Raw genomic sequence first — 93,634 nt, 5'->3', positions numbered from 1 at the left:
CCGGTACCGGGATTCCCGGTACCGGCCGCCTCTTCTTGTGCGGAAGGGGCGGAGGCAGGCGCTGGGGGCTTGCGGGGGCGGGGCCGCACGCTTTATGGTCACAGTGACTACTGGTCATGCTGACCATAAAGGAGGTGATCGTCGTGCGGGGATACGACAAGTACGCGCACGAACCCTTCGCCGTCACCGTCGACCTCGCCGTCCTCACCGTCCGCGAGGGCGCCCTGCACGTGCTGCTCGTCGAGCGCGGACAGGAGCCGTACGCCGGCCGGCGGGCCCTGCCCGGGGGCTTCGTGCAGCCCGACGAGTCCGCCGAGACGGCCGCCCTGCGCGAACTCGCCGAGGAGACCGGCCTGTCGGACGTCTCCGGCCTCCACCTGGAACAGCTGCGGACCTACAGCGAGCCCGGCCGCGACCCCCGGATGCGGGTCGTCTCGGTCGCCTTCGCCGCCCTGCTGCCCGACGCGCCCGAGGTGCACGGCGGCAGCGACGCGGCGGACGCCCGCTGGGTGCCGTACGACCGGGCCGGGGGCCTCGCCTTCGACCACGACCGGATCCTCGCCGACGCCCACGACCGGGTCGGCGCCAAGCTGGAGTACACCGGCCTCGCCACCGCCTTCTGCCCGCCCGAGTTCACCCTCGGCGAGCTCCAGCAGATCTACGAGGCCGTGTGGGGCACCGTCCTGGACCGGCCCAACTTCCGCCGCAAGGTGCTTGCCACGCCCGGCTTCGTCGAGGCCGTCCCCGGCGCCAGCCGGCTCACCGGCGGCCGGGGCAAGCCCGCCGCGCTCCACCGCGCGGGCACCGCCGCCACCCTCCACCCGCCGCTGCTGAGGCCGACCCCGGAAGGACCCTCCCTATGACCGCCCCCGGAAACAAGCGCGCCGCCACCGGAACCCTGATCGGGCTCGCCCTCGGGGACGCGCTGGGATTCCCCACCGAGTTCAACGACGTGCCCTCCATCCTCGCCAAGTGCGGGCCCTGGCGGGAGATGGAGCTGCCCCAGCGGGCTCTCGTCAGCGACGACACCCAGATGACCCTCGCCCTCGGCAGGGGACTGCGCACCGCCATGGACCGTGGCACCCTCGCGCCCAAGCGGCTGGAGCGCCCGGTGCGGGAGGAGTTCGTCGAGTGGTACCGGTCCCCGGAGAACAACCGCGCCCCGGGCCGGACCTGTCTGACCGCCTGCGACCTGCTCAAGGCCGACGGACGCCTCTGGCAGGACGCCAGCCAGATCGACTCGAAGGGCTGCGGCGCCAACATGCGCGTCGCGCCGATCGGGCTCGCCCCCGGACTGAGCGACGAACAGCGCGCGGGCGCCGCCCAGTTGCAGTCCGCGCTCACCCACGGCCACCCCACCGCCCTCGCCGCCTCCGACCTCACCGCGCACGCCGTACGGCTGCTCGCCCAGGGCGCCGAGCCGACCGGACTGGTCGGCCTGCTGCGCTCGTACGCCTACGACAACCGCACCCGCTACCACCACACCTGGCTCGGCGACCTGTGGACCCGCAGCCACGACCCGAGCCCCGAGCACTTCATCGCGCGCGGCTGGGACGAGTGCCTCGCCGTCCTGGAACGGCTCCAGCGGGCCGTGCGGGCCGGCTCGGTCGAGACCGACCCCTGCCTGGCCACGGGGGAGGGCTGGATCGCCGAGGAGGCGCTCGCCACCGGGCTGCTGTGCTTCCTGCTCCTGGTCGACGAGCCGGTCACCGCGCTGCGGCGGGCCGCCTGCTCCTCCGGCGACTCCGACTCCATCGCCTGCCTCACCGGTGCCTTCGCCGGCGCGTACCTCGGAGCCGACGCCTGGCCGCGGGAGTGGGCGGACCGCATCGAGTACCGGGCCGACCTGCTCACCCTCGGCTCTCTCTGGGACGCTTAGCGGATGATCGACGCCCTGGACATCGACCTCGCGCCCGTCGTCGCCGAGCAGCCCGACCCGGTGCTCTTCGCCACCGTCTCGGGCGCCCATCTCTACGGCTTCCCCTCCCGGGACTCCGACGTGGACCTGCGGGGCGTGCACCTGCTGTCCGCCGCCGACCTCGTCGGACTGCGCGAGCCGGCCGAGACCCGGTCCCGGATGTGGGACCGGGACGGCGTCGAGATGGACCTGGTCACCCACGACCTGCGCAAGTTCGTCCGGCTGATGCTCCGTCGCAACGGCTACGTCCTGGAGCAGTTGCTCTCCCCGCTCGTCGTGCACACCACCGACGCGCACCGCGAACTGGCCGCGCTCGCCCCCGGTGTCCTCACCGCCCACCACGCCCACCACTACCGGGGCTTCGCGACCACCCAGTGGCGGCTGTTCACCAGGACCGACGAGCTCAAGCCGCTGCTCTACACCTTCCGGGTCCTGCTCACCGGCATCCACCTGATGCGCGCCGGCGAGGTGCAGGCCCATCTGCCCACCCTGCTCGGCCAGGTGCCCGAGGCGCCCGCGTACCTGCCGGAGCTGATCGCGGCCAAGGCGGAGCAGGAGCACGGGGCGGCCGACGTCGACCACGCGCGCGTGGAGGCCGACGTGACGGCCCTGCACGCGACTCTGGACGAGGCGCAGACGGCGTCAGCGCTGCCCGAGGCGGCGACCGCCCACGACGCCCTGCACGACTTCGTCGTACGGGTCCGGCTGGAGGGCTGAGGCGCGGCGGACGCGGACGAGGAAGTCCTCCACCCGCCGCCGGTCCGGCTCGGCCGGCAGCGGACTGCGCCCGGCCGCCCGCTCCGCCTCCTCGGCCAGCCGGTTCATCCACGCCTCGACCTCCGGCCACGGCACCTCCCCGCGCTTGACCGCCAGCAGCGGCTCGCGCCGGTCGCCGACGTCGATCGTGAGGGCGCCGGTGCGCAACAGGTCGCCGGCGCTGATCAGCAGCCGCAGCAGGTGCATCGCGTGCTTCCAGCGCGGGGCGCCGTGATTGCGGACGTCGGCCTGAAGCTTCTTGTGCTGGCCGAGCGCGTACCGCGCGAACGTGTCGTGGGCCTGCCGGGAGAGGAAGGCGTCCCGCAGGCCGAGCAGCTCGCGGCCGGTGGCGTCGGCGTGCTCCACGAGGGGGGAGTGCAGACACTCCAGGATGTTGGGGTTCGCGCGCAGCGCCAGCTCGCAGAAGCGCTCCAGCTCCCAGCTGAACTGCTCCTCGGCCGGGCCCTCCACATGCGTCGGCGGCTTGTCGAAGCGCCAGAACAGGGGAGTGGGGGCGAGGAAGACGCCCCGCCGGTCGGTGTCGCTGCCGTCCGTCGCGAGACCGAAGGCGCGCGAACCCATCACACAGGAGTAGACCGTGTGGTCGCGTACCAGCGTCTCGGGGTCCATGACGGGGAGCGTACGCGGCACCTCACACCAGGCGAATGGAGTTTCCCTGCACCGTGATCCGCTTCTCGGGCAGCGGCATCGTCGCCGGCGGGCTCATCACGGCGCCGTCGGTGATCGAGAACTTGCTCCCGTGGCAGGTGCAGTTGATCGTGCCGTCCGTGACGCTCGCCACCGGGCACCGCTGATGGGTGCAGATGCTGGAGAAGGCCTTGAACTCGCCGTCCTCCGGCTGGGTCACCACGACCTCCTGGTCCTTGAAGATCTTGCCGCCGCCGACCGGGATGTCGTCCGTGGTGGTCAGCTCCTGGCCGCCCGCCTGCGCGGACCCGGTGCCGGTCTCGTCGGTCTCGACGGTCTGCTCGGAGGAGCCGCCGTCGTCGGAGCCGCCACAGGCCGCGAGGAGCGGCGGGAGCGCCGCCGCTCCGGTGGCGAGGAGGATCGTGCGCCGCGTCGGACCGTTCGTCATGTCGTCACTCCGGGGAAGCGGAAGGGCCGGGGGCGGAGGTCAGCCGGATGGACAGCATCCTCGCACCGAAAGGAACGAAGTAGAAGCAACCGGGAGTGAACGCCCGAAACGTGCGGGCGGTACGGGCCGTCGCCGCCCGTCTCAGGAGACGGGCGCCGCGCACCCCCGCACCGGGCGCTGACTAGGCTGGATACACACAGAGTCGATCCGTACAGCAGCAAGGGAGCCAAGCCGTGGCGGTACGAGCGGTCCGGGGCGCCGTCCAACTCGACGTGGACGACGCCGGCCACATGGACGAGCGGGTCGGAGCCCTGCTCACCGCCGTCCTGGAGCGCAACGCCCTGACCACGGACGACCTGATCAGCATCTGGTTCACGGCCACCCCCGATCTGCACAGCGACTTCCCCGCGGCCGCCGCCCGCAAGCTCGGCATCGTCGACGTACCGCTGATCTGCGCGCAGGAGCTGGACGTCGAGGGCGCCATGCCCCGCGTGGTCCGGGTCCTCGCGCACATCGAGTCCGACCTGCCCCGGGCCGAGGTCGCCCATGTCTACCTCGGTGCCGCGGCCGCCCTGCGCAAGGACGTCGCCCAGTGAGAACCGCACTCGTCATCGGCACCGGCCTCATCGGCACCTCCGCCGCGCTGGCCCTGGTGAGCCGGGGCGTGATCGTCCACCTCACCGACCACGACCCCGAGCAGGCCCGCACCGCCGCCGCGCTCGGCGCCGGCACGGACGAGGCGCCCGAGGGCCCGGTGGACCTCGCGATCGTCGCCGCGCCGCCCGCGCACGTGGCCGGGGTGCTCGCCGACGCCATGCGGCGCGGCGTGGCCCGCGGCTACCTCGACGTGGCGAGCGTCAAGGGCGGACCGCGCCGCGAGCTCCAGGCGACGGGCCTGGACCTCTCGGCGTACCTCGGCACCCACCCCATGTCGGGCCGGGAGAAGTCCGGCCCGCTCGCCGCGAGCGGGGACCTCTTCGAGGGCCGGCCCTGGGTGCTGACGCCGACCCGCGACACCGACACCGAGGTCCTGAACCTCGCCCTGGAGCTGGTCTCGCACTGCCGGGCCGTACCGGTCGTCATGGACGCCGACGCCCACGACCGGGCCGTGGCCCTCGTCTCCCACATGCCGCACCTGGTCTCCAGCATGGTCGCCGCACGCCTGGAGAACGCCGAGGAGGCCGCCGTACGGCTGTGCGGGCAGGGGATCCGCGACGTGACGCGGATCGCCGCCTCCGACCCGCGGATGTGGATCGACATCCTCTCCGCGAACCCGGGACCCGTCGCCGACCTGCTCGCGGACGTCTCCGCCGACCTCGACGAGACCGTCCGGGCGCTGCGGGCCCTGCAGTCCTCCGACGACGCCAAACGCCGCGAGGGCACCGCCGGCATCGAGGACGTCCTGCGCCGCGGCAACGCGGGCCAGGTCCGGGTGCCCGGCAAGCACGGCTCCGCGCCGCGCGTCTACGAGGTCGTGGCCGTGCTCATCGACGACCAGCCCGGCCAGCTCGCCCGGATCTTCGCCGACGCCGGCCGGGCCGGGGTCAACATCGAGGACGTCCGCATCGAGCACGCGACGGGCCAGCAGGCCGGTCTGGTGCAGCTCATGGTCGAGCCGAACGCGGTGCCCGTGCTGACGGCCGCGCTGCGGGAGCGGGGCTGGTCGATCCGCCAGTGAGGCCCCGCCGCCGCGGGGGCCGTCGGCGGTCGGCGTCCGGACGAGTGACGGGCGCCCGGTAACCTGGTGCGGGGCACCATCGCGCCCCCGCACCCCGCCACACAGCACCAGGAAGGTGTCCCCCCGTGGAAAACGGCGCCGCCCAGCCCGTGATTGTCGCCATCGACGGCCCCTCCGGCACGGGCAAGTCGAGCACGTCGAAGGCCGTCGCCGCCCAGCTCGGCCTGAGCTACCTCGACACCGGCGCCCAGTACCGGGCGATCACCTGGTGGATGGTGACCAACGGCATCGACGTCGACGACCCGGACGCCATCGCGGCCGCCGCCGGCAAGCCCGACATCGTCTCGGGCACCGACCCGGAGAAGCCGACGATCACCGTCGACGGCATCGACGTCGCCGCCCCGATCCGCACCCAGGAGGTCACCTCCCAGGTCAGCGCGGTCAGCGCGGTGCCCGAGGTGCGGTCCCGGATCACCGGGCTCCAGCGCTCGATCGCGGCCGGCGCCGAGGTCGGCATCGTCGTCGAGGGCCGGGACATCGGGACCACCGTGCTGCCCGACGCCGACCTGAAGATCTTCCTCACCGCCTCGGCGGAGGCCCGCGCGGCCCGCCGCAGCGGTGAGCTCAAGGGCGCCGACGTCGCCGCCACCCGCGAGGCCCTGATCAAGCGGGACGCGGCCGACTCCAGCCGCAAGACCTCCCCGCTGGCCAAGGCCGGCGACGCGGTGGAGGTCGACACCACCGCGCTCACCCTCGCGCAGGTCATCGAATGCGTCGTGACCCTCGTCGAGGAGAAGCGGGCGGCGAAGTGACCGAGCTGCCGTCCCCACGGGGCGCCGAGGTCGGCCGGCGTATCGGCGTCGGTCTGATGTACGGGCTGTGGCGGCCGCGGGTGCTCGGCGCCTGGAGGATGCCGGCCTCCGGCCCGGCGATCCTCGCCGTCAACCACTCCCACAACATCGACGGCCCCATGGTCATGGGCGTGGCACCCCGGCCGACGCACTTCCTGATCAAGAAGGAAGCGTTCATCGGCCCGCTCGACCCCTTCCTGACCGGCATCGGCCAGCTGAAGGTGGACCGCGCGACCACCGACCGCACCGCCATCACCCGGGCCCTCGGCGTCCTGGAGAACGGCGGCGTCCTCGGGATATTCCCCGAGGGCACCCGGGGCGAGGGCGACTTCGCCTCCCTGCGCGCGGGGCTGGCCTACTTCGCCGTGCGCAGCGGCGCGCCGATCGTCCCGGTCGCCGTCCTGGGCAGCACCGAACGCCCCGGCCGGCTGGTCAGGGCACTGCCCGCGCTGCGCAGCCGCGTCGACGTCGTCTTCGGCGACCCGTTCGAGGCGGGCGACGGCAGCGGACGGCGCACCCGCACGGCACTGGACGAGGCCACCGAGCGCATCCAGAAGCAGCTCACCGAGCACCTGGTCAACGCCAGGCGGCTCACCGGGCGCTAGGCCACACTTGAGTAGTGGATCACCCGGATCGGGCGGTCCACCGATCACCACACTGAACGAGGTACGGACTTCATGAACGACCAGATCCACTCCGAGGGCGCGGGCGAGGCGCACGACCACGGGGCACTTGGCGACGCCGAGTACGCGGAGTTCATGGAGCTCGCCGCGGAAGAGGGCTTCGACGTCGAGGACGTCGAGGGCGCCATCGAGGCGGCGGGCCACGGCCCGCTCCCGGTGCTGGCCGTCGTCGGCCGCCCGAACGTCGGCAAGTCGACGCTCGTCAACCGCATCATCGGGCGCCGCGAGGCCGTCGTCGAGGACAAGCCCGGCGTCACCCGCGACCGGGTGACCTACGAGGCCGAGTGGGCCGGGCGCCGCTTCAAGGTCGTCGACACCGGCGGCTGGGAGCAGGACGTCCTCGGTATCGACGCCTCCGTGGCCGCCCAGGCCGAGTACGCCATCGAGGCCGCCGACGCCGTCGTCTTCGTCGTCGACGCCAAGGTCGGCGCGACCGACACCGACGAGGCGGTCGTACGCCTGCTGCGCAAGGCCGGCAAGCCCGTCGTGCTGTGCGCCAACAAGGTCGACGGGCCGAGCGGTGAGGCGGACGCCTCCTACCTGTGGTCCCTCGGGCTCGGCGAACCGCACCCGGTCTCGGCCCTGCACGGCCGCGGCACCGGCGACATGCTGGACGCCGTGCTCGACGTGCTGCCCGACGCGCCCGAGCAGTCCTTCGGCACCGCGGTCGGCGGTCCCCGGCGCATCGCGCTGATCGGCCGCCCCAACGTCGGCAAGTCCTCGCTGCTGAACAAGGTGGCGGGCGAGGAGCGCGTGGTCGTCGACTCGCTCGCCGGCACCACCCGGGACCCGGTCGACGAGCTGATCGAACTCGGCGGTGTCACCTGGAAGTTCGTCGACACCGCGGGTATCCGCAAGCGGGTCCACCTCCAGCAGGGCGCCGACTACTACGCCTCGCTGCGCACCGCCGCCGCGGTGGAGAAGGCGGAGGTGGCGGTCGTCCTGATCGACGCCTCCGAGAACATCTCCGTCCAGGACCAGCGCATCGTGACGATGGCCGTCGAGGCCGGGCGCGCGATGGTCGTCGCCTTCAACAAGTGGGACACCCTCGACGAGGAGCGCCGCTACTACCTGGAGCGGGAGATCGAGACCGAGCTGGCCCAGATCGCCTGGGCGCCCCGGGTGAACGTGTCGGCGCGCACCGGCCGGCACATGGAGAAGCTGGTCCCGGCGATCGAGACGGCCCTGGCCGGCTGGGAGACCCGGGTGCCCACCGGGCGCCTCAACGCCTTCCTGGGCGAGCTGGTCGCCGCGCACCCGCACCCGATCCGGGGCGGCAAGCAGCCGCGCATCCTGTTCGGCACCCAGGCCGGCACCAAGCCGCCGCGGTTCGTGCTCTTCGCCTCCGGCTTCATCGAGGCCGGCTACCGCCGCTTCATCGAGCGCCGGCTGCGTGAGGAGTTCGGCTTCGAGGGGACCCCGATCCACATCTCGGTGCGGGTCCGCGAGAAGCGCGGGCGGAAGAAGTAGCCCCGAGGGCACGGGAAGAGGGCGGTCCCCCGACGGGGGGACCGCCCTCTTCCCGTCGCCTCAGAGGCTCTTGCGCGGAACGGGCTGGAGCGCCGTGCTGCCGGTGCCCTGCGGCCCGATGTGCCCGACCCGCTGCCACTGCGACTGCCGGGCGCTGTGCGCGCCCGCGCTGTAGGCGCTGTACAAGCTGGAGAAGGACCCCGGCCGGTGGCCGCCGTACGAGCCCGTACTGTGCGGGATGTTCCCGAAGGCGGTGAAGCCCAGGTCCTCCTCGCCGCTGCGGTCGCCCGGCAGAGTGCGGAAGGATTTGACGTACTCGGCGTAGAGCGCGTCGTAGATCGGCGTTGCCGACGGAGAAGCATCGTATGCGTGCACGTATGTCCAAACGACGGGCCCCTGCAAGGGATGCGGTCGTGAGACGTACTCGGGGTGCGGGGAACTGCGCGGAAAACACCGGCGATTCGCGGTCGCCGTCCGTCGCGCAGTCCCCTCCCGGCGGTCGGTCGGGTGCTCGCTCGGATGCCTGGCCGGGTGCCGGCTCGGGTGCCGGCCCCGTGCCCGCCCGGGTGTCGGCTCAGGTGCCGGCGAGCGGCAGTGCCGAGGCCACCAGCTTGCCGTTGGCCGCGGCCTTGTCGAGCGCGTCCCGCAGCAGGTCCTCCCGCGGCTGACGGCCGATGGAGCCCACCGGCGCCGCGAACAGCAGCACCTGCTGGTGCTTGTTGGCGGCGGCCCGCCACCCCTCGGTGACCTGCAACGGCTGGTGGGCCTGCCACCAGGCGACCGGCTGGCCGCCGCCCGGGCCCGGCTGGAGCACCGCGTGCAGCTGCCCCATGGCCAGCAGGACGGACCAGCCGTGCAGCACGGGCGGCACCGACTCGATCTGCGTCATCGGCATGAACCCCTGCTCGATCAGCAGCGGCAGGAAGTCGTCGCCGATGTCGGTGGAGCCGGGGCGGACGATGGGCCCGGTCGGCTCCACCACCAGCGCCGGGTGCAACTCCCCGGCGATCAGGATCAGTCCGCTGGTCACGCCGAGCACGGCCTGCTCGGGCGCCGCCCGGTCCGGCTCCAGGTCGGGGGAGTCGCCGGTGATGGACCGCACCGCTCCCTGGAGCTGCTCCTCGGTGACCTGGACGACCTGCGAGGGCAGGCAGGTGGCGTGGGCGAAGGCGAGGACGGCGGTCTCGTCCCCGATGAACAGAACGGTGCTGGTGCGCTCCTGTTCGGAGTCGCCCTGGGTGCGACAGGAGGTGCAGTCGTAGCTGCCGGGGGCGTTGTCTCCGGCGAGCAGCCGGTCGGCTTCTTCGTCGCCGATCTCGGCACGTACCTCGTCGCTGACGTCGAGCATGCGCGGCACGGGTGGCTCCCTCGGGATGTGGTGTGTGGCGCGGCCGGGTGGCCCCCGGCCCGTGATCCGGGGTGGGTCCCGGGCTCATGCAGAGACAACGGGTGATCTGTGGCGGGAGTCACGCGCCAGGACGAACGGAATCGAACCGACCGTCGCGTTCGGTCACCTCGGGCACGGAATCGGGCACTCCTGGTCAAGTAGTTGACAGGTCAAGGCGGTTGGTCCGGTGAAGTGAGTCACAGATCGGCGAGGCTGCTGGTCGACATATCCGCATATCGGGACATGAAGTGGGTGGCCGGAAATCGCCGATACCCGCGGTAACGGCGAACTGGCCAGGAATGACAAGGAGTTGGTTGATACCGGGCGCCCGTTCTCCCTACATTCCTCCGCCGGGTGCACAGCGCACCGCCCGGGCACGTCCGCCGACCGCACCACCGCAAGGCTCACAGCACCATCCCCGCCGGCGGAGGGGGCCGAACGCGACGACCGCGACCCAGTGCGCGGAGCGCGCCCGGCCCCGGGGACCCCGGGTCAGTCGGGAGGGAACTCCATGGCCGAATGTTCCGGACACGCCGACACCACGCGCGACACCGCCCGTAGGGCGCGTACGACGGCGGTCCTCGCCGGGGCGGCCCTGCTCGCCCCGCTCGGGCTGCTGGCCGCCGGCGGCAACGCCGCCGCGGCGGACGGCGGAGTGTGGGACCGCATCGCCCGGTGCGAGAGCGGCGGCGACTGGCACATCAACACCGGCAACGGCTACTACGGCGGACTCCAGTTCTCCGCGAGCACCTGGCGGGCCTACGGCGGCACCGCCTACGCGGCCACCGCCGACCGGGCGAGCAAGGACCAGCAGATCGCGGTGGCCGCCAAGGTGCAGCGCGCCCAGGGCTGGGGCGCCTGGCCCACCTGCTCGGCGCGCGCCGGGGCGCACGGCCCCGCTCCCGCCACCGCACCGGCGACGGCACAGGCGGCACCGGCGGCGAAGGCCCCCGAGCGGGCCCCGGACCGCACCGACCGCGGCTCCTCCCGCGGCGACCACGTCGTACGCCAGGGCGACACCCTCAGTGCCGTCGCCGCCCGCCACGGCACCACCTGGCAGCGCCTGTACGCCGCCAACAAGGCCGTCATCGGCGGCGATCCCGATGTGATCGTGCCCGGACAGCGCCTCGACGTCTGAGCGGCGCCCGCTCGCCGGGCACCGGGGCCCCGTCCGTCGGTCCGCCGACCGGGTGGGGCCCCTCGGCCCACCGACGCGCCGGGACCGCCCCCGCGCGCGCCCCTGCTTAGCGTGGGCCGATGTACCGCACGACGATCACCCTCGCCCTCGCGGCCGTCCTGCTCACCGCCGTCGACCCCGCGGCCGCCCACGCCGTGCCCCCTGCGGCGACCCCCCGGATCCCGGACGCGGCCCGGCTCCCCGCCTGCGCCGCCGACCAGTGGCCCTGGGGCTGTATCGCCGAGTGCGAGAGCAGCGGGAACTGGCACATCAACACCGGCAACGGCTACTACGGCGGACTCCAGTTCTGGCAGCCCACCTGGAAGGAGTTCGGCGGCCTGAAGTACGCCCCGCGCGCCGATCTCGCCACCCGCGCCGAGCAGATCGCCGTCGCCCAGAAGGTCCTGGCCGTGCAGGGCTGGGGGGCCTGGCCCGTCTGTTCCAAGCGGTACGGGCTCAAGGGCCGCATGCACACGGTCAAGAGCGGGGACACCCTCTCCGCGATCGCCCGCAAGTACCGGGTCAAGGGCGGCTGGCAGGCCCTGTACAAGCTCAACAAGAAGACGATCGGCGGCGATCCGGACCGGCTGCGGACCGAGGTGCTGCTCCTCCTGCCGTAGGTCTACGCGGCTCCGTCGGCCGGGGAGCGCCCCCACTCCGCCGCCTCGCCCGCGAACACGACCGAGCCGCGGCGCAGTTCGTACACCAGCGCGGGCCGGTCGCGCAGGACGGGCGGCAGCCGCTGCTCGGCCAGGACCACGCAGGCGTCCAGGCCGGCGAGGAGTTCGTAGGTGCGGGCCGCCACCGCGGGGGACATGCCCTGCGCCGGCTCGTCCACGAGCACCGCGCGCGGGCGGCCCAGCAGCGCCCGGGACAGGGCGAGCATGCGCTGCTCGCCGCCGGAGAGGGTGCCGGCCCGGCGGTCGAGCAGCCTCTCCAGGCGCGGGTAGGCGTCCAGGGCGGGGCCGGGGGCGGAGGCGGTGAGTTCGAGGTTCTCGCGGACGGTCAGCGAGCCGAAGACGGCCCGGCGGTCCGGGACCAGGCACAGCCCACGGCGGGCGCGTTCGTGGGCGGGGACACCGGTCATGTCGACGCCGTCCCACACCACCGCCCCCGCGGTCAGGCCGACGGTTCCGGCCAGTGCGCGCAGTACGGTCGTACGGCCCGATCCGTTGCGGCCGAGCAGGACGGTCAGGCCCGGCCCCGGCGCGGCGAGGGTGACGCCGTGCAGGGCTTCGAGGGGGCCGTAGCGCACGCGCGCGCGGCGCAGGGAGAGCGTCATGCGGGGGTCTCCCGGGCCGCGAGCGTGTCGAGGACCCGGCCCGGGGGACCGGAGGCGACGACGCGGCCGGCCGCCATGACGTGGACGACGTCCGCGAGGTCGGCGACGAGGTCCAGGTCGTGCTCCACCACCAGCAGGGCGGTGCCGTCGGCGGCGAGCGCCATCAGGACCCGGGCCAGCGCGGTGACCTCGGCGGTGTCGAGACCGGCGGCCGGTTCGTCCAGCAGCAGCACCCGGGGGCCGCCCGCGAGGGCGCGCGCCAGCTCGACCCGGCGGAGGGTGCCGGTGGGCAGGTCCGCGGCGGGTGCCTCGCGCACCGGGCCGTCCAGGCCCATGAGGCGCAGGGCGCGGTCCACGGCGGCCGGGTCGTCGACATGGCCCTGTTCCGCACCCACCCGGACGTTCTCGGCCACGGTCAGGGACGGGAAGACGGCCAGCTGCTGGAAGGTCCGCCCGACGCCGAGCCGGGTACGGGTGTGCGCGGGCAGCCGGGTGATGTCCCGGGCGCCGTAGCGGACCTGGCCCTCGGAGGGGCGCAGGGTGCCGGCCAGGCAGTGGAACAGGGTGCTCTTCCCGGCGCCGTTGGGGCCGACGACCGCGGTGATCCGGCCGGGGTGCACCTCCAGGTCGACGCCGTCCAGGGCCCGGAAGCCGTCGTAGGACGCCTTGAGGCCGCGGGTGGTCAGGAGCGGGGGGTGTGCGGTCGAGGGGCGCCGGGCGGGGGCGGCGGGTCTGGTGGGGCTGGCAGGGGCGGCGGGTCCAGTGGGTCCGGTGGGGCCGGCCGGTCGTACGGGCCCGTCGGCGTCGTGCGGGCCCGGTCGAGCCTGCCCCGGCCGACCGGGGTGGCGAGCTGCCCGCCCTGCGTCTTCGGCGGCCGGTCCTGGGGCCGGTGTGCGAACCCCTGTGAGCCGTGCGCGCAGGCGTTCGCGTGCCGTCGGCCGGTCTTTGGCCCCTGCGGGTGTTCCGGTGGCCGGTGTGCGGGCTCCCGCGCGTACGCCCTCGTCGGGTGCCGCCCGTCGGCCTCCGGCGTCGGCCGAAGTCCCGGTGGCCGGTGGCGGGGATCCTGGGCGCCGCGCGCGTGCCTCCTCGTCGGGTGCCGGCTGTCGGTGTCCGGCATCGGCTGAAAGGCCGGCAGGCGCCGTGCGGTATGCCGCGAGCCGCGAGCGCAGCCGTGCGCGCACCTCCTTGCCGCGGGCTGTTCGCCGACCCGCGGCTCCGGCTTCGGTTCCGGCAGGCGTGCCGGCGGCCCCCGTGCGGGCCTCCGCGAGCCTCGGGCGCGCCGTCTCCCCCCGGGCTGTTCCCCGGCTCTCGGCTCCGGCAGGTGTTCCGGCGGCTGGTGTGCGCGCTCCCGTGCGTACCCCCTCGTCGGGTGCCGCACCTCGGTCTCCGGCTCCGGGCGAAGTCCCGGTGGCCGCCGTGCGGGCTCCCGCGAGCCGTGCGCGCAGCTGTGCGCGCACCTCCTTGCCGCGGGCTGTTCGCCGACCCGCGGCTCCGGCTTCGGTTCCGGCAGGCGTGTCGGCGGCCCCCGTGCGGGCCTCCGTGAGCCGCGCCCGTACCGTCTCGCCGTGTGGCGTCAGGCGGGAGCCGGGGCTCGGGCGGAGCCGGGCCGTCAGGTCGCGCAGCGCCTCGTGCGGGCCCCCGGGGAACCGTCCCACCAGCACCGCCAGTACGCCGATCAGGGCCGCCGCCACACCGCCCCGCGCGCCCGCGTCCAGACCCACCAGCAGGGCCGCCGCCGCGAGGGCGCCCAGGGTGCTGTCGGCGCCGAGCACCACGACGGCCGCGAACCACAGCAGGCCGCGCACGGGGTCGAAGGCGCCGGGTTCGAAGGCCCGCAGGCCCATGCCGAGCATGCCGCCGCCCAGCGCGGCCAGCGCGGCGCCCGCGACGAACGCCAGCAGCTTCAGCGACGGCACCCGCACCCCGGCGGCCGAGGCGCCCGCCTCGTGGTCCCGCATCGCCGCCAGGGCGCGGCCCGTCCGGCCGGTGCGCAGGGTGCGGGTCGCCAGCAGGGCCGCGGCCAGCAGGAGCAACTCCAGGACGTAGTAGGCGCGGTCGCCCTCGAAGCCCGCGGGGCGGCCCAGCGCCAGACCCGATGTCGCGTACGGCTGGGCGAAGACGAAGCGGCTCACGCCGACGCCCACCGCGAACGTCGCCAGCGCCAGCGCCAGGCCGCGGCGGCTGATCGCGGGCCAGCCGGTCAGCAGGCCCAGCGGCGCCACCAGGAGCACCGCCAGCGCCAGCGCGGCCAGCTCCGGCAGCCGGGGCAGCCCCGGGAAGCGGCCCGCCGCCAGCAGCGCCGTGAACAGGGCGCCGAGGCCCGCGTAGGCGGCCTGGCCGAGGGAGATCTGGCCGCCCCGGCCGGTGACCACGACCAGGGACAGCAGCACCACGCCCAGCGCCGGGACCTGGACCGAGGTGTGCAGGTCGCGCCCGGCGAAGCCGAGGGGCAGCAGGAACAGCACCAGCGCCACGATCCACGCCCCCGGAGGGGTCGGCACGCGTGCGGTGGCCGTGCGCGGCAGGGCGTCCCGCGCGCCGACGCGCGGCAGGGCCAGCGCGGCGATCAGCAGGGCCACCACGAACAGGTTCGCCCCGACCGCCTGGAGCAGCGGCTCGCCCCAGCCCGAGGGGTGCAGCCGCGTCAACTGGGCCTGGGCCACGCCGATGCCGAGCGCGGTGAGCACGGCGACCGGCAGGCTCCGCATCCGGGCCGCCACCGCCACCGCCACGACCTCCATCACCAGCAGCGGCAGCCCGTAGGGGTCGAGGCGCACGTACGGCGCGAGCAGCACCCCGGTCAGACCGGCCGTGAACGAGCCGAACGCCCAGCCGGCCGAGGCGACCCGGTCCGCGTCCACCCCGCCGAGCACGGCGAGTCGCCGGTCGTCCACCACGGCCCGCAGCTCCCGCCCGAACCGGGTCCACCGGACGACCGCCCCGACGGTGCAGGCGAGCGCGAGGACCACCGCGAGCTGCCCCCACGGGTCGGCCGACCCCAGTACCTCGGGCGCGTCGTCCCGGGCCCCCTGCCCCCACAGCAGCGCGGCCCCGCCCACCAGCAGGACGAACACGCCGATCGACGCGACCAGCGTCCGGGCCGGATCACCGCCGAGGACCGACAGCGGGCGGAAGACGAACCGTTCCAGGGCCACGCCGACGGCGGGCGCCAGGACCAGCAGGGTGACGGCGGTCCCCGCCCACAGCGGCCAGCCCCACTCGACCACGCACTGCCGCAGCGCGTAGGCGCAGACCATGGCGACGGCGCCGTGCGCGAAGTTCAGCACCCCGGTGGCCCGGTACGTCACGACCAGGCCGATCCCGGTGAGCGCGGCGGCGGCGCCGACCGAGAGACCGGCCAGGGTGAGGTCGTACGTCAGGCCGGACATCAGTCGTCCGCTTCGTCCGGCTCACAGATCGGGCACGGGCCGAGTCCGCCGCCCCGCACCAGCCCGGCGTCCACCGGCACCGCCTCCGCCTTGCCCGCCACCAGCGGACAGTCGGCCCGGTGCCACAGCGTGCCGCCCGGCACCATCAGCAGGTCCCCGCTGACCGCGAGCGGCGGCGCGGGCCGCCCGGGCGGCTCGGAGTCGTCCGGACCGGCCGCGACGAGCAGCCCGTACATCTCGTCGACACGGGCCGCGGTGAGCGCGTCACGACCGCGCGCGAGGAGGACCGTGCCGGCCACGATCAGCGCCGCGCCGGGCACCGTGCAGGAGGCGAGGTAGGGCAGCTGCCGCTCGGCGAACCGCTCGCCGGAGACGCCGTACCAGCCCAGGACGCAGAGCACCGCGCCCGCGGCGAGGGCGGCCCAGCCGGCCCACAGGACGGGCTGCTTGTCACGCGGTCGGGGTGTCCGCATCGCTGGCTCCTCTGGCTTCACACGTCATATGTCTGTCCATGTCAGCCGATGGCTTGCACTATGCCCCTTGTGAGCTGACCCTGAAAGCACCGGGCGCACCCGGCCCGGACCGACACCCGGTGGTGAGCCAGATGGTTCTCGGGAGCGACCTCAGTCGGCGCAACGCGGGCCGCGGCACCGCCCTGGCGGCGGCCCTGCTGCTTCTGCTGGCCCCGGCCCTCGCGGCCTGCAGCGACGACGAGGGCGGCGGCGACGCGACCCCGCCCACCCCCTCCGTGGAACGCACGGCCAGCGCCCCCGCCGCGACCGCGCCGGCCGACGCCGGGGCGGCCGAGCAGGAGATCAAGCAGAACTGGCAGAAGTTCTTCGACCCCGGTACCTCCCTCGACGACAAGCAGACCGTCCTGGAGAACGGCGAGGAGATGGCGCCGGTGCTGAGGGCGTTCAGCGGCGACGAGCGCGGCGGACAGGTCGAGGCCCAGGTCACCGAGGTCGCCTTCACCTCGCCCACCGGCGCGGACGTGACGTACACGCTCACCCTGAACGGCGCCACCGCCCTGCCCGACGCCGCCGGGACGGCCGTCGAGCAGGACGGCACCTGGAAGGTCTCCGCCAGGACGCTGTGCGCGCTGGTGCAACTGAGCGGCAATGGCTCGGCCTCGCCGGTCCCGGGCTGCTGAGGCGCTGGCCGCGCTGCTGCTGGTGGTGCTGAGCGCGGCCTGCGGCAGCCGCCTGCCGGAGAGCGACTTCGAGGGCGGAACCCGTACGTCCGCCGACCCGGACGCCGGGCCGATCCGGGTCGGCATCATCACCAGCGCGACCAGCCCGGTCGGCGGCAACGCCTTCACCGGCCCGCGCGACGGCGCGAAGGCGTACTTCGAGCACCTCAACGCGCGCGGCGGCATCGGCGGGCGGCCCGTCGAGGTGCGGCTGTGCGACGACGGCGGCAGCGGCGTCGGCAACAACGAGTGCGTGCACCGGCTGATCGACGAGGACAAGGTCGTCGCGCTGGTCGCCACCACCGCCCTCGACTACGCGGGCGCCTCCCGGGTCTCCCGCGCGCGCGTGCCCGACATCGGCGGCCAGCCCATCGGCGCCGCCTACGACACCTGGCCCCACCTGTACGGCGTCTACGGCAGCCTCGCGCCCCGCCGCGGCACCGTCGGCTGGGACGGGAAGCTGTACGGCGGCACCGAGGTCTACCGCTACTTCAAGCGCGAGCACGGCGCCCGCACGGCCGCCGTCGTCTCCTACAACCAGTCCGCGTCCGCCGCCTACGCCCGGCTCGTCGAGCGGGGACTCAGGGCCGAGGGGTACGAGGTGATCACCGAGCAGGTGGACTTCGCGCTGCCCAACTTCCGCGCCGTCGCGGCGGATCTGAAGGACCGGGGCGCCGACCTGGTCTTCGACGCCATCGACAGCCACGGCAACGCCCGGCTGTGCGCGGCCCTGGACGACGCCGGTGTCCGCCTCACCGCGAAGGTGACGAACGTACAGAACTGGACGTCCACCGTCGCCGACGACTACGAGGACGCGCCGTACTGCCGCAACGCCCTGTGGGCGACGGGGTCCAGCCGCAACTTCGAGGACACCGGCAATGCCGCGGTACGGGAGTTCCGGGACGCCACCGAGGGTCTCGAGACGCACTCGCAGTGGCAGCTGGAGGGGTGGGCGGCCGCCCGCTGGTTCACCGAGGCGGCCCGCGCCTGCGCGGCGGCCGGCGTCACGCGCGCGTGCGTGGACGACCGGATGAGCCGTGGCCAGGACTTCACCGCGGGCGGGCTGCTGCTCCCGGTCCGCTTCGCGCACCTGCCCGAACCGCCCGCCACCCGCCGGGCGTGTCTGTCGGTGGCCCGCTGGCAGGACGGCCGGGGCTGGGTGTCGCAGGGCGACATGGACCGCACCTGTTTCGTGGTGCCGCAGCTGTCCTACACGCCGTGAGACGGACGAGCCGACACGAACCCGAGTGAGGGCCAGGTGTCCATATTCAACGCCCAGATGTTCATGAGTTGAGCATTGCGGACCGTAACTGTCCGATAGCGCTGGCAGACTCGGCGCCATGTTGGAGACCTCGGCACGACTGCTGCGCCTGCTCTCGCTTCTCCAGACCCACCGGGACTGGTCCGGCGCCCAACTCGCCGAGCGTCTCGGTGTCACCGCGCGCACCGTGCGCCGTGACGTGGACCGGCTGCGCGAACTGGGCTACCCCGTCAACGCCAGCCCCGGCTCGGGCGGCGGGTACCAGCTCGGCGCCGGCGCCGAACTGCCGCCGCTGCTGCTGGACGACGACGAGGCGGTCGCCGTCGCCGTCGGCCTGCGCACCGCCGCGGGACAGGGCATCGAGGGCATCGGGGAGACCTCGGTGCGCGCGCTCACCAAACTGGAACAGGTCCTGCCCAACCGTCTGCGCCGCCGCGTCAGCGCCCTGAACGCCTTCACCGTGCCGATGCTGCGCAGCCTGCCCTCCGCGGTCGACCCCGGAGTCCTCACCGAACTGGCCCATCTGTGCCGGGACGCGGAGGCGCTGCGCTTCGAATACCGGGGGCACGACGGCACGCTCACCCGCCGCAGGGCCGAGCCGCACCGCCTGGTCTGCACCGAGCGGCGCTGGTACCTGGTCGCCTGGGACCTGGACCGGGACGACTGGCGCATCTTCCGCGTCGACCGCATCACGCCCCGCCCGCCCCACGGCCCCCGCTTCACCCCCCGCCGCCCGCCCGCCGACGACCTCGCCGCCTACGTCTCCCAGGGCGTCTCCACCCGCGCCTACGCCACCCAGGCGCTGGTGCGGCTGCTGGTCCCGCTGCGGGAGGCCGCCGAGCACATCTCGCCCTCCGCCGGGGTGCTGGAGCCGGAGGGGCCGCGGAGCTGTCTGCTGCGCACCGGGGCGGGCAACCTGGACGTGATGGTGATCCATGTGATGCTGCTGGGCCTGGAGTTCGAGGTGCTGGAGCCCGTCGAGCTCACCGACGCCATCAGGACCGCTCGGGACCGGCTGACCCGGGCTCTGGAGCGAGCGCCGCGAACGTGGGATGGTGCAGGTCGAACGCCGGGGACTCCGAGCGGATCCGGGGCAGAGTGGTGAAGTTGTGCCGCGGCGGCGGGCAGGACGTCGCCCACTCCAGCGAACGCCCGTACCCCCAGGGGTCGTCGACCTCGACCTTCTCGCCGTACTTCGCCGTCTTCCAGACGTTGTAGAGGAACGGCAGCGTCGAGATGCCGAGCAGGAACGCGCCGATCGTCGAGACCGTGTTCAGCGCCGTGAAGCCGTCCGCGGCCAGGTAGTCGGCGTAGCGGCGCGGCATCCCCTCCGCGCCCAGCCAGTGCTGCACCAGGAACGTGGTGTGGAAACCGACGAACAGCGTCCAGAACTGGATCTTGCCGAGCCGCTCGTCGAGCATCCGGCCGGTGAACTTCGGCCACCAGAAGGAGAACCCGGCGAAGATCGCGAAGACGACGGTGCCGAAGACGACGTAGTGGAAGTGCGCGACCACGAAGTAGGAGTCCGTGACGTGGAAGTCCATCGGCGGCGAGGCCAGGATCACCCCGGTCAGACCGCCGAACAGGAACGTCACCAGGAAGCCCACCGACCACAGCATCGGGGTCTCGAAGGAGAGCGAGCCCTTGAGCATGGTGCCGGTCCAGTTGAAGAACTTCACCCCGGTCGGCACCGCGATCAGGAAGCTCATGAACGAGAAGAACGGCAGCAACACCGCGCCGGTGGCGAACATGTGGTGCGCCCACACCACCACCGACAGGCCGGTGATCGCCATCGTCGCCCCGATCAGCGTCAGGTAGCCGAACATCGGCTTGCGCGAGAAGACGGGGATGATCTCGCTGACGATCCCGAAGAACGGCAGCGCGATGATGTACACCTCGGGGTGGCCGAAGAACCAGAACAGGTGCTGCCACAGCAGCGCGCCGCCGCTGGCGGGCGCGAAGATCTGCGAGCCGAAGCGCCGGTCGGCCTCCAGGCACAGCAGCGCCGCCGCCAGCACCGGGAACGCCATCAGGATCAGGATCGACGTGAACAGCGTGTTCCAGACGAAGACCGGCATCCGGAACATCGTCATGCCCGGCGCGCGCATCCCGATGATCGTGGTGACGAAGTTGACCGCGCCGAGGATCGTGCCGAACCCGGAGAGCGCGAGCCCCATGATCCACAGATCGCCGCCGATGCCCGGTGAGCGCTCCAGGCTGTTGAGCGGCGCGTAGGCGAACCAGCCGAAGTCGGCCGGCCCGGACGGCACGAACAGCGAGCTGATCACGATCAGCCCGCCGAACAGGTAGAGCCAGTAGGACAGCATGTTCAGCCTGGGGAAGGCGACGTCGGGCGCCCCGATCTGGAGCGGCATCAGCTCGTTGGCGAAGCCCGCGAACGCCGGGGTCGCGAAGAGCAGCAGCATGATCGTGCCGTGCAGCGTGAACAGCTGGTTGAACTCCTGGTTGTCGATGAGCTGGAGTCCGGGCCGGGCCAGCTCGGCCCGCATCAGCAACGCCATCAGACCGCCGAGCAGGAAGAACGCGAACGACGTGATCAGGTAGAGATGCCCGATCCTCTTGTGGTCGGTGGTGGTCAGCCAGTCGACGACCGCCCGGCCCTTGTGCTTGGTGTGCACGGGTCGTACCGGCGTCCGCACGGTCTCAGTGGCCATCGCTCGCTCGCCCCTTCGCTCGCCTGCCCCGGCCCGTCGAAGCCCGCGCCGCGCGTGCCCGCGAGCCCACGCCATGATGCTCGCGCGGCCCTGCCTCCGACAGGGGGGCGTACGCGGTCGCTGTGGAGCGACGAGGCAATTCCTGTGCGGTTTCGGCCCTTCCGGAGCCGCGCGGAATCGCGTGGGGAAAGAGGTCCGGGGAGAGTTACCCGGGAACTTTCCGACGGCCTTTTCGGAGAGCCGGCACGACACGCGGGAATTACGTTCGAATGCCCGCGAAAGGCGTACGGAACCGCTCGAACGTGTGATGCGGTTGGGCCGAAACGCGTGTCGTGATCCTGTGACAGAAGCGTGACCGGAGGGGGATGAGTACGGCGAGTGGCCGAGGTGGCCACCCCTCTGGCCGCCACCGCCGCCGAGGGCCTAGCGTGGCCGCATGGCACCGATTCCGACACCTTCCGCAGAACCCCGGGACCAGCCGGAGAGCTATCTCGGCCTGGCCGCCGACCGCGCCGAGCGGCTCGCCCGCGAACGGGGCTGGTCCACCGTCCGGTCCCTGCCACCGGGCGCGATCATCACCATGGAGTTCATGAGCGGCCGCCTGAACTTCGAGGTGCGTGACGGCCTGGTGACCAGGGCCTGGAAGGGCTGAGACGGCGGACGACGGCCCCGGCCCCTCACCAGGAGGGGCCGGGGCCGTCGTGTGCGTACCGGGCCCGCCGTCCTTCGCCGGTCAGCCGCCCGTCACCGGGCGCGGAGCGGAGGCCGTGCCGCGGCCCAGCCGGTCGGGGTGCGGCGGCCGGCGGCTGCCGACCGGGGTGACCGGGGTGCGCTCCGAGCGGGCCGTGTGCGGGCCCGGCGCCAGATGGACCGGCGCCCGGGGCGAACGGGCCGTGGGGGAGACGTCCTGGGCCGACTCGCGCGGCTTGAGCAGCACCGGGACCCCGACCGGCGTACCCGGGACCGGCCCCGTGGCGGGACGGCCGGCCCGCCGGCGGTCGCGCAGGTCGAGGATGACGGACTCGGCGCGGGCGATCAGCGGCTCGAACCAGGGCAGCGCGAGCAGGATCAGCAGGCCCGCGGCCCAGCCCAGCAGGACGTCGCTCAGCCAGTGCGTACCGAGGTACACGGTGGACAGGCCGACGCCGAGCGAGGTCACCGCCGACAGCGCGGACAGCCAGCGGCGGGCTCTCGGGGTGGAGGCCATGTAGGCCAGGATTCCCCAGGTCACCACGGCGTTGGCGGTGTGGCCGCTGGGAAATATATCGCCGCCGAGCCACATCTCGTTCGAGCCGACCTGGGTCGCGTAGTGCGGTCCGAGGCGGCCCATGCCGATCTTGGCGGCGCCGACCGAGAGGTTCAGCAGCAGCAGCGAGACGCCGAGCGTGAGCAGCGGCCGCAGCGTGTGCTGGCGCCAGGAGCGCCAGCCCAGCCAGGCCGCGATCATCACCGCGGTGGGGCCGCGCTGGCCGAGCACCACGTAGTAGTCGACGAATGCGTGGATCTCCGACCACTGCTGGTACGGCCGGAAGAACATGACCTGCCAGTCGAGCCGGACCAGCCACGAGGTGATGACCACGGCCCAGACGATCGCCACATAGAAGGCCAGGGTCGCGGCGAGAAGAGCGACCCTGTGCCGGCTCATTCTCGGCACGTCGATGTGGGCCGGCCGTTCCGGCTCACGGTCCAGCCTCGCGAACACCCGGTCCAGACGGGTGAGGTTTCGTTCGGTACGCACCCAATCGACGTTACAGCGAGTGAGCTCTGGCGCCCGTCGAATCCGCCGGTTTGTGATGACGATGTGATGTGGGATTCCTCTCAACGGGCGCCTTATTTCCTGTGACTTCGCATTCGGCGGCGGCCGGGCCCTTCAATTCCTTTGATCATTCATGCGTACGGTTTTATACCGCTTTTGAATTCGTTCACCGAAACCTGGTGCTGAATTCTCCTGGCGATCACCGGACGTGCTCGAACGGGTCACGGCGGGCGGCGCCCAGGGGCGCGAGCGCCATGCCCGGAGCGCACCGGACGACGTACGCGCCCGGCGCGGTCGTGCCGGGGGCGGGGGAGGGGGCGCGTCCCATCGTCCGCGCGCGGCCGGCGGGCGCCGCGCGTCGGTCCCGCACGAACGAGGCGGTCCCGGCTCCCGGCAGCCGGCCCTCCACGGAGGCGGGAGTGGCGTACGCCACACGTGTTCAGTCCGGAGTCTGAGAGGTCCGCCACTGGCCACCGGCGCGGACTCGCGTACGCTGACGAGTCACTCGCTTCGTTGCGCGGGCCGGGGATCACCGCTCCTCTCCGGCCGAGTCACGGGGAGTCCCCACCCCGTGAGCCCGCCGAAGTCGGGGGAACGTCTGGGAGGTACGTACATGTCCGGTACGACCACGGCCGCTGTGCTGCGCCGTCGGGCTGCCGGGGCCGGTGCCAACCGCTGGGTCGTCCTCGTCGTCCTCTGCGCCAGCCTGCTGCTGGTCGCCGTCGACGCCACCGTGCTGCACGTGGCGGTACCCGCCGTCACCGAGGATCTCAGGCCGGGCGCCATAGAGCTGCTCTGGATCGTCGACATCTACCCGCTCGTCTGCGCCTCGCTGCTGATCCTCTTCGGCACGCTCGGTGACCGCGTGGGCCGCAGACGGATCCTGCTCCTCGGCTACGCCCTGTTCGGCGTCGCCTCCGCGATGGCCGCCCTCGCCGACACCGCCCAGGTGCTGATCGTGGCCCGGGCGCTGCTCGGCGTCGGCGGCGCGATGATCATGCCGGCCACCCTGTCGATCCTCCGCCAGGTCTTCCCCGACCGGCGCGAGCGGGCGCTCGCCATCGGCATCTGGAGCGCGGTGGCCGCGGTCGGCGCGGCCGTCGGACCGCTGCTCGGCGGGTTCCTGCTGGAGCACTTCTGGTGGGGCTCGGTCTTCCTCGTCAACATTCCGTTGATGCTGGTCAGCCTGCCCGTGGGCCGGATGCTGCTGCCCGAGTCGAAGGGCACGGCGGACGGACCCTGGGACGTGGCCGGCGCCCTGATGGCGGCGGCCGGTCTCTTCGGTGTCGTGCTGGGCGTGAAACGGCTCGGCGGCGGCGAGCTGGACGGCGGCACCGCGGTCCCCCTGCTGCTGGGCGCCGCCCTGCTGATCCTGTTCGTACGGCGCCAGCGGCGCCGCGAGCACCCCCTGGTCGACCTCGGGATGTTCGCCCGTCCCGCGTTCAGCACCTCGGTGGGCTGCATCGTCCTGGCGATGCTCGCCCTGGTCGGCCTGGAGCTGATCGCGGCCCAGTACCTCCAACTGGTGCTCGGACTGTCGCCGCTGGAGACCGGGCTGCGGCTGCTGCCCCTGACCATCGCGGCGATGAGCGCCGGACTCGCCGGCGCCCGGATGCTGCGCCGGTTCGGGCCGCGGACGATGGTGTGCTCCGGGTTCTGCCTGACCGCTTTCGCGGTGGTGCTGCTGACCGCGATGGGCGGGACGGACAATCCCGCGCTGATGCTCTCCGGGTTCGTGCTGCTGGGCTTCGGCCTGGAGACCACCCTGTTCGGGGCGTACGAGTCGATGCTGAGCGAGGCCCCGCCGGACCAGGCGGGCGGCGCCGCGGCGATCGGCGAGACCTCCTACCAGCTCGGCGCGGGCATCGGCATCGCACTGCTGGGCAGCGTGATGAACGCGGCCTACGCCCCCGGCCTGGCGTCCGTGCCCGGGGTCCCCGCCTCGGCGTCCGCGGCGGCCGGGCACTCGCTGGGCGAGGCCTACGAGGTCGCCGGCCGGCTGGGCGGCACCGCCGGGGAGACCCTGCGCGAGGTGGCCCGGAACTGCTTCGTCCACGGGCTCCATGTGACGCTGCTGGTCAGCGCGGGGCTGCTGCTGCTCGGCGCGGTGATGGCGCTCAGGCTGCCCCGGACCATGAACTGCGAGCAGCTCGCGGCGGCGCCCGTGGAGGTGCCCGCGCCCCGGGAGGTCGCGGAGTCCCCGGTCTCCGCCTGAGAAGGCTGGACGTGGTGGAGACTGCGTCGTAACGTCGGCCTTCAACCCGTGACTAGCACCGCTAGTTTTGAGCTGCCGGAGGGTCTCCCATGCCGTTGCCCCCGTTCGATCCCGCCGATCCGCTCGGGATCGACGACCTCCTCCAGCCCGAGGACCTCGCGGTCCGCGACACCGTCCGCCGCTGGGCCGCCGACCGAGTCCTGCCGTACGTCGCCGAGTGGTACGAGACCGGCGAGCTGCCCGTCATCCGGGAGCTCGCCCGCGAGCTGGGCTCCCTCGGCGCGCTCGGCATGTCGCTGAGCGGCTACGGCTGCGCCGGCGCCTCCGCCGTCCAGTACGGGCTCGCCTGTCTGGAGCTGGAGGCCGCCGACTCCGGCATCCGGTCCCTGGTCTCCGTGCAGGGCTCCCTCGCCATGTACGCGATCCACCGCTTCGGCAGCGAGGAGCAGAAGCGGGCGTGGCTGCCCTCGATGGCCTCGGGTGAGGTGATCGGCTGCTTCGGGCTCACCGAACCCGACCACGGCTCCGACCCCGCCTCCATGCGGACGTACGCCAAGCGCGACGGCTCCGACTGGGTGCTGACCGGCCGCAAGATGTGGATCACCAACGGGTTCGTGGCCGGGGTCGCGGTGGTGTGGGCGCAGACCGAGGACGGTATCCGCGGCTTCGTGGTGCCCACCGACAGCCCCGGTTTCTCGGCCCCCGAGATCAAGCACAAGCTCTCCCTGCGCGCCTCGGTCACCAGCGAACTCGTCCTGGACGAGGTGCGGCTGCCCGCCGAGGCGGTCCTGCCCGAGGTCACCGGGTTGCGCGGCCCGCTGAGCTGTCTGTCGCACGCGCGCTACGGCATCGTCTGGGGCGCCATGGGCGCGGCGCGCTCCTGCTTCGAGGCGGCGGTCGACTACGCGAAGTCGAGGGAACAGTTCGGGCGGCCGATCGGGGGCTTCCAGCTCACCCAGGCCAAGCTCGCCGACATGGCGGTCGAACTGCACAAGGGGATTCTGCTCGCGCACCATCTCGGGCGGCGGATGGACGCCGGCCGCCTGCGTCCCGAGCAGGTCAGCTTCGGCAAGCTCAACAACGTCCGTGAGGCCATCGACATCTGCCGTACGGCGCGGACGGTCCTCGGCGCCAACGGGATCTCGCTGGAGTACCCGATCATGCGGCACGCGACGAACCTCGAATCGGTGCTGACGTACGAGGGCACCGTCGAGATGCACCAGCTCGTGCTGGGCAAGGCGCTCACCGGGCTCGACGCCTTCCGGTGAACCCCCGAGGGGGCAGGGCCGACTAACGGCCCTGCCTCAGCTCTGGTTGAAGAAACCGTCCGCGCGGTGCGCGGCGGGCTCGCCGTTGATGATCTCCGTGTCGGCCGGGGTCAGCAGGAACACCCGGGTGGAGACCCGCTCGATCGAACCGCGCAGGCCGAAGATCAGACCGGCGGCGAAGTCGACGACGCGCTTGGCGTCGGTGGCCTCCATGGCGGTGAGGTTCATGATCACCGGGACGCCTTCCCGGAACAGTTCGCCGATGTGCCGGGCGTCCCGGAAGCTGTCCGGAGTGACCGTGCCGATCCGGCGGCCCTTCTCCTCGGCGACGTCCGAGGCCACCTTGACCCGGGGGTCGGTGACCCAGGCCTCCCCGGACTCGGTCCCTTCGGAGTAGTCGTCGTCGTAGTAACGCTCGTCATCGTTGTCGTCAACGAGGCCCAGCCAGGCACTCGCCTTGCGCACCGATCCCATGGACGCCTCCTCTCACAGCGGTCTTTCTTGCTTTCCGCATCCCTATGGTCATCCATGATGCGGACGGCGCGCCAAGTGGATAGACGCCGCGCGGGGGGTTTGTGACGGTACTGGTGCACGGCGCGTACGTCGAGGGCCCAGTAGCGCCAAGGGCCTTGCCCCGCATGGCTGCTGACTGTGAGTGAAATATGATTCTTCACGGCGTATGGGTGATGTGCGGTGCGTACGGGTGAACGAGGAGGCCGCGAAACGGGCCGCGGGAGCGGTCGGTACGATGCGGCGGCTCGTGTCGTACCAACCTCGGGGGAGCGTCGTGTTCGGAATCGTCAGGCCCTGTCGGCACCGGCTGGGGGAGCGTCTCGCCGGTCAGTGGATGGCCCATCTGTGCGGTCTCTGCCTGGCGTTGCGCGGGGACCACGGTCAGTTCGCCCGGGTGGTGACCAACTACGACGGCCTGCTGATCTCGGTTCTGACGGAGGCTCAGGCCGAGGCGGCCGACGGGCTGCGGCGCAAGGCCGGGCCCTGTCCGCTGCGCGGGATGCGCACCGCCTCCGTCGCCCGGGGCGAGGGCGCGCGGCTCGCTGCCGCGGTCTCGCTGGTGCTGGCCTCGGCCAAGGTGCGGGACCATGTCGCCGACGGGGACGGGCTGCTGGCGCGCAGGCCGGTGGCGCTGGCCGCCCGCCGGGTCGCGGCCGGCTGGGACGCCGCGGGCGCGCGCGGCGGCTCCGCGGTCGGCTTCGACACCGGGCTGCTGGTGGACGCGGTGGAGCGGCAGACCGGGATCGAGGCGCTGGCGGGCCTCGGCACCTCGCTGCTGGTGGTGACCGAGCCGACCGAGACCGCGACCGGGGCGGCCTTCGCGCACACCGCGGTGCTGGCCGGCCGGCCCGGCAACGCCGAGCCGCTCGCCGAGGCGGGGCGGCTGTTCGGGCGGCTCGCGCATCTGCTGGACGCCGTGGAGGACAGGGAAACTGACGCCGCGTCGGGCGCGTGGAACCCGCTGACCGCGACGGGGACGTCGCTCGCGGAGGCCCGCCGGCTGGCCGACGACGCGCTGCACGGCATACGGCTGGCGCTGCGGGAGGTGTCCTTCACCGATCCGAAGCTCGCGCATCTGCTGCTCGTGCACGAGCTGGGGCGGTCGGTGGACCGGGCGTTCGGGTCGGCGTCGTGCTCCCACATGGCCGGGCCCTACGCGCCGCCCGGGGGCCCGGGCGGTCCGGGACTGCCGCCGGAGCCGCCGCGGCGGGACCGGCGCGGGTTGCTCGCGGGGTGCGCCGTATGGGCCGGATTGGCTTGTACCTGTCAGATGTGCTGCGGGGAGTTCGAGGACCCCTGGACGCGCCAGCGACGGGAGGGGCTGTGCAGCAGTTGCGATTGCAGCGGGTGCGGGGACTGCTGCAGCTGCTGTGACTGTTGCAGCAACTGCTGTGACAGCTGCGGCTGCGACGGGTGTGACTGCGGGTGCAACTGCTAGGCGGGTGCGGTGTGACGGCGGGGTGGTCGCCGGGTTGGGTGGGGTGCGGCCGCCCGGGTAGTGGCCGAGGTGGGACGGGTGCGGCGGCCGGGGTGGCCGGGTGCGGCCGAGGGGCGGCTGTGGTGGTGGGGCGGGTGTGTCGGGGTGGCGCGGTCCGGGGGTCGACGGGCCTTGCGCCGGGGTGGCGGGGGTAGGTGGCCGACGGGCTTCGCGGCAGGCGGCGGGCCCTCGTGCGGCCGTCCCCGCCTGCGTTCGTGAATGATCGTCAGCGGTCGTCGGCCTTCTCGCGCCGGGCCGCCCGAGAGCCCCGGCGGCGCGGCTGTTTCGTCGATGATTCAAAAGTTGACGGCCGAAAGGCGCTCTTGCGCCGGTCGGGCGTGCCGCCGAATACTCCCCCACAGCGCTTGTCAGGAGCACGGCATGTTCGGAATCCGGACGACCCCGGTTCCTGGCTGCGCCTCACGGGCCCGAAAACCCCACGAGGGCCCCCGACTTCCCATGTGGAGGAACGAAAAGTGAGGATCAAGCGCACCACCCCTCGCAGCGGAATCACGAGACGGACTCGGCTGATCGCCGTATCGACCGGCCTCGTGGCCGCCGCAGCCATCGCGATCCCCAGCGCGAACGCGGCCGACACCCCCACCGCCTTCAGCTCCGCCGAGCTGAAGAGCGCGAGCGGCTCTGTGCTCAAGGCAGATGTGCCGGGGACCGCCTGGGCCGTCGACAGCAAGACCAACCGTGTCGTCGTCACCGTCGACAGCACGGTCTCCAAGGCCGAGATCGCCCAGATCCGCGAGCAGGCCGGAGCCAACGCCGACGCCCTCACCATCAAGCGCACCGCGGGCAAGTTCGAGAAGTACATCGCGGGCGGCGACGCCATCTATGCGAGTAGCTGGCGCTGTTCCCTCGGCTTCAACGTCCGCAACAGCGCGGGCGCCTACTACTTCCTGACCGCCGGCCACTGCACCGACGGCGCGGGTTCGTGGTACTCCAACTCCGGTCGTACGACGGTGCTCGGGCCGACCTCCGGCTCCAGCTTCCCGACGAACGACTACGGCCTGGTGCGCTACACCAACACCACGGTCACCAAGTCGGGCACCGCCGGCAACACGGACATCGTCCGCGCGGCCAACCCGACCGTGGGCACCAGCGTCATCCGTGACGGCTCCACCACCGGCATCCACACCGGCACCGTCACCGGTCTCAACGCGACCGTCAACTACGGCGGCGGCGACATCGTCTACGGCATGATCCAGACCAACGTCTGTGCCGAGCCCGGCGACTCCGGTGGCCCGCTCTACGGCAGCAACGGCACCGCCTACGGTCTGACCTCGGGCGGCAGCGGCAACTGCTCCTCGGGCGGCACCACGTTCTTCCAGCCCGTGGTGGAGGCCCTGAACGCCTACGGGATGAGCGTCTTCTAGACCCACCCGCGCACGCAGCCGGCAGCGCACGGGCCCCCGCACACAACTGGTGTGCGGGGGCTCGCCCTTGTCCGGCCACGGGGTTACCGTCGAGACGGACACCGGGTGGGCACCTGGCCGCCCGATGCGTCCACGTCGGACTCTGGGGGCCGCGATGGTCGAGGAGCTGGTAGCGGCGGGGGCGGCGCTCGCCTCCGTCGGAGCGGTGTACGTGATGTCCGCGGCGCGCGTGGTCAAACAGTACGAGCGCGGTGTCGTCTTCCGGCTCGGCAGGCTCCGCCCCCAGGTGCGCGGCCCGGGTTTCACCCTGGTCGTCCCGGGCGTGGACCGGCTGCACAAGGTCAACATGCAGATCGTGACGATGCCGGTGCCGGCCCAGGAGGGCATCACCCGGGACAACGTCACCGTGCGGGTGGACGCGGTCGTCTACTTCAAGGTCGTGGACGCGGCCGACGCCCTGGTGAAGGTCGAGGACTACCGGTTCGCGGTCTCGCAGATGGCGCAGACCTCGCTGCGTTCGATCATCGGCAAGAGCGATCTGGACGACCTCCTCTCGGACCGGGAGAAGCTCAACCAGGGCCTGGAGCTGATGATCGACAGCCCGGCGATCGGCTGGGGCGTGCAGATCGACCGGGTGGAGATCAAGGACGTCTCCCTGCCCGAGACGATGAAGCGGTCGATGGCCCGGCAGGCCGAGGCGGACCGGGAGCGGCGGGCCCGGATCATCAACGCCGACGCCGAACTCCAGGCGTCGAAGAAGCTCGCCGAGGCCGCCCAGCAGATGGAGGACACCCCCTCCGCCCTCCAGCTCCGCCTGCTCCAGACGGTGGTGGCCGTCGCCGCGGAGAAGAACTCCACCCTGGTGCTGCCGTTCCCGGTGGAGCTGCTGCGCTTCCTGGAACGCGCCCAGCAACCGGTGTTCCAGCCGCAGCCGCAGCCGCAGCCGCAGCCGCAGCCGCAGCCCCAGCCGCCGGTGGCCGAGGCCGTCCCGTCGCAGCCCGCGCCCGCGCCCGCGCCTTCGCCCGTGCCCGCCGCGGGACAGCAAGCGCCTTCTTCTCCCGACGGTCAACTCCCGTCTGTCTGAACGCCCTTGGAGCCGCGCCCTGTCAGGGCTGTTTCAGGACAGGCGTAGACCTCACTCGGCGCATATCGGTTACTCGCAGGTAGTGTTTGCAGCGCGAAGCCGCCCGTGCTGACTGTGCACGGTCAAGAATGCGCGGGCATGGTGTGAACTCCGTGTGTACGTCCGGAAGTCGACCTTGTGTGCCCCCTGTGAGGCTCGGAATAGTAGGCGGCGATCAACCGGCACGGACGCGGCATTTTGCGGTACGCCGCCCCTGTGACCGAACGCCTTCCGGTCCGGAGGCCCCCACAGCCTCCGGATCGACCCCCCACAGGAGGACGTGAGTTGAAGCACCGACGCATACCCAAGCGGCGGGCCGCAGTGGTAGGTGCGGGCATCACCGCACTGGTGGCCGCTGGAGTCACCTTCCAGACTGCGAACGCGAGCGAGTCGCCGACGGACGCCGCCCCCGAGACCCTGTCGGTCACGGCGGCCGGAAAGCTCGCCTCGACGCTGGTCAAGAACCTCGGCGCGGACGCGGCCGGCGTGTACTACGACGCGGACGGCAGGAACCTCGTCGTGAACGTGCTGGACGAGGGCGCGGCGGAGACCGTCGAGGCCGCCGGCGCGAAGGCGCGGGTCGTGGCGAACTCCCTCGCCGAGCTGAAGAGCGCGCGCGGCACGCTCAAGCAGGACGCCACCATCCCGGGCACCTCCTGGGTGACCGACCCGACGACCAACAAGGTCGTGGTCACCGCGGACCGCACGGTCTCCGACGCCGAGTGGGCCAAGCTCACCGAGGTCGTCGACGGGCTCGGGGCGACGGCGGAACTCCAGCGCACCAAGGGAGAGTTCAAGCCCTTCGTCGCGGGCGGCGACGCCATCACCGACGGCAGCGGCCGCTGTTCGCTCGGCTTCAACGTGGTCAAGGGCGGGGAGCCGTTCTTCCTGACCGCGGGACACTGCACGGAAGGCATCACCAACTGGCAGGACGCCAGTGGGAACCAGCTCGGCACCAACGAGGTGTCCAGCTTCCCGGACAACGACTACGGCCTGGTGAAGTACACCGCCGAGGTCGACCACCCGAGCGAGGTCAACCTCTACGACGGTTCCGCCCAGGCGATCTCCGGCGCGGCCGACGCGACGGTCGGCATGCAGGTCACCCGGAGCGGCTCGACCACCCAGGTGCACTCCGGCGCGGTCACCGGTCTCGACGCCACCGTGAACTACGGCAACGGCGACATCGTCAACGGACTCATCCAGACCGATGTCTGCGCCGAGCCCGGTGACAGCGGCGGCTCGCTGTTCTCCGGCGACAAGGCGGTCGGCCTCACCTCCGGCGGCAGCGGTGACTGCGCCTCCGGCGGGGAGACCTTCTTCCAGCCGGTGACCGAGGCGCTGTCGGCCACGGGTACCGAGATCGGCTGAGGCTCCGCACGCTCCGTGAAAGTCCCGCCCCGCGCGCGAGGGGCGGGACTTTCGTCTGCCCGGACGGACGTTTCCGCAGGCGGGGGAGGGGTGAACCGTTGTCGTACATGTGTTCGAGATTTGGTCTATGGTGGGGTGCGGTGGTCGGGAACTAGTGTTCGATTTCGGAGGGGTGGATGCCCGGGTTCACGCATCTGCGCACCGCTTCCGGGTTCTCCCTGCGCTATGGCGCCTCGCATCCGGAGCGGCTGGCCGAGCGTGCCGCCGAACGGGGCATGGACGCCCTCGCCCTCACCGACCGCGACACCCTCGCGGGCGCCGTCCGCTTCGCCAAGGCCTGCGCGAAGGCGGGGGTCCGGCCCCTGTTCGGCACGGAACTGGCGGTGGAGGGCTTCGACCCCGAGAGCCTCGCGAGGGGGGAGAACCCCGTACGGCGGGAGAACCCCGTACGTCAGGGGGGCCTCGTCCGGCAGGAGGGAGCCGAGGGGCGGGGGAGGGGGGCGCGGCGGCCGGACCCCGAGCGGCCGGAGCGGCGCCGGGCCCCCGTGCGGGGCGGTGCCTTCATCGACGAGTCGACACCCCGGGTCGCCTTCCTCGCCCGGGACGGCGCCCGCGGCTGGGCCGATCTCTGCGGAATCGTCACCGCATCGCACTCCGGAGAGGGCCCGCCGCTGCTGCCCCGGGCCGACAACCGGGGCGACGGACTCACCGTCCTGCTCGGTCCCGACTCCGACGTCGGCCGCGCCCTCGCCGCCGGCCGCCCCGACCGCGCGGCCCGGCTGCTGATCCCCTGGCGGGAGGTCTACGGCGACGCGCTGCGCCTGGAGGCCGTCTGGCACGGCCGCAAGGGCACCGGCCCCGGCTCCCTGCGGCTGGCCGCCCGCACCGTCGGTTTCGCGGCCGAGCAGCGGATCAGGCCGGTGCTCAGCAACGCCGTCCGCTACGCCGACCCAGGTCAGGGCCCGGTCGCCGACATCCTGGACGCCGCCCGCCGGCTCGTCCCCGTCGACCCCGCCAAGGAGCTGGACTCCGGTGAGGCCTGGCTCAAGGGCGTCGACGCCATGCTGGACGCCGCCGAGCGGATCGTGGAGGCCGCGGGCTTCCGGCGCGACACCGCGCACCGGCTGCTGGAGCAGACGCGGGCGACGGCCGCCGAGTGCCTGGTCGACCCCGAGGACGACCTCGGCATCGGCACCGTCCGCTTCCCCGAACCGGCTCTGGTCGGCGCGGACCGGCGTACCGCCCAGCGGGTGCTCGCCTCGCGGGCGGCGGCCGGGATGGTGCTGCGCGGCTACGCGGGCCGGCGCCCCTACTGGGAGCGGATGCACCGGGAGCTGGACGTCATCGCCCACCACGGCTTCGCCTCCTACTTCCTGACGGTCGCTCGGGTCGTGGACGACGTGAAGGGCATGGGCATCCGGGTGGCCGCGCGCGGGTCCGGTGCGGGCTCGCTCGTCAACCACCTCCTCGGCATCGCCCACGCCGACCCCGTCGAGCACGGGCTGCTGATGGAGCGCTTCCTGTCCGAGCGCCGGTCGGTGCTGCCCGACATCGACATCGACGTGGAGTCCGCGCGCCGGCCGGAGGTCTACCGCGCGATCATCGGCCGGTTCGGCGCCGAGCGGGTGGCCACGGTCGCGATGCCCGAGACGTACCGGGTCCGCCACGCGATCCGGGACGTGGGCGCGGCCCTGTCCATGGACCCCGCGGACATCGACCGCATCGCCAAGTCCTTCCCGCACCTCCGCGCCCGCGACGCCCGGGCCGCGCTGGAGGAACTGCCCGAACTGCGGGAACTGGCGGGGGAGAAGGAGAAGTACGGGCGGCTGTGGGAGCTGACCGAGGCCCTGGACGCCCTGCCGCGCGGGGTCGCCATGCACCCCTGCGGAGTGCTCCTGTCCGACGCCTCCCTGCTCGCCCGTACCCCGGTCGTGCCGACCGGCGGCGAGGGCTTTCCCATGTCGCAGTTCGACAAGGACGACGTGGAGGACCTGGGGCTGCTCAAGCTCGATGTGCTGGGCGTGCGGATGCAGTCGGCGATGACGCACGCGGTCGCGGAGGTGGAGCGGGCGACGGGGTCGAGGCTCGACCTGGACTCCGTACCGCCCGGCGACCCGGCGACGTACGCGCTGATCCGGTCCACCGAGACGCTCGGCTGCTTCCAGATCGAGTCGCCGGGCCAGCGGGACCTGGTCGGACGGCTTCAGCCGGCCACCTTCCACGACCTGGTCGTCGACATCTCGCTCTTCCGGCCCGGACCGGTCGCCGCCGACATGGTGCGGCCGTTCATCGAGGCCCGGCACGGGCGGGCGCCGGTGCGCTACCCGCACCCCGACCTGGAGGAGCCGCTGAAGGGGACCTACGGGGTCGTCGTCTTCCACGAGCAGGTCATCGACATCGTCGACATCATGACCGGCTGCGGACGCGCCGAGGCGGACCGGGTGCGGCGCGGGCTGTCCGACCCGGAGTCGCAGGGGCGGATCAGGTTCTGGTTCGCCGAGCACGCGGCGGCCCGGGGGTACGACGCGGAGACGGTCCGGCGGACCTGGGAGATCGTCGAGGCCTTCGGGTCGTACGGCTTCTGCAAGGCGCACGCGGTGGCCTTCGCCGTGCCGACGTACCAGTCGGCCTGGCTGAAGGCGCACCACCCGGCCGCCTTCTACGCCGGGCTGCTCACCCACGACCCCGGGATGTACCCCAAGCGGCTGCTGCTGGCGGACGCGCGGCGGCGGGGGGTGCCGGTCCTGCCCCTGGACGTGAACCGGTCGGCGGTCGCCCACCGTATCGAACTGGTGTCTGAATCGCCTTCGGTGTGGGGGCTGCGGCTCGCCCTCTCCGACGTGCACGGCATCAGCGAGGCCGAGGCGGCGCGGATCGCGGCCGGGCAGCCGTACGCCTCGCTGCTGGACTTCTGGGAGCGGGCCCGGCCGAGCCGTCCTCTGGCCCAGAGGCTGGCGCAGGTCGGCGCGTTGGACGCGTTCGGCGCCAACCGGCGTGATCTGCAACTGCACCTGACCGAGCTGCACCGGGGCGCGCGGGGTGCCGGAGGCGGTCAACTCCCGCTGTCCGGCGGGCGGAGGACCGCGCCCGCCGGGCTGCCGGACCTGTCCTCCGCCGAGCGGCTCAGCGCCGAGCTGGGCGTGCTCTCCATGGACGCCTCGCGCCATCTGATGGACGACCACCGGGAGTTCCTGGCGGAGCTGGGCGTGGTCGGCGCGCGCCGGCTGCGCGAGGTGCGGCACGGGGAGACGGTGCTGGTCGCGGGCGCCAAGGCGGCCACCCAGACCCCGCCGATCCGGTCCGGCAAGCGGGTCATCTTCTCCACCCTCGACGACGGCACCGGCCTGGTCGACCTCGCCTTCTTCGACGACTCCCACGACGCCTGCGCGCACACCGTCTTCCACTCCTGGCTGCTGCTGGTGCGCGGAGTGGTCCAGCGGCGCGGGCCGCGCAGCCTCAGTGTGGTGGGCGCCGCCGCCTGGAACCTCGCCGAACTGGTCGAACTGCGCGCGGAGGGCGGGCTCGACACGGTGGCGGCGCGGCTCGCGGAGCCGGTGCCCGAGGGCGGCGCCGACCCGACCGGCGGCCGACGCATCCAGATGCCGACCGGATACGAAATGCATCCGTGGGCCGATCTGCGTCCCGCGGGTCAGGAGCCCTCACAGACAAGGAAGTTGTGGCATCAGAGTCCGGGGAGTGCGGGATGACCATTCTCTGCGTACGTTTCCAGCTGCCGCCGATGCACGAGGCGGCCCCGCCCGGGCTGCTCGGGCTGCTGGAGGAGTTCTCGCCCGTGGTGGAGGCGCTGCCGCCGGACGGGGCGCTGGTCGATCTGCGGGGCGCCGAAAGGTACTTCGGGCGCAGCGCGGTCGAACTGGCCTCCGTGATCCGGGTGCGGGCGCTCGCGCTGTACGGCGTGGACTGCGTGATCGGGGCCGGCCCGGGGACCACGCTGGCCCGGATGGCGCTGCGGGACGCCCGGCCCGGGGTGACCTGTGTCGTGCCGCCGGAGCGTGACGCCGTCGTGGAGTTCCTCGCCGACCGGCCCGTCACGGCGCTGCCGGGGGTGGGCCCGGCCACCGCCCGCACCCTGTGCGAGTACGGCCTCGACAGCCTCGGCCGGGTCGCCTCCGCACCGCTGTCCACGCTGCAACGGCTGGTCGGGGCGAAGGCGGGACGGGAGCTGCACGAGAAGGCCAACGGGGTGGACCGCGGACGGGTGGTGCCGGACGGGTCCGCCCGCTCCCTGGTCACCGAACGCCCCTTCGGGCGCGACGAACTGGACCCCGACCGGCACCGGCGGGCGCTGGTCTCGGCCGCCGAAGAGCTGGGGGCCCGGCTGCGGGCGCTGGACCAGGTGTGCGGGACGCTGACGCTCACCGTGCGGTACGCGGACCGCTCGGCGACCACGCGCAGCCGGACCCTGAAGGAGCCGACCGCGCACTCGGCCGCGCTGACCCGGGTGGCGTACGGGATGTACGAGGCGCTGGGACTCCAGCGGGCCCGGGTGCGCGCGCTCGCGCTGCGGGCGGAGGGGCTCGACCCCGCCGAGGGGGCCTCGTACCAGCTCAGCCTGGACCCGGTCGACGAGAAGGTGCGGCGGATCGAGGAGGTCGCGGACCTGCTGCGGGCGAGGTTCGGGCCCCGGGCGGTGGTGCCGGGGGTGCTGGCGGCGTGAACCCCGCCCGCGCCGGCCGCCGGCGGTCGTCCGCCCGCGGCCGGTCCGGTTGGGCGGGCGTGGGGTCAGTTGGCCCACGGGGGAGTGAGCACGGTGCCGTCGGCCAGTTCGGCCGTCAGGCCCACGGAGGTGGTCACCCAGGTCAGGGCGGTGTGGTCGGCCGGGTTCTCGACGGCGAGGGTCGCGCCCGCGTTGACGACGAGGGTGTCGCCGGCGGCGAGGTCGTCGGTGCGGCCGTCGACCGTGACGCGCAGGCTGCCGACGAGGACGTGCAGGATCTCCTCCCGGTCGACGGTGTGGGCCGGCGCCCTGGTCCCCGGCGGGACCTCGCCGCGCCAGGCGCACAGCTCCTTGCTGCCGGTGCGGGGTGCGGCGTACGAGACGAAGCGGACGCCGTGGATGTCGTGGGTGACGGTGTCGGACGAGCGGATCACGGGCATGGCTCTCCCCCGGGGATAGATGGTCAAGCTGCTTGACCAATTGGTCGGTCTCCATGGTCAAGCCGCTTGACCATCCAGTCAAGGGTGTTTCAATGCCTGCGTGCACAACTCCGAGGCCGTCGCCCTGTCCACCGCCCTGCTCGCCGCCGCCGGCGAGCTGACCCAGCGCATCAACGACGGGGTCGTGGCCCGGGGTTTCGAGGGGATGCGGCCCGCGCACGGCTTCGCCTTCGCCCGGCTCGCCCCGCACGGCGCGACCGCCACCGAGCTGGCGGCGCATCTGGGGGTCACCAAGCAGGCCGCGAGCCAGCTCGTCGACGAGCTGGTGCGCAAGGGGTACGTCGAGCGCCGGCCGCATCCCGAGGACGCGCGTGCCCGGCTGGTCGTCCTGACCGAACGGGGCTGGGCCTGCACCCGGGCGGCCGAGGCGGCGATGGCCGACGCCGTGCGGGCCTGGGAGGGCGTGCTCGGTGCGGGTGAACTGCGGGCGTTGCGCGACCGGCTGGCCCGCATCGCGCCCTATGGTCCCATCAAGCCCACCTGGTGACGTTTCGTCAGCCCCATTACACCCTTCACCGGTCGACACCGGCTATCACTGGAAGTTTTTACTGACGCGTAACTTCCCCCTTGAACTACTGGTCCGTAACTTGGCAGTTGAACCAGTATCCCGTGATCCGGATCACAGGGCGCAAGGCCGTCGTACCTCCCCCTTGAGCCGCGAGGAGATCACCCGATGCTGCCCTGGAAGAGACTGTTCCGACCACTGGCCGCGCTGCTGCTGACCGCCGCGGTCGCCGTCGTCCCCGCCGCCACGACCGCCCAGGCCGCCGAGACCACCAGTTCCGGCTGGAACGACTACTCCTGCAAGCCCTCCGCCGCACACCCCCGGCCCGTCGTCCTGGTGCACGGCACCTTCGGCAACTCCGTCGACAACTGGCTCGGTCTCGCGCCCTATCTGACCAAGCGCGGCTACTGCGTCTTCTCGCTCGACTACGGTCAGCTGCCCGGCGTGCCGTTCTTCCACGGACTGGGCCGGATCGACCGGTCGGCGGAGCAACTGGACGCCTTCGTCGACAAGGTGCTCGCCGCGACCGGTGCCGCCGAGGCGGACCTGGTGGGCCATTCGCAGGGCGGCATGATGCCCCGCTACTACCTGAAGTTCCTCGGCGGAGCGGCCGAGGTGAACGCCCTGGTCGGTATCGCGCCCGACAACCACGGCACCAACCTGTCCGGCCTCACCAACCTGCTGCCCTTCTTCCCGGGCGCCGAGGACCTGCTCTCCGCCGCCACGCCCGGACTCGCCGACCAGATCGTCGGCTCCGCCTTTCTCACCAAGCTGAACGCGGGCGGCGACACCGTGCCCGGCGTCAGGTACACGGTCATCGCCACCAAGTACGACCAGGTCGTGACGCCGTACCGGAGCCAGTTCCTGGACGGGCCGGACGTCCGCAACGTCCTGCTCCAGGACCTGTGCCCGGTCGATCTGTCCGAGCACCTGGCGATCGGGCTGTTCGACCGGATCGCCTTCCACGAGGTCGCCAACGCCCTCGACCCCGCGCGCGCGAAGCGCACCACCTGCGCGTCGGCGTTCAGTTGAGCCCCACCGGGGCCTGACCGGCCTGAGCCGCCCGTCAGGCCCCGGAGTCCCCGAGGGTCAGCGGTCGTGCCGGCCGCCCGCCGCGGCCCGCCGCCGCACCGACATGAACAGGGCGGCGGCGCCGAGCGCCAGGGTCGCCGCACCGCCCATCGCGATGTACGAGGTGCTGCTGTCGCCGCCGGTCTCGGCGAGGTTCTCCGTGGTCCCGGCCGCCTTCGGCCGGTTGGCGGCGGCCGTCTCCTCACCGCCGTCCTCGTTCTCCGCGACGGGCTCCGCCGAGGTACTGGCGTCCTGGTCGCCGTGGCCCCCGTGCTCGATCGTCGACTCCTCGGCGCCGTCCTCGATCTGCTCCTCGGAGGGCGCGGAGGCGGTCGGCGCGGGGGCGTCGTCCGCCGTGTCCCCCGAACCCGAGCCGGACCCCGAGCCGGAACCCGTGTCGGCCCCCGTGCCGGAGCCGCTGCCGCCGCTCGCGCCGCCGAAGGTGACGTCCGAGCAGGAGTAGAACGCCTCCGGGCTGTCCGAGCGCTGCCAGACCGCGTACAGGACCTGCTTGCCGGAACGCTCCGGCAGCGTGCCGGAGAAGGTGTAGAAGCCGCCGGACGCGGCCGGGTCGGTGACCGTCGCCACCGGGTTGGCGAGGTCCAGGTCGCCCCAGGCCAGCGGCTGCGTCGGGTCGTAGCCCTCCTTGGTGACGTACACCTTGAAGGTGCCCTTGTGGGGCGCGGTCACCCGGTACTTGAAGGTGTACGAGCCGCTGCTGACGCTCGTGGCCGGCCAGTCGGCGCGGGCCAGGTCCAGGCCCTTGAACGCGTCGCTGCCCGCGCTGCACAGCTTGCCGTCGGGGATCAACTCCTGGTGGCGTCCGGCCGCGTCACCGATGCGGATGCCGTTCCAGTCGTACAGCGCCTGCGTTCCCCCGGCCGCGACGGCCGCCTTGCAGGCGGCGGACCTCGGGCTCTCGGGGCCCTCCGCGTAGCACTGCGCAACCCGGCTGACCGGGTCGCCCATCGAGCCGTGCGCGGCCGCGGGCGCGGCCCCCAGCGCGGTCAGTGCGAGCGGTGCGACACCGACAACGGCGACGGAGGCGGCGGTGGCGACCCTGCGGCGTGCGGGCATGGGGAACTCCTGTGGAACAGTCGTCGGTTGCTGTGCTGGAACCCGTGGGGGCGATCAGCAAGCTAGCCCGCCGGAACCGCGAAATCGCCTGCTGGAGGCGGGTGACGGTGATCCTTATGGTGCCGTTAAGGGAGTGCTGAGACTCCGCTCAGGTAGCTACCGTTCAGGGCATGACGCACGAGGAGATCCGGCCCGCCGGGGCCGCCGACGTGGCCGCGGTCAAGACCGTGACCGACGACGCCTACCGTCACTACATCGAGCGCATCGGCGTGGTGCCCATGCCGATGCGGGCCGATCACGCCGCGAACGTCGCCGCCGGCCGGGTGTTCGTCACCGAGGAGCCCGGCGGCGGGCGCGTGATCGGGCTGGTCGTGGTCGAGGCGCACGCCGACCATCTCCACCTCGACAGCATCGCCGTCCACCCCGACGCGCACGGACGCGGCGTCGGGCGACGGCTGCTGGAGTTCGTGGAGGCACACGCGCGCGCCCTCGCACTGCCGGAGATCAGGCTCTGCACCAACGCCCTGATGTGGGAGAACCAGAGGATCTACCCGAAATTCGGCTACGAGGCCGTGGAACGCCGCGTGGACGGGCCCTACGACCGCGTCCACTACCGCAAGCGGCTGAGCTGAGCGGCCGGTCAGCCGTCCGGCCACCATGTTCGTGCGATGTCCTCGCGGATCTCGGGGCGGGCCGCGGGGCGTTCATCGCTCTTCTCACGGGGAGTCCGGCGCGACTCCGACTTCTTCAAAGGCTTCTGCACGGTGATGCGGCGCATGGCTGCCTCCTTCGGTGCCTACTGTCTTCCGCGTTTTTCACGGAGGTAGACCCTTTCGGGGAGACTTCCTCATCGGCGGCCGCTCTGTCAGTGGCCGCAGTCACGATTTCGACTGTCAGTGGCCTGTGTCACTCTCGGGCGTATGGCGAGAAACCGTGACGAGACGACCGCACCGCGTACCGACTGGGACGCCGAGGCCCCCTCCTTCGACGACAAGCCCGACCACGGCCTGCGCGACCCCGAGATCCGCCGTGCCTGGGCCGGACGGCTGCGCGACTGGCTGCCCGGCCCGCCCGGCGACGTCCTCGACCTCGGCTGCGGCACCGGCAGCCTGTCGCTGCTCGCGTCCGAACAGGGACACCGGGTCACCGGAGTCGACAGCTCCGCCGCCATGATCGCGCTCGCCCGCGCCAAGCTCGCCGGACGTGACGCCGTGTTCCTGCCCGGTGACGCCGCCGCGCCCCCCGTCGGCGAACAGCGCTACGACGCCCTGCTCGTCCGGCACGTCCTGTGGGCCCTGCCCGACCCCGGGCGCGCCCTGCGCCACTGGCGGGGCCTGTTGCGCCCGGGAGGACGGATGGTGCTGGTCGAGGGCGTCTGGGGGACCGTCGACCCGGTCGGGATCCCGGCCGCCCGGCTCACGGCGCTCCTCGGACCGCTCGCCGCCGAGGTGCGCCTCGAACGGCTGTCCGGCGACCCCCTGCTCTGGGGGCGGGCCGTGGACGACGAGCGGTACGCGGCGGTGGCCGTGCTGTGAGGCTCAGTCCAGCAGGTCCAGCAGGGAGGTGAAGTCGCCGGTACGGGCCCGGGACTCCAGTTCGTCCAGGGCGGCGACGGCAGCCGCGGCGGCCGCCGGATCGCGCTCCCGCAGACCGCTCTCCTCGAACTCGTCCTCGTCCAGGCGCCGTACGTCCGTGCCGTCGGCCGACCGCCACAGGTCCAGGTCGAGGTCCTCCACCGTCAACCGTGAGCCGGACAGTTCCGCCGGGCGCGTGATGTCGCAGTACCAGCCCTTCAGCGCGCCCGTGGCGGTACGGACCTCCTTCACCGAGTACCAGCGGTCCCGCCAGTAGTACTCGGTGAACACGTCGCCCGCCTCGAAGCGCACGAAACCGAAGTCCCGGACGCCCTCCCCGGCCCACGGGGCGCGCACGGCGACCCGGACACCGTCGTCGGAGAGGAGCTCCGCCGAGTAACCGATCTTCGTGCGGCCGCCCTTGACCAGGACGACCTCCACCGTCGCGCCCGGCTCAGCCGAGTTCGCGGACATACCGCACCTCCGTCGCACAGATCTCGTACCCGAACCACTCGTTGATCGCGAGCATCGGCCCGTTGCCGGTGTCGTTGCCCGTGAACGCCTCCGTGTACCCGGCCGCGCGCGCCCGGTGCAGGGAGTCGTTCTTGGCGAGTTTGGCCAGGCCCCGGCCGCGGTGGGCACGGGCCGTGCCGGTCATGGCGGTGGCGTACCGGGTGCCGTCCGTGCGGGCGGCACTGAACGCGACGGGGCGGCCCTCGACGACGGCCACCGTGGTCAGTCCGAGGTCGGTCAGCGGATGCCGCCAGACGTTCGCCAACCACTCCTCGTAGTCGGTGAGTTCGGCGCCCGCGTCGCCCGGCTCGTCGGAGGTGACCTCCGCGTCGAGGTCGAACACCGGGCGCGGGTCGGCCGCGAAGGCGGAGGCCGGGCGCAGTTCGACACCGGGGGGCGGGGTCCGCCGCTCGGGCAGGGTGCCGTGGGCGAGGTCCAGGCGCAGGAAGTGCGCGGAACGGCTCGGCCGGTAGCCGTGCGCCTCGGCGAAGGCGCGGTTGGCCGGCTCGTCCAGGACCCAGGCCAGCAGCCGGACCGCGCCGAGCGAGGCCAGGTACTCCTCGGCGGCGCGCAGCAGCAGGCCCCCGGCGCCGCGCCGGGTGCGCTCCGGATGCGTGTACACGTTGACGAAGCCCTGGCCCGGCTCCGGGCTCTCGTGCAGCAGACCGACCTGAGCGGTGCCGATGATCTCGCCGTCCTCCTCGGCGACCAGCGGCCGGTAGTGGGCCTCGGCGGGGAGATGGGCCAGGTCGTGGGCGAGGGAGTCGGGGCTGATGACGTAGAACGGCAGGGCGCTGTGCCGGACGGCGGTGAAGCCCTCCAGGTCCGCTCGCACGCCGGGCCCGATCTCCCGCACGATGACAGTCATGTGGCCGCACGTTACGGGCGGGGCGCCGCCGAGTGCCTCTCATTTTCCGGCGGGTGCGGGACAATCACCTGCGTGACCTTGAAGATCCACATCGATGACGGCGCACCGCCCTACGAGCAGGTGCGGGCGCAGATCTCCGAGCAGGCGCGGGCCGGGGTGCTGCCGGTGGGGTACCGGCTGCCCACCGTGCGCGGGCTCGCCGAGTCGCTGGGGCTGGCCGCGAACACGGTCGCCAAGGCCTACCGGGCGCTGGAGACCGACGGGGTGATCGAGACCCGGGGCCGCAACGGCACCTTCGTCGCCGCGGCCGGCTCCGCCGCGGAACGGGAGGCCTCGACGGCCGCCCGGACCTACGCCGAGCGGGCCCGCCGGCTCGGCCTGGACGAGGCCGCGGCCCTCACCGCGGTGCGGGAAGCCCTGCGGGCGGCGTACGAGGAGGACTGAACCGGGGGCGGGGCGGACGTGCCCCGGGCCCTCGACAACAGCGGATCGTGTGCTCGGGCCCGCGGCAGGGGCGGGTTCCGTGCCCGCGCCCTGGGACGGCAGCGGGTCCCGTACCCGGGCCCTGGGGCAACGGTGAGTTCCGTACTTGGGCCCTGGGGTCAGTTGCGGGTCCCGTGCCCTGGGACGGCAGCGGGTCCCGTACCCGGGCCCTGGGGCAACGGCGAGTTCCGTACTCGGGCCCTGGGGTCAGTTGCGGGTTCCGTGCCCGGGCCCTGGGACGGCAGCGGGTCCCGTACCCGGGCCCTGGGGCAACGGCGGGTTCCGTACCCGGGCCCTGGGGTCAGTTGTCGGGTCCCCTACCTGGGCCCCGGGCAGCGGCGGGTCGTGCACCCGGCCCCCGCGACAGCAGCGGGCCCGGTACCCGGCGCCGCGAGAACAGCGGGTCCTGCACCCCGGCCCCAGCGGGAACAGGGGCTCTGAACCAGGGCCCCAGGCCAAAAGCCGGCCCTGAACCAGGGCCCCACGCCAACGGCCGGCCCTACAAATACAGCCCCGCGTCCGCGCCGTCCCGCGGCTCAGGGAGGGCGGTCGGGGACGTGCCCCGGCGCAGGGCGTACAGCTCCGCCAGGGTGGCGCCCTCGCGGCCGACGCCCTCCTCGGTGCCCAGCCAGCCCACCGCCTCCGGCCGGGTCAGCGGGCCGACCTCGATACGGGCCAGACACCGGCCGGGCCGGACCACTGCCGGGTGCAGCCTCTCCAGGTCCTCGTTGGTGGTGACCCCGACGAGGACGTTGCGCCCCTGCCCGAGCAGACCGTCGGTCAGGTTCAGCAGCCGGGACAGCGCCTGCCCGGCCGTGTGCTTGGCCTCGCCGCGGATCAGCTCGTCGCAGTCCTCCAGGAGCAGCAGCCGCCAGCGACCCTTGCCGGACGGGTCCTCCTCGCCGATCGCGATGTCCATCAGATAGCCGACGTCACTGAACAGCCGCTCGGGGTCGAGCACACAGTCCACCTGGCACCAGTCCCGCCAGGAGCGGGCCAGGGTGCGCAGCACGGAGGTCTTGCCGGTGCCGGGCGGGCCGTGCAGCAGGAGCAGCCGGCCGGCGATGTCCTCGGGGGTCGTCTTCATCAGACGGTCCATCGCGTCCGCCACCGGCGCCGTGTAGTTGCCCCGGACCTCCTCCCACGTGCCCGCCGAGATCTGCCGGGTCGTGCGGTGCGGGCCGCGCCGCGGGGAGTTGTACCAGAACCCCATCGTCACGTGCTCCGGCTGCGGTTCGGGCTCGTCGACCGCGCCGTCGGTGGCCTGGTCGAGGACCCGCTTGGCCAGGTCGGCGCTGGTCGCGGTGACCGTGACGTCCGCGCCGCTGCTCCAGCGGGAGACGAGCACGGTCCAGCCGTCGCCCTCCGCGAGGGTGGCGCTGCGGTCGTTGTCGCGGGCGACCCGCAGCACCCGGGCGTCCGGCGGCAGCAGGGTCGCGCCGGACCGTACGCGGTCGATGTTGGAGGCGTGCGAATAGGGCTGCTCGCCCGTCGTGAAACGACCGAGGAACAGCGCGTCGATGACATCGGAAGGAGAGTCGCTGTCGTCGACGTTGAGCCGGATCGGCAGAGCGTCGTGCGGGTTGGCGGACATGCCGCCATGATCGGGCACGGACGCCCCCCGCGCACGGCATTTCCCCCGCGGACCGTTCACCCGGAATGCGCCCGTACTGTTCACCGCGGAAACCTGCCGCCGCCCCGCCACCCCCGTTACCGTTGCCCTCGATGGGACGACATGGGTGGAATTCGGGGACACGGCGGTGGCGGTTCACCGCGCTGCTCGGTGTGGGCGTGGCCGCGCTGGCCCTGGTGGTGACCCTGCTCAACACGCTGCCCGGCAACGGCGCGAGCACCGAGGGCACCTCCCGCGACGGTGACCGGGTGCACGGCACCCCCGCCCCCACCTCGGGGTCCGCGAAGCCCGAGGTCGGCTGGGGCTTCACACACACCCAGTTCAGCGCCGACGAGGGCGACCCGGCCGCCGTACGGCGGGTCGAGCGGCGGCTCGCCGAGGACGAACCGCCGCAGATCCAGCACCTCATGGGCTGGGGCGCCGACAACCCCGAACCGGTCCGGGGCCGCTACGACTTCGCCGCCATGGACCGCCGTATCGACTTCGTCCGCGCCTCGGGCGGCACGCCCGTCGTCACGCTGTGCTGTGCCCCGGACTGGATGAAGGGCGGCGAGGCGGGCGTCGACAACACCGACTGGAGCCAGGCCGCCCTGGAGACCGCGCCGGACCCCGAGCACTTCGACGACTTCGCCGCCCTCGCCGCGACCGTCGCCAAACGCTATCCGGACGTACGGCACTTCATCGTCTGGAACGAGTTCAAGGGCTTCTGGAACGACGCCGAGGGGCGCTGGGACCACGAGGGCTACACCCGGCTCTACAACCTCGTCCACCGGGCGCTGAAGAAGGTCAACCCCGGGATCCAGGTCGGCGGGCCGTACCTGGTGATGGACAGCCTCGACCCCCGCGAGGCGCACGCCTCGAAGTTCCTCAAGGGGAGTTGGGGCGCCATGGACCAGCGGGTCCTGGACGCCTTCGACTACTGGAACGAGCACAAGGAGGGCGCCGACTTCGTCGTCGTGGACGGCTCCAGCTACACCCGGGACGACGAACTCGTCCCCGACGAGTTCGCGGCGACCGACAAGTTCACGGCCGTCGGCGAGTGGGTGCGCCGGCAGACCGGCGGTCGACTGCCGCTGTGGTGGGCCGAGTACTACGTCGAACCCGGCGACGGCGACGACAACCGGCACGGCTGGTCCGAGACCCGCCGGGAGGCCGTGCACGCCGCCGGACTGATCGCGATGGCCGAGGGGGGCGCCACCTCCGGCTTCTACTGGAACCCCGAGGCCGAGACCGGCACCGAGTGCCCCGGCTGCCTGTGGACCCCGACCGACACCGCGGACGGCGGACGCCAACTGCCCCTGTACGACCTGCTGTCCCGGTTCGCCGCCGCCTTCCCGCCCGGCACCGGGTACCGCACCGTGACCGCCCCGCCCCGGGTCCGGGTGCTGGCGAGCGACCGTACGACCCTGGTGGTGAACACCCTCGACCGGTCCACCGAGGTCACCGTCGACAGCGAGCGACTCACCCTTCAGGCCTACGAGGTCAGGTGGCTCGACCGCTGAGCCACCCGCCCCTCACTCGATCGTCAGGAACCGCTGCACCAGCGAGGCCAGCAGCACCGCCAGCAGCGGCAGCGAGAACCAGAAACTGCTCTGCAGCCAGCGCAGTTGACGCACCCCGGGCCGCACCGCGACCCGCACCACCTCGCGCGCCGCCAGCAGCACGATCAGCGCCAGCGCCGCCAGCCCCCCGACCACCGACCACGGCGTCCAGGTCACCTGCGGTCCGATCGGCCCGGGATCGGCCTTCGGGATCTCGCCCGCGGGCTGCTCGCGCAGCGCGTACATCGTCACGTCCTCGTTGACGAAGACCTTCCGCAGCTCCTGGCGCCGGTCCAGGTGGTGCAGGAGCCTCGGCTCCCAGCTGGCCGAGTAGCCCACGTCCATCCGCAGATAGGTGACCTGACTGCGGTTGACCATCAGATACGAGTGGGGTCCCGCGTCCTTCAACGCCTTGACCAGCCCCGACACCAGCACCGGGTCGGTCGGCGCGAGCGTGGGCAGGTACTCGACCTTCTCCATGTCCCGCGCCCCCCACGGCAGCGACGGCGTCACCACGTTGACGGTGTCGTTGCTCAGCCACAGCAGCCGCACGCTCGGATCGTCATGGGCGTACACGAACTCCATCGCCGCGACCTCGCCCGGCCGGACCCGCTCGAAGGGCTCGTTGCCCCAGCGGGCCACCAGGAAGCCGCCGATCAGCACCAGCCCCGCCAGGAACGCGGCCAGCGGAGCCAGACTCACCCGGTCCTTGTCGCGTTCCTCCGCGGTGACGCCGGTGCGCGGGAAGAGGGCCAGCCCGGTCAGCAGGGCGGCGCCGGGCAGCGCGAACATGAACACCCGCAGCGCCATCTCGCCGCCGTAGCTCTGCATGCCGAAGCCGAGGAACGGGACGAAGGTGAGCACCAGCAGCGAGCGCTCGCGGTACTTGTGGTCGCGCCGCCGCCACCAGCCCCAGCAGGCCATCGCCATCACCGAGCCGGCCAGCAGCACCCGCACGTACAGCACCAGCTTGTGGGTGGAGCTGCCGCCCTCGATCCGGCCGGAGACGGACGAGGAGACATTGGAGCCGACCCCGCCGACCCCGCCGAACAGCTCGTCGAAGTGGCCCGACCAGTACGGCTCGGCCATGAAGCCGATCCACGACACCACCAGCACCCCGAACAGCACCGGCAGCCCGCGCAGTTCGCTGCGGCCCACCAGCACCAGCACCGTCAGCACGCCCAGCATCACGAACGGGGTCAGCTGGTGCGCCGGGACGCTCGCCGCGAACAGCGCGATCACCACCAGCAGCAGCACCGCCCGCTGCCGCCGGTCCGTCGGCTCGACCTCCAGCTCGCCGGGCCGCACCCGCGTCCAGATCACCCTCGGCGCCCGGAACCACACCAGCAGGATCGCCGCGAACGCCAGGTACAGCAGATAGGTGAAGCCCTGCGGGGAGAAGTAGTCCTGGCCCACCCAGCCGCTCAGCACGAAGACCCAGATGCCCGTCCACCGCGCCCGCCAGCTCGCCCGCATCGAGCGGGTCAGCAGGAACATCGGTACCAGGTACAGCAGTTGCATGGTCAGCGGCCACCAGCGGACGACCTCGGTCAGGTCCGACACCCCGCACGCCCGCGCCACGAACGCGGCCACCGCGAAGAACCCCGGCCAGCTCCACCGCGCGTCCAGATCCGGCACGGCCGACCCGGTGCGGTCGATGTACTCCAGGAAGCCCAGGTGCTGCCAGGCCGTCGCGAACCGGGGCTCGGTCTCGATCAGCGCGGGCAGGGCGTGCAGCGACACCACCGTCGCCACCAGGGTGACCAGCAGCAGCGCCCGGTGCTCCCGGCCCAGCCAGAGCAGCGAGGCGAACACGGTGACCAGCAGCCCGGCGCCGATCAGCGTGGGCGTGGGCAGCACCGAGACCAGCCCGAGCCCGCCCATCCGGTCCAGGTCGGCCTCGCCGAGCCGCAGCGCCGGCACCCAGTACAGCAGCAGCGCGGCGATCAGCAGACAGCCCAGGACCACCCCGAGGCGGGTCGGCAGCGCGCCGGTCCGCCCGGCGGGCGTCGGCTCCTCGGTCCCGCGCGGCTCCTCCTCGCGCACGGAGACCTCCGGCACGTCCGGTACGACCGCCCGCTCCTCCTCCTCGAACGGCGCGTCCACCTCCGGCTCGGGCCTCTCCGTCGGCGGCCCGACCGCCCAGGCCGGCCGGTGCCCGGGCCGCCGTACCGCGGGAAGGCCGGTGGGCGGGGTGCCGGGGCCCGGCCGGACGTCGGGCCGGCGCTCCAGATGGTCGAGGTCGACATGGATGCCCAGGCCGAGGGTGTCGGAGTCCAGCGCCCAGCCCGCACCCCGCCCGCGCGCCCCGAGGTCGGCCAGGTCGCCGTCGGGCGCGGAGTCCTCGGGGACCTCCGGCGGCGCGGTCCGCACCGTCCGGTAGAGCTTCGGCGCGGCCACCGCCACGATCACCGACAGCGCCACGATCTCGGCGACACCGGCACCGGTCAGCCCCATCCGGGGCAGCAGCAGCAGCGTCAGACCCAGCACCAGCGCGCACAACAGGCCCTGCATCCAAGCCAGTCCCGCGGTACGGCTCTGCGCCCGCAGCACCGCGAAGTAGGTCTCCATCACGACCCGCAGCAGCCCGCCGACGGCGAACCAGCGCAGCAGCGGCGTCGCCGCGTCCGCGTAGCCGGAGCCGAACACCCCGAGGATCCACGGCGCCCCGAAGAACAGCACCGCCGAGACCGGGATCATGATCCTGGCCATCCGCTTCAGCGCGGCCCGGGTGTTGGCGGCGAGCCGGCCCGGGTCGTGCGAGCCCTCGACGGTGAGGGAGGCGCCCATGTTGATGGCGAGCAGGTTGACCGTGCCGCCGATGGTGGCGGCGATGTAGAAGTAGGCGTTGTTCTCGGAGCTGACCTGCGCGGCCACGATCACGGGGATCAGGTAGACCACGGCGAGGGAGAACAGCGAGCCGGTGTAGTCGCCGGCCAGGAACCTGCCGATCTCCTTCAGCGACGGCGTCTTCGCCTGTTCCTCGGTCGACTTCACATGCCGCGGCACCAGCCGCCGGAACACCAGCCAGCCCAGCGGCAGCACCGAGATCGCGATGGCCGCCACCCAGGAGACGAACACCCCGGTGGTCGGCACCGCCGCCGCGAACGCGACCAGCAGCCCCAGCTTCACCGCCGAGAAGGCGGTGTTGCCCACCGGAACCCACAGCGCGCTGCGCAGCCCGGTCAGCACCCCGTCCTGGAGCGTCAGCAGGTTCCACGCGACGACCGCGACCACGAACCCGGCCCCGGCGAGCGGCGTGTCCAGGAACCGGTACGACGGCCCCCACAGGTCCAGCGTCACCAGGAAGACGCCCGCCGCCAGCGCCACGACCACCGAACTGCCCGCGTACGTACGGAAGATCAGCCGCCCGGTGGCCCGGCCCGCGATCGGGATGAACCGGGCGAGCGCACCGGTCAGCGTCACCGCGGTCAGCCCCGCGAGGAACTTCATCGCGGCGATGGCCGCCGAGCCCTGGCCGACCGCGGACTCGGAGTAGTAGCGGGCCGCGGCCAGCCAGAAACCGAGGCCGAGCACCGCGGAGATACCGGTGTTGAGCATCAGCGCGTAGGCGTTGCGGAACAGCTGGCTGCCGCGCCCCGGCGGCCCGGGCGCCCGGGCGGCGGGCTCGGCGGTCTCGGTCGTGGTCGTGGTGTCAGACACGGGTTCGGACGGCCTTCCGGCGTATCTGTCGTGCTCTGCGGACCATCGCGTAGCCCTTGGTCAGGGCGAGGTCCCGGGCGAAGGTACGGGTGATCGCGCGGCCCTCGACCAGCCGCCGGAACTCCTCGGCACCCGTACCGCGGCGCACGGTGACCCGGCGCAGCGCGTACGGCCCCTGCCGGCGCCGGGCGAGCCCGTTGCCGACGGCGAGCGCCTGGGCGTACCCCGTCTCGCGCACCGCCTCGCGGACCCGGCGGCTGGAGTAGCCGTAGGGGTAGGCGAACGACGCCGGTACGGTGCCCAGTTGGTCCGAGACGATCTCCTTGCACAGGATGAGCTCCCGGCGCAGGGTGTCGTCGGGGAGCTGGTCGAGCTGGGGGTGGGTGTGGCTGTGGCCGCCGATCTCCACCCCGGCCGCGGCGAGTTCGCGCACCTGGTCCCAGTCCAGCATGGTGTCCAGGGCGCCGCCGGTCTCGTACGGGCCGCGCAGCCAGCCGGTGGAGACGAACAGCGTCGCCGGGAAGCCGTGCTTGGCGAGCACGGGCAGGGCGTGCCGGTGCACGCCCTCGTAGCCGTCGTCGAAGGTCACCAGGAGCGGGCGCGCGGGCAGCGGGCGCCCGTGCCGCCAGCACGCGGCCAGTTCGGCGGTGCCGACCGGGGTCAGGCCCAGGTCGGCGACGGTGGCCATCTGCTCGGCGAACGCCTCCGGCGTCACCGACAGGGCGCGGGTGGCGTCGTTCGGCTCCGCCGCGACCGCGTGGTACATCAGGATCGGTACGGCGGCCGGGTCGGACACCTCCCCGTGCCCCGGCAACGGGCCCGGTCCACTCATTCCCGTCCCCCCTCGATCCGCGCCACCGAGTACGTCACCGCGCCCCGGCGCGCCCGCACGCTGCCGACGACATACCCGCCGGCCGCCGTCAGCACCCCGGCGACGATCGCGCCCGCCCGACCCGCACCCCCCGGCCGGGCCAGCAGCGCGTCCCGCACCCCGCGGGCCACGCCCGCCGGCAACACCCGTGTGGTGTAACGGCGTTCGGACTCCAGGCCCTTGTCCGCGCCGACGCTCCTCGCCACCAGCGCCTTCGACAGTCCCTCGGCGTAGGCGCGGGTGCGGAAGTACCGGAAGTGCTCACGCGCCTCGGGGACCCGGTGGTGGATGACCGCGCGGTCGTCGATCAGCAGGACCGCGTCGGGCCGGGCGCGGCTCAGCCGGATGCACAGCTCCGTCTCCTCGCAGCCCAGCGGCCGCTTGTCGCCGTCGCGTCCGATGCCGGTGGCGAAACCGCCCGCCGCGTCGAACGCCGTGCGCCGGAAGGAGGCGTTGCCGCCGAGGACGTTGCGCACCCGGACCCGGCCGGGCGGCAGACCGCGGTACGTGCAGCCGACCACCCAGTCGAACTCCTCCGGGAACCAGTCCGGCCGGCGGCCCGAGGCCCACAGGGGTTCGGTGCGGCCGCCGACCGCCATCACCAGCGGGTCCGCGTAGCCGGCGGCGAAGTGCCGCAGCCAGTCCCGTTCGGCGACGGCGTCGTCGTCGAGGAAGGCGATGACCTCGCCGTAGGAGGCGGCGATGCCGGTGTTGCGGCCGGCGGACAGGCCGCGGGGACCCGCGTTGGCGAGCACCCGCACGTCCGCGGCCTCCTTGTACTCCCTCGTCAGGCGCTCCCGGAGCGGTTCGTTGTGGTCGACGACCAGCAGCGTCTCCAGGGCCGGACGGGACTGCGCCCGCACCGAGGCGACCGCCGCGAGGATGTCCTCCCAGCGGTCCTCGGTGTACACGCAGATCACGACGGAGATGTCGGGACCGCTCAAGACACCTCTCCCCGGACCGAGTCGAGCATCGGGGAGCGCCCGGCGCGACGGCGCAGGTCGCGCCGGTTGGAGCGTTCCTTCAGGATCACGTCGAGCACCCGGAACCCGTCCCGCACGGCGCGCAGGTTGCTGGTGCCGTGGATGCGGAGGTATTCGTGGCTCGGTATCTCCTGCACCTTCAGGCCCGCCTTGACGACCCGGATGTTCATCAGGGTCTCCACCTCGAAGCCGGTGCAGTCGAGGTCGATCTTGTCCAGGCAGTGCCGCCAGAACGCGTTGTATCCGTAGCAGAGATCGGTGTAGCGGGCGCCGAACTTGCGGTTGACGACGGCGCACAGGGCCCGGTTGCCGAGCTTGCGGATGAAGGTCATGTCATCGGTGCCGCCGCCGTTGGCGAAGCGCGACCCCTTGGCGAAGTCGGCGCCCGACACCAGCGCGGAGACATAGCTGACGATCTCCTGCCCGTCCGCCGAGCCGTCCGCGTCGACCATCACGATGATGTCGCCGCTGCACGCCTCGAACCCGGTGATCAGGGCGTCCCCCTTGCCCTTGCCCTGCTGCTTCACGACCTTCACCCCGGGCCACAGTCCACGGGCCACCTCCACGGTGTCGTCCGTGGAGTTGCCGTCGACCAGCACCACTTCGTGGATCCAGTCCGGCAGGGTCTTGAACACGTACGGCAGGTTCTCCGCCTCGTTCATGGCCGGGATGACCACACTCACCGGCGGCGCGATGGCCAGGTGCGAGGAGACGGGCCGGTAGGCGCCGGCCGTACGGTATTGATCGCCCGTGGTCGCCGGGCGCAGAACTGAGCTCATGGGTCTGGTCCCTCTCGTCCGGTGGACCGCCCGCCCCTGGGGGACGGCCCGGTTGTGTGTCCGGTTCGAAAGGGGGGTTATTCACTGGCATGACTCACCGGCTCCCGCCCTGGCGACAGCCGATTGCGCGGCACGCCCCGGTCGCACGTACCCCCAGGTACGCAGGCCGGGTGCGGCACCCCCCTACCGCGCCCCGCGCCGGCGCCACCGCGGCCCTGAGCCCTCCCCTGGTCCGCGTAGGTGGTGGTCCGATGCGGGTGAGATGTACGACGGTATTGACGATTGCTTACTTATGGCAAGACCTGGAACAAGGCCTCACGTTTTTTGTTGGTTTATCCGTTACCGCCGACCTGAGCGGATCTTTCCCACCCTCTTCAGCAGCCGGTCGGCGGGTTCGAACAGCTCCGGCCGGGACACCACGACATTGCGCAGGGCCCGTACCGGGGCACGGCGCGCCCGGTGTCCGAGCGCCACCGGGTGACGGCGGGTCACCCACCCCTCGGACACGCTCAGTTCGCGTGTCTTCAGGGAGTCCTTGTACTCCTTCTGCCCCCGGCCCAGATCCAGGTGGGCGATGCCGTCGGCGGCGGCCGCCTCGGCCATCCGCAGATGCAGCACCAGACCGGGGGAGTACTTCGAGAAGGCCGGGTCGTACGCCGGGAACCAGCAGGCCAGCACCCGTTCGCCGCGCAGCCCGAAGTGCGCGGCGATCGGCCGGTCGGCGGCGTAGAGCACCGAGAGGATCCCGGCGAACGACTCGCCGCGGCTGTGGAACAGGTGCTCGACGAGCCGGGTGATCCACTCCTGGGCGAACCGGTCGCTCCGGCCCGTCCTGCGGTACTGCGCCGACTTCCACTCCATGAGGGTGCGCAGCGCCGCCGGGTCCCGTTCGTCGTGCACGTACCGCACGCCCGGGTGGTCGCGGCCCAGCCTGCGGTCCTTGGCGAGCGTGGTCCGGGTGAACTTGGGCGAGCGCGCGCGCAGTCCGGCGAGGTAGGTCTCGTACCCCTGGTCCACGTCGATCACGGGCGACGGGAAGGTGCCGGTGGCCTCCGCGCCGAAGGCGGGCTGGCCCTCGACCAGATGGTCGAACTCCCACACCGCGAGCCCGCACGCCCTGAGCAGTTCCCGGGCGTCCCACTCGAACCCGGGCCGATGCACCAGGCCCTGGGCGTCGGAGACCCCGAGCCCGACGGCCCGGCCGACCCCCGTCGCGGTGCGCTGGTACGGGAAGAACGCGGCCGGTTCGCCCGCCTCCCGCACCACCGCTATCCGCACCCCGGGGCGGCAGCGGCCCACCGCGAGCACGAACTCGGGGGACAGGAAGGGGTTCGCCAGCTCGGGCGATCCGTGCAGATGGGCCTTGGACTGCATCGCCGTCCACGCCGTCCGGTCGGCGGCGGTCAGCTCGCCGGGACGGTACACGCTGATGTCCACGTCAGGAGGTCCGCTCTCTTTCCGTACGGCCGCGCGGCCGTCGTACCGCGACGAGCAGGAACACGAGGGCGCTCAGCCCGGTCACGGCCACGACGCCGCCGGCGGCCGACCAGATGTGCAGGGCCAGCATCGCCTGGGCGACCAGCATGTCGACGGCGACCGCGCCCGCCAGCGAGGCGAGCGCCCGGCCGAAGGGGTCGAGGCCGCGCAGGGCGGCGGCGAGGGCCGCGGCCGGGGCGGCGAGCAGGAGGAACAGGGTGAGCGGGCCGCGCAGCGGTGAGTCGCTGTCGGTGAGTGCGAGCAGCGCGCCGGCCGCCCCCACGGCCGTCGCGGCGCCCGCCAGCAGCGGCGCCAGATCCCCCCGGACCGGTCGCACGCGCCGGGCGCCGTCGGACGACGGTGCCTTCGGTCGTGATGAAGACGTCTTGAGCCTTAAGGTCTGCATGGGCGACTTGCCCCCCGAAGCGCCGGATGCCGGGCTTCAATGTGGCGCAGCCCCGCGGCGGCCGTCAAGACGGCGAGGGCACAACGACGACGGTTCCCCGGAGGCGGTGGGGCGCCTCCGGGGAACCGTGTTTCCCCTGTTACGGGACGAGCTTCAGGAGCCGGTTCGGCGAGCCGCTGCCCGGGCTGGTGACCTTGCCGGTGGTGGCGCCCGCGATCAGCGCCGAGGCGACCTGGGCCGGCGTGGACGAGGTGTGGTTCGCCAGGTAGACCGCGGCCGCGCCCGCGACGTGCGGGGTGGCCATCGACGTGCCGGAGATGGTGTTCGTCGCGGTGTCGCTGGTGTGCCAGCCCGCCGTGATCGACGAGCCGGGCGCGAAGATGTCCAGGACGGACCCGTAGTTGGAGTAGCTCGCCCTGGCGTCGGTGCTGGTGGTGGCGCCGACGGTGATGGCGGTGGAGACGCGCGCCGGGGAGTACGAGGAGGCGTTGGCGGAGCTGTTGCCCGCCGCGACCGCGTAGGTCACGCCGCTCGCGATGGAGTTGGCCACCGCCGTGTCCAGCGAGGTGGAGGCGGAGCCGCCGAGGGACAGGTTGGCGACGGCCGGGCCGGTGGCGTTCTCGGTGACCCACTCGATGCCGTCGATGACGCCCGCGGTGGTGCCGGAGCCGTTGTTGTCGAGCACCCGGACCGCCACGATCTTCGCCTTCTTGGCGACACCGTAGGTCGAGCCGGCGATCGTGGTGGCCACATGGGTGCCGTGGCCGTTGCCGTCGCCGGCGGAGGTGTCGCCGTCGACCGCGTCGTAGCCGTAGCTCGCACGGCCGCTGATCTGGGAGTGGGTGATGCGGACGCCGGTGTCGACGACGTAGACCGTCACCCCGCCGCCCGCGGTGTCGGGGTAGGTGTACGTGCCGGACAGCGGCAGCGAGGTCTGGTCGATGCGGTCCAGGCCCCAGGGCGCGCTCGTCTGGGTGGTGTCGGCGAGCCGGACGCGCTGGTTCTGCTCGACGGAGGCCACCGAGGGGTCGGCGGCGAGTCTGCGGGCCTCGGTGGCGGAGAGGGTGGCGGTGTAGCCGTTGAGGACCTTGTCGTAGGTCTTGCGCACCGAGCCGCCGTACTCCTTGATCAGGCCCTTGCCGGCGCTGGAGGCGGCCTTGAGGCCGCTGCCCTTCTTCAGCGTGACGATGTAGCTGTCCTGGACCGCGGTGGGGGAGCCGGCGGCCAGCACCCTGCCCTCGGCCGGGGCGGCCTGGGCGGGCAGGGCGGTGAGGGAGCCCACGAGGGCGGCGGTCGCCAGAGTGGTTATCGCGGCGAACCGGACCTTGTTGCTACGCAGTTGTGCCATTGCGAGGGAGTCCTCCTCATTGGCGACGCGCGCTCGGGTGGAGCACACGTCTGTGGGGGGTGCGCGCGTGATCGCGCACACGGCCGCGGAGCGTCGCGTTCCCGCTACGGGCTGCACAAAGACTCGGCGATCTACCTGCGTGCAACAAGGGAGTTGAGGGGTTGTCAACAAATCTGTCATGGGCACGTAATCAAATTCATGGTGAACGCACAGAGTGGGAAACGGTTCGGGGTGAGAAATATTGACATGGACACTTCCTGTCAACACGCGTAGCTGCTACGACAGTTGTGGCAGAGATCCTGCTAAAGGGAGGTTCCATGAGACGTTCCCGAATTGCCGCTTACGTCGGCTCGCTCCTCCTCGCTGTCGGAGCCGTCCTCACCGGTGCCGGTTCCGCACAGGCAGCCACCGGGCCCTACGTGGCCCTCGGCGACTCCTACTCCTCGGGTGTCGGCGCAGGCAGCTACATCAGCTCCAGCGGTGACTGCAAGCGCAGCACGAAGGCCCACCCCTACCTCTGGGCGGCCGCCAACTCACCCTCGTCGTTCGCCTTCACCGCCTGCTCGGGCGCCCGTACGGGTGATGTCCTCGCCAACCAGCTCGGCCCGCTCAACTCCTCCACCGCACTGGTCTCCATCAGCATCGGCGGCAACGACGCCGGCTTCGCCGACGTCATGACGACCTGTGTGCTCCAGTCCGACAGCTCCTGCATCTCCCGCATCAACACCGCACGGGCCTACGTCGACTCCACGCTCCCCGGGCAGCTCGACAACGTGTACACCCAGATCCGCGGCAAGGCGCCCAACGCCCGGGTCGTCGTCATCGGCTACCCCCGCTTCTACAAGCTCGGCCAGACCTGCCTCGGCCTGTCCGAGGCCAAGCGCAAGGCCATCAACGACGCCTCCGACTACCTCAACGCCGCCGTCGCGCGCCGGGCCGCCGCGCACGCCTTCACCTTCGGCGACGTCCGCGCCACCTTCACCGGCCACGAGATCTGCTCCGGCAGCTCCTGGCTGCACAGCGTCAGCTGGCTGAACATCGGCGAGTCGTACCACCCGACCGCGTCCGGCCAGTCCGGCGGCTATCTGCCGGTCCTGAACGGCGCGGCCTGACCCCTTCAGTAACTCGGTGAAGGGGAAGCGGAGACCCCGCCCGTCGGGGTCTCCGTGACACAGGTGACCGAGAACGGGACCGAGTTGGACTTCGTCTCCACCGGGTCCCGCACCTCGACGCCGATCTCGTTCTCGAAGGTCCCGCCCTCCTCGCCCGTCGTCACGAACGCGCGGTCCTGCCTGGTGCGCGAGCCGCCCTCGGGGAACGACAGGGTCTTCCAGCCGGAGTCCATGACGTCGCCGTCCCGCGACACCCAGCGGTAGCTCACCTCCGCCGGCAGCCGGCCCACCGTGAACGTCGCCGTGAACGCCGGAGCCTGCTCCTGCGCGGGCGGACAGGCGCCCTCGTACTCGGTGTGCGCACCGGTCAACGTCACCTGCACGGACTGCGGCGCCGGAGTGTCCGACCCGGTCCTGCTCGGGCCCGGCGTCGGATCGCCGCCCCCGGTGTCGTCGTCGTCCGTCTCGCTCGGGGTGTCCTCCGGCTGCGTCACGCCGGTGGTGGCGCCGGTGCCGCCGCCCTCGGTGCCGTCGTCGTCCTGGTTCAGCAGCGCGTACGTCAGTCCGGCGATCGCCAGGGCGAGCGCGGCGACCCCCGCGACCAGCACGTAGCCGGCCCGGCGGTTGCGGCCGGGGGGCCTCGGCGTCCCGGTCTGCGCGGCCGTGGCGGCCGTGGGGGCGGTCGGCGGGCCCGGGTACGGGGCGGGCGCGGGCGCCGGCTGGTGGTGCGACGCGACCGTCGGGGGGTGCGGCACCGACCGGACCGTGTTCGCGCGGGGGGTGCCTCCCCCGGCGCCGACGATCCGCAGTTCCCGCTCGGCCTGTTCGGCGGGCAGCCGGTCGGCGGGGTCCTTGCGCAGCAGCCCCTCGATCACCGGGGCCAGCGCGCCGGCCCGGTGCGGCGGCGGCAGTTCCTCGTCGACGATCGCGCGCAGGGTGCTGAGCGGGGTGTCCTGGCGGAACGGGGAGTTGCCCTCCACCGAGGCGTACAGCAGCACGCCCAGCGACCACAGGTCCGACTCCGGGCCCGGAGTGCGGCCCAGCGCCCGCTCCGGGGCGAGGAACTCGGGCGAGCCGATCACCTCGCCGGTCATCGTCAGCGCGGAACTGCCCTCCACCATGGCGATGCCGAAGTCGGTCAGCACCACCCGGCCGTCGTTGGACAGCAGTACGTTGGCCGGCTTCACGTCCCGGTGCAGCACCCCGGCCTCGTGCGCGGCCCGCAGCGCCGCCAGCACCTCGGCCCCGATGTGCGCCGCGCGCTGCGGTGGCAACGGGCCCTCCGCGTCGAGGAGTTCGGCGAGCGAGACACCGCGCACCAGCTCCATCACGATCCACGGGCGGCCGTCCTGGGTGGCCACGTCGTACACGGTCACCACATTGTGGTTCGTCACCCGGGCCGCCGCCCACGCCTCCCGCTCCAGGCGGGCGTACATCCGCTGCACCTCGGAGTCCGGCAGGCCGTGCGGGGCACGCACCTCCTTGACGGCCACCTCGCGGTGCAGCACCTCGTCCCGGGCCCGCCAGACCGTCCCCATGCCGCCCTCGCCGAGCGGCGCCAGGAGACGGTAGCGGCCCGCGATCACTCGTTCACTGCCCGGTGCGTCGGACACGGGCGCCCCCATTCGCATGCGCGCGAAATCTCCCTTTCCTCACAAAGTAGCTCAGCCGAGTGCCGATGCCGCCCCCTTGAGCACCAATCCGGCCCCAAGAGCTACGACGACGAACGCGGACAACAGCGGTGCCGTACGGCGGACCAGGCCGGTCAGCGGATGGACGGCCCAGCGCGGACGCCGCTCCAGCAGCCGGCCCGCCCCCGCCCCGAGCCGTACGACGGCGAACCCCGCCGCGGTGAGGGTCAGGGCGAGCCCGACCCCGTACGCCACGACGAGCAGCAGCCCGAACCAGGCGTGCCCCAGCGCGGCGGCGCCGACCAGCACGACGACGGCCGACGGACTGGGCACCATGCCGCCGGCGAACCCCAGCAGGATCGTGCCGCGCACGGTGGGGGCGACGGCGTGGGTGTGCGTGCTGCCGCCGTGGGTGTGCGTGTGGGTGTGGGGGGTGTGGTGCGGGTGTTCGTGGTGGTCCGGGTGTTCGTGGTGGTCCGGGTGGTCGTGCTGGTGGTGGTCGTGGCCGTGGTCGCGTTGATGCGGCTGATCGGCGTCGTGGTCGTGGCTGTGGTCGTGATCGTGTGCGTGGTCGTGCCCGTGGCTGTGGTCGTGCCCGTGCTCGGTGCTGTGGGCGCCGACCAGGGCCGGGGTGCGGGTGCGGGTCCGTGGTCGGGGGGCCGGGTGGGGATGCCGGTGGGCCCGGTGGTGCCAGGCGCGGCGCAGCAGGGTCGCGCCCGCCGCCATGACCAGGGCGCCGCTCGCGATCCCCAGCCAGGCGATCACGGACGGCGCCGCCGCCGACCCGGCGGTGACCAGCAGGCCCAGCGCGACCACGCCCAGGGTGTGGGTGACGGTCACCGACGCGGCGAGCGGCAGCACGTCCTTCATCCGGGCCCGGCCGCCGCGGGCCGCGGCCACGGCCGCCATCAGCGTCTTGCCGTGGCCGGGGGCGAGGGCGTGCAGCGCGCCGAGCCCGACGGCGACGAACAGGGCCAGCGCGGCGAAGCCGAAGGTGAGGTCCTCACGGGCGACCAGGGAATCCAGGGCGCGCGTCCAGCGGTCGGCGCCGCGCGGCAGCACGGAGGCGGCCGGGGCGTCCCGCTCCTCCTCGGCCAGCGCGGGCCCGCCCGGCCGCACCCGCAGCGAGGCGGAGCCGGTGTCAGCGGGAGAGGACAGCAACTCCTCGGGATAGGAGGTCAGTTCACCGGAGAGCGACTCCTCGGGCACGTCGGAGGCGGCCAGCGTCATCCGGTCGCCGCGCGCGGTGACCTCCCGCCAGCCCGGCCCGGCCTGCGCCCCCGCGGCCCGGAAGCCGATCTGCGCACTCCCGGACTCGGGCAGCGGGGCGCGCAGCGCGCACTCCACCCGCAGCGTGTCCAGCCCGGCCTGCCCGGGCCGCACCCGCGCCCGCGCGCTCTCCACGGTGAGGGCGACCGTACGGCCGTCCACCGTGACCGCGCTGTCCCGGGCGGCGCTCGCACACCTGCGGTCCGCCCACTCGGTACGGCCCAGCCGCTCGATGTCCGGTGCCGCCTGGGTGGCCGGGATCTCCGCGAGGTCCTCGACGTGCCGCACGCGCAGCACACCGGGCGCGGCGACGAGTCCGTCGTAGCGGTTGACGGTGAAGTTGCCCAGCGGGTGCGCGCTCGCGGACGCGGAGGGGAGCAGCACGAGCGCGCCGGCGGCCGCGAGCACGGCCGCGCCGGAGGCGGTGAGGCGACGGAGGTTCACGCGTCGGCCTCCAGGTCCTTCAGGGCGGCCCGGGCCTCATGGGCGCCCAGCGGTGAGAAGCCCGGGTTCAGGCGCAGGGCGGCCGAGAGGTGCTCGCGCGCGTCCCGCTCCTCGCCGGCGCCGAGTTCGATCATGCCGCGGTGGTACAGGAACACGGCGTTGCGGTATCCGGTGGCCGTCGCGCGGCGCGCGTAGGGCAGCGCCTCCTCGTCGCGGCCGTTCACATGCAGCGCCCAGGCCAGGGCGTCGGCGGTGTGCACGGTCCGGCGCCGGTCCCACTCGGCGCGGGCGGCGCCGAGGGCGGTGCGGGCGTCGCCGTGGTCGGCGGCGGCCAGCGCGGTGTCGAGGTCGACGTTGACGCCGTTGGCGCGGGCCAGCGCGGTCCAGGCGTCGACCAGCGCGTACTGCTCGCCGGCCCGCTCCCGGTCGCCGTCCGCCTCGTACAGCTCGCCGAGCACGACCAGCGGCCCCGGCAGCGGTGAGCGCGCGACGACGGCCTCCATGCCGCGCACCGCCTCGTCCCGCTGCCCGGCGGCGGCCTGCGCCCGGGCGCGGCCCTCCAGCGCCGGGAGGTAGGTGTCGTCGGCGGCGAGCGCCCGCGCGAAATGGCGCAGCGCCTCCTCGTGGTCGCCCTGGTTCCAGGCGAGCTGGCCGAGCTGCCCCGCCACGTACGCCACGTCGCCCGGGGTGTGCGCCGAGGCCAGCGCCTGCTTCAGCACCCGCTTCGCGGTCCTCACGTCGCCCCGCAGCTCGTGCACGTAGGCGTACCGGGTGAAGACGGGGATGCCCGGGCGGCGCGCGTCGGCCGTGTCGGCGGCCTCGGCGGCCTCGTCGTACCGCCCGAGTTCGACCAGGGCGTCGACGCGGGTGGCCAGCGCCCGCTCGTTGTAGGGGTTGGCCGCCAGCGCCCGCTCCGCGTGGGCGAGGGCGCCGGGGAAGTCGTGCCGGGCCGCCGCGAGGGCGGCGCGTCCGGCGAGTGCCGGGTCGTTGCCGGGCTCCAGCGCCAGGGACCGCTTCAGCGCCCGCTCGGCCTGCGGGTACCGCGAGGGGTCGCCGCCGGTCCTGGCCTGCTCCACGTAGGCGAGGCCCAGCGTCGCCCAGCCGGTGAAGTCCCTTGGCTGCTCCCGCAGATGACGCTGGAGCGCGGACACGTCGGTGTCGAGGTCCCCCGTGGTCAGCCCCACCGGTGCGACGGCGGGGACGCCCCCGTCCGGGGTGTCCCGCCCGCCCCCGAACGCGATGGTGCCCGAGGTGAGCGCGACGGCCAGCAGCCCCGCACACAGACCGAGTCGAGCCCGCGAGTTCATGCCTTCTCCTGAATCGTCATACGCGCGACGGGAATCGTCATACGCGCGACGGACGGTTGATGAGCGCCCCGGCGGGGGCGCGGGGAACCGGACGGCCTGCGCCGGGCTCCCCGCGCCCCGGCGGCGGCTAGTACGCCCGGTCCCGCGCCCGTCGCCACCACAGCAGCCCGGCCCCGATCAGGGCGACACCGGCGGCGCCGGCACCCGCGGACGTGGCGATCAGCGTGGTGTCCGTGGACGTCCCCGAACCGGCCGGCGACAGCGCGTCGCCTATCTGGTTGCGCACGTCGTTCCCGCCCGAGACGCCCTTGGCCAGCGGCCCCCGGGACCCCTCGGTGGGCAGTGCCACGTACGGGAACGCCTTCTCGAACTTCTTGTCGTTCTTGTCGACGGCGTCACCGAGGTCGTTCTTGGAGCCGACCAGTTCGCCCTCGACGACCTGGAGCGACACGTCGATCACGTCGTCCGTCAGCCGGCGCCCGTTGGGGAAGCCGGCGTTGTCGCCGTCCAGCACACCGAGCCGCTTGGGCTTCGCGGCCGGCTTGACGGAGGTGTTCAGCCGCAGCTGCTCCGAAGGACGTACGTGCGGCGGCTGGTTGAGGCCCTCCACGCCCTTGAGGAACACGTCCACGAGGTCGTTGCGCGGCTCGGCGGGCGCCGGGATCTTGTAGATCGCCTCGATCAGCTTGGGCAGCTCGGGGTTGGTGACGTTCTTCAGGAACTGCCCGTCGTTCCAGGGCGCGCTCGCGTTGAACTTGTCCTTGTCCTTGATGGGGTTGACGACCTCGTTCACCAGCGGCATGCCCAGCCGGGACACCTGGGTGAACTGCCCCTGGGCGTTCTTGCGCTGGGTGGTCGACCAGATGCCCACGATCGGCTGCTCCGCCGACTCCGTGAGCATGTGCGACGGCACCTGGAGCGCGATGGAGTTGACGTTGTAGCCCTTGAGCGTGTCGTTGCCGACCTCGCTGAGGTTGCCGCCGTAGAGCAGGTCGAACACCCGCAGGTCCAGGAAGAACGGGTCGTCGGCCTGGCCCGCGAACGAGGAGGCGCCGCCCGCGAGTTGGTGCACGGCCTGGGAGCGCAGCTTGGCGTAGTCCGGCATGGACGCCTTGCCGACGTTCGACGGCGCCACCGGCACATCGTTGGCGATCTTCGTCTTCGCCACCAGGTGCTGGTTCTTCAGCCGCAGCAGGTCGATGTCGTACGTCTGCGTGACGTTCAGGTCGGGGTCGTCGAGGCTCTCGACGGCCCCCGTGTTGTACAGGAAGGTCTTCTTGTTCTTCACATGCGTCTTGAAGGTGAACCTGTAGAGCAGTTCGCCCTGCGCGTCGCCGTTGTTGTCGATGTGGATGTCGTACTGCGCGTCCTCGGCGAACGGGAAGAAGTTCGGTCCGCCGGCCGGCTCCTCGAACGGGATCCAGTTGGCGACGATCGTCGTCGTGTCCGGCTTGTCCGGGCTGACGAACGCGTACACGTCCGTGTTGTCGTACTGCGGAGTCCCCGAGATCAACGGGGCCTCCCGGTGGCTGGAGGCGGAAGCCGCCTCCGGTTCCAGCACGGTGACGCCGGCGGCCGCGAGCCCCCCGGCGGCCAGCGCACCACAGATGAGGGTCGCCACGCCGGCCCGTCGCGGGCCGCTCCTGGAGATAGGTGTCATGCCGTCCGTCCTCGGTTCAACTTGCCTGACGCACCGGGATTCGGAGCGGGGCGGGGAGCGGATTGGTCGAACCCGAAAACTGATTCCGCGCCCCGCCGACCCGCGTTTTCCGCCTTCTGATCCGTAACCCCATCCGGAGGTGGGTGTGTTGCGAATACCTCGTGGGGCGGGGCGGCCGAGGTGCGGTCTCGCGGGAGGGGGAGACGAGTTGGAGGCGGACGAGCTCCTGGTGCTGGTGGCCGGCGGGGACCAGCAGGCATTCGAGGAGTTGTACTCGATCGTGTCCGGACCGGTGTTCGGACTGGTACGCAGGGTCGTGCGGGACCCGGCGCAGTCGGAGGAGGTGGCGCAGGAAGTGCTGCTGGAGATGTGGCGGTCGGCGGGGCGGTTCGATCCCGGCCGGGGCAGCGCCCTGTCGTGGATCCTCACCCTCGCCCACCGCAGGGCCGTGGACCGGGTGCGCAGCGTCCGCGCGGCCGGTGAACGCGAGCAGCGCGAGGCGCTCAGGTCCCACCACCCCGCCTTCGACCAGGTGTCCGAGGAGGTCGAGGCGGGCCTGGAGCGCGAGTGGGTGCGCCGCTGCCTGGACCGGCTCACCGCCCTGCAACGGCAGTCCGTCACCCTCGCCTACTACGACGGCTACACCTACCGGGAGGTCGCCGAGCGGCTCTCCCTTCCGCTCGGCACGGTGAAGACCCGGATGCGGGACGGGCTCACCCGGCTGCGCGAGTGCCTCGGGGGTGCCGCATGAGCCTCTTCCGCCGGGCGGACCTCCACTCGCTGGCCGCCCCCTACGCCCTCGACGCCCTGGAAGCGGGGGAGCGCGTGCGCTTCGAGAAACACCTGCGGTCGTGCGAGCGGTGCGCCGCCGACGTACGGACCCTGTCCGAGGACGCGGTCCGGCTCGCCTGGTCCACCTCGGCCCCGCCGCCGGCCGCGATGCGCGAACGGGTGCTGGCCGCCGTACGGGCGACTCCGCAGGACGGGGCGCGGACGGCCGCGGCCGAGGCGCGGGCGCGGGAGCCGCAGTTGCCGCCGCATGTGTGGGGCGCCGGTCCGCCGCCCCGGAGCCGGGCGCGGCGGCCGCTGTTCGTGCCCTTCGCCACCGCCACCGCTGCGGCCGCGCTGGTCGTCGCCTCCCTGTTCGCCGTCCAGGCGAACCGGACGCAGGAGAGTCTGGACGCCGAGCGGGCGCAGGCGCGTGAGATCGCCCACGTTCTGGCCGCTCCGGACGCCCGCGCGAGCACCGGACGGGACGCCGAGGGCCGAAGTATCGGAGTAGTCGCCTCCGCATCGGAGGGGCGCGCGGTCGTGACCCTCGGCGGGTACGAGGACCTCCCGGCCGACCGCGTGCATCAGCTCTGGCTCATGCGCCCCGGCGCACAGCCGCGCTCCCTGGGGCTCTTCAGCGACGACACGCCCTTGGCCGCGGCCGGATTGGACAAGTCCGCGACGTCACTGGCTGTGACCGTCGAACCCGGCGGCGGGTCGGCGCAGCCCACGACTCAGCCGGTTGTCCAACTCGCCCTGAAATCGGTTGGATTCGGAGAGTAATCAAGGACGCGTCGTCAACACCCTTACGGGGAAGGTGAATCCTGTGACCGCGATACACGAGTGCCCCGAGGGGGCGATAGGGTTACCCTGCCCGGGCCGGGTGGACTCGTACGGGTGGGGAGTGACATGGAACAGATAACAGTGCGCAGCAGGGCGAGGGTCCCTGCGATCACCTGCGGGAGCAGTGCGACCAGTTCGCGCCTCGACCGCCATCTCTCGGTGCTGGCCGGCCCCGCCGTGCCCCAGCGGGAGACGGCCGAGGCGACGTCACTGATCGTCGAGCTCACCGCGCGTGACAGCGCGCACGACCGCAGCGCCACGGGTGCGCGGGTGAGCCGGGTCTCGCTCTTCGCGCCGCTGCGTCGCCTGCGCCGTTCGCTCTTCGGCGGACGCTGAACGACACCGGCGTTCCAAGGGCCCGCGCTCAGGCCGCCACACCGTCCCGGCGCAGCGCTGCGATCTCGTCGTCCGTCATCCCCACGGCTCGCAGCAGCGCCTCGGTGTGCTCCCCGAGCGCGGGCACGTCCCCCATGCGTACCGCCCTTCCGCCCGGCAGCGTGATGGGCGGCAGCAGAGCCTTCAGCGGCCCCACCGGCGTCCCCACCTCCCGCCACCGGTCCCGGGCCGCCAGTTGGGGATGCGCCGCCACCTCGCCCAGGTCCCGCAGGCGCGCGCAGGCGATCCCCGCCCCCTCCAGGCGCGCCAGCGCCTCGCCGGTGCCGAGCGTGCCCAGCGCCTCGGCGACGAACCGGTCCGTGTCCTTGCGGTTGCGCACCCGGGCCGCGTTGGTCGCGTACTCCGGTTCCACCCCCAACTCCGGCCGCCCAAGCACCTGTTCGGCCAGCCGCCGCCACTCGCGGTCGTTCTGCACCGACAGCAGCACCCGGCCGCCGTCCGCCGTCGGATAGGCGTCGTAGGGGGCGATGACGGCGTGCGCGAGACCCGTGCGCGCCGGTGCCGTGCCCCCGTGCATCGTGTGGTGCAGCGGATGCCCCATCCACTCCGCCAGCGACTCCAGCATCGACACCTCCACCGGCCCGCCCCGCCCGGTCACGCCCCTGCGCACCAGCGCGGCGAGCACGCCCGAGAAGGCGTACATGGCCGCCGCGATGTCCGCCGCCGGGATTCCCGCCTTCACCGGCTGCTCCGGCGTCCCGGTCACCGACACCAGCCCCGCCTCGCACTGCACGAGCATGTCGTAGGCCCGCTTGTCCGCGTACGGGCCGCCCGCGCCGTAGCCGGAGATGTCGACGGCGACCAGCCGCGGGTGCGCGGCGCACAGCGTGGCCGCGTCCAGGCCGAGCCGGGCGGCGGCGCCCTGGGCGAGGTTCTGCACGAAGACGTCGGCCTGCCCGGCGAGCCGCCGTACGACGTCCAGGCCACGCGGGTCCTTCAGGTCCAGCGCGATCGACTCCTTGCCGCGGTTGCACCACACGAAGTGCGAGGCGAGGCCCGAGGCCGCGGTGTCGTAGCCGCGCGCGAAGTCACCGCCGTCGATCCGCTCGACCTTGATCACCCGGGCGCCGAGATCGGCGAGCTGCCGGGTGGCGAAGGGCGCCGCGACGGCCTGTTCGACGGCGACGACGGTGATGCCGGCGAGCGGCGGGGGCTGCGGTTCCATGCGGCCGATCATGACCTCTGCGTGACGGGTTTGTCATGCACGGCGGGGTGGCCGGGTGGCCGGTGGGTCCGGTCGGCCGACGGGGTCCGGCGGGGCCAGCAGGTCCGGCCGGGTTCGCGGTGACCGTGGCTGTCCGCCGCTCCGGGGCGCCGTCGTCGTTCACAGCAGGGTGAACTGCCCCTCCGGGCCCTCCTCCTGGTGGTCCAGGACCGAGGCCGGTCTGCGGGCCGCGTCCGGTACCGGGAGAACTCCCGCCTCGCGCAGCTCCGTCGCCGTGACCGGAGCGGTGACCGTGAACCCTTCGAGCAGGGGCCGGAGTTCGGCGAGCAGGGCCAGGACCGTGATCAGTTCGAGGAGTTCGGAGGTCCAGGTCTGCGGCCAGGTCCGCGGGCCCAGCGCCGCGAGGGTGCCGGGCTCCGCCGTACCGTCGGCGCGGGCGGTGAACCAGCGCTCCAGGACGCGGACGCCGTCCACCTCGTAGTCCCAGGCCCCGGGCGGGACCGGCGAGAGGCGGCCCTCGTCGAGGTGCAGGGTCTCCTCCTCGCGGTCGTAGTACAGGCCCGAGGGGCGACCGGGCAGCGGAGCGCGGACGTAGGGGCGCCGGCCGCCGGGCAGCTTGGGGCGCTCGCCGTCCCGGCGCATCAGCCACAGGACGCGGTGCCCCAGCTCCACTCCGGCCGCCCACTGCCCGGGGTCCGCGGTGAGGGGCACCGTCAGGTCGGGGCGGGCCGCCGCCAGGGTCCAGGCGAGGAGGTCCTCGGGGGTGGGTGTCCGGCCCAGCCGCCGGGCGAGGTGGTCGAGCAGGCCCGGGGCCAGGTTCGGCTCCGTGCCGCCGGGGCGCCGGTACAGGGGGCGGACCCGGCCGGGGCGCAGCAGGGGCAGCCGGGAACTGGCGACCAGCCGGTCGGGCGTCTCGACCAGGAACGTCTGGTGGGCGTCCGCCACCCGCCACAGCTCCGGGCGCGCCGAGTCGATCAGCCGGTGGTCGGGGATCAGCCACTGCTCGTCGAAGGGGGCGTGCAGCACCCGCACCGGCTCCGGGCACGGCCCCACCGCGCGGGCCAGCTTCTCCGTACCGCCGCCGCGGCCCGGCAGCTGCGGCACCGCCGAGTGCAGGGTGCGCGAGCGGGTCGGCTCCAGCAGCGCCTCGCGGTGCGGGCCCTCGGCCTTCACGAAGGCGTCCCAACGGGCCTTGAGGGAAACCGGATCGGGGCCCGCCGGCCAGCCCCGGCCGAGCCGGAGCGGTGCGACGGACCACGGCATGAGGTCCGCCAGCGGCGGCGCGTCGTCGTGCGTCACGCTGGGCATCGTACGACGTGCCCGTTCCCTCGGCCCGGCCCTACGTCGCGTCGAGGGTGACCGTGAAGGAGAAGCGGTCCCCCCGGTAGTGGATGACGGCCACGTCCAGGGCGCGGCCGTCGGAGTCGTAGGTGACGCCCGTGTAGTGCAGGATCGGGCTCAGCAGGGGCACTTCCAGCAGCCGGGCCGTCTCCGGGTCCGCCAGCCGCGCCTCCACCGTGTCCGTGATGCGGCTGATGTCCGCGCCGACGGCGTCCCGCAGCACCTTCGTCATCGGCCACCGCGCCAGATCCGCCGGATCGACCCGCGCGGCCAGCTCCGGACGCACGTAGTTGCGGGCGTGGTTGGTCGGCTCGCCCGTCTTCTCGTCGCAGCGCAGCCGGTGGTACGTGCCCACCTCCTCCAGGTCCGGGAAGTACTCGGCCAGTTCCGCCGGCACCGGCCCCCGGCCCCGGTCCAGCAGCCGGGTCGACATTCCCGACTGCTGGGCCACGATCGCGTCCACCGAGCCCAGCAGCCGCACCGGGGCGCCGCGCCGCACATGCGGCTCGATGAACGTGCCCCGCCGCCGGTGGCGGGTGATCAGCCCCTCGTCCTCCAGCTCCTTCAGCGCCTGCCGCATCGTCAGCACGCTCACGCCGTAGTGCCCGGCCAACTGCTCCTCGGTGGGCAGCCGCAGCGGGTCCTGGGGCCTGCGGCCGAGTATCGAGGCACGCAGCGACTGCGACACCTGGTACCACAGCGGCAGTTTGCGGTTGAGGACGATGGAGTCCGGGGCGAAGGAGGTCACGGGGCCATCCGTACCGGCAGGAGTTGATCAGTGCAAGGGGCGGAAGTGGCGTTCGAGGCCCTGCCACACGTCGTCGTAGTGCGGCTGGAGCTCTTCCGAGCCCGCCGCGTGCGCGGTGAGCGTCACCGGCCACCGGGTCTCGAACATGAACGCCAGCCCGTCGTCGATCTTCTGCGGCTTCAGCTCGGCCGCGCTGGCCCGGTCGAAGGTCTCCCGGTCCGGACCGTGCGCCGACATCATGTTGTGCAGCGAGCCCCCGCCCGGCACGAAACCCTCCGCCTTCGCGTCGTAGGCGCCCTCGATCAGGCCCATGTACTCGCTCATCACATTGCGGTGGAAGTACGGCGGCCGGAAGGTGTCCTCGCCCACCAGCCAGCGCGGCGCGAACACCACGAAGTCGACGCCCGCGAGCCCCGGGGTGTCGGACGGCGAGGTCAGCACCGTGAAGATCGACGGGTCCGGGTGGTCGTAGGAGATCGAGCCGATCACATTGAAGCGGCGCAGGTCGTACACGTACGGCACGTAGTTGCCGTGCCAGGCGACCACGTCCAGCGGCGAGTGGTCGTACGTCGCCGACCAGAGGTTGCCGCCGAACTTGTTGACCACCTCCACCGGGCCCTCCACGTCCTCGTACGCGGCGACCGGTGCCTTGAAGTCCCGTGCGTTGGCGAGGCCGTTGGCGCCGATCGGGCCGAGGTCGGGCAGTCGGAAGGGCGCGCCGTAGTTCTCGCAGACGTACCCCCGGGCGCTGTCGTCGAGCAGCTCCACCCGGAAGCGGACCCCGCGCGGGATCAGGGCGACATGGCCCGGCTCGGCGTGCAGCAGGCCGAACTCGGTGCGCAGCAGCAGCCCGCCGCGCTCCGGGACGATCAGCAGCTCCCCGTCGGCGTCGCTGAACACCCGGTCCATGGAGGCGTCGGCGTGGTAGAGGTGCACGGCCATACCGGCGCGCTGCGTGGCGTCGCCGTTACCGCCGAGCGTCCACAGGCCGGCCAGGAAGTCGGTGCCCTCCGCGGGCTTCGGCAGCGGGTTCCAGCGCAGCCGGTTGGGGTCGGGCACCGACTCCGTGAAGGGCGCGGAGCGCAGGGTGCCGTTGTAGGTGCGGGTGAACGCCGGGTGGGCCGCCGACGGGCGGATCCGGTACAGCCAGGAGCGGAGGTTGTGGGCGCGCGGCTCGGTGAAGGCGGAGCCGCTGAGCTGCTCCGCGTACAGCCCGAGGGGGGCGCGCTGGGGCGAGTTGCGGCCCTCGGGAAGGGCGCCGGGCACCGCCTCGGAGCTGTGCTCGTTGCCGAAGCCGTGGAGATGGTCCAGCCCCTCCGCGGCCTTCCGCGCTTCCCCGCTCATGATCGCTCCCTTGCCTCGGAATCCTATGTATCACCGTAGGATTGCGCTCCGGCGGGCGCAAGGGGGGTACGTGCGCGAAGCTGGATCTCCTCATTGCGGACGATCTGAACCAGCCCTCAGGGGGATCCCTGTGTCGGACCTGTGTTCTACGCTCCCCGGCATGTCGTGGAAACGGGGCCCGTTCGCCGCGCTCGCGCTCTGTGTCCTGCTGATGGCCGGAGCCGCGGGCTGCGGCACCAGTGACGCCCGCGAACAGGGGAACGGAAACTCTTCCTCCTCCGCCGTCGGTGAGCTGCTGGAGGACACCGACGAGGCGGGCGGGGTGCTGCGCGAGGTCGACCGGGAGGACGCGCCCGGGGTGCGCGTGGAGGTGCAGCCCGACTCCGGCGACAGCTGGGACGTACGGCTCACGGTGACCGGCTTCCGGTTCTCGCCCCCGGACGCCGAGGCGAAGGCGGTGGCCGGCCGGGGTCAGGCCCGCCTCTACCTCGACGGCCGCCTGATCGCCACACTGACCGGCCCCGAGCACCACCTCCCGGGGTCCCTGGTCCCACGCGGCACCCACCACGTCACCGCCCGCCTCTACGCCGACGACGGCACGGTGTGGGCGGTGGACGGCAAGCCCGTGGAGAGCACCGCGGACATCACGGCGTCGAAGGCGAGCCCGACGACGAGCTCCGGGGCCGCCGGGGCGCGTACCGAGACGACGAGCGCACGGGCCACCGGGCCGCGTCCGCAGACGAGGAGCGCACGGCCCGCCGGGGCGCGTGCGGAGACGATGAGTGCGCAGGCCACCGGAGCGCGTACAGAAGGGCAAGGTTCACCGCACAGCGCCGGAAAGGCATCATGAAGACCGTGCCCCACGCGACCCCGCTCCGTCGTGCGCCCGTACAGCGGCGCAGTGCCGAACGCCTCACCCGGATCCTCGACGCCTGCGCCACCCTCCTCGACGAGGTCGGCTACGAGGCGCTGAGTACCCGTGCCGTGGCCCAGCGGGCCGAGGTGCCCATCGGCTCGGTCTACCGCTTCTTCGGCAACAAACGCCAGATGGCCGACGCCCTCGCCCAGCGCAATCTCGACCGCTACGCCGAGCGCGTCTCCGAACGCCTCGCGGGCGGCCCGGTGGGGGACTGGCGGACCGCCATGGACGCCGTCCTCGACGAGTACCTGCTGATGAAGCGGACCGCGCCCGGCTTCTCGCTCGTCGACTTCGGCAACCAGATACCCGTCGGCGCCCGCCGTTCCGAGCCCAACCACCGGGTCGCCGACCGCCTCACCGACCTCCTCGCCGGCCCCATCGGCCGCACCCCCGACGACGACCTGCGCCGTGTCTTCCTCGTCGCCGTGGAGACCGCCGACACCCTGGTCCACCTGGCCTTCCGGGTCGACCCCGAGGGTGATGCCCGCATCATCGAGGAGACCCGGGAACTGCTGCGCGCCTATCTCGCGCGGGTCCTGGACTGAACGCCTCCCGGACGGCGGCCCGTTGCCGTGGCCGACGGAACGACCCCGGTCGTCCTCGGCGCGCGCGACGGCGCCGTCCGCCGCCGACCGGAGCTGCCCTCGTCCTGCACCGCGCTCACCACGGCTCCCGGCGGTGAACCGGTCGTCGGCACCCGCAACGGGCTGATTCTCTTCGACCGGCCCTGACCCCTCGCCACCATGCATACCGGTCGGTATGCTCACTCGCGTCAGGCATCGCCGCCCCCGGGAGGACCCGTGTCCCGCACCGCTCTGCGCATCTGCCCCCTGTGCGAGGCCACCTGCGGCCTGACGCTCACCGTCGAGGGGAGCCGCGTCACCGGCGCCCGCGGGGACCGCGACGACGTGTTCAGCAAGGGGTTCATCTGCCCCAAGGGCGCCTCCTTCGGGGCCGTCGACGGCGACCCCGACCGGCTGCGCACACCCCTCGTCCGGGAGGACGGCGTACTGCGCGAGGCCACCTGGGAGGAGGCGTTCGACGCCGTCGCCGCCGGGATACGGACCGTCGTCGAGCGGTCGGGGCCGCACGCCGTGGGGATCGTCCTCGGCAACCCCAACGTGCACACCATGGCCGGCGCTCTCTACCCGCCCCTGCTGATCGCCGCGCTCGGCACGCACAGCCTGTTCACCGCGTCCACGGTCGACCAGATGCCCAAGCACGTGTCGAGCGGGCTGCTCTTCGGCGACGCCAACGCCATCCCGGTGCCCGACCTCGACCGCACCGACCATCTGCTCCTCATCGGCGCCAACCCCCTGGAGTCCAACGGCAGTCTCTGCACCGCCCCCGACTTCCCCGGCCGGCTCAAGGCCCTCCGCGCCCGCGGCGGCACGCTGACCGTCATCGACCCGCGCCGCACCCGCACCGCCCGCCTCGCCGACCGGCACATCGCCGTCCGCCCCGGCACCGACGCGCTGCTCCTCGCCGCGATGACCGCCGTCCTCTTCGAGGAAGGGCTCGTCGACCCGGGTGAGCTGGCCCCGCACCTCCAAGGGATCGAGGAACTCCGGGAAGCCGTGAGGGACTTCACTCCCGAGGCCGTCGCCGCCGCCTGCGACGTCGACGCCGGTACGATCCGCGCCCTCGCCCGTGAACTCGCCGCCGCACCCACCGCCGCCGTCTACGGCCGCGTCGGCAGCTCCACCGTCTCCCACGGCACCCTGGCCAACTGGCTGGTGGACGTCCTCAACATCCTCACCGGCAACCTCGACCGCCCCGGCGGCGCCCTCTTCCCGCAGGCCGCCACCGACCGCACACCCCGGCCCGCCGGTCCCAGCCACGGCTTCGCGCTCGGCCGCTGGCACTCCCGGGTCAGCCGGCACCCCGAGGCCAAGGGCGAACTGCCCCTGTCGAGCCTCGCCGAGGAGATCGACACCGCCACCGAGGAGGGCGAGCCGATCCGGGCGCTGATCGCCGTCGGTGCCAACCCGGTGCTCTCCGCGCCCGACGGCGACCGCCTCGACCGGGCGCTGGCCTCCCTGGACTTCATGGTCAGCGTCGACCCGTACCTCAACGAGACCTCGCGCCACGCGACCGTCGTGCTGCCGCCGCCCCCGCCCGGCCAGAGCCCGCACCACGACTTCGCCTTCAACACCCTCGCCGTGCGCAACCAGGTCCGCTACAGCCGTGCCGCCGTCCCCCTGGAGCCCGGCCGGATGGCCGAGACCGAGATCATGGCCCGGCTGGTGCTCGCCGCGAGCGGCATGCACGGCGCCGACCCCGCCGCCGTCGACGAGACGGTCGTCGGCCGGACCCTCGGCAAGGCCGTCAGGGAACCGCACTCCCCGGTCCACGGCCGGGAGGCGGGCGAACTCGCCGCGCTGCTCACCGGCGACACCGGCCCCGAGCGGCGGCTCGACCTCATGCTCCGCCTCGGCCCCTACGGCGACGGCTTCGGCGTACGGCCCGACGGGCTGACGCTGGAGAGGCTGCTCGCGCATCCGCACGGCATCGACCTCGGACCGCTGGCACCCCGGCTGCCCCAGCCGCTGAAGACCCGCAGCGGAAAGGTCGAACTGCTCCCGGAGCCGATCGCCGCCGACCTCCCGCGCCTCAAGGAGGCCCTGCGGGAGCGGCCGGAGGGGCTCGTCCTCGTCGGCCGCCGCCATCTGCGCTCCAACAACAGCTGGCTGCACAACGTCCCCGCGCTCACCGGCGGCACCAACCGGTGCACGGTCCACATCCACCCCGAGGACGCCGAACGCCTCGGCGTGCGCGACGGCGCCGCGGTACGGCTGAAGGGCGCCGGGGGAGAGGTCACCGCGCCCGCCGAGGTCACCGACGCCGTACGCCCCGGCGTCGTCAGCCTGCCGCACGGCTGGGGGCACGACCGGCCCGGCACCCGGACGGCCCATGCCGCGAAGGACCCCGGAGTCAACGTCAACCAGCTCCTCGACGGCACCCTGCTCGACCCCCTGTCGGGCAACGCCGTACTCAACGCGTTCCCCGTCCAGCTCACCGCGCTGACCTGAGCAAAGCTCTGACCTGGAGTTTTGCGCTTATTGCTCGCATGTCAACGTCTTGTTAACGCGAGTTGAAGAGACCTAACGTCGTCGCACCGCCGGCCCTGGTGGGATGTTCAAGGGCGAACGTTAGGTATCCACTCATGCTGACCATCCTCGGCTTCGCCATGATCGCGACCTTCCTGGTCCTGATCATGATGAAGAAGATGTCGCCGATCGCGGCGCTCGTGCTGATCCCGGCACTGTTCTGCGTGTTCGTCGGGAAGGGCGCCCACCTCGGTGACTACGTCATCGAGGGCGTCACCAGCCTCGCCCCCACCGCGGCGATGCTCATGTTCGCGATCGTCTACTTCGGTGTGATGATCGACGTCGGGCTCTTCGACCCGATCGTGCGCGGGATCCTGAAGTTCGCCAAGGCGGACCCGCTGCGGATCGTCGTCGGCACGGCCGTCCTCGCGGCGATCGTCTCCCTCGACGGCGACGGCTCCACCACCTTCATGATCACCGTCTCGGCGATGTATCCGCTCTACAAGCGGCTGAAGATGAGCCTGGTCGTGCTCACCGGTGTCGCGGCCATGGCCAACGGCGTGATGAACACCCTGCCCTGGGGCGGCCCCACCGCCCGCGCCGCCACCGCCCTGAAGCTCGACGCCAGCGACATCTTCGTCCCGATGATCCCGGCCCTCGCCGTCGGCCTGCTCTTCGTGATCGTCCTGTCGTACGTGCTCGGCCTGCGCGAGCGCAAGCGGCTCGGCACGCTCTCCCTGGACGAGGCGCTGGAGCCCCAGGAGGCGGAGACGGTCCTGGTCGGCGCCGGCGGCTCGACCGCCGGGACCAGGGCGGCCGACGGCTCCGGCTCCGGTACCGACGCCGAGGGCACCCACGCCAAGGGCACCCACGCCAAGGGCACCCACGCCACGGGCGTCGCCGACGACGACGCCGACGACGACTTCCAGGGCCTCGACCCCGACCGCGAGACCCTGCGCCCGAAGCTCTACTGGTTCAACGCGCTGCTCACCGTCTCCCTGCTGACCGCCATGATCATGGAGTGGCTGCCGATCCCGGTGCTGTTCCTGCTCGGCGCCGCCCTCGCGCTCTCCGTCAACTACCCCCGCATCCCCGACCAGAAGGCGCGGCTCGCCGCCCACGCCGACAACGTCCTCAACGTCTCCGGGATGGTCTTCGCCGCCGCCGTCTTCACCGGCGTCCTCCAGGGCACCGGCATGGTCGACAGCATGGCCAAGTGGATGGTCGACGTCGTCCCCGAGGGCATGGGCCCGCACATGGCCCTGGTCACCGGCCTGCTGAGCCTGCCGCTCACCTACTTCATGTCCAACGACGGCTTCTACTTCGGCGTCCTGCCGGTCCTCGCCGAGGCCGGTGCCGCGCACGGCGTCTCGCCGCTGGAGATGGCCCGCGCCTCCCTCGTCGGACAGCCGCTGCACATGTCGAGCCCGCTCGTCCCGGCCGTGTACGTCCTGGTCGGCATGGCCAGGGTCGAGTTCGGCGACCACACCCGGTTCGTGGTGAAGTGGGCCGCCCTCACCTGCCTGGTCATCCTCGCGGCGGGCCTCGTCTTCGGCATCATCTGACCGCCCGCAACCAACCGGCCTTCCCCACACAGGAGTTCGTACATGGCGCCCGGCAGGAACCGCGGCTGGCTGCTCCGCCTCGTCATCGCCTTCAGCTTCGCGCAGGCGGCGGTGTCGATGGCCCGGCCCGCCGTCTCCTACCGGGCCCTCGCGCTCGGCGCCGACGAGCGGGCGGTCGGTGTCATCGCCGGTGTCTACGCGCTGCTCCCGCTCTTCGCCGCGGTCCCCCTCGGCCGCCGTACCGACCACGGCCGGTGCGCGCCCCTGCTGCCGGCCGGTGTCATCCTGATCTCCGGCGGCTGCGCGCTGAGCGGCCTCGCCGGGTCGCTGTGGACGATGGCCCTGTGGAGCGGGGTGATGGGGCTCGGCCACCTCTCCTTCGTCATCGGCGCCCAGTCCCTCGTCGCCCGCCAGTCCGCCCCGCACGAACAGGACCGCAACTTCGGGCACTTCACCATCGGCGCCTCGCTCGGCCAGCTCATCGGCCCGGTCGCGGCCGGCGCGCTGATCGGCGGCCACGACATGGCGGGCACCAGCGCGCTCGCCCTGATCGCCGCGGGCGGCGGCGCCGCGGTCGCGTTCACCTCGCTGTGGCGCATCGAGGACCGCCGTACGACGCCGGGGTCCCGCATCGGGCACGGCGACCGGGTCCCCGTGCACCGGATCCTGCGCACCCGGGGCGTACCCGCGGGCATGCTCATCAGCCTCTCCGTGCTCTCCGCGACCGACGTCCTCACCGCCTATCTGCCGGTGGTCGGCGAACACCGGGGCATCGCGCCGTCGATGGTCGGACTGCTGCTCAGCCTGCGGGCGGCGGCGACCATCGCCTGCCGTCTGGTGCTCACCCCGCTGCTGCGGCTGCTCAGCCGCCCCGCCCTGCTGACCGTCACCTGTCTGCTGGCGGCCGTGCTGTGCGCCGCGGTCGCGGTGCCGGTGCCGGTGTGGGCGCTGGCCGTGGTGATGGCGCTGCTCGGCTTCTGCCTCGGCGTCGGCCAGCCGCTGTCCATGACGACGGTCGTCCAGGCCGCCCCCGACGGCGCCCGCTCCACCGCGCTCGCTCTCAGGCTCACCGGCAACCGCCTCGGCCAGGTCGCGGCCCCCGCCACGGCGGGCCTGGTCGCCGGCGTGGCGGGGGTGGCGGCGCCCTTCGTGATGCTGGGCGCGCTGCTCCTGGCCTCGGCGGGCGTGGCCCTGCGCTCCCCGTCGAAGCCGCCGGCGAGCGACCCGGACGCCGACTCCGGCCACTCGGACCGGGCCCGCGCGAAGGCACGGCGCGGCGGCTGAGGGCGGGGGCTGAGGGCGGGGGCTGACGACGGGACTGAGGGCGGGGCCGAGGGCGAGGGCTGAGGGCGAGGGCTGAGAGCGGCTGGCGAAGGCGGCTTCCGAAGGCCGTACGGGCCCGGCCCGGGTGCACGGTTGGCGACGTTCCGGCATGGCCGATCCCTTGCGGAGGGGCTTGCCCTCCCGCCGGGCGGCAACCAGGCCCATACGGGGGCATCTACCCGCCCCGGCACCACTCCCGGCCGTCCCCGCCGCCGCTCCCGGCACTGAATTTGGGCATCCGCTTTCTCAGTTATTGAAAGCCGGCGCCGGATCCCGCCAATTCTCTTCCCCCGCCCGCGCACATTCCGTTAACTTCCGTGACTCACAGGCCCCGTGCGACCCGCACGGGGTGTCCAGCCGCGGAGCACAGGGCCGCCGACGTAGCCCCCGGGGGCACCCCTCATGACACGCGCCATATCTCTGCACGACGTGAGCAAGAGTTACACCAAGGGCGTCCGGGTCGTGGAACGGCTCTCGTTGGACGTCGAACCCGGGGAGTTCCTCGTCCTCCTCGGCCCCTCGGGCTGCGGCAAGTCGACGGTACTGCGCATGATCGCCGGGCTGGAGGATATCGACGCGGGCGAACTGCGGCTCGACGGGGAGTACGCCAACGACCTGCCGCCCTCCGGCCGGGACATGGCGATGGTCTTCCAGAACTTCGCCCTGTACCCGAGCATGACCAGCCGCGACAACATCGGCTTCCCGCTGCGCATCGAGGCCCCCGGCGAGGACCCCCGCCCCCGGGTGGACGCCACCGCGCGGATGCTGGGCATCGAGGAACTGCTCGACCGGCTGCCCGCCCACCTCTCCGGCGGCGAACGCCAGCGCGTCGCCATGGGCCGGGCCATCGCCCGCCACCCCTCCGCCTTCCTGATGGACGAGCCGCTCTCCAACCTCGACGCCAAGCTCCGCAACCACCTGCGGGCGGAAATCACCAAGCTCACCCGGGAGTTGGGCGTCACCACCGTCTACGTCACCCACGACCAGTCCGAGGCGATGTCGCTCGGCGACCGGGTCGCCGTGCTGCGCGGCGGGGTGCTCCAGCAGGTCGGCACCCCGCGCGAGGTCTACGCCCTGCCCCACAACGTCTTCGTCGCCGCCTTCATCGGCGTCCCGCGCATCAACCTGCTGCGCGGAGTGGTCCGCGCCCCGCTGGACGGCGCGATGACCATCAGCCTCGGCAAGCAGTATCTGCGGCTGCCCGAACCGCTCTCCCTCGACCACCAGTTGCTCCGGGTCCAGCAGGGCCGCGAGGTCATCGTGGGCCTGCGCTCGGAGTCCGTGCGGATCGCCAAACCGGCCAACGCGCGGCCCGGCGAGGTACTGATCACCGGCCTGGTGGAGCATGTCGAGTTCCAGGGCCACGAGGTCCTCGTCCACTTCAACACCGGCTCCCGGCCCGCCGTCGTGCCCGAGCTGGAGGCGCCCCGGCCGACGGGCCGGGCCCGGCGCCGCGGACGCCAGGGCGCGACGGTCCTGGAGCGGATCCGGGAGCGGGCGGGCGCCCTGCGGGCCGGGCCGGTCGTCGTCCTGGAGGACCCCGCCGAACCGGCCGACGCCGACGCGCCCCCCGTGTCCGACCCGGTGCCGCCCGAGGGCCGGCTCCCCGGCGACCTCATCGTCCGCACCACGCCCGACATCGACCTCCGGCCGGGCATGCAGGTGCCGCTCCTCGTCGACATCGCCCACCTGTTCGTCTTCGACCAGCACGGCGAACGGATCTGCCCGGCACCGGCGCGGCTGCCGAACCTGGAGGAGTAGGGACGGTAGGGCGTGGGGCATGAAGCAACTCACGCCCCCACGGCCGACCGGCGGACGGGCCGCCCTGGTCACCGCCGCCCTCCTGCTCGCCGTGGCCGCCCCGGCCGCCTACGCCTCCTTCGACGACGGCTCCGTGCCCGCCGTCCCCCGGCGCGGTGCGCCGTACATCGAGACCCGGCTGCTGTTCGGCACCGAGCGCCCCGACGGCGGACCGGCCGTCAGCGACCGGCGGTTCATGGAGTTCGTCGACGAGGAGGTCACCCCGGCCTTCCCGGACGGGCTCACCGTGCAGAGCGGTCGCGGTCAGTGGCGGGACGCGAACGGCACCATCGAGAAGGAACGGTCGTACGAACTGATCCTGCTGTATCCCGTCGCCGAGGCGGCGGCGAGCGACCGCGGCATCGAGGAGATCCGCCGGGCCTACGAGGAGGAGTTCGGCCAGGAGGCGGTGGGGAGGGTGGACGACCGGATCACGGTCGACTTCTGAGTCCGCCGCCGTGTTCCGGGTCCACTCCCGCGCGGGGTGAGCTGTGCCATGCGGACAGTGCCTGGTGCCGGAAAACTAACGGCGCTAGTTTAAGGGTCCACGCACGCGCATCCGCAGGACGTCCGGAAGGAACGCGATGAAGGCACACGGCGGCTTCTACATCGACGGAGCCTGGCGGCCCGCCGTCGGCCGGGACACGATCGACGTCGTGAACCCGGCCGACGAACAGCTTCTCGCCCAGGTCCCGGCCGGCACCCCCGAGGACGTGGACACGGCCGTACGCGCCGCGCGCCGCGCCCTCGCGGGCTGGGCCGCGACCCCGCCCGCGGCGCGCGCCGAACGCCTCGCGGCGCTGCGGGACGTCCTGGCCGCCCGCAAGGACGAGATCGCCGCCACGGTCACCGCGGAACTCGGCTCCCCGCTCGCCTTCTCGCAGGCCGTCCACGCCTCCGTACCGGTCGCCGTCGCGGCCTCGTACGCCGAGATCGCCGCCACCCACGCGTTCGAGGAGAAGGTCGGCAACTCCACCGTCCTGCACGAACCGGTCGGCGTGGTCGGCGCGATCACCCCCTGGAACTACCCGCTCCACCAGATCGTCGCCAAGGTCGCCCCCGCGCTCGCGGCGGGCTGCACGGTCGTGCTGAAGCCCGCCGAGGACACCCCGCTGACCGCCCAGCTCTTCGCCGAGGCCATCGACGAGGCGGGGTTCCCGGCCGGCGTCCTCAACCTGGTCACCGGGATCGGCCGGGTGGCGGGCCAGGCGCTCGCCGAGCATCCCGGGGTCGACCTGGTCTCCTTCACCGGCTCCACCGCCGTCGGCCGGCAGATCGCCGTGACGGCCGGCGCCGCCGTCAAGAAGGTCGCCCTGGAGCTCGGCGGCAAGTCCGCCAACGTCATCCTGCCCGGCGCCGACCTCGCCAAGGCCGTCAACGTCGGCGTCGCCAACGTGATGTCCAACTCCGGCCAGACGTGCAGTGCCTGGACCCGGATGCTCGTGCACACCGACCACTACGACGAGGCCGTCGCACTGGCCGCCGCGGCCGCCGCGAAGTACGCCGAGCGCATCGGGCCGCTGGTCAACGCCGGGCAGCGGGACCGGGTCCGCGGCTACATCGACAAGGGCGTCGCCGAGGGCGCCCGGCTGGTCGCGGGCGGCACCGAACCGCCGCGCGAGCACGGCTACTTCGTCAGCCCCACCGTCTTCGCCGACGTCACCCCCGAGATGACGATCGCGCAGGAGGAGATCTTCGGTCCGGTCCTGTCGATCCTGCGCTACCAGGACGAGGACGACGCCCTGCGCATCGCCAACGGCACCGTGTACGGCCTGGCCGGAGCCGTGTGGGCGGCCGAGGAGGCCCAGGCGGTCGCCTTCGCCCGGCGGATGGAGACCGGCCAGGTCGACATCAACGGCGGCCGCTTCAACCCCCTCGCCCCGTTCGGCGGCTACAAGCAGTCCGGCGTCGGGCGTGAGCTCGGCACGCACGGGCTCGCCGAATACCTTCAGACCAAGTCCCTCCAGTTCTAGAGGAGTTCACACCGATGGTTCGCGCCGCCGTTCTGCCCGCCGTGGGTGCTCCGCTGGAGATCGCCGAGATCGAACTGCCCGAACCGGGCCCCGGCCGGGTGAGGGTCCGGCTCGCCGCGGCGGGGGTCTGCCACTCCGACCTGTCCCTGTCCGACGGCACGATGCGACTGCCCGTCCCGGCCGTCCTCGGCCACGAGGGCGCGGGCACCGTGGTCGCGGTCGGCGAGGGCGTCACCGACCTCGCCCCGGGCGCCCGGGTCGTCCTCAACTGGGCTCCCTCCTGCGGAACTTGCCACCCCTGCTCACTCGGCGAGGTGTGGCTCTGCGTCAACGCCCTCAACGGCTCCGCCGGCGTCCACGCCCACCGCGCCGACGACGGCACCGCCCTGCACCCCGGCCTGAACGTCGCCGCGTTCGCCGAGGAGACGGTCGTCCCCGTCTCCTGCGTCCTGCCCGCCCCCGACGGCGTCCCGCTCACCGAGGCCGCCCTGCTCGGCTGCGCGGTCCTGACCGGCTACGGCGCCGTCCACCACTCGGCGCGGGTGCGGGCCGGTGAGACGGTCGCCGTGTACGGCGTCGGCGGGGTGGGCCTCGCGGCCCTCCAGTCGGCCCGGATCGCGGGCGCCTCGCGGATCGTGGCGGTGGACGTCTCCCCGGCGAAGGAGGAACTGGCCCGCGCGGCCGGCGCCACCGACTACGTCGTCGCCTCGGAGACCACCGCCCGCGAGATCCGCGCCCTGACCGGCAAGCAGGGCGTGGACGTGGCGATCGAGTGCGTGGGCCGGGCCTCCGCGATCCGCACCGCCTGGGACTCCACCCGCCGCGGCGGCCGCACCACGGTCGTCGGCATCGGCGGCAAGGACCAGCAGGTCACCTTCAACGCCCTGGAGATCTTCCACTGGGGCCGCACCCTCACGGGCTGCGTCTACGGCGACTCCGACCCCGCCCGCGACATCCCGCTCCTCGCCGAACACGTCCGCGAGGGCCGCCTGGACCTGGACCTGCTGGTGACGGAACGCATCGCCCTGGAAGGCATCCCCGCCGCCTTCGAAAACATGCTGGCAGGCAAGGGAGGCCGCGCACTGGTCACCTTCTGACCGGGGCCGGCCGTCCTCCTACGGGGGGTGTACGGGGGCGGGCCTGTCGGCGTCGGAGGGCGTACGGGGGCGGGCCTGTCGGCGGACGGAGTACGTGGACCGGCCGGTCGGGGACGGAGGGTGTACGGCGTCGGCTGGTCCGCGACGGAAGGGGCACGGAGGCTTGTCGCCGCGGCAAGGGTGGCGCGTACGCAGGCACGATTCGCGCCCCCGCGAGGCAGGGCGCCGTACGCGCACGGCGCCAAGTCCTCTGTCCCCGCGCCTTCCGGCAGCCCCTCGGCCCGCCGTCTCGCGCCGACTGCCGCCACCGGCCCGGCATCGGCGCCCCGGGCCGGCCTGGCGCCGCAGGTCGGCTCGTCCTGAGCGGGAGTTGGGTCTGCTGCCGCCCGTGCCCGCTGCTGCGGTCGGCTCGGCTGCTGCCGCAGACTCGATATCAGGGGCCGGGCCTGCCCGATACCGTGGGTCGGCCCATCCTGTGCGGGAGTGTGGTCTTCTGCCGCCCGGCTGACTGCTGCCGTCGGCCTGGTATCGGCTGCCCGGGCCTGCCCCACGCCTCGGGTCGGCCCAGCCCGCGCGGGCGTTCGGACCGCCACCCCTCAGCCCCGGCTGCTGCCCCTCCTCCGCCCCGGCAGTTGCGGCGCTCGACCGCCGCCGCAGGCTCGGCCGCGGCGGCCCGGGCCCGCCCGACAACCCCCGGCCGGCCCCGTGCGCGGAGTTTCAGTCCGCCGTACCGTTGCCGCCCGAAGCCGCCGCCTCGGCGCCTGCCGTCGGGCCCGCGACGGCGCCCCGGGCCCGCCCCGCACTCTCCGCCCGCTCCGCACCCTCCGCGAGCCCCACGCCCTCCGCCCGCCCCGCATCCCCCGCGAGCCCCGCACCCTCCGCGCACACCGCGTCCTCGCCACCCGCACCCTCACCCAGCGCACCCCCCGCCCCCCGCTCCCCGCCCGCCCCCGGCGACGGGCGGGACCGGGACACCGCCACTCCCAGCAGGCACAGGGCCCCGCCCGCCAGGGTCAGTGCCCCCGGTACCTCGCCGAGGGCCAGCCAGGACATCAGGACGACCAGGGCCGGCACCGCGTACGTCGTCGCGCCCATGCGGCTGGCGGTCGTCCGGGCCAGGGCGTACGCCCAGGTCGTGAAGGCCAGTGCGGTGGGGAAGACGCCCAGGTACAGCATGTTGAGCGTCGCCGACGCCGGCGCCACGGCCACCTCGTGCACCAGTTGGGGAGCGAACGGCAGACAGGCCACCGCGCCCACCAGGCACCCGAACGTCGTCACCTGGAGCGGGCTCGCGTGGCCCAGCGCCGGCTTCTGCGCGACGACACCCCCGGCGTACCCGACCGCCGCCAGCAGGCACAGCACCACACCGAGCAGCGAGGAGCCGCCCCCGCCCGACATCGACAGACCCACCGTCACCGCGCCCGCGAACGACACCGCCATGCCCGCCAGCAGCCGCGGCGGCATCGCGTCACCGAGCAGCCGGGCCCCGAGCAGCGCCACCAGGATCGGTCCGATGTTCACCACCAGCGCCGCCGTACCGGCGTCCACCTGCTGTTCGCCCCAGTTCAGGGCCACCATGTAGAACCCGAACCACAGCACCCCGGACAGGGCGATCCCGCGCCACGCGGGCCGCGGCGGCCACCCCTCCCGCCGTACGACGCAGATGACGCCGAGGACCAGCGCCCCGGCGAGCAGCCGCCCGAGCGCCAGCGCGCCCGGCGCGTACGAGGCGCCCGCGCTGCGGATCGAGACGAACGCGGAGGCCCACAGCACGACGGTGACCGTGGCGGCACCGGCGGCGAGGAGTTCGGGACGGCGGGCGGGGGAGACGTTCATCATGCTCCGGAGGGTAGGCAGGGACGGGCGTACGCGCTCGCGGATTTCGGACCTCACCGCAGGGACCCGGCGGGGATGCCGAGCAGCTCGGACAGCGCCCGCTCCCCGGCCTCCGTGACCCGGACCGCCCGCTCGGAGCCGATCCGTTCGCACCACCCGGCCTCCAGCGCGTGCGCGCACACCGCGGCACCGGCGACGCCCCCCAGGTGCGGCCGCCGCTCGGTCCAGTCCAGGCAGGCCCGCGCCAGCGGCCGCCGGCCGCCCCGGGCGAGTGGGATTCCAGCGGCGGCGAACCACGACACGCCCTCGTCGGTGAGCGCGAAACCGGTGTCCCGGCGCAGCAGCCCCAGCTCCGCGAACGCGTCGGTCACCGCGATCCCGAGCCGCCCGGCGAGATGGTCGTAGCAGGTCCGCCCGCGCGCCATGGCCGCCCCGGCACTGGCCTGCCGCAGGTTCCGCGGCGGTGCGGCGGCCCGGGGCGCCACATGCGCGGCCAGGTCCTCCACCAGTTGCGCGGCGCGGGCGTCGGCGAGCCGGACGTAACGGTGCCGGCCCTGCCGCTCCTCGGCGAGCAGTCCGCCCGAGACGAGCCGGCCCAGGTGCTCGCTGAGCGTCGACGCGGCGACCCCGGCGTGCCGGGCCAGTTCACCGGCGGTCCGGGCCCGCCCGTCGAGCAGCGCCAGCAGGCAGACGGCCCGGGTCTCGTCGGCGATGAGCCCGGCGAACCGGGCGAGGTGGGGTGCGCGTGGATCGCGGTCGGTCATGGACACCAGGATGCGCCCCGCTCACTTCGGCCCCGGCCGAACAATCGCCGGGGGCGGGACCGGCGGGGGCGGCGTCACACCGCCCGGTCGAGGGCCTCGTACTGCCGCTCCAGACCGTCCAGCAGCGCCGCGAGCCCGGTCTCGAAGGCCCGCTCGTCGATCTTCTCCTGCCGCTCGGCGAGCAGGTGGGCCTGGCCCAGGTGCGGGTAGTCGGCGGGGTCGTAGGCGCTCTCGTCGTCGACGAATCCGCCCGCGAACGAGCCCAGCGCGGAGCCCATGATGAAGTACCGCATCAACGCGCCGATCGAGGTGGCCTGCGCGGCGGGCCAGCCCGCCGCCACCATCGCCCCGTACACCGCGTCCGCGAGCCGCAGCGCGGCCGGACGGCGGCCGGGGCCGCGGGCGAGGACCGGCACGATGTTCGGGTGGTCGCGCAGGGCCGCCCGGTAGGAGACCGCCCAGTCGTGCAGCGCGGTGCGCCAGTCGCGGCCGTCCTCGAACATCGACAGGTCGACCTGCGCGCTCACCGAGTCGGCGACCGCCTCCAGGATCTGGTCCTTGGTGCGGAAGTGGTTGTAGAGCGAGGGCCCGCTCACCCCCAGCTCCGCGGCGAGCCGCCGGGTGGAGACGGCCGCGAGGCCCTCCGCGTCCACGAGCACCCGCGCCGTGTCCACGATCCGGTCGGTGCTGAGCAGGGGCTTGCGCGGTCGGGCCATGGCGCACATAGTAGGGCTGCGACTGGAAACTAGCAGTGCTAATTTAAATGGGGGGTGGCCCGGAATGAACCTGGAGCTCAGCGAGGAGCAGACCGCCGTACGGCGGCTGGCCCGGGACTTCGTGGCCCGCGAGATCGCCCCGCACGTCGTCGCCTGGGACCGCGCGGAGGAGGTCGACCGGGGCATCGTCAAGAAGCTCGGCGAGGTCGGCTTCCTCGGGCTGACCGTCGACGAGGAGTACGGCGGCTCCGGCGGCGACCACCTCGCGTACTGCCTGGTCACCGAGGAACTCGGGCGCGGTGACTCCTCGGTGCGCGGCATCGTCTCGGTCTCCCTGGGCCTGGTCGCCAAGACGATCGCCGCCCGGGGGAGCGAGGAGCAGAAGCGGCGCTGGCTGCCGGGACTGACCGGCGGCGAACTGGTCGGCTGCTTCGGACTGACCGAGCCCGGCACCGGCTCCGACGCGGGCAACCTCACCACCCGGGCCGTGCGGGACGGCGACGACTACGTCATCGACGGCACCAAGATGTTCATCACCAACGGCACCTGGGCCGATGTCGTGCTGCTCTTCGCCCGCTCCACCGACGCCCCCGGCCACAAGGGCGTCTCCGCCTTCCTGGTGCCCACCGACACCCCCGGCCTGACCCGCAGGACCGTCCACGGCAAGCTCGGCCTGCGCGGCCAGGCCACCGCCGAACTCGTCCTGGAGGGCGTGCGGGTGCCCGCCTCGGCGCTGCTCGGCGAGGAGGGGAAGGGGTTCTCGATCGCCATGTCGGCGCTGGCCAAGGGCCGGATGTCGGTCGCGGCGGGCTGTGTGGGCCTGGCCCAGGCCGCGCTGGACGTGGCCGTGCGGTACGCGGGGGAGCGCGAGCAGTTCGGGAAGACCATCGCCCACCACCAGCTGGTGCAGGAGCTGATCAGCGACATCGACGTCGACGTCGACGCCGCCCGGCTGCTCACCTGGCGGGTCGCCGACCTGATCGACCGCGGCCTGCCGTTCGCCGTGGAGTCCTCCAAAGCCAAGCTGTTCGCCTCGGAAGCGGCCGTCCGGGCCGCCAACAACGCCCTCCAGGTCTTCGGCGGCTACGGCTACATCGACGAGTACCCGGCGGGCAAGCTGCTGCGCGACGCCCGGGTGATGACCCTCTACGAGGGCACGAGCCAGATCCAGAAGCTGGTGATCGGCCGCGCGCTCACGGGGGTCTCCGCGTTCTGAGTAGCCGAACTGAGTACGTGCGCGGATGTGCCGGGCGCCGCGTCCGGCGAGCCTTGTCCCCATGAGTGAGACACCGGGCAAACCACAGAACACGGCCGCCTTCTACGGCCAGGCCGTCGCCTCCTTCGCCGTCGCCATCGCGGCCACCGCCATCGGCATCTACCGTCTAGAGGCCGACCCCTGGGTCCGTGCCTTCCTCGGTATAGCCGTGCTCTACCTCGTCACCTCCGCCTTCACCCTCGCCAAGGTCATCCGCGACCGGCAGGACGGCGCGGCCCGCCACTACGGCCCGTACGAGAAGCTCTGAGCGAACACGCGCTAAGCGCCCGCTCATCGTCGGCGGTATGGTGGTGACCCTGTCATCGAGAGGGGCGAACGAGCGATGAGTACGGCGGAGGAGACGGCCGGCGACGAGGGGACGGCGTGGGGCGAGGTCACGCCCGACGCTGCCAGGCGGCTGCTGGTCGCCGCGGTGGAGGCCTTCGCCGAGCGCGGCTACCACGCCACCACGACCCGCGACATCGCGGGCCGGGCCGGGATGAGCCCGGCCGCGCTCTACATCCACTACAAGACCAAGGAAGAGCTGCTCCACCGCATCAGCCGGATCGGCCACGAGAAGGCGGTGGACATCCTGCGCACCGCGTCGGGGCGCGAGGGCAGCGCCACCGACCGGCTCGCGGACGCGGTGAGCTCGTTCGTCCGCTGGCACGCGGGCGGCCGTACGACGGCCCGTGTGGTCCAGTACGAGCTGGACTCGCTCGGCCCCGAGGCCCGCGAGGAGATCGTCGGACTGCGCCGGCAGGCCGACGCCGAGGTCCGCGGGATCATCCAGGACGGCGTGGCCTCCGGCGAGTTCGACGTGCCGGACGTCAAGGGCACCACCCTCGCCGTGCTCTCGCTCTGCGTGGACGTGGCCCGCTGGTTCGACGTGCGTGGCTCCTGGACCCCCGAGGAGGTCGGCGAACTGTACGCCGACCTCGTGCTGCGGATGGTCGGGGCGAAGTAGGGCCGGGGCCCTTCTCCCGCGCAGATCCGTCGGAAGGGCCGCCCTACAGGTAGTAGCGCGCCACCGACTCGGCGACGCACACCGGCTTCTCGCCGCCCTCGCGCTCCACCGTGAACGCGACCGTCACCTGCACACCGCCGGTGACGTCGTCCACGCCGGTGATCGTGCCGGTGGCGCGCAGCCGTGAGCCGACCGGGACCGGGGCGGGGAAACGGACCTTGTTGGTGCCGTAGTTGACGCCCATCTTCACGCCCTCGACCCGGATCAGCTGCGGTCCGAACAGGGGCAGCAGCGACAGGGTGAGGTACCCGTGGGCGATGGTCGTCCCGAAGGGGCCGGCGGCGGCCTTCCCGGGGTCGACGTGGATCCACTGGTGGTCCCCGGTCGCCTCCGCGAACAGATCGATCCGCTTCTGGTCGATCTCCACCCAGTCGGTGTGACCCAGCTGCTCGCCGATCGCGGCCTTCAGGTCGTCGACGGAGGTGAAGCTCCTCGGTTCTGCCATGTCCCTGGCCTCCCAAAAGTCTAAGCGACTGCTTAGCATGGTCGGCCGGGAGGGCGTCTGTCAACGGATCCGGCGCCGTGCCGGAGGTGGGTAGGCTCCCAGGGGTGCCCCAGATTCCCGAGAAGATCCACGAGCTCACGGTCGGCCAGCTCGCCGCACGCAGCGGCGCCGCCGTCTCCGCCCTGCACTTCTACGAGGCCAAGGGCCTGATCGGCAGCCGCCGCACCGCCGGCAACCAGCGCCGCTACGGCCGGGACACCCTGCGCCGGGTCGCCTTCATCCGCGCGGCCCAGCGCGTGGGCATCCCCCTCGCCACCATCCGCGAGGCGCTCGCCGAACTCCCCGAGGAACGCACCCCCACCCACGAGGACTGGGCACGCCTGTCCCAGGCGTGGCGGGCCGAACTCGACGAGCGGATCACCCAGCTGAACCGGCTGCGCGACCATCTGACCGACTGCATCGGCTGCGGCTGCCTCTCCCTGGACACCTGTGTGCTGTCCAACCCGGACGACGTCTTCGGCGAACACCTCACCGGTTCCCGGCTGCTGGCGGAGCGCCGCCCGGCCCGCTGACCGCGGCGGGGGCCGGGCCCCCGCCGCCGGCCGCCTCACTCGTACTCGGTGCCGCCCTTGCGGGTCAGATACGCGGGGCTGACCGCCTTGGCGATGGCCCGGCCGCCGGTGACCGTGCTGTGCCGCTCCTTCGCCGCGCGGATCACCACGCCCTCGCGCAGGTGCAGCTCCCGCCCCGACACCGTCTCCCGGCCGCTCGCGATCTCCAGCACCCGCTCGCTGTCGTACGGACCCTCGTACAGCCGGGGCGCCAACGGCAGCGCGTCCCCGATCAGTTCGGCGGCGTCCAGCCAGCGGACCGTGCCGTCGATCTCCGCCGAGACGTCGAACGCCGCGTACCCCAGGGTCTCCCGTCGGCCGTCCGCGCCGTACGTCAGGTCCTGGACGCCCGCCCCGTACACCTCGCCGAAGATCCCGACCCGCCGCGCGCCCAGGCGCCGGGCCAGCTCGGCCGCCACCTCGGCGACGCCGTGCCCGCGCACCGCACGCCAGTACAGGTTCCGCGGATCCTCCTTCAGCGCAAGGGACTTCGCGCCGAACCCCTTGGAGGACACGTGCACCCGCTCCGTGCCGTCGTCCCCCGGCGCGACGTACGTCAGCAGGCACGCCGACCCGTGCAGTTTCTCGGTCAGCACCACCGGCTCGCCCGCGTCGAAGATCCCCGGGTACCGCTGGATGTTCTCGATGTCCGTCCACGGCAAAAGGTCCGGCGCCGACTCCACCTCGCCCGACATGGTCGGCGGTACCGGCGGCACCCACTTGGCTATGCCCAGCCGCTCCGCGAAGTCCGTGCCCTCCGCGGCGGCCCGGACCAGGTCCACCCCCGCCAGCGCGGCCGGCCGGCACACGATCCCCTGCGACAGCTCCCCGCGCAGCCGGACCGCCTTGACCCGGTCGGAGTTGCTCCCCGCCAGCCGCCCGGTCAGCCCCAGCTCCTCGACCAGCGCGGCCGGCAGCACGGACTGCTCGGGGATGTACACGGCGACCTCGCCGGTACGGTAGGCGCCCTTGGCCACGACCGCCCGGTACAGGCCCACCTGGGCCAGTTCGAGGGCGTCGGCGTTGGGGTGTTCGAGGACGGTCAGCACTTCCGCGGTGACACGCAGCGTGGACATCGGCGGCTCCTGGTTCGTTCGTCAGCCGGGTCTCATCGCCGCCCACTCTCCTTGCGGCAAACGGCTGGAACGACCGGATTTCCGCCTGCTATGGGGCCCGCGGGGCGAGGCGGACCGGCGGCCCCGGGCACCGGCCGCTCCGGTCGGGGGTGCGGCATCCCCTGCGCACCCCCCGTGCGCACCCCCCTCGCGGATCGCTCGGATCGCTCGGACCGCTCAGGCCGACATCAGCAGCCGGCGTTCGCGCCGGGCGGCCGCCAGCGCCTCCGGCGTCAGCACCGGACGCGGCACCACGATGCCGCAGTCCCCGCAGACCGGACCCGAGGAGGGCTCATGGGCCAGGTCGTACCTCCAGGTCAGCCGCTCCCCGTCGCACACCGGGCAGGCGGCGCCCGGATCGCGCTCCAGCGCGGAGATCAGCCTGCGCAGCACCTCGGCCAGCGGCTCACGGGGATGAACCCGCGGGTCGTCGCACCACGCCACACCGAAACCGCCCCAGGTCAGCCGGTGCCAGTCGTCGACACTTCCGGGCCTGCGCAGCCCGTCGTGCTTCTCCTTCCTGCGGCGGCCGGCGAACTCGGCCTCGTAGGCCAGCCAGACCGAACGCGCCTCCTCCAGCTCGTCCAACGCGGCCACGAGCCGCGCCGGGTCCGGGGAGCGGTCCTCGGGGCCGAACCCCGCCCGGGAGCTGAGGTGGTCCCAGGTCGCCCTGTGTCCGTAAGGAGCGAACCGCTCAAGGCACTTGCGCAGCGAATAGCGCCGAAGCGCCAGATCGCTGCGCGGGTCGCGCACCTGTCTCGCCAGACTCCGGAAACCGGCCATCGCCCTGCACCTCCGTCACACCTGCACCTGTACTTCGGTCACTTCGGCGTCGTCGTTCGGACGTCTCCGAGTAGACGTATCGACACGCGATTCGGCTCCCTCCGATTTCCGGCGGACCCCCTCGGCCCGGCCGCGCGCCGCTCCCAACTCCCCGAAAGCTGACGCATGTTCATCTTCAATCCCGGGGATACCGCCGGTAACGTCCGGCCCACCCCCGTCGGTAGGAGCTGCCATGCCACGGCGCATCCCCCGCACCGCGCTCGACAGACTGAGAACTCCCGGCACATTCCCCGGGTTCCTGAAGACGGCATCCGTATGCGCGCTCATTGCCGGTCTTTTGTCACCGCTTTCCCAAGCGGTCGCCGCCCAGGAGGCGGAGACCGCCGTGGTCGCGGTCGCCGACCACTGCGGCGGACAGTGCTCCGACATCCTGCCGCCGGGCGAGAACGGCAACGCCACCCTGGCCCAGATCCTGCTCAACCAGGCCTTCGGCACCATGCCCGAACACGCCTCCGACCAGCTCGGACCCTATGCCGCGCTCGCCACCGGCCACCGCACCCTCACCAGCGCCACCCTCGGCGCCTTCTTCAACGACGCCTCCTTCGGCGTCCCCGCCGACCAGGTCGCCTCCACCGTCCGCCCGGCCGGCCGCACCGACGTCACCATCGTCCGGGACAAGAAGACCGGTGTGCCGCACATCACGGGCACCACCCGCTACGGCACCGAGTTCGGCGCCGGATACGCGGCGGCCCAGGACCGGCTCTGGCTCATGGACGTCTTCCGGCACGTCGGCCGCGGACAGCTCACCCCCTTCGCCGGCGGCGACCCCGCCAACCAGGGCCTCGAACAGGAATTCTGGCGTCACGCGCCGTACACCGAGGCCGACCTCCAGGCCCAGATCGACAGCGCCGCCGCCGACAACGGGGCCCGCGGCCAGCTCGCCCTCGCCGACGTCAACGCCTACGTCGACGGCATCAACGCCTACATCGACGCCTCCGACAGCGGCCGCTACTACCCCGGCGAGTACGTCCTGACCGGCCACAAGGACTCGATCACCAACGCGGGCACCATCGAGCACTTCAAACCCACCGACCTGGTCGCGCTGGCCTCCGTCATCGGCGCCCTGTTCGGCTCCGGGGGCGGCGGCGAGGTCAACAACGCCCTCTCACTGCTCGCCGCCCAGGAGCGGTACGGCGTCGCCGAGGGCACCGCCGTCTGGGAGTCCTTCCGGATGCGCGACGACCCCGAGGCCGCCCTCACCGTCCGCGGACAGAGCTTCCCCTACGCCGAGAAGCCCGCGAACCCCCAGGGCACCGCCCTGCCCGACGCCGGCACCGTCACCGCCGAACCCCTCGTGCACGACCGCACCGGCAGCGCGGCGACCTCCACCGCCGCCGAGACCTCCGCCGCCGCGACCCGCTCGGCCGTGAGCTCGGCCCGGCGGGGCATGTCCAACGCCCTCGTGGTCAGCGGCGACCACACCGCGAGCGGCCACCCCATCGCCGTCTTCGGCCCGCAGACCGGCTACTTCGCCCCCCAGCTCCTGCTGCTCCAGGAGATCCAGGGCCCCGGCATCAGCGCCCGCGGCGCGTCCTTCGCGGGACTGAGCATGTACGTCGAACTCGGCCGCGGCCAGGACTACTCCTGGAGCGCCACCACCTCCGGCCAGGACATCATCGACACCTACGCCGTCGAGCTGTGCCGGGACGACTTCCACTACCTCCACCGCGGCACCTGCACCGCGATGGAGCAGGTCGAGCGGAAGAACGCCTGGAAGCCGACCACCGCCGACGACACCCCGGCCGGCTCGTACACCATGCGGGTCTGGCGGACGAAGTACGGGCCCGTCACGCACCGCGCCACCGTCGACGGCAAACGCGTCGCCTACACCACGCTGCGCTCGTCCTACCTGCACGAGGCCGACTCCATCATCGGCTTCCAGATGCTCAACGACCCGGACCACGTGAAGGGGCCCGAGACCTTCCGCACGGCGGTGGAGCACATCAACTTCACCTTCAACTGGTTCTACGCCGACTCCGAGCACACCGCGTACTACAACAGCGGCGACAACCCGGTCCGGGCCACCGGCGTCGACGCCGAGTTCCCGGTGTGGGCCCAGCCCGCGTACGAGTGGCGGAACTGGGACCCGACGGCGAACACCGCGTCCTACACCCCGTCCTCGGCGCACCCCAACTCCGTCGACCAGGACTACTACATCTCCTGGAACAACAAGCAGGCGTCCCGCTACACCACCGCCCCCTGGGGCGACGGCTCGGTGCACCGCGGCGACCTCCTCGACGACCGGGTGGGCCGGCTGGTCGCCCAGGGCGGGGTGACCCGCGCCGCGCTGGTCAAGGCGATGGCCGAGGCGGGCGTCACCGACCTGCGGGCCGAGGACGTCCTGCCGGACCTCCTCAAGGTCGTCACCAGCACACCGGTGACCGACACGGTCGCCAAGGCGGCCGCCGACAAGCTCTCCGCGTGGGTTGCCGCGGGCTCCCGCCGCACCGAGACCTCGGCGGGTTCCAAGACCTACGCGCACGCCGACGCGATCCGCGTCCTGGACGCCTGGTGGCCGCTGCTGGTGCAGGCCGAGTTCCAACCGGGCCTGGGCGGCGAGCTGTTCACCGCCCTCACCGCCAACCTGCCCGTCGACGAGACCCCCTCCGCCGCGCACGGACCGACCGGCGCCCACGCCGGCAGTGCCTTCCAGTACGGCTGGTGGAGCTATGTCGACAAGGACCTGCGGTCGGTGCTCGGCGAACCCGTCCAGGGGCCGCTGGCCCGCGAGTACTGCGGCGACGGCAGCCTCAGCGCCTGCCGGGACACCCTCATCAGCACCCTGAAACAGGCGGCCGGCCGAACCGCGGCCCAGGTCTACCCCGGCGACGAGGGCTGCGCGGCGGGCGACCAGTGGTGCGCCGACTCGATCGTCCAACGCCCCCTGGGCGGCATCAATCACCCCCGCACCACCTGGCAGAACCGCCCGACGTACCAACAGGTGGTGGAGTTCCCCGCACACCGATGACGCGACCCCGGGCGGTACGGCCCAAGCGGGCGGTACGGCCCAAGCGGGCGGCACCGCCCAAGCAGTTGGCCCCACGCCAGATGGCATCGCCAGCAGGTGTTGGCGCCCGCTCGGCGGTGCCGCAGGCAGCCGGTGCCGCCGAGGCAGGTGGCGCCGCCAGGCGGGCGGCCCTGCCCTGCAGGTGTTGGCGCCTGCACGGCCGCGGCGCCGCGCGGGCGAGCGCCCCGCTCGGTGGCTCCGCCATGCAGGTGTTCGGCGCTCAGTCGGGCGGTTTCGCCACTCAGCCTGTGCCGCTGTACTGGCTTTGCTGCCGAGGCAGGTGGCGCCGCCAGGCGGGCGGCCCTGCCCTGCAGGTGTTGGCGCCTGCACGGCCGCGGCGCCGCGCGGGCGAGCGCCCCGCTCGGTCG

85 protein-coding genes are annotated in these 93,634 nt (G+C 73.0%); 47 read left to right on the top strand and 38 right to left on the bottom strand.

Going from position 1 to position 93,634, the window contains the following annotated elements; translation table 11 throughout:
* Nucleotides 1-116 precede the first annotated feature (116 nt).
* From ABT296_RS25195 to ABT296_RS25185, 3 genes are read left to right on the top strand one after another with little or no spacing between them, the layout of a single operon-like run.
* Nucleotides 117-863: an NUDIX hydrolase gene (locus tag ABT296_RS25195; RefSeq protein WP_351930908.1), complete on the top strand. Its 747-nt coding sequence runs from the start codon at nt 117-119 to the stop codon at nt 861-863.
* Nucleotides 860-1,879 (top strand): ADP-ribosylglycohydrolase family protein, encoded by a 1,020-nt coding sequence (locus ABT296_RS25190; RefSeq protein ID WP_351930907.1) that lies wholly within the window; start codon nt 860-862, stop codon nt 1,877-1,879. The genes ABT296_RS25195 and ABT296_RS25190 overlap by 4 nt, the downstream gene beginning before the upstream one ends.
* Nucleotides 1,880-1,882: 3 nt before the next feature.
* Nucleotides 1,883-2,635 (top strand): nucleotidyltransferase domain-containing protein, encoded by a 753-nt coding sequence (locus ABT296_RS25185; protein WP_351930906.1) that lies wholly within the window; start codon nt 1,883-1,885, stop codon nt 2,633-2,635.
* Here ABT296_RS25185 and ABT296_RS25180 read toward each other — a convergent pair.
* The gene (locus ABT296_RS25180) at nt 2,561-3,304 is read right to left on the bottom strand and encodes a nucleotidyltransferase domain-containing protein (protein WP_351930905.1); all 744 of its coding nucleotides are present in this window, start codon (nt 3,302-3,304) and stop codon (nt 2,561-2,563) included. The genes ABT296_RS25185 and ABT296_RS25180 overlap by 75 nt on opposite strands.
* A gap of 22 nt (nt 3,305-3,326) precedes the next feature.
* Nucleotides 3,327-3,770, bottom strand: a complete 444-nt coding sequence (locus ABT296_RS25175) for a Rieske (2Fe-2S) protein (RefSeq protein ID WP_351930904.1) — start codon at nt 3,768-3,770, stop codon at nt 3,327-3,329.
* Between the two features lie 233 nt (nt 3,771-4,003).
* Between ABT296_RS25175 and aroH the strand changes: the two genes are divergently transcribed.
* The 5 genes from aroH (at nt 4,004) to der (ending at nt 8,452) form a co-directional block, all read left to right on the top strand.
* A complete protein-coding gene (gene aroH, locus ABT296_RS25170) occupies nt 4,004-4,366 on the top strand; it encodes a chorismate mutase (protein ID WP_351930903.1) in 363 nt (120 codons plus the stop codon).
* The gene (locus ABT296_RS25165) at nt 4,363-5,448 is read left to right on the top strand and encodes a prephenate dehydrogenase (RefSeq protein ID WP_351930902.1); all 1,086 of its coding nucleotides are present in this window, start codon (nt 4,363-4,365) and stop codon (nt 5,446-5,448) included. Before aroH ends, ABT296_RS25165 begins: the two co-directional genes overlap by 4 nt.
* A gap of 125 nt (nt 5,449-5,573) precedes the next feature.
* The gene (gene cmk, locus ABT296_RS25160; protein WP_351930901.1) at nt 5,574-6,260 is read left to right on the top strand and encodes a (d)CMP kinase; all 687 of its coding nucleotides are present in this window, start codon (nt 5,574-5,576) and stop codon (nt 6,258-6,260) included.
* Nucleotides 6,257-6,904 (top strand): lysophospholipid acyltransferase family protein, encoded by a 648-nt coding sequence (locus ABT296_RS25155; RefSeq protein WP_351930900.1) that lies wholly within the window; start codon nt 6,257-6,259, stop codon nt 6,902-6,904. The genes cmk and ABT296_RS25155 overlap by 4 nt, the downstream gene beginning before the upstream one ends.
* Before the next feature lie 72 nt (nt 6,905-6,976).
* Nucleotides 6,977-8,452, top strand: coding sequence for a ribosome biogenesis GTPase Der (der, locus tag ABT296_RS25150; RefSeq protein ID WP_351930899.1), 1,476 nt, complete (start codon nt 6,977-6,979; stop codon nt 8,450-8,452).
* A 60-nt stretch (nt 8,453-8,512) separates the two neighbouring features.
* On the opposite strand, the gene ABT296_RS25145 is transcribed toward der, so the two are convergent.
* Complete coding sequence (locus ABT296_RS25145) at nt 8,513-8,827, bottom strand: hypothetical protein (protein WP_351930898.1); 315 nt, start codon at nt 8,825-8,827, stop codon at nt 8,513-8,515.
* Nucleotides 8,828-9,026: 199 nt separating this feature from the next.
* Nucleotides 9,027-9,809, bottom strand: coding sequence for a DUF8842 C-terminal domain-containing protein (locus ABT296_RS25140; RefSeq protein ID WP_351930897.1), 783 nt, complete (start codon nt 9,807-9,809; stop codon nt 9,027-9,029).
* A 541-nt stretch (nt 9,810-10,350) separates the two neighbouring features.
* Between ABT296_RS25140 and ABT296_RS25135 the strand changes: the two genes are divergently transcribed.
* Together ABT296_RS25135 and ABT296_RS25130 are read left to right on the top strand one after the other, a co-directional pair.
* A complete protein-coding gene (locus ABT296_RS25135) occupies nt 10,351-10,977 on the top strand; it encodes a LysM peptidoglycan-binding domain-containing protein (RefSeq protein WP_351930896.1) in 627 nt (208 codons plus the stop codon).
* Between the two features lie 119 nt (nt 10,978-11,096).
* Nucleotides 11,097-11,636, top strand: coding sequence for a transglycosylase family protein (locus ABT296_RS25130; protein ID WP_351930895.1), 540 nt, complete (start codon nt 11,097-11,099; stop codon nt 11,634-11,636).
* Between the two features lie 2 nt (nt 11,637-11,638).
* Here the strand turns inward: ABT296_RS25130 and ABT296_RS25125 are convergent, their stop codons facing one another.
* Genes ABT296_RS25125 through ABT296_RS25115 form a run of 3 tightly spaced genes read right to left on the bottom strand, consistent with a single transcriptional unit; the run spans nt 11,639 to nt 16,160 of the window.
* The gene (locus ABT296_RS25125) at nt 11,639-12,298 is read right to left on the bottom strand and encodes an ABC transporter ATP-binding protein (RefSeq protein ID WP_351930894.1); all 660 of its coding nucleotides are present in this window, start codon (nt 12,296-12,298) and stop codon (nt 11,639-11,641) included.
* Nucleotides 12,295-15,687: an ABC transporter permease subunit gene (locus ABT296_RS25120; RefSeq protein ID WP_351930893.1), complete on the bottom strand. Its 3,393-nt coding sequence runs from the start codon at nt 15,685-15,687 to the stop codon at nt 12,295-12,297. The genes ABT296_RS25125 and ABT296_RS25120 overlap by 4 nt, the downstream gene beginning before the upstream one ends.
* A complete protein-coding gene (locus tag ABT296_RS25115; RefSeq protein ID WP_351930892.1) occupies nt 15,687-16,160 on the bottom strand; it encodes a hypothetical protein in 474 nt (157 codons plus the stop codon). Before ABT296_RS25115 ends, ABT296_RS25120 begins: the two co-directional genes overlap by 1 nt.
* Before the next feature lie 131 nt (nt 16,161-16,291).
* Here ABT296_RS25115 and ABT296_RS25110 point away from each other — a divergent pair, with 131 nt between their 5' ends.
* The 3 genes from ABT296_RS25110 to ABT296_RS25100 all read left to right on the top strand — a co-directional run bounded on the left by ABT296_RS25110 (nt 16,292) and on the right by ABT296_RS25100 (nt 19,245).
* On the top strand, nt 16,292-16,840 hold the full coding sequence (locus ABT296_RS25110; RefSeq protein ID WP_351930891.1) for an MTB12 C-terminal domain-containing protein: 549 nt from the start codon (nt 16,292-16,294) through the stop codon (nt 16,838-16,840).
* Entirely contained in the window at nt 16,809-18,101 is a 1,293-nt protein-coding gene (locus tag ABT296_RS25105) for an ABC transporter substrate-binding protein (RefSeq protein ID WP_351930890.1), read from the top strand. Before ABT296_RS25110 ends, ABT296_RS25105 begins: the two co-directional genes overlap by 32 nt.
* A 118-nt stretch (nt 18,102-18,219) precedes the next feature.
* On the top strand, nt 18,220-19,245 hold the full coding sequence (locus tag ABT296_RS25100) for a helix-turn-helix transcriptional regulator (protein ID WP_351930889.1): 1,026 nt from the start codon (nt 18,220-18,222) through the stop codon (nt 19,243-19,245).
* On the opposite strand, the gene ctaD is transcribed toward ABT296_RS25100, so the two are convergent.
* Entirely contained in the window at nt 19,136-20,815 is a 1,680-nt protein-coding gene (ctaD, locus tag ABT296_RS25095; RefSeq protein WP_351930888.1) for an aa3-type cytochrome oxidase subunit I, read from the bottom strand. The genes ABT296_RS25100 and ctaD overlap by 110 nt on opposite strands.
* Before the next feature lie 436 nt (nt 20,816-21,251).
* On the opposite strand from ctaD, the gene ABT296_RS25090 reads away from it, so the two are divergent.
* Nucleotides 21,252-21,467, top strand: coding sequence for an I78 family peptidase inhibitor (locus tag ABT296_RS25090; protein ID WP_351930887.1), 216 nt, complete (start codon nt 21,252-21,254; stop codon nt 21,465-21,467).
* A gap of 81 nt (nt 21,468-21,548) precedes the next feature.
* Here the strand turns inward: ABT296_RS25090 and ABT296_RS25085 are convergent, their stop codons facing one another.
* Nucleotides 21,549-22,553, bottom strand: coding sequence for a phosphatase PAP2 family protein (locus tag ABT296_RS25085; RefSeq protein ID WP_351930886.1), 1,005 nt, complete (start codon nt 22,551-22,553; stop codon nt 21,549-21,551).
* A gap of 217 nt (nt 22,554-22,770) precedes the next feature.
* Entirely contained in the window at nt 22,771-23,004 is a 234-nt protein-coding gene (locus ABT296_RS25080; RefSeq protein ID WP_351930885.1) for a hypothetical protein, read from the bottom strand.
* A 180-nt stretch (nt 23,005-23,184) separates the two neighbouring features.
* Here ABT296_RS25080 and ABT296_RS25075 point away from each other — a divergent pair, with 180 nt between their 5' ends.
* Together ABT296_RS25075 and ABT296_RS25070 are read left to right on the top strand one after the other, a co-directional pair.
* Nucleotides 23,185-24,786, top strand: a complete 1,602-nt coding sequence (locus tag ABT296_RS25075; protein WP_351930884.1) for an MFS transporter — start codon at nt 23,185-23,187, stop codon at nt 24,784-24,786.
* A gap of 89 nt (nt 24,787-24,875) precedes the next feature.
* Entirely contained in the window at nt 24,876-26,054 is a 1,179-nt protein-coding gene (locus ABT296_RS25070; RefSeq protein WP_351930883.1) for an acyl-CoA dehydrogenase family protein, read from the top strand.
* 36 nt (nt 26,055-26,090) lie between these two features.
* Here the strand turns inward: ABT296_RS25070 and ABT296_RS25065 are convergent, their stop codons facing one another.
* The gene (locus ABT296_RS25065) at nt 26,091-26,528 is read right to left on the bottom strand and encodes a cell division protein SepF (RefSeq protein ID WP_351930882.1); all 438 of its coding nucleotides are present in this window, start codon (nt 26,526-26,528) and stop codon (nt 26,091-26,093) included.
* 313 nt (nt 26,529-26,841) lie between these two features.
* Between ABT296_RS25065 and ABT296_RS25060 the strand changes: the two genes are divergently transcribed.
* From ABT296_RS25060 to ABT296_RS25035, 6 genes are all read left to right on the top strand, one after another.
* Nucleotides 26,842-28,005, top strand: a complete 1,164-nt coding sequence (locus ABT296_RS25060) for a DUF5685 family protein (protein ID WP_351930881.1) — start codon at nt 26,842-26,844, stop codon at nt 28,003-28,005.
* Nucleotides 28,006-28,520: 515 nt separating this feature from the next.
* On the top strand, nt 28,521-29,429 hold the full coding sequence (locus tag ABT296_RS25055; RefSeq protein WP_351930880.1) for a S1 family peptidase: 909 nt from the start codon (nt 28,521-28,523) through the stop codon (nt 29,427-29,429).
* Between the two features lie 154 nt (nt 29,430-29,583).
* Entirely contained in the window at nt 29,584-30,513 is a 930-nt protein-coding gene (locus ABT296_RS25050) for a slipin family protein (protein ID WP_351930879.1), read from the top strand.
* Between the two features lie 324 nt (nt 30,514-30,837).
* Entirely contained in the window at nt 30,838-31,920 is a 1,083-nt protein-coding gene (locus ABT296_RS25045) for a S1 family peptidase (protein ID WP_351930878.1), read from the top strand.
* Nucleotides 31,921-32,096: 176 nt separating this feature from the next.
* On the top strand, nt 32,097-35,627 hold the full coding sequence (locus tag ABT296_RS25040) for a DNA polymerase III subunit alpha (RefSeq protein WP_351930877.1): 3,531 nt from the start codon (nt 32,097-32,099) through the stop codon (nt 35,625-35,627).
* On the top strand, nt 35,624-36,598 hold the full coding sequence (locus ABT296_RS25035) for a DNA polymerase Y family protein (RefSeq protein WP_351930876.1): 975 nt from the start codon (nt 35,624-35,626) through the stop codon (nt 36,596-36,598). Before ABT296_RS25040 ends, ABT296_RS25035 begins: the two co-directional genes overlap by 4 nt.
* A gap of 65 nt (nt 36,599-36,663) precedes the next feature.
* Here the strand turns inward: ABT296_RS25035 and ABT296_RS25030 are convergent, their stop codons facing one another.
* Complete coding sequence (locus ABT296_RS25030; RefSeq protein ID WP_351930875.1) at nt 36,664-37,038, bottom strand: cupin domain-containing protein; 375 nt, start codon at nt 37,036-37,038, stop codon at nt 36,664-36,666.
* A 100-nt stretch (nt 37,039-37,138) separates the two neighbouring features.
* Between ABT296_RS25030 and ABT296_RS25025 the strand changes: the two genes are divergently transcribed.
* Complete coding sequence (locus ABT296_RS25025; protein WP_351930874.1) at nt 37,139-37,585, top strand: MarR family winged helix-turn-helix transcriptional regulator; 447 nt, start codon at nt 37,139-37,141, stop codon at nt 37,583-37,585.
* A gap of 186 nt (nt 37,586-37,771) precedes the next feature.
* Nucleotides 37,772-38,635, top strand: a complete 864-nt coding sequence (locus ABT296_RS25020) for a lipase family alpha/beta hydrolase (protein ID WP_351930873.1) — start codon at nt 37,772-37,774, stop codon at nt 38,633-38,635.
* Nucleotides 38,636-38,692: 57 nt separating this feature from the next.
* On the opposite strand, the gene ABT296_RS25015 is transcribed toward ABT296_RS25020, so the two are convergent.
* Complete coding sequence (locus tag ABT296_RS25015; RefSeq protein ID WP_351930872.1) at nt 38,693-39,751, bottom strand: lytic polysaccharide monooxygenase auxiliary activity family 9 protein; 1,059 nt, start codon at nt 39,749-39,751, stop codon at nt 38,693-38,695.
* Nucleotides 39,752-39,921: 170 nt separating this feature from the next.
* On the opposite strand from ABT296_RS25015, the gene ABT296_RS25010 reads away from it, so the two are divergent.
* Complete coding sequence (locus ABT296_RS25010) at nt 39,922-40,383, top strand: GNAT family N-acetyltransferase (protein WP_351930871.1); 462 nt, start codon at nt 39,922-39,924, stop codon at nt 40,381-40,383.
* Between the two features lie 8 nt (nt 40,384-40,391).
* Here the strand turns inward: ABT296_RS25010 and ABT296_RS25005 are convergent, their stop codons facing one another.
* The gene (locus tag ABT296_RS25005) at nt 40,392-40,529 is read right to left on the bottom strand and encodes a hypothetical protein (protein WP_351930870.1); all 138 of its coding nucleotides are present in this window, start codon (nt 40,527-40,529) and stop codon (nt 40,392-40,394) included.
* Nucleotides 40,530-40,671: 142 nt separating this feature from the next.
* On the opposite strand from ABT296_RS25005, the gene ABT296_RS25000 reads away from it, so the two are divergent.
* Nucleotides 40,672-41,286: a class I SAM-dependent methyltransferase gene (locus ABT296_RS25000; RefSeq protein ID WP_351930869.1), complete on the top strand. Its 615-nt coding sequence runs from the start codon at nt 40,672-40,674 to the stop codon at nt 41,284-41,286.
* Nucleotides 41,287-41,289: 3 nt separating this feature from the next.
* Here the strand turns inward: ABT296_RS25000 and ABT296_RS24995 are convergent, their stop codons facing one another.
* Both ABT296_RS24995 and ABT296_RS24990 read right to left on the bottom strand, forming a co-directional pair.
* On the bottom strand, nt 41,290-41,799 hold the full coding sequence (locus tag ABT296_RS24995; RefSeq protein ID WP_351930868.1) for a ribonuclease FAU-1 family protein: 510 nt from the start codon (nt 41,797-41,799) through the stop codon (nt 41,290-41,292).
* Entirely contained in the window at nt 41,780-42,706 is a 927-nt protein-coding gene (locus tag ABT296_RS24990) for a GNAT family N-acetyltransferase (protein ID WP_351930867.1), read from the bottom strand. The genes ABT296_RS24995 and ABT296_RS24990 overlap by 20 nt, the downstream gene beginning before the upstream one ends.
* Before the next feature lie 72 nt (nt 42,707-42,778).
* Between ABT296_RS24990 and ABT296_RS24985 the strand changes: the two genes are divergently transcribed.
* Nucleotides 42,779-43,150, top strand: a complete 372-nt coding sequence (locus tag ABT296_RS24985; RefSeq protein WP_351930866.1) for a GntR family transcriptional regulator — start codon at nt 42,779-42,781, stop codon at nt 43,148-43,150.
* A gap of 538 nt (nt 43,151-43,688) precedes the next feature.
* On the opposite strand, the gene ABT296_RS24980 is transcribed toward ABT296_RS24985, so the two are convergent.
* On the bottom strand, nt 43,689-44,783 hold the full coding sequence (locus tag ABT296_RS24980) for a DUF5925 domain-containing protein (RefSeq protein ID WP_351930865.1): 1,095 nt from the start codon (nt 44,781-44,783) through the stop codon (nt 43,689-43,691).
* A gap of 131 nt (nt 44,784-44,914) precedes the next feature.
* On the opposite strand from ABT296_RS24980, the gene ABT296_RS24975 reads away from it, so the two are divergent.
* A complete protein-coding gene (locus tag ABT296_RS24975) occupies nt 44,915-46,324 on the top strand; it encodes a GH39 family glycosyl hydrolase (protein WP_351930864.1) in 1,410 nt (469 codons plus the stop codon).
* A 12-nt stretch (nt 46,325-46,336) separates the two neighbouring features.
* Here the strand turns inward: ABT296_RS24975 and ABT296_RS24970 are convergent, their stop codons facing one another.
* The 7 genes from ABT296_RS24970 to ABT296_RS24940 all read right to left on the bottom strand — a co-directional run bounded on the left by ABT296_RS24970 (nt 46,337) and on the right by ABT296_RS24940 (nt 55,889).
* Nucleotides 46,337-50,026: a lipopolysaccharide biosynthesis protein gene (locus ABT296_RS24970; RefSeq protein WP_351930863.1), complete on the bottom strand. Its 3,690-nt coding sequence runs from the start codon at nt 50,024-50,026 to the stop codon at nt 46,337-46,339.
* A complete protein-coding gene (locus tag ABT296_RS24965) occupies nt 50,019-50,858 on the bottom strand; it encodes a polysaccharide deacetylase family protein (protein ID WP_351930862.1) in 840 nt (279 codons plus the stop codon). The genes ABT296_RS24970 and ABT296_RS24965 overlap by 8 nt, the downstream gene beginning before the upstream one ends.
* Nucleotides 50,855-51,841, bottom strand: a complete 987-nt coding sequence (locus ABT296_RS24960; protein WP_351930861.1) for a glycosyltransferase family 2 protein — start codon at nt 51,839-51,841, stop codon at nt 50,855-50,857. Before ABT296_RS24960 ends, ABT296_RS24965 begins: the two co-directional genes overlap by 4 nt.
* The gene (locus ABT296_RS24955) at nt 51,838-52,659 is read right to left on the bottom strand and encodes a glycosyltransferase family 2 protein (protein WP_351930860.1); all 822 of its coding nucleotides are present in this window, start codon (nt 52,657-52,659) and stop codon (nt 51,838-51,840) included. Before ABT296_RS24955 ends, ABT296_RS24960 begins: the two co-directional genes overlap by 4 nt.
* Nucleotides 52,660-52,998: 339 nt before the next feature.
* The gene (locus tag ABT296_RS24950) at nt 52,999-54,096 is read right to left on the bottom strand and encodes a GNAT family N-acetyltransferase (RefSeq protein ID WP_351930859.1); all 1,098 of its coding nucleotides are present in this window, start codon (nt 54,094-54,096) and stop codon (nt 52,999-53,001) included.
* A 1-nt stretch (nt 54,097) separates the two neighbouring features.
* Nucleotides 54,098-54,472, bottom strand: coding sequence for a hypothetical protein (locus ABT296_RS24945; RefSeq protein ID WP_351930858.1), 375 nt, complete (start codon nt 54,470-54,472; stop codon nt 54,098-54,100).
* A 208-nt stretch (nt 54,473-54,680) separates the two neighbouring features.
* The gene (locus tag ABT296_RS24940) at nt 54,681-55,889 is read right to left on the bottom strand and encodes a S8 family peptidase (protein ID WP_351930857.1); all 1,209 of its coding nucleotides are present in this window, start codon (nt 55,887-55,889) and stop codon (nt 54,681-54,683) included.
* Nucleotides 55,890-56,206: 317 nt separating this feature from the next.
* On the opposite strand from ABT296_RS24940, the gene ABT296_RS24935 reads away from it, so the two are divergent.
* Nucleotides 56,207-57,001 (top strand): SGNH/GDSL hydrolase family protein, encoded by a 795-nt coding sequence (locus ABT296_RS24935; RefSeq protein WP_351930856.1) that lies wholly within the window; start codon nt 56,207-56,209, stop codon nt 56,999-57,001.
* A 5-nt stretch (nt 57,002-57,006) separates the two neighbouring features.
* On the opposite strand, the gene ABT296_RS24930 is transcribed toward ABT296_RS24935, so the two are convergent.
* From ABT296_RS24930 to ABT296_RS24915, 4 genes are all read right to left on the bottom strand, one after another.
* Complete coding sequence (locus ABT296_RS24930) at nt 57,007-58,632, bottom strand: serine/threonine-protein kinase (protein WP_351930855.1); 1,626 nt, start codon at nt 58,630-58,632, stop codon at nt 57,007-57,009.
* A 33-nt stretch (nt 58,633-58,665) separates the two neighbouring features.
* Nucleotides 58,666-60,345 (bottom strand): nickel transporter, encoded by a 1,680-nt coding sequence (locus tag ABT296_RS24925; protein WP_351930854.1) that lies wholly within the window; start codon nt 60,343-60,345, stop codon nt 58,666-58,668.
* On the bottom strand, nt 60,342-61,652 hold the full coding sequence (locus ABT296_RS24920) for a tetratricopeptide repeat protein (RefSeq protein WP_351930853.1): 1,311 nt from the start codon (nt 61,650-61,652) through the stop codon (nt 60,342-60,344). The genes ABT296_RS24925 and ABT296_RS24920 overlap by 4 nt, the downstream gene beginning before the upstream one ends.
* A gap of 127 nt (nt 61,653-61,779) precedes the next feature.
* A complete protein-coding gene (locus ABT296_RS24915) occupies nt 61,780-63,312 on the bottom strand; it encodes a DUF4331 domain-containing protein (RefSeq protein WP_351930852.1) in 1,533 nt (510 codons plus the stop codon).
* A 208-nt stretch (nt 63,313-63,520) separates the two neighbouring features.
* Between ABT296_RS24915 and ABT296_RS24910 the strand changes: the two genes are divergently transcribed.
* The 3 genes from ABT296_RS24910 to ABT296_RS24900 all read left to right on the top strand — a co-directional run bounded on the left by ABT296_RS24910 (nt 63,521) and on the right by ABT296_RS24900 (nt 65,262).
* Complete coding sequence (locus tag ABT296_RS24910; RefSeq protein WP_351930851.1) at nt 63,521-64,063, top strand: sigma-70 family RNA polymerase sigma factor; 543 nt, start codon at nt 63,521-63,523, stop codon at nt 64,061-64,063.
* Nucleotides 64,060-64,866, top strand: coding sequence for an anti-sigma factor (locus ABT296_RS24905; protein WP_351930850.1), 807 nt, complete (start codon nt 64,060-64,062; stop codon nt 64,864-64,866). Before ABT296_RS24910 ends, ABT296_RS24905 begins: the two co-directional genes overlap by 4 nt.
* Before the next feature lie 126 nt (nt 64,867-64,992).
* Nucleotides 64,993-65,262 (top strand): hypothetical protein, encoded by a 270-nt coding sequence (locus tag ABT296_RS24900; RefSeq protein ID WP_351930849.1) that lies wholly within the window; start codon nt 64,993-64,995, stop codon nt 65,260-65,262.
* A gap of 28 nt (nt 65,263-65,290) precedes the next feature.
* On the opposite strand, the gene ABT296_RS24895 is transcribed toward ABT296_RS24900, so the two are convergent.
* From ABT296_RS24895 to hmgA, 4 genes are all read right to left on the bottom strand, one after another.
* On the bottom strand, nt 65,291-66,487 hold the full coding sequence (locus tag ABT296_RS24895) for a CaiB/BaiF CoA transferase family protein (protein WP_351930848.1): 1,197 nt from the start codon (nt 66,485-66,487) through the stop codon (nt 65,291-65,293).
* 159 nt (nt 66,488-66,646) lie between these two features.
* Nucleotides 66,647-67,795 (bottom strand): type ISP restriction/modification enzyme, encoded by a 1,149-nt coding sequence (locus tag ABT296_RS24890; protein ID WP_351930847.1) that lies wholly within the window; start codon nt 67,793-67,795, stop codon nt 66,647-66,649.
* A gap of 31 nt (nt 67,796-67,826) precedes the next feature.
* Nucleotides 67,827-68,576 (bottom strand): GntR family transcriptional regulator, encoded by a 750-nt coding sequence (locus ABT296_RS24885; RefSeq protein WP_351930846.1) that lies wholly within the window; start codon nt 68,574-68,576, stop codon nt 67,827-67,829.
* A gap of 27 nt (nt 68,577-68,603) precedes the next feature.
* The gene (gene hmgA / locus ABT296_RS24880; RefSeq protein WP_351930845.1) at nt 68,604-69,920 is read right to left on the bottom strand and encodes a homogentisate 1,2-dioxygenase; all 1,317 of its coding nucleotides are present in this window, start codon (nt 69,918-69,920) and stop codon (nt 68,604-68,606) included.
* 160 nt (nt 69,921-70,080) lie between these two features.
* On the opposite strand from hmgA, the gene ABT296_RS24875 reads away from it, so the two are divergent.
* The 10 genes from ABT296_RS24875 (at nt 70,081) to ABT296_RS24830 (ending at nt 81,647) form a co-directional block, all read left to right on the top strand.
* The gene (locus tag ABT296_RS24875) at nt 70,081-70,770 is read left to right on the top strand and encodes a nuclear transport factor 2 family protein (RefSeq protein WP_351930844.1); all 690 of its coding nucleotides are present in this window, start codon (nt 70,081-70,083) and stop codon (nt 70,768-70,770) included.
* Nucleotides 70,767-71,384, top strand: coding sequence for a TetR/AcrR family transcriptional regulator (locus tag ABT296_RS24870; RefSeq protein WP_351930843.1), 618 nt, complete (start codon nt 70,767-70,769; stop codon nt 71,382-71,384). Before ABT296_RS24875 ends, ABT296_RS24870 begins: the two co-directional genes overlap by 4 nt.
* Before the next feature lie 27 nt (nt 71,385-71,411).
* On the top strand, nt 71,412-71,570 hold the full coding sequence (locus ABT296_RS24865) for a hypothetical protein (protein WP_351930842.1): 159 nt from the start codon (nt 71,412-71,414) through the stop codon (nt 71,568-71,570).
* Nucleotides 71,571-71,639: 69 nt separating this feature from the next.
* Nucleotides 71,640-73,871: a molybdopterin oxidoreductase family protein gene (locus ABT296_RS24860; RefSeq protein WP_351930841.1), complete on the top strand. Its 2,232-nt coding sequence runs from the start codon at nt 71,640-71,642 to the stop codon at nt 73,869-73,871.
* A 134-nt stretch (nt 73,872-74,005) separates the two neighbouring features.
* The gene (locus ABT296_RS24855; protein ID WP_502977313.1) at nt 74,006-75,454 is read left to right on the top strand and encodes a CitMHS family transporter; all 1,449 of its coding nucleotides are present in this window, start codon (nt 74,006-74,008) and stop codon (nt 75,452-75,454) included.
* A gap of 42 nt (nt 75,455-75,496) precedes the next feature.
* Nucleotides 75,497-76,738 carry an MFS transporter gene (locus tag ABT296_RS24850; RefSeq protein WP_351930840.1) on the top strand — a complete coding sequence of 414 codons (1,242 nt, stop codon included), beginning with the start codon at nt 75,497-75,499 and terminating at the stop codon, nt 76,736-76,738.
* Between the two features lie 441 nt (nt 76,739-77,179).
* Nucleotides 77,180-78,538, top strand: coding sequence for an ABC transporter ATP-binding protein (locus ABT296_RS24845; protein WP_351930839.1), 1,359 nt, complete (start codon nt 77,180-77,182; stop codon nt 78,536-78,538).
* A gap of 19 nt (nt 78,539-78,557) precedes the next feature.
* On the top strand, nt 78,558-79,025 hold the full coding sequence (locus ABT296_RS24840) for a DUF3574 domain-containing protein (protein ID WP_351930838.1): 468 nt from the start codon (nt 78,558-78,560) through the stop codon (nt 79,023-79,025).
* Nucleotides 79,026-79,161: 136 nt separating this feature from the next.
* Nucleotides 79,162-80,550, top strand: a complete 1,389-nt coding sequence (locus ABT296_RS24835; RefSeq protein WP_351930837.1) for an aldehyde dehydrogenase family protein — start codon at nt 79,162-79,164, stop codon at nt 80,548-80,550.
* A gap of 14 nt (nt 80,551-80,564) precedes the next feature.
* The gene (locus ABT296_RS24830) at nt 80,565-81,647 is read left to right on the top strand and encodes a Zn-dependent alcohol dehydrogenase (RefSeq protein WP_351930836.1); all 1,083 of its coding nucleotides are present in this window, start codon (nt 80,565-80,567) and stop codon (nt 81,645-81,647) included.
* 717 nt (nt 81,648-82,364) lie between these two features.
* On the opposite strand, the gene ABT296_RS24825 is transcribed toward ABT296_RS24830, so the two are convergent.
* The 3 genes from ABT296_RS24825 to ABT296_RS24815 all read right to left on the bottom strand — a co-directional run bounded on the left by ABT296_RS24825 (nt 82,365) and on the right by ABT296_RS24815 (nt 84,963).
* The gene (locus tag ABT296_RS24825; protein WP_351930910.1) at nt 82,365-83,483 is read right to left on the bottom strand and encodes a DMT family transporter; all 1,119 of its coding nucleotides are present in this window, start codon (nt 83,481-83,483) and stop codon (nt 82,365-82,367) included.
* A 53-nt stretch (nt 83,484-83,536) separates the two neighbouring features.
* Nucleotides 83,537-84,247: an ArsR/SmtB family transcription factor gene (locus tag ABT296_RS24820; RefSeq protein ID WP_351930835.1), complete on the bottom strand. Its 711-nt coding sequence runs from the start codon at nt 84,245-84,247 to the stop codon at nt 83,537-83,539.
* A gap of 74 nt (nt 84,248-84,321) precedes the next feature.
* Nucleotides 84,322-84,963: a TetR/AcrR family transcriptional regulator gene (locus tag ABT296_RS24815; RefSeq protein ID WP_351930834.1), complete on the bottom strand. Its 642-nt coding sequence runs from the start codon at nt 84,961-84,963 to the stop codon at nt 84,322-84,324.
* 64 nt (nt 84,964-85,027) lie between these two features.
* On the opposite strand from ABT296_RS24815, the gene ABT296_RS24810 reads away from it, so the two are divergent.
* The 3 genes from ABT296_RS24810 (at nt 85,028) to ABT296_RS24800 (ending at nt 87,185) form a co-directional block, all read left to right on the top strand.
* Entirely contained in the window at nt 85,028-86,179 is a 1,152-nt protein-coding gene (locus tag ABT296_RS24810; protein ID WP_351930833.1) for an acyl-CoA dehydrogenase family protein, read from the top strand.
* Between the two features lie 61 nt (nt 86,180-86,240).
* Nucleotides 86,241-86,486 carry a YiaA/YiaB family inner membrane protein gene (locus ABT296_RS24805; protein ID WP_351930832.1) on the top strand — a complete coding sequence of 82 codons (246 nt, stop codon included), beginning with the start codon at nt 86,241-86,243 and terminating at the stop codon, nt 86,484-86,486.
* Between the two features lie 75 nt (nt 86,487-86,561).
* Nucleotides 86,562-87,185, top strand: a complete 624-nt coding sequence (locus ABT296_RS24800; protein WP_351930831.1) for a TetR/AcrR family transcriptional regulator — start codon at nt 86,562-86,564, stop codon at nt 87,183-87,185.
* Between the two features lie 43 nt (nt 87,186-87,228).
* On the opposite strand, the gene ABT296_RS24795 is transcribed toward ABT296_RS24800, so the two are convergent.
* Complete coding sequence (locus tag ABT296_RS24795; RefSeq protein ID WP_351930830.1) at nt 87,229-87,690, bottom strand: MaoC family dehydratase; 462 nt, start codon at nt 87,688-87,690, stop codon at nt 87,229-87,231.
* Between the two features lie 104 nt (nt 87,691-87,794).
* Here ABT296_RS24795 and soxR point away from each other — a divergent pair, with 104 nt between their 5' ends.
* Complete coding sequence (gene soxR, locus ABT296_RS24790) at nt 87,795-88,262, top strand: redox-sensitive transcriptional activator SoxR (protein WP_351930829.1); 468 nt, start codon at nt 87,795-87,797, stop codon at nt 88,260-88,262.
* Between the two features lie 35 nt (nt 88,263-88,297).
* On the opposite strand, the gene ABT296_RS24785 is transcribed toward soxR, so the two are convergent.
* Nucleotides 88,298-89,377 (bottom strand): RNA ligase (ATP), encoded by a 1,080-nt coding sequence (locus tag ABT296_RS24785; RefSeq protein ID WP_351930828.1) that lies wholly within the window; start codon nt 89,375-89,377, stop codon nt 88,298-88,300.
* A gap of 216 nt (nt 89,378-89,593) precedes the next feature.
* Complete coding sequence (locus tag ABT296_RS24780; protein ID WP_351930827.1) at nt 89,594-90,199, bottom strand: hypothetical protein; 606 nt, start codon at nt 90,197-90,199, stop codon at nt 89,594-89,596.
* Nucleotides 90,200-90,431: 232 nt separating this feature from the next.
* Between ABT296_RS24780 and ABT296_RS24775 the strand changes: the two genes are divergently transcribed.
* Nucleotides 90,432-93,227, top strand: a complete 2,796-nt coding sequence (locus ABT296_RS24775; RefSeq protein ID WP_351930826.1) for a penicillin acylase family protein — start codon at nt 90,432-90,434, stop codon at nt 93,225-93,227.
* Nucleotides 93,228-93,634: the final 407 nt, after the last annotated feature.

It is taken from the genome of Streptomyces sp. NPDC000983 (assembly GCF_040299205.1).
GTDB lineage: Bacteria > Actinomycetota > Actinomycetes > Streptomycetales > Streptomycetaceae > Streptomyces.
Note: the sequence above shows the minus strand (reverse complement) of the source record. Positions and strands in the feature narration are given on the sequence as shown.

What these genes read in the sequence shown, in the direction of transcription:
- ABT296_RS25195 (WP_351930908.1), top strand. Translation starts at nt 117, where the DNA reads ATGCTGACCATAAAGGAGGTGATCGTCGTGCGGGGATACGACAAGTAC.
- ABT296_RS25190 (WP_351930907.1), top strand. Translation starts at nt 860, where the DNA reads ATGACCGCCCCCGGAAACAAGCGCGCCGCCACCGGAACCCTGATCGGG.
- ABT296_RS25185 (WP_351930906.1), top strand. Translation starts at nt 1,883, where the DNA reads ATGATCGACGCCCTGGACATCGACCTCGCGCCCGTCGTCGCCGAGCAG.
- ABT296_RS25180 (WP_351930905.1), bottom strand. Translation starts at nt 3,304, where the DNA reads ATGGACCCCGAGACGCTGGTACGCGACCACACGGTCTACTCCTGTGTG.
- ABT296_RS25175 (WP_351930904.1), bottom strand. Translation starts at nt 3,770, where the DNA reads ATGACGAACGGTCCGACGCGGCGCACGATCCTCCTCGCCACCGGAGCG.
- der (WP_351930899.1), top strand. Translation starts at nt 6,977, where the DNA reads ATGAACGACCAGATCCACTCCGAGGGCGCGGGCGAGGCGCACGACCAC.
- ABT296_RS25135 (WP_351930896.1), top strand. Translation starts at nt 10,351, where the DNA reads ATGGCCGAATGTTCCGGACACGCCGACACCACGCGCGACACCGCCCGT.
- ABT296_RS25130 (WP_351930895.1), top strand. Translation starts at nt 11,097, where the DNA reads ATGTACCGCACGACGATCACCCTCGCCCTCGCGGCCGTCCTGCTCACC.
- ABT296_RS25125 (WP_351930894.1), bottom strand. Translation starts at nt 12,298, where the DNA reads ATGACGCTCTCCCTGCGCCGCGCGCGCGTGCGCTACGGCCCCCTCGAA.
- ABT296_RS25120 (WP_351930893.1), bottom strand. Translation starts at nt 15,687, where the DNA reads ATGTCCGGCCTGACGTACGACCTCACCCTGGCCGGTCTCTCGGTCGGC.
- ABT296_RS25115 (WP_351930892.1), bottom strand. Translation starts at nt 16,160, where the DNA reads ATGCGGACACCCCGACCGCGTGACAAGCAGCCCGTCCTGTGGGCCGGC.
- ABT296_RS25110 (WP_351930891.1), top strand. Translation starts at nt 16,292, where the DNA reads ATGGTTCTCGGGAGCGACCTCAGTCGGCGCAACGCGGGCCGCGGCACC.
- ABT296_RS25105 (WP_351930890.1), top strand. Translation starts at nt 16,809, where the DNA reads ATGGCTCGGCCTCGCCGGTCCCGGGCTGCTGAGGCGCTGGCCGCGCTG.
- ABT296_RS25100 (WP_351930889.1), top strand. Translation starts at nt 18,220, where the DNA reads ATGTTGGAGACCTCGGCACGACTGCTGCGCCTGCTCTCGCTTCTCCAG.
- ctaD (WP_351930888.1), bottom strand. Translation starts at nt 20,815, where the DNA reads ATGGCCACTGAGACCGTGCGGACGCCGGTACGACCCGTGCACACCAAG.
- ABT296_RS25090 (WP_351930887.1), top strand. Translation starts at nt 21,252, where the DNA reads ATGGCACCGATTCCGACACCTTCCGCAGAACCCCGGGACCAGCCGGAG.
- ABT296_RS25075 (WP_351930884.1), top strand. Translation starts at nt 23,185, where the DNA reads ATGTCCGGTACGACCACGGCCGCTGTGCTGCGCCGTCGGGCTGCCGGG.
- ABT296_RS25070 (WP_351930883.1), top strand. Translation starts at nt 24,876, where the DNA reads ATGCCGTTGCCCCCGTTCGATCCCGCCGATCCGCTCGGGATCGACGAC.
- ABT296_RS25065 (WP_351930882.1), bottom strand. Translation starts at nt 26,528, where the DNA reads ATGGGATCGGTGCGCAAGGCGAGTGCCTGGCTGGGCCTCGTTGACGAC.
- ABT296_RS25050 (WP_351930879.1), top strand. Translation starts at nt 29,584, where the DNA reads ATGGTCGAGGAGCTGGTAGCGGCGGGGGCGGCGCTCGCCTCCGTCGGA.
- ABT296_RS25040 (WP_351930877.1), top strand. Translation starts at nt 32,097, where the DNA reads ATGCCCGGGTTCACGCATCTGCGCACCGCTTCCGGGTTCTCCCTGCGC.
- ABT296_RS25035 (WP_351930876.1), top strand. Translation starts at nt 35,624, where the DNA reads ATGACCATTCTCTGCGTACGTTTCCAGCTGCCGCCGATGCACGAGGCG.
- ABT296_RS25030 (WP_351930875.1), bottom strand. Translation starts at nt 37,038, where the DNA reads ATGCCCGTGATCCGCTCGTCCGACACCGTCACCCACGACATCCACGGC.
- ABT296_RS25020 (WP_351930873.1), top strand. Translation starts at nt 37,772, where the DNA reads ATGCTGCCCTGGAAGAGACTGTTCCGACCACTGGCCGCGCTGCTGCTG.
- ABT296_RS25015 (WP_351930872.1), bottom strand. Translation starts at nt 39,751, where the DNA reads ATGCCCGCACGCCGCAGGGTCGCCACCGCCGCCTCCGTCGCCGTTGTC.
- ABT296_RS25010 (WP_351930871.1), top strand. Translation starts at nt 39,922, where the DNA reads ATGACGCACGAGGAGATCCGGCCCGCCGGGGCCGCCGACGTGGCCGCG.
- ABT296_RS25005 (WP_351930870.1), bottom strand. Translation starts at nt 40,529, where the DNA reads ATGCGCCGCATCACCGTGCAGAAGCCTTTGAAGAAGTCGGAGTCGCGC.
- ABT296_RS25000 (WP_351930869.1), top strand. Translation starts at nt 40,672, where the DNA reads ATGGCGAGAAACCGTGACGAGACGACCGCACCGCGTACCGACTGGGAC.
- ABT296_RS24995 (WP_351930868.1), bottom strand. Translation starts at nt 41,799, where the DNA reads ATGTCCGCGAACTCGGCTGAGCCGGGCGCGACGGTGGAGGTCGTCCTG.
- ABT296_RS24990 (WP_351930867.1), bottom strand. Translation starts at nt 42,706, where the DNA reads ATGACTGTCATCGTGCGGGAGATCGGGCCCGGCGTGCGAGCGGACCTG.
- ABT296_RS24980 (WP_351930865.1), bottom strand. Translation starts at nt 44,783, where the DNA reads ATGTCCGCCAACCCGCACGACGCTCTGCCGATCCGGCTCAACGTCGAC.
- ABT296_RS24975 (WP_351930864.1), top strand. Translation starts at nt 44,915, where the DNA reads ATGGGACGACATGGGTGGAATTCGGGGACACGGCGGTGGCGGTTCACC.
- ABT296_RS24965 (WP_351930862.1), bottom strand. Translation starts at nt 50,858, where the DNA reads ATGAGTGGACCGGGCCCGTTGCCGGGGCACGGGGAGGTGTCCGACCCG.
- ABT296_RS24955 (WP_351930860.1), bottom strand. Translation starts at nt 52,659, where the DNA reads ATGAGCTCAGTTCTGCGCCCGGCGACCACGGGCGATCAATACCGTACG.
- ABT296_RS24940 (WP_351930857.1), bottom strand. Translation starts at nt 55,889, where the DNA reads ATGGCACAACTGCGTAGCAACAAGGTCCGGTTCGCCGCGATAACCACT.
- ABT296_RS24935 (WP_351930856.1), top strand. Translation starts at nt 56,207, where the DNA reads ATGAGACGTTCCCGAATTGCCGCTTACGTCGGCTCGCTCCTCCTCGCT.
- ABT296_RS24930 (WP_351930855.1), bottom strand. Translation starts at nt 58,632, where the DNA reads ATGCGAATGGGGGCGCCCGTGTCCGACGCACCGGGCAGTGAACGAGTG.
- ABT296_RS24920 (WP_351930853.1), bottom strand. Translation starts at nt 61,652, where the DNA reads ATGAACTCGCGGGCTCGACTCGGTCTGTGTGCGGGGCTGCTGGCCGTC.
- ABT296_RS24915 (WP_351930852.1), bottom strand. Translation starts at nt 63,312, where the DNA reads ATGACACCTATCTCCAGGAGCGGCCCGCGACGGGCCGGCGTGGCGACC.
- ABT296_RS24905 (WP_351930850.1), top strand. Translation starts at nt 64,060, where the DNA reads ATGAGCCTCTTCCGCCGGGCGGACCTCCACTCGCTGGCCGCCCCCTAC.
- ABT296_RS24900 (WP_351930849.1), top strand. Translation starts at nt 64,993, where the DNA reads ATGGAACAGATAACAGTGCGCAGCAGGGCGAGGGTCCCTGCGATCACC.
- ABT296_RS24895 (WP_351930848.1), bottom strand. Translation starts at nt 66,487, where the DNA reads ATGGAACCGCAGCCCCCGCCGCTCGCCGGCATCACCGTCGTCGCCGTC.
- ABT296_RS24890 (WP_351930847.1), bottom strand. Translation starts at nt 67,795, where the DNA reads ATGCCCAGCGTGACGCACGACGACGCGCCGCCGCTGGCGGACCTCATG.
- hmgA (WP_351930845.1), bottom strand. Translation starts at nt 69,920, where the DNA reads ATGAGCGGGGAAGCGCGGAAGGCCGCGGAGGGGCTGGACCATCTCCAC.
- ABT296_RS24875 (WP_351930844.1), top strand. Translation starts at nt 70,081, where the DNA reads ATGTCGTGGAAACGGGGCCCGTTCGCCGCGCTCGCGCTCTGTGTCCTG.
- ABT296_RS24870 (WP_351930843.1), top strand. Translation starts at nt 70,767, where the DNA reads ATGAAGACCGTGCCCCACGCGACCCCGCTCCGTCGTGCGCCCGTACAG.
- ABT296_RS24855 (WP_502977313.1), top strand. Translation starts at nt 74,006, where the DNA reads ATGCTGACCATCCTCGGCTTCGCCATGATCGCGACCTTCCTGGTCCTG.
- ABT296_RS24850 (WP_351930840.1), top strand. Translation starts at nt 75,497, where the DNA reads ATGGCGCCCGGCAGGAACCGCGGCTGGCTGCTCCGCCTCGTCATCGCC.
- ABT296_RS24845 (WP_351930839.1), top strand. Translation starts at nt 77,180, where the DNA reads ATGACACGCGCCATATCTCTGCACGACGTGAGCAAGAGTTACACCAAG.
- ABT296_RS24840 (WP_351930838.1), top strand. Translation starts at nt 78,558, where the DNA reads ATGAAGCAACTCACGCCCCCACGGCCGACCGGCGGACGGGCCGCCCTG.
- ABT296_RS24835 (WP_351930837.1), top strand. Translation starts at nt 79,162, where the DNA reads ATGAAGGCACACGGCGGCTTCTACATCGACGGAGCCTGGCGGCCCGCC.
- ABT296_RS24830 (WP_351930836.1), top strand. Translation starts at nt 80,565, where the DNA reads ATGGTTCGCGCCGCCGTTCTGCCCGCCGTGGGTGCTCCGCTGGAGATC.
- ABT296_RS24825 (WP_351930910.1), bottom strand. Translation starts at nt 83,483, where the DNA reads ATGAACGTCTCCCCCGCCCGCCGTCCCGAACTCCTCGCCGCCGGTGCC.
- ABT296_RS24820 (WP_351930835.1), bottom strand. Translation starts at nt 84,247, where the DNA reads ATGACCGACCGCGATCCACGCGCACCCCACCTCGCCCGGTTCGCCGGG.
- ABT296_RS24815 (WP_351930834.1), bottom strand. Translation starts at nt 84,963, where the DNA reads ATGGCCCGACCGCGCAAGCCCCTGCTCAGCACCGACCGGATCGTGGAC.
- ABT296_RS24810 (WP_351930833.1), top strand. Translation starts at nt 85,028, where the DNA reads ATGAACCTGGAGCTCAGCGAGGAGCAGACCGCCGTACGGCGGCTGGCC.
- ABT296_RS24805 (WP_351930832.1), top strand. Translation starts at nt 86,241, where the DNA reads ATGAGTGAGACACCGGGCAAACCACAGAACACGGCCGCCTTCTACGGC.
- ABT296_RS24800 (WP_351930831.1), top strand. Translation starts at nt 86,562, where the DNA reads ATGAGTACGGCGGAGGAGACGGCCGGCGACGAGGGGACGGCGTGGGGC.
- ABT296_RS24795 (WP_351930830.1), bottom strand. Translation starts at nt 87,690, where the DNA reads ATGGCAGAACCGAGGAGCTTCACCTCCGTCGACGACCTGAAGGCCGCG.
- ABT296_RS24785 (WP_351930828.1), bottom strand. Translation starts at nt 89,377, where the DNA reads ATGTCCACGCTGCGTGTCACCGCGGAAGTGCTGACCGTCCTCGAACAC.
- ABT296_RS24780 (WP_351930827.1), bottom strand. Translation starts at nt 90,199, where the DNA reads ATGGCCGGTTTCCGGAGTCTGGCGAGACAGGTGCGCGACCCGCGCAGC.
- ABT296_RS24775 (WP_351930826.1), top strand. Translation starts at nt 90,432, where the DNA reads ATGCCACGGCGCATCCCCCGCACCGCGCTCGACAGACTGAGAACTCCC.